The organism is Advenella kashmirensis WT001 (assembly GCF_000219915.2).
Taxonomy (GTDB): domain Bacteria; phylum Pseudomonadota; class Gammaproteobacteria; order Burkholderiales; family Burkholderiaceae_B; genus Advenella; species Advenella kashmirensis.
In genome coordinates this window covers 2,302,731-2,418,073 of sequence record NC_017964.1, presented here as the reverse complement: position 1 = coordinate 2,418,073, position 115,343 = coordinate 2,302,731, and the positions used below count along the sequence as shown (strand labels likewise).

Below are 115,343 nucleotides of genomic sequence, written 5' to 3'. Positions count from 1 at the left end.
GGGAAACGCCGGCCAAAAACAGCGTATAGCCGTTGGCTGGCTGGGACAACACTGCCTTGGCTGCAATCACGCCGCCCGCACCGGGCTTGTTCTCTACGACAACCGGTACGTTGAGCGTTTTCCCAACGCTTTCTGCCCACATGCGTGCAAGATTGTCTGTGCCGCCGCCAGCTTGCTGGGAAACAATAATTTTTATCGCGCGTTGCGGAAATTCATCTGCGGCATGCGCCTGACCCAGGCAGGCCAGCAGCAGTGCAGTAGGGATCAGTTTGTGTAGACTGGAGTAAACTCTCATGTTTATGCCTTATCGAATATTTTGTGATTCCGCCTATTGTATATAGTTGAACGCGTGAAAATACCGGATATTTCTATGAAATTTTATGGATGGAACATGAGTGAATACTCATATATCAAGTGCAAATAGTATGGCCTGGGCACGCCGCCTCAAGGTACGACATCTGGAGTATTTTCTTATTCTCAGAAATGCCGGGACATTATCCGAGGCTGCTCGTGCATTACATATGACGCAATCGGCAATGTCTCACTGGCTGAACGAACTTGAGACATTGCTTGGCGTCAGGCTAGTTGTGCGTGGCCGACGGATCAGGTTTACGTCGGAGGGGGAGGTTTTGCTGCGTCTGGCAACCCGGCTGATAGGAGATATTGCCAGAACCCAGGATGAACTGGAATTGCTGGCTCAGGGTGCGCCAGCCAGTCTTCATGTGGGCAGCGTAACGGCGGGGCTGGCTCATCTGATTCCCAATTCAATCTGCAGCTTTCAGATGCAGGTCCCACAAATTGCGATTCATATGACCGAGGGCGCTTTTTCGTTGTTGCTCGAGCGGCTGGAGGGCAGGGAACTCGATATTGTTGTCGGTTCCATAGATGCAAGGGCCTATGCGGCCGGTCTGGCCCATGAAGTACTGTTCGAAGACCGTATTGTGGCGATTGTCGGCTTGCAGCACCCTATACGTCAAAAAGCGAAGCCGCTGTGGTCGGACCTGGTGCCGTATCCATGGATCATGCCTGAAAAAAACACGCTCATGCGAAACCGGCTGGACACCGTATTGCTGGAAAATGGTGGGGCGGGTGTGCGCCCGCGCCTGGAAACCGCGTCCATTATCATTATTGAGACAGTTTTGAGGCAGACTGATTACGTTGCAGTGTGTTCGGCTTCGTTGGGAGCACATTTGCATCGCTTGGGATTGGTGCATGCTTTGCCGTTGACTGCTGGCTTCGGCCCCGTAGGAGCTGTGTATCGTGAAGGTGATTCGCACCCGGTACTCGGCGATTTTCTTGCCGAACTTCGGAGGCAGGCTGATCGACTAAGGACGGATGAAGCTGGCCCTGGCGTGGTGTTGTGAAGCTATTCAAGCCGCGATAAACCCGGTATTAACCTGTATGGTCGGCAACATTGCGTCGTCCTGGTCACGCGTAGGTTGCAGTCTGGTGGCTGCGGTCGCAGTTATTTCGCAGGCGCACATTGTCTGGCGCATCTGATGAAATTTCTGGCGCTTAGCAAAACAATGTCATCTGAAATGTCAGCATATAGGGCCGACCACTGAGCTGTCATAAGGCAGCAATAGATGGTTCTTATGATGAGCACTTTATTTTTTATAACTGAGTGAAGTAAACATCATGTTAAATATTTCCCGGCGCCAGATAGTCTTTGGTTCTCTGGCCAGTACCGCGCTTTCGTTGATTCCCAGTGTTCTGCAGGCACATAACAATACGAGCTCCATCTCTGCTCCACTTTCCAGTTCAGATGCAGCATGGAAGCATATACAGGAGCTTTATGCAGTCAACCGGGAAATAACCAATCTGGAAAACGGGTACTGGGGAGCAATGCCTAAACCGGTGCTGGCGGCTTACAAAGAGAACACCGATTTCATCAATACCAATAACACCATTTATGCACGCGCCCAATTCAGTGGCGCGCTGGAAAAAGTGCGCGAACAGGTCGCGCATGCCGTTGGTGCAGACGTCTCGGAAATTGCGCTAACACGTGGCGCAACAGAAGCTCTGCAAAAACTGATCACTGGCTATAATGGGTTGCAGCCGGGCGATGTTGTTGCCTATAGCGATCTGGATTACGACTCCATGCAGTATGCAATGAATTGGCTACAGCAACGTCGTGGCGTGAGGGTGAAAACATTCAATATTCCGGAACCGGCTACCCGACAAAATATTCTGGAAACCTACGAGAAAATTTTAAGTACGCCTAAGTTAAAGCTGCTTTTATTGACGCATCTTTCTCACCGGACGGGGCTAGTCATTCCTGTAGCGGAGATCGCCCAGATGGCCCGGACCCAGGGTGTGGACGTGATTGTGGATGCTGCGCATTCATGGGGGCAAATCGACTTCAATGTGAAAGACTTAAGTGCCGACTTCGTGGGCTTTAATCTTCATAAATGGATATCGGCGCCGGTCGGTGTGGGCTTTATGTATATTTCAAAAAATCGACTGATGGATATCGATCCGGACTACGCAGACGAAGATTATGAATCCAATGATATCCGTTCGAGGGTGCACACGGGAACCACCAACTTTGCCGCCTTGCTCACGGTTCCCGTTGCACTGGATTTGCACCAGAAAATATCGGCAAAAGCCAAGCAGCAAAGGCTGACTTATTTGCGAGATTACTGGGTAGACGCACTCAGGAGTAATAAATCTGTCAATGTATTGACGCCTGATGATGCCAGCCTGCATGCAGGTATTACCTCCTTTCGGTTGGGCAACGCGCGTGACAAGAAGCAGAATGATGGCTTGGTAAAAACATTAAGAGACCAGTACGGTATCCTGACGGTGCGCCGTGGCGGTATTCATAACGGTGACGCTATCCGCGTGTCGCCGGCGCTTTTCACTCGTGATAGTGACATGGACAAGTTTATTGTTGCCATGAATAAACTCGGTAAATAAAAATAAAAAGCAGGTTAAACAGAACCGCAGTAAATTAAGCACATTTGTGTTGGACCATCAAGTTCATTTGTGCTCGATCGCTTGCTTCGTGCCCTGCGCGAATGCAGCGGTGTTGTGAATTGCGAGAGGCTAGCGTACATGTAAAATGCGCCGGCCTCTCGGCTGTCGTCCATTTTCTACGATTTGCATCTTGCCGTGCTATCGGCTATGGTTTGTTCTTTATCTTCAGGCCTTGCCAGTTCACTATCCCGGGACAATCATGTTGAATATAACCATTCGTAACGAACAGCCGGCTGACGTCGATACTATTGCGTATGTAACCAAATCAGCATTTGAATCAGAGCAGTTTGCCAGCCATACTGAACAGTTTATTGTCAATAGCCTAAGGCATGCCAAGCAGTTGGTGGTCTCTTTGGTGGCGCTTTATGAAGGCACAATAGTGGGCCATATCGCGTTGTCACCCGTTGGTATCTCTTCGGGTGAGCCGGGCTGGTATGGTCTGGGGCCTGTCAGCGTGCTTCCTCAGTGGCAGGGGCAGGGTGTTGGTACGCAATTAATCCGCTCAGCTCTTGCCCAATTGCAGCGCATGGGTGCGCGCGGCTGTGTAGTGTTAGGCAGCCCGGATTTCTATGGCCGTTTTGGCTTCAAGGCCAATTCGTCTTTAGTGTATGCCGATGCACCAGCCCAGTATTTTCAGGCGATCTCTTTTATCGGAGACATGCCCCTTGGACAGGTGTCTTTTCACAAGGCCTTTGAAGCCACCGAGTAGTTCCACTTTGCGGCCTTTATTGATACGACCGCAGATGTACAGCTTCCATTGTGGCGCTACGACTATTGCGTGCGATCTCATGCAGGAGGACTACGGCAGGATGCTCGGGAATAAAAATTATGAAATATGAATTGGAAGAAATATATACTTTTCAAATGCAATAGGATCAATCAGATCGTTGAATATCTGGAGAACACTAACGTGAAGAGAACCATTTTAATCAGGGTATCTTTCCTTGTCTGCCTGGGCACATTCGGCCTAACAGTGAATGCGGCTACTGCTGTTGCGCCATCGGCTGCTGCCGGCAATGCGCCGAGCACCAGCGCTAAATCGGAAGAAACGTTCCTTACAGGCACATTCTCAGGTGACGATATTGAACTGAAGCTGGATCCCAAGGGGCGATTTGTGCTTAGCGGCGGTGCAGTGGGAAAATCGTTGCACGGGAACTGGACTATGGAAAAATCAGGCTTGCATACGTTGTTGCGCCTTAGCGCCGACGAGAAAAATGAAGAAGATTGGTTATTTGGTGTCCGGTCCAGGAACACGCTGCAGGCGGTGGATGAAGGAAAATTGAAAGTGCTGGACAGGCCATTGGATATCAATGAGGATGCCGGCGTACTGACGCGCGTCAAATAGGGCGAGGTATGCTCGCGGGACGGCTGGACAGTAGAGGCTACTGTCATTGAAAGTGAAAGCGCGCGAGTGTGTATCAACTGCTGCTGCGATGCGGCATACTCCGGCCTGCCACCGTATAATGATCGTGTAATGAATAAAGTCGGGGATTGTCATGGATTTGTGGGCCCAGTTAATCGGGATATTGATGGTGGCAGCTACGGTCGTGGCCTTCTTTTTTGCGCCATCAGGAAAAGAAAGGGAGCCGCTTTACGTGCGCCAGATCGTCGCCTCGGTATTTGCATTCAGCGCGGCCGCCGTATGTGCTTCTCTTTTTTACTTTTCCCCATCTGATACCGAAGGCACCGAAATTGCTTTTGCAATCCTCAGCGCATTGGTCATGATTGCAATTCCCTGTTGGTACGCGTTCAGAAGTAAAAAAAATAATAAGAAATAGAACATTGATCCGTTTTTTTGTATGAACAGGCCGGCCTCGGGATGGCTCCTGATGGCGAGTGTGACGGAGCAGAGTAAATGGCATACGTACACAAATTCGATTTAAACAGAGCTGGCCGGGATTTCGTTGTTGGCGACATCCATGGTCACTATACAGAGCTGATGCAGGCGTTAAAGGCCGTAGCTTTTGATACAGGCAAAGATCGGCTTTTCTCGGTGGGCGATCTGGTCGATCGCGGCACAGAGAATGAAAAAGTTATTAATCTGATCGACATCGGCTGGTTTTTTCCGGCTTGCGGCAATCACGACGACTATGCCATTCGCTATCATCGCATTGGCCGGATGGATGAAGACAATTATCGGCTTAACGGTGGAGGCTGGTTCATTGACAAGGACGCTGACGATCGGGAAAGCCTGGTTACCAGGCTGGAACGCCTGCCAATGGCCATAGAGGTTGCGACGGCAAACGGACGAATTGGTATTGTTCATGCAGATGTACCGTGTCGAAACTGGAATGATCTGGAAAACTATTTCGTTTCCAAATCACACCGCCAGCGCGCGATGTGGTCGCGCGATCGATTTGAACGCCAGGACGTGACGCGGGTAGCCGGGGTCGATCATGTTATCGTGGGCCATAATTGCCACCCAACGGTTATGACACTTGGCAATGTTCATCATATTGATACAGGCGGATGGCTACCGGGTGAGTACAACGGGTATTTCACTTTGCTGGAAATCAGCAAGCCCGGGCTGCTGTGACCGCAATAGTTGACCAGCGAGCAAACTTGGCAGTCGTTATGCAAGTATCAGGACAGGGTGAATCAAATGGCGCTCTTGGCTGGTATTGGGCTCGCGGTTGCGCCAAACAGATCAGGCAAAATCAGATTACGAATCAGGAGTCCTGCAACGCTTCCTCAAATACAGATTACACGATATCTGGCAGGGTTCTGATACTTTCTTTAAAGAACCGGCGCTTGGGCGCAGACAAGTCTTGCAGCTGCTTCCTTGAAGCGTTGCTATTTCCAGTTAATATGACTCGTCTACCGTAATGCTGACAATGTACAAATTGACTGACAGATGACGGATAATTTACATCGGTGTGAACTGGATTTGTTTTCAAGGGAGGAAGGCCACGTGTTAAAAGCTTTACTTATTATTGATATGCAAAATTTCGTTGTGGACAGGATTGAGCAGGGTGTTCAGTACTATCCAGAAAACTGCATCGAAAACATGAAACGGGTGCTCGAGCAATTCAGGCAGGCCGGAAAGCCAGTTGTGCATGTTCGCCATCAATCGGTCGAAAAAGAGTCGATTTTTCACGAGAATTCCGTATTGTCTTTGCCGCTGGCTTCGTTCGAAGAATTAGCAGACGAACCGGTATTCATCAAAAGCACGTCGTCCGCTTTCAGTTCAACTGAACTATTCTCCTATCTGCAAACAGCCAGGATTTCGGAGCTCGTCGTGATTGGCGCAGTGGCAGGTTTCTGCGTTAATTCGACCGTTAGAATGGGGGCAGATCTGGGACTTAAGATCACAGTTGTGAAAGATGCTGTTATTAGCTTCGAACTTGGCCAATATGAGCTTGGAGCAGTGCAGATTCACAACGTGACGCTTGCTTTATTGGATGCGGACTTTGCTTCAGTCATTGCCTGTTCGCAGTTACAGGTCAGTTGACAATCTGCACATTTACAAGATGCAGTCCAAGGGAAGGACATCACGTGGCCTAGGCAGAACGCCGAGGACGCTCCCTATCAGCTTAAAAAAATATGCAGTAATTTAATCTGGCGTAAATTGGCCGGAGCCAAAACGTGTTGACGGCTCATAGGCATCTACCGCAGCAATGGGATTAGAACCGTTGATATACTACGAGACTTTCCGTCTACCCAACTTGGGGCAGCCGTATTCAAGTTGCGCCGATGCGGGGATTTTCAACAAAACGAGGTGAAGAATGATTGATGGGTTAATAGCAGGCAGACTGTACGGCAGCGCCAAACAAGGTACCGGCAAAACGGGCGATACCTATACCACCGCCAAAGTGAAGGCGACGGCAGGCAATGGCGAAACCTGTTGTGCAGTGTCATTGCCTTTGAGGATAAAGCCCAGACCGCGCTACTGGCGTTAGATGATGGTGACAGCGTAGCCTATCGGGGACGCTGACACCGAAGGTATGGACGGACAAGGCAGGTGACACCCGCCCGACGCTGGATGTCGTTTGCCATATTGTGCTTACTCCATACCAGGTGAAGCGCAAGCGCCAAGCGGTGGATGAGGGCGAAGATCACACCGAACGCTGAACGCTTAAAGTAATACAAGAGCAACATAGCACAGGATGACTTTAACGTCTGTCCGTATATATTTGCCCTAAATCAATACGCGGCGCAACGCCCCGTAGAAGCAGGAAGGACAGGTAAACGAATGTCCGGTTTGATTGGGGCGTCGACCCACGGAAGTGGAGGTCTCGGCATCCCGCTTGAATTTAAGCCAACGCATGTCCAGCTCGGCTAGTCTATGACTTCATCACCTCGGCAATCAGTTCGACAGAACGCAGTCGAGCCTGATGGTCGTAGAGGTCGGAGACGATCATCAACTCGTCGGCACCTGTTTCGGCAATGAACGCTTGCAAACCTGTGCGCACGGTATCTGCGGAGCCGACAACCGAACACGCCAGCATGCGCATGGCCTGCGCCTTTTCCCCAGGCGACCAGTAGGTTTCGATATCGTCGATGGGCGGCTTGCTGACCCCTTGCCGTGCCCGGAACATGTCAACAAACGACATCTGCTGGGTGGTCGCGAGTCGCTTTGCTTCATGGTCCGTATCGGCGGCGATGACGTTGATGCCGGCCATTGTATAGGGCCGGTCAAGTTGTTCGCTAGGCTTGAAGCGGCTTCGATAGATGTTCAGGCTGGCAGCAGCATGTCTGGTGCAAAATGTGAAGCGAAGGCGTAAGGCAGGCCGAGTTCGGCCGCCAGCGTCGCTCCGAAATTGCTCGAACCCAGTATCCACAGTGCACGTTGGTTCCGGCCGCCGGCACGGCAATAATGCGCTGATCTGGCGCGGCAGGCGCAAGAAACGCCTGGAGTTCCTGCACATCCTGAGGAAATTGTTCGGAGGCGCTGGCAGGGCGCCGCATCGCTCGCACTGCGATCTGATCGGTGCCCGGCGCGCGGCCCAGTCCCAGATCGATGCGTCCAGGGTAGAGTCGCTCCAGCGTGCCGAACTGTTCGGCGATGATATAGGGCGCGTGGTTCGGCAGCATGATCCCGCCGGCGCCGACCCGAATCGTCCTGGAGCCGCTGGCGATGTGGGCGATGGCTATGGAGGTTGCGGCGCTGGCAATGCCCACCATGTTATGGTGCTCGGCGACCCAGATGCGCTTGTAGCCCCATTCCTCTGCATGAGATGCAAGGTCTCGGGCGTTGTCGAGCGCCATCCGGGCGTCGGTGTCTTGCGTGATTCGGACAAGTTCCAGCAGCGAGAGGGCCGTCATTTCGACTCCTTCCCGGCAGCGGAATGCTCGATCGCATCGATTGTCTCATGCAGCGCGACGGCGTCGCTAAAACTGGGTGCCGAGCGTGTGTCCGATCGGATATCCTGCGCGATCAAGGCATAGACGCGGGCGACATTGCGGACGACCGAATTATCCGGCCAGCCGCTATAGGCTGACGCGGGCGGCGTCAATGGAGCAAGCTCGCTCGTATCACCGTTTGCGCCGCGAATGACCAACTGAACCATCTGTCCGTGGCCACTGGCACCTGTTACCTGGATGTCGCCTTCCGTGCCGTTGATCTCCCATAGCAGGTTGGTGCCGCGGGACATGCCTCCACGATAATGGATCGAGAACGTGGCCCCGCTCTCAAGCGCGCCATGTACGAGGATCTGGTCATGCGAGGTTGAGGGAATCGTCTGCTCCGTATCGGTAACGTACACCGTATTGCGGCGGTTGATCATGCGTGCGGACAGATGGTTAAAGCCACCCAGTACTTCGCGCATACCGGCAAGCATGTGTCCCAGTGGGATGCTGAGCAGGGTAGCGCCATTACTCTTGTCATAAAGATAGGCATGGGCTGCGTCGGTTTCGCCGCCCCATGAGCCACCACTGCCCACAAGCGTCGTCGAGAGCACCTCGCCAACATAACCGTCGGCGATGAGTTGGCGAAGGTGTTCAACCTCCGGGGCAACGCGCATTTGTGTACCGACTGCTGCGACAACGCCCTTAGTTTCGGCCAGATCAGCCAATTCCCGCGCCTCGGCCAGGCCGTTGCCTAGCGGCCATTCACAATAAACGTGCTTGCCCGCGTTCAACGCCGCTGTGACCAGTTCGCGGTGATGCGGTACCTTGACAGTGACGACGACCAAGTCGATCTCGGGCGAATTGACCAGTGCTTGCGCATTCTCAAACGCATGAGGCAGGCCGAATGCTTCGGCGGCTTTTTTTGCGCTGGCAAGGCTGGTGTTCGCGACGCCGACCACCACAAACTCGTCGGGTAGTGATTTGAGTGCCGGAATATGGGCCTTGGCGGCCCATTGAATGTCCGGATTAAGGCCGATGAATCCAATGCGGATTGGCTTGTCAGTCATGTGGTGCTCCAGTTTTGCTAATGGGGTAGGGCAGATCGGCCGCATCCTGGGCCGTTTCGCTATTGAGATATCCGAAGGCGAGGATCTCCTCTATTTGCTCCGGGGTTGCGCCATATTTGCCGGCCTTGTCATGGACGAAGGCCGAGCCCACTGCGCTCAGAAACAGCGCGGGCGCGGAAACCGACTGCCTGGCTGCGCCTTCGGCCTGGGCGCGTGAGAGAAACTCGGCCGTTATCGTGACGAGTGTGCTACAGGTGACGGCCAATGGCGATGCCTGGGCTTCGAAAGCATCTATGAACGGTTGAGGCAGACCGTTGAACGCATTGAGATAGTCCTTGAGCGCTATCATCCAGGCGCGAAGCGCAGTCTGCGCGCACGGCTTCGCTGAGGCTTCATCACGACGGGACAGGAGCTCCTCCTGCCGTTCATGCAGCACCTCGCACAGCAAGTGTTCGCGCGTCGGAAAATGGCGATACAGCGTGCCGGGTCCGACCTTCGCTTCACGCGCAATTTCGTCGAGCGACGTATTCACGCCATACGCAGCAAAGTGCCGCGCCGCGATTTTGAGAATGCTGTCGCGGTTTCGCCGCGCATCTGCACGCAGTGGGCCCTTCTCTTCGGGCTGATTCGTGGTCATAGGTAGGTCCCTTTCGACACTCCAGCAGGTTAATAGAGACATGCTTCAGGCTGCACGTTTATTATATGGAGATAGTCTCCGTATAATAAACGGAGACTATCTCCGTGTCAATCCGATGCGACCAGAGGGAGTGAACGCGGACGGCACGATATTGAAGGTGCACGGGACGCTGGAAGGACCTGGTTTGGGATACATTCTAAAGGTGTGTACGGACACATATCGCTCAGGGGCATCTTCTTTGGGTGCTTGTTTTTCCCAAATCTATGCCAATACGTTGAACGAACGTTAGAGGCCTTGGTATTTGGACATAAGAACATAAAACGGGCAAGGAATACGGCAATTGCCTGACCGTCAATATGCCGCAGGCCAGTTCTGATAGATGGGCGTTTACCAAAGTCGCGTTGCGCAGGCTACAGCAGATGATCACGCTGGATGCCATTCACGCAAGGCTTGGAACGGGGTCGCTAAAAACGGGAAGCATCGGGTTTCATGACCTAGGGAATTGGTATAGGCGCCAGTAGCGTAAAACACCAGGTTATACAACCAATTGGGAAGATGTTTTGACTGTACGGGCCTGATTAACGCCAATAGCTAAGTCTGTGTTACACCGAGTTTTGTAAGGCGCTCCTGTAGCCCTTTCCATCGGCGTGAAACCGTAGGGTTTTTTAATGGATCCTTCATAAACAGGCGTTGCGCCCGGCCATCCAATGTATTTCTCTGAGCCCTAAACTGCTTCATTATTGTTTCGACTTGCTCCCTGGTCCAAAAATCGGTCTCCGGTAGTGGATTCAAAATGCTGAAGTTTTTGATGAATAAAGGACCGATTTCGTTCACTATGATGTTATTCAGGCTTTCGAGTGAGTAACCCATGGGCGCAACGTTTCTTGCGATAATATCTAAGTGCTGGTCGAACTCTTCTTGTGTCTGTTCTACATTGACAAAAATTTCACTGAGCGCGGTCCATATATCGAGCCGCTCTTTAATTTTTTGATCGGTAAAGTCGACGGGATTCTTAGCCATGTTAGAAAATTCCGTTGAACGTGTATTCCATTCCCAGTCCGCCAGCTATGGCGCCAAGTTTAGCTGACCAGGTGCTCATAGCGTCACTTTTTCTATTATTCATCTAATTTACTGCTGGCGCGCTTTATTTCTAAGTACAAGGATTAACGCCAGTAGCGACATTGTCGCGCCGACAATAAAAGTATATTCGGGACCAAAACTGTCCCAGGTTAACCCGGCCACCACGCTGGCAAACAACATTGCAACTCCGCTGACCAGGTTAAAAAAACCAAAAGCAGTGCCGCGCAGATCTGCGGGTGCGGTGTTTGCAATCATGGTTGCCAGCAACCCCTGGGTCATTCCCATATGCAGCCCCCAGATGGCAACCCCGATAAGCACAATTGCCCAATGGTTACTGGTTGCCAGCACCAGATCGGCAATGATCAGGACCACCAGCCCCCACGTCAACAGCGTACGATGGCTCATGCGGTCGGACAATTTTCCTATTGGATAGGCAGACATTGAATACACCAGGTTCATGATCACCAGCACTAAAGGCACCAGTGCGAGCGCCAGACCGCCTTGCTGGGCCCTGAGCACCAGAAAAGCCTCGCTGAACCGGGCCAGCGTAAACACGGCGCCAATGAACACCACCCACCAATAGGGTCGATTCAGGCGTTTGATGTTTTCCAGTTTAATAGGATTGGTTCGCTGAGTGCTCGCTTTATGTGCCGGCTCTTTCAGACCGAAATAAAGTAACGCCACAGAAATAAATGCAGGGATCGCAGCCAGCCAGAATATAGTGCGAAAATCATTGGCCAGCAGGAGCATCAAGCCGATAGCCAGTAGCGGACCAAGAAACGCGCCGATTGTATCCAGAGATTGTCGCAAACCGAATGCCGCGCCGCGTATGTCGGGTGAGACTAAATCAGCAACCAAGGCGTCGCGCGGTGCGCCGCGGATTCCTTTGCCGATTCTATCGGCAAAACGCGCTGTAAATACCATACCCGGTGTTCCTGCTATCGCAAAAAAGGGCTTGGATAGGGCGCCTAATCCATAACCGAGCACCGCGAGCCCTTTGCGTTTACCCAAATAATCACTTAAGGCGCCAGAGAAAATCTTCACGATTAATGCCGTTGCCTCGGCGACGCCTTCAATGACCCCCACCACAAACATGCTTGCGCCAAGCGTAGAAACCATGAAAACCGGGAGTAGACTGTGGATGATTTCAGACGAAATATCCATAAACATGCTGACAAAGCCGAGTATCCAGATCCCTTTTGGAATCTTTGCAGAAGTGGCCGAGTGTGAGATATTCATGGTTCAATGGCTCACTTCAAAAAAGCCGCAATACTGATACTACATGGATTGTGCTAGTCCGGGCATTGTTGACGAGGACGATCTGGGCAGGGGGCATTTTTGAACGGTTGGTTTGGTCAGCGAGCGCGACGGTTAAATAGACAAAATCGTCTGAATTGGTGCGAGTATAAAATGAAGATTTGATAAAAGGCGAGGTGGTTGACCAATTGGCATAGAAATATTCCGTGGTGAAAAGAGGAGTCATAAGCATCTAAGCCAAATGGATAGAGAACGCTCAGCATTTCGCTTCATAATGATACGACATCACTGTTTTCAAATTCCGCAGAATGCCCGAATCTCCGATTGAGTGAATGTGACGTCTATGGCTTCATCAGGAGTCATATCCTGTAGCGCTTCAATCATGGCTCGAAAAAGAGCGACGGCAGCAGGAGATAGGCTGCGACCCTTTTTTTTAACGACATAGAGCTTGCGACGTATGCCTGGGCGCGCCAGGATACTGAACCTGAGTCCTTCCACCACCAGGGATCTGGCCGCGAGCGCGGGTAGTGCGCTGAAGCCGAAGCCGCGGCTGAGCAGTGCCTGAAGTGCTGCCACTCCGCTGACTTCATATACTGTGTTCTTGAACAACCCTGCAATTTTCGGTTCGCTGTCCAGCAGTATGCGTATGCCATTGGCCTTGCTCAGTCGGACCATGGTGTGTTTCGATAACTTATTCCATGTCAATGAGGCGTGCTCGTCATTCAATGGATGTTCAGCACCATACACGGCGCCATAGGCATCGGTAAGAAGAAGCGTGGCATCAAGTTCGGGAATCGGTTCAAACAGGGTGGTGACCCCGAAGTCCGCTTCGCCTGATAAAACTTGCTGGGCAACGCTCTGGGTCGTGCCCTCAGTAAAGCGAGTGTGAATGCCTGGGTGCTGTCGTGCCAAATCCATCAGTGCGGGAGTGAGCACGTAAGTAATGAAAGAACCTGCCGCGCATACCGAAACGGATCCGCGTTCTCGTTCGGCAACCATCCGTAAATCGTCCAGCGCGTCTTCCAGGTCCCGCAGTATACGCTGAGCAGTCGGCAAAAATAGTTCCCCTTGCCTGGTGGGTATTACCGATCTGGTGGAGCGGTCAAACAGCTGCAGACCAACCTCATCCTCAAGTACTTTAATTGACGACGTCAAGGTAGATTGCGTGACGTGCAGGCTATCGGCGGCCTTGGTAAAGCTGCCTTCTGCTGCAACGGCGATAAAGGCACGCATCTGTTTTATAGTGATATTTACCATTGACAAAATCCATTAATGAATAGAAATTATTCGTTTGTTCAAGCATTCTCTCAAGTTTAAACTATTTCCAGATTATTCATTTTTACACAGGAAAAGTAATGAACAGCGCGCAGAAAAGTTATGTTGAAAACGTTCCTGAAACGGTTACAGGAAAGGCCGCCTGGTACGGACAGGACATGTCCAACCGTTCCGAGTGGATCCACCAACTTGGCTCTGAAGATATTAAGGAAATTGACCTGGCCATTGCCGCTTTTCACGCCGGCGGTTTGTCCATGGCAGACATTAGTCCTGAAACGTTTCCCTTGCCTGGCTTAACGAGAAAACTGGCTCGGATTCTGGCTGAAATTATCGACGGGCGCGGTTTCGTGTTATTGCGCGGCTTACCAGTAGAGCGATATGGTAAAGGCGATTCAGCAATCGCCTATCTTGGTATAGGCTCGCATCTTGGGAGTTTCCGCTCGCAAAATGCCAAAGGACACCTGCTCGGTCATGTGCGCGATATGGGCGCAGATATCAATCAGGCCAAAACGCGTTATTATCAGACGAATCGCGGTCTGGAGTACCACACGGATTCTTGCGACATTGTGGGCCTGCTTTGTCTGCAAACGTCAAAAAGCGGCGGAGAAAGCCGTATTGCAAGCTCAGTGACCATTTATAACGAGATGATGCAGCGTCGACCTGATTTGGCCGCCGTGTTGTTCCATGCGTTCCCCACGGATCGGCGCGGAGAAGTACCCGAGGGTATGAAGCCGTGGTTCGAAGTGCCTGTCTTTAACTGGCACGCAGGACATTTGACGACAATTTATTCCGGACAATACATCCGGAGCGCACAAAACAATTGCCCCCAGGCAAGGCGCCTGACACAGACCGAGATTGAGGCGCTGGAGATGCTGGACAATCTTACCAACGATCCTGCGATTAATCTGCAAATGGAGTTCAAAGTGGGCGACATGCAGTTCCTGCATAACCATCAGATCCTGCACTCTCGTACAGACTTTGAAGACTGGCCCGAACCGGAACGTCGTCGGCATCTGCTAAGGTTGTGGTTGTCGCCAAAAACGGCACGACCGTTGCCAGAGTGCTTTGCTGCCCGGTATGGTTCATTGGAACCAGGCAATCGGGGAGGCATTGTGGTCAAAGATACCCGCCTTAACTTTACGCTTGAAGATATCTGAATCGGCTTTGCTGCTCTGTTTGCTCAGAAAGCGCCAATAGAACAATCATGATGGATATCACTATTGTGATAACAAGAAGAACGATTTAATTGGAGGAAGGCATGACGAATAAAAGAATGACGTTTGTTGGAGCGATCACTTCGGCGGTGTTCTGCAGCTTAATCCCTTTGACCGCTACAGCGCAAGACTGGCCTGCCCAGCCCATCCAAATCGTCGTTCCGTATAGCGCAGGTGGAGCTGTTGACGTGCTGACCCGAATTATTGGAAAAGAGATGAGCAAGGATCTCGGGCAGCCGATTATTGTGCAACCCCGGCCCGGCGGGGAGGGCAATATTGCTGCAATGGCCGTTGCCAAGGCCAAGCCAGACGGGTATACATTGCTGTCCAGTTCTGCCGTGTTAACAAGTATTCCGATTTTATTTGATGATATTGAATGGAGCGCGGACGATTTTGCGCCCATTGGCCGGTTTGCGACATCATCCGGGTTTATCGTCTCCTCTGCAAAGCTGCCAGTCAAGTCAATCCCGGAACTGATTGCTTATGTAAAAGAGAATCCAGGACTGCCTAGCGCAGTACTCATTGGTGGCGCATTCACTACGATTGTCACACGCATGTTGGCCAAAGAGGCAGGTATTAACTTGCTATTTGTGCCGTATCAGGGTGCTGCGCAACATATGACTGATCTTTACGAAGGGCGTGTGTCACTGGCCACGGTGTCCGGTAACCTTGCCTGCGGAGCCATCAATGACAATAAGCTGAATGTCCTGGCCGTCACCGGCGATGAGCGATCCAGTCAGGCACCCGATATCCCAACAACCAAAGAAGCAGGCATTCCTGAAATCAATACCCAAGGCTGGTATGGCCTGCATGCGCCTGCCGGCACACCGCCAGACCGTGTTGCCAAACTGGCACAATCGTTGGAGAACGCATTAAAAAAGGATAGTGTCCGACAGGCGCTTTCAAAAGCTTGTGTAAATGTGGCGTATCAAAATCCGGAAGAACTTGCCAATTTCGTGAAGGAGGATATTAAACACTGGGAAAAAGCGGTTGCTTTAATGAAGAGCCAGGAGAAAAAGGCGCCAACGGTCCCTAAAAAGTAATATGTGTCTATTCTGTAGTGGCATTTCGTATGCCGGATAGTGGTATGTGTGTCGTTACGAATTTATGCAACCGGTGCTGGTTGTTGGGATAGGAAAGTGGGTGGAGAAAAGTCCGAATTGCTCAAAGCAATTGACCAAATTGAGGCCTGGTCCGATGTGGTTCGTATGAAGCGATCCATTCGCGTTGCGTATCGATGAATACTCATCACGTTCTCGCAGGACGGAGTTTTATAAAGTGGTTTTAGAGATGAAAACTCTAAGTTTTTGATTTTTATAGTTATTTTATATAAAAAATGAGAGGGCTCAAATGCAGTGGTGCCGATAAGAGGAGTCGAACCTCCGACCTTCGCATTACGAATGCGCTGCTCTACCAACTGAGCTATATCGGCAGTCTCACGGAGTCGAAAATTCTAACATATTTTTTTATGCCAGGCTTGAGGCAGAATATTTTATGAATATCTGCCTGCAAGGCTGCACAGAAAGAAGGAGGCCGCAGGCCGGCAGGCCTTAACGGCGACGTGGGCGTGCGGGGCCAGAAGGTGCACGACCGGCAATGTGACGGAACGTGATACGACCTTTGCTCAGGTCATAGGGAGACATTTCCAGGGTGACTTTATCGCCAGCCAGAATACGAATATGATGCTTGCGCATTTTGCCGCCGGTGTACGCAATAATGGGATGCCCATTGTCCAGCGTGACCCGAAAGCGGGAATCAGGCAATACTTCTGTAACAGATCCACTCATTTCAAGTAGTTCTTCTTTTGCCATATGTTGTTCTCCTGTAAAGATTAATAATCAACGGCAGGATACGGTGGAAAGCGGTGCAACCCAGGGGGCGCGAACACACAGACCACGGCAGGATGCCGGAAAATGCAAATGCGGATGCCAGGCGTTTCGCAGAAAGCTGATTCTGCATTACCACTCGCGAAAGCGGGCTGTACTGCAGTCTGAAAAAAATGATGTCTATGTACAGAAAACGGTGCTTCTGTTGCCATCAAGTGAGGGAAGTTATCCGTTTGATACTGGTATGGTTCACAAGGTCATACCGACGGTAAGCGTTGTGTCTGTTCGTGAAGGCACCCGGTAGGGCATAGCCGTCACGGCTTGTTGGATTATGTTTTTATATAGGACCGTACGTTGTTTATTATACACTCAATTGTGATATTCCCTAAAACATGTTGCGTTTTTGGAACATAACAGCCATGTTTTTTATCCGTATGGGGCAAATACGTCGCTTTTTAGTCATTCAGTCAGTTCTTTTCCTTTTGTTTCAGGCAGCATAAACGTGGTGAGCAATACCAGTACATAAGCGCCCGTGGCAAATGCGGCAATGGCGCCGGCCAGGCCCATGGATTGGCTCAGATAGCCGACCAGCCCTGGGAAAAGGGCGCCAACGCCACGCCCGAAGTTATAGGAAAAGCCTTGGCCGTTGGCGCGAATAGCCGACGGGTACAGTTCGGTCAGGTAGGCGCCAATGCCGCTGAAGATGCCTGAGGCCGCAAAACCCAGCGGAAAGCCTAGTATCAGCATTTGTGTATTGCTAAGGGGGAGCGCGGTATAAAGATAGATGCAAACCCCCGAGAGTAGGGAAAACAGAATCAGATTGGCCTTGCGCCCGAACCGGTCGGCAAAGTACGCGCCGGCAATATAGCCGCAAAACGACCCTGCAATAATAACCAGCAGATAGCCGCCCGTGCCAACGATAGACAGATGTCTTTCAGTTTTCAGAAAGGTCGGCAGCCAGGTGGTAATGGCATAGTAACCGCCTTGCACCCCAGTGCAGAGCAGGGCGGTAAGCAGGGTGGTCTTGATGACACCGGGAGCGAAGATTCCCCAGATATTGGATACATTTTTCTGTTCAAGTACCTTTTTCTTGAAAATTTCCGGCTCGGGAACGTGGCGACGAATAAACAGCACCAGCAGTGCCGGCAAGACGCCGATCCAGAACAGGCTGCGCCAGGCCCATTCCACTGGCAGGATAGAAAACATGAGTGTATAAACCAGCGCGGCGGCGCCCCAGCCGATGGCCCAGCCGCTTTGCACCGTCCCGACCGCCTTGCCACGGTGCTCCGCCCGGATTATTTCTCCCATTAGCACGGAGCCTACCGCCCATTCGCCACCAAACCCCAACCCTTGTAAGGCTCGCAATACAAAAAACTGTTCAAAGTTTTGTGCAAAGCCGATCAGCACTGTGCATACCGAGAACCAGAGAATCGTGATCTGCAAGATACGCACCCGGCCATAGCGGTCAGCCAGGATGCCGCGCGCCCAACCGCCGATTGCCGAGAACAGCAATGTGATGGTGCCCAGGATGCCAGCCTCGGCGTTACTGATGCCCCAAAGTTGAATGATGGCGCTAATGACAAATGTGAACACCATGAAATCGAAGGCATCGGTTGCCCAACCACCGAAAGCCGCGATAAAGGTATTTTTTTCTGTCCGGGTCAACTGCTTATACCAATTCATCTCGCTTCTCCGTTGAGACTATATCTTGATGATGGGGTGCAGCATGGGCACAGCCTTTCGGGCTGTGCGCACATATTCAGAGTCTAAAGCCGTAAAGGGCCGCCGGATTGTCTACCAGAATTTTATTGCGCTGCTGGCTTTGGGCGCCCATTTTTCAAGCTGCGCCAGGAGCAGGCCGGTATTGGGCATTCTGGGGATGGAAACGTGAGGCCAGTCGCTGCCCCAAAGCATACGGTTTTCATTGGTGCCAATCAGCGCCTGGGCCCAGGGAATAACGTCGCGAAAATCCGGGAAATCGTCACTGATACGGTAGGCACCCGACAGTTTTACCCACCAGCCGTGGTGTTCGATTAATTCCTGCATGGCCCGAAAACCGGGATGATCGATACCTTCAGAGACGGGCATATGGCCATGTGGTCAATAACGCCGGGCACCGGCAGCTGTTTTAGCCTTGGCAGCAGTTCCGGTAATTGGCGGGCGTCCATCAGAAATTGCATATGCCAGCCGAATTCGGCGATCTTGCGGGCAAGGTTTTCCATGGCCTCAAAGCCAGTTCCGCCGCCAAACAGCACATTGATGCGCAGTCCCCTGACACCCGCTTCGTGCATCTGTTGCAATTGCGCATGTGTGATGTCTTCGCGCACAACGGCAATGCCCCGCAACGTGTCCGGATGCCGTTTTAATACTTCCAGCATGTAGCGATTGTCATCACCATAGACGCTGATTTGAATGAGCACGCCGCGTTGCATGCCGGTGTGCTCAAGCATGGATAAATAGCGGGATTCAGGCGCCCCGGGCGGGGTATAGCTGCGATTGGCAACAAATGGGTACGCATTCGTATCGTCGGACACGACATGGGCATGGGTATCGCAGGCGTTGGCAGGTAGTTCAAAGCCGGCTGGGGCTATCTCCTGCAGGGGGGCAAGACATAACTGCATCGTCACTCCATTGAAAAACAGGGCGTTTGCATGCCATTTATAGTAGCAACGATAGGGGACGGATGTCCAATTTTATGTGATTTCACTATTTTCGAATTCGCTCAAGATCATTGAGAAATACGCCGGGGACTCCGTGCTGCGTCACTATTTTGCGCATTTTTCAATCGCCGGGCAGAGCCTGCCGGCGTTAGATTGTCTGACCGCCAGATACTTCGATACGCTGTGCGGTAATCCAGCGATTAGCATCACTCAGCAAGCCAGCAACCATCGGTCCGATGTCATCGGGAACACCGACGCGACCAAGCGCAGTCATGGCTGCAAATTGTGCGTTGACATCGGCATTGTCGCGCACAAGCCCGCCTCCGAAATCGGTTTCGATCGCACCCGGAGCGACTGTATTTACGGTGATTCCACGTGGACCCAGTTCCCGGGCCATGTACACGCTGAGTATTTCCACGGCTGCTTTTGCAGCGGAGTAGGCTGAAAACCCGGGATATGATATGCGGGTCAGACCAGATGAGAAATTGATGATGCTGCCGCCGTCAGCCAGTAATGGTAGAAGCGCCTGAACCAGGAAAAACACGCCTTTGACGTGGACATCGAACAGCCCGTCAAACTGGGATTCGGTTGTGTCGGCAAGCATTGCAAATTCGCCGTGCCCGGCGTTATTGACCAGATGATCGAAGGTGTCACGGTCCCACACCCGCGAATATGCGCGTATGTTTGAAACTCCTCCCGGGCGTGATATTCAGATGGAAAGAGCGAAAGCCTGATCAGGAACGCGATAGACTTTCATGAAACGGGGCTTTGCATAGCGACGCTATGCTCTACAATACCGCTATCTAACGCGATCGAGCTAATTAAATGGATCTGAATCTAATCGAATGCTTTTACGCTGTGGCCAAAGCAGGCAGTCTGTCCAAAGTGGCCACGGACATGGAAATTGAGCAGTCGACGTTAACCAGATATATCAATCGCCTGGAAGCGTCTATTGGCGTAAAGCTCTTTCATCGTTCCGGACGCGGAATGGTTTTGAATGAAAAAGGTAAGCTGTTTTTTAACTATGCAGAAGCGGTTATTCAGGCTGCAGAAAATGCCAGGCAGGCAGCGGCCAATCTTGCTGCGGTGGGGCCAAGCCAAATAATTATTGCCGCACAGCCCACCATTGCCCAGGTGACGTTTGCGGAGATCGGCCATGAGTTAAGGCGTGAATTTCCCAGCGCAAAAATAAGATTTGCCGAAGGGCTGGGACATCAGATTATTAGTTGGTTGCAGGAAGGCAAGGTGGATGCTGCCATTTTGTATTTGCCGGAAAACGCCAGTATGCTCACTTACGAGCATCTCGTTCAAGAGCCCCTGTACCTTGTCGGTCCGGCCGATGCACAAGAGATGGGCGTAGCGGTTTGCGCCTTGAATCTGCTTGATTTTCCACTCGTGCTGCCCAGTACGACGCACGGCCTGCGAACGCTATCCAGCGCCCTGGCGATGCGGTATGGCAAAGAATTAAAAATTGCAGTCGAATGCAATGGCTCCACATTTCTTACGCGTCGTTTAGTGCAATTGGGTCATGGCTACACCATACTTCCCCTGGCATCCGTGATGGACGAAGTCACTAGCGGTACTTTACGGGCGGCAAAGATTGATGATCCTGAAACCGTCAGGTCTGTGGTGTTGGCTACAGCGACGGGTAGGCCCCAGGCGCAGCATTTCTGGCGGATCAATCAGATTATCAAACTGACCATTGCCGAGCTGGGTGCGGGACAAAAATGGCCTGGGGTCAATGCATTAGGCTGATTGAACCCAGGTTGTCGGTCGGGCGCAGGGTGGTTAATAAACGGTCAGTCGTTTGTCCGGTGTAAGTTGCATCGGGTCGGTGACTAGTTCGATCAACGTTACTCCTCCTGCTTTTATCGACTTGTCAAATACGGCGGTAAACTCGGTGCTGGAGTGCACTCGTTCGGCACGAGCCCCAAAAGACCTGGCTAATGCCGTGTAATCAGGCCGGCCATTTTTGTGCCGCTCACGCGCCCCGGATAGTCTCTTTCCTGGTGCATCCGGATGGTCCCATACATGCCATTGTTAACTACCAGTATGATCAGGGACAGCTCATGCTCAATGGCGGTGGCGATTTCCTGTGGGTACATCATGAAACAGCCGTCTCCAGCGACACACACCACGGCTCTGTCTCTATGGCGAAGTGCGGCTGCAACGGCTGCAGGAAGTCCATAGCCCATTGATCCGCAAGTGCTTGCCAGTTCGGTTCTGGGAGAGCGATAGCGATAGTAGCGATGCAGCCATACGGAATAATTGCCAGCCCCATTGGTAAGAATGGCGTTGTCGGTAAGCGTATCGGACATATGCAAGACCACGTCGATCAGATCAACCCCGTCTGGCGCGGTGGCGCTCTCTTTCTTGCTGGTAAATTGCTCAAATGCATGTCGCCCGTTTGCAGTCCATTCATTCCACGTGCAAACAGGAGGCGTCTGAGAATTGGCCAATGCCTCAACACAGCTGCTGTCTCTATTGGCACAGCAATCGTGCTTTGGTAAATTCGGCCAAGCTCTGCCGGGTCGGGATGGCAATGAATCAGGCGCTGATGAGGGCGCGGCAGATCCAGCAGTGTATAGCCATTTGTGGGAACATCGCCTAACCGTGTGCCGATCACCAAAAGCACATCGGCATGCTCCACCATGTTTTGCAGTGCCGGACTCATGCCAAGCTTAGATGGCCGACATAATTCGGGAGTTCATTGTCAATAATATCTTGTCTGCGAAAGGCACACGCTGCAGGCAGATTCCAGCGCTGGAGAAACATTTTAAGATCTGAGCAGGCGGTTTCTGACCAGTTACTGCCGCCAACGATGACCAGGGGATTTTTGGCGTTTTTTAGCTGTTCTTCAATGGCATGCATTGTTTTCTTGCCAGGCGTGGCTGTCTCCATAGGCGTGGCACGGCACGGTTGGCTGACAATGGATTCAATCAGCATATCTTCCGGCAGCGAAATAACGACTGGGCCGGGCCGGCCTGACACAGCGACTTGAAATGCGCGTGCGATAAGCTCGGGAACTCGACTTGGATCGTCAATCTCCATGACCAGTTTTGCTATTGACCCGAACATTTGCTGATAGTCAATTTCCTGGAAGGCATCACGTCCCCTATGGTTGCGTGCTACCTGGCCAATAAAAAGAATCATGGGTGTTGAGTCCTGCTGTGCAATATGCACGCCTACGCTGGCATGCGTTGCGCCAGGTCCGCGGGTAACCATGCAGATGCCAGGCCTTCCAGTCAGCTTGCCGTCCGCTTCGGCCATGTTGGCAGCGGCGCCTTCATGTTTGGCCACGATCAGCTCAATATTCTTTTCATCGTGCAGTGCGTCCAGCACTTCCAGATAGCTTTCACCAGGGACGCAGAAGATCCGATCCACGCCATTGAGTTTTAATGCAGCAACCAGTGCTCGCCCAGCGGTCATGGATGAGTGATGTATCTCTTTTTCTAAGATCGGCAATGTCGTAGTCATGTGAATTACTTTTGTCTTGATTGCAAGTGAAATAGCGCAAATTACAGCTGTGTTTTGAACCAGATGTAGCCAACGCATCAGATAGAAAGGCATGTTATGCGTGCGCGAGTCGCCCCGCAATGGCATTGGTTCATAGCTGATATGCAAGATTTGGGTTGGTGTAATAACCAAAATACTTAAGCAAACCTTATGAATAGTTCAGGAATAATTGCTAGTCGTTAGATAGGTCGCAACTTATAATGAATTTCACTTGACAGTGGCATACGTCGTAAATGCATCTGCCATTACTGCTAATTTGAATCGCTTGATAAGATTAAGACTCTATGCACAAAAAATAAATCGCTCTGCGACCCGTCCAGTCCGTCATTTTGCCGGAATCGTGAATATGTCATGCAGCTTATAGAACAGCTTCGTTCGCTTGAGCAGCGTCCAATAGAAAAATCAGCCAAAGTAGCCTCACGATTTCATGAGAAGGGGAAGTTGCTTCCCCGTGAACGATTGGCAGTATTACTTGATCCAGGCAAGCCCTTTTTGGAGTTGATGACACTTGCGGGCTATTGCGGATATGAAGACCCAAATCCCGAAACAAGTATTCCCGGGAGCGCCATTATTGCTGGTATCGGGAGTATTTCAGGAACATTGTGCATGGTCGTCATCAATGATGCAGGCATCAGCGCTGGCGCGATGCAATCGATGACGGCGACAAAAGTGATGCGGTGCCAGGAGATTGCGTTAGCGCATCGATTACCGTTTGTTCAGTTGGTAGAAAGTGCGGGGGGCAATCTAAAGAAATATCGCGTTGAGCGTTTTGTAAACGGCGGAGGAATGTTTTACAACCTGGCCAGATTGTCGGCTGGCGGTGTTCCAGTTATTTCGCTCATTCACGGTTCATCTGCTGCAGGAGGTGCCTATTTGCCGGGTTTGTCTGATTATGTTGTGATGGTGCGCAATCAGGCTCGTGCGTATCTGGCGGGTCCCTCGCTACTCAAGGCCGCGACAGGAGAGGTTGCTACAGAGGAGGAGCTGGGCGGCGCCGATATGCATGCAGCGGTTTCCGGGCTGGCTGATTATACCGCTGAAGACGACTCCGACGCGATCGCGCAGGCTCGTACGATTGTGTCCAATTTGCAGTGGCAGCAATCGGAAAAACAAGAAACATGGTTGCCGCCAGCTTGCGATATTGAGGATATGTTGGGGCTGATTCCGATTGACACGCGCACCCCTGTGGATATGCGTGAAATTATCGCCCGTATTGTCGACGGATCTGTTTTTGATGAGTTTAAATCTGACTATGGCAATGCAACAGTTTGCGGCTATGCGGCAATACATGGTAGCTACGTTGGCGTGATTACGAACAACGGTCCGTTGGACCCATCAGGGTCAACCAAGGCAGCGCAGTTTATCCAGCTTTGCGCTCAATTGGGAAGGCCAATTGTGTTTCTGCAGAATATCACTGGTTTCATAGTCGGCAAGTCGTATGAAGAAGCGGGAATGATCAAACATGGCGCCAAGCTTATCCAGGCCTTATCCAATACGAGTGTGCCACGCATAACCATATTGTGTGGGGCCTCTTTCGGTGCCGGTAACTATGGTATGTGTGGTCGTGCTTTCGAACCAGACTTTCTGTTCTCCTGGCCGAATGCCAGAACAGCTGTTATGGGTGGAGAGCAGGCGGCGATGACGATGCAAATGGTTGCCGAAGCTGGTGCCAGACGTTCAGGAAAAACTATTGACCAACAAGCACTTGAATCGGAAAAAAAAGCAATCATTGAAAATTTTGAATCACAAATGTCTGCAATCTATACCAGTAGCCGGTTACTTGATGATGGAGTCATTGATCCGAGAGACACGCGTGAGGTATTGGCACATGTACTGAATGTCATTAAACAAGGTAAGGCCAGGCCGATATCCAATATACAGTTTGGTGTTGCAAGATTTTAAATAAAAATTTCAGATGGAAGGAGACCTATTATGATGACTCACGAGCACGTTGCTCTGCAGGATAGCGTAAAGCAGTTGATCAACAAAGAGATAAATCCTTATGTAGATGAGTGGGAGGAGGCGGAAATATTTCCTGCTCATGAGGTTTTCAAAAAGCTGGGATCAGCCGGTTATCTTGGTGTGAATAAACCAGTAGAGTTTGGCGGAATGGGCTCGATTACACTTATGAGATTGCATTCTGTGAAGCCATCGGTCACATAAAAGCGGGCGGAGTTGGCATGGCGATCGCAGTGCAGACAGATATGGCTACACCGGCGCTGGCTCGTTTTGGCTCGGATGAACTGCGTGAAAATTTTCTGAAGCCGACAATCGCTGGTGACTATGTCGTTTGTCTGGGCGTATCTGAGTCTGGTGCAGGTTCGGATGTTGCATCGTTAAAGACAACGGCAACCAAAGATGGGGATGATTACATCGTCAACGGCTCGAAAATGTGGATCACAAACGCCACCCAGGCAGACTGGATGTGTCTGCTTGCCAATACCAGCGAAGTGGGTGGGCCGCATAAAAACAAGTCCATGATCTGTTTGCCACTCAGAGAAAATGGTAAGCTCAGAGCGGGCATTACGATGCAAAAAATCAAAAAAATAGGCATGTGGTCATCCGATACCGCGCAGGTGTTTTTTGATAACGTCAGGGTGCCGCAACGCTATCGTATCGGCGAAGAGGGCATGGGATTTATCTATCAAATGCGCCAGTTTCAGGAGGAACGGCTGAGCGGTGCGACTCGACGGGTATCTGCGCTTTCGGATGTCATTGAAGAAACGATCAACTATACACGGCAGCGAAAAGCCTTCAATCGTTCGATTCTTGATAATCAATCTGTTCATTTCCGTCTGGCTGAACTGAAGACCGAAGTTGAACTCTTACGCTCACTGGTCTATCGCGCGGCGCAGGTCCATATGAACGGCGGTGATATGACCGAGCTTGCCTCAATGGCAAAGTTGAAAGCCGGACGACTCTGCCGGGAAGTGCCTGACGCTTGCCTGCAATACTGGGGCGGCATGGGCTTTACCTGGGAAAACATGGTGTCGCGTGCATGGCGAGATCTCAGGCTGATCTCAATAGGGGGCGGGGCAGACGAAATCATGCTCACAATCATTTGCAAGCATATGGGGATACTTCCCGGCAAATCAGCCTAGCTTGCTGACGGTACACGTTTATTCGGGATAGACAAAGAATGAGATTTGATACACTTTTAATCGCCAATCGCGGCGAGATCGCGTTGCGCATCATGACAACGGCACGCCGGCTGGGTTTGAGAACGGTTGCAGTTTATTCCGACGCAGATGCGGAGGCTAAACATGTGCGAGAAGCGGATTTGGCTGTGCATATCGGCGCATCCGACTCCACCGCCAGCTATCGGAATATTCAGGCAATTATAGATGCTTGTCAACGCAGTGGTGCTCAGGCAGTGCATCCGGGATATGGATTTCTGTCTGAAAACGCTGAGTTTGCCCGGGCCGTAGTGGATGCAAATCTCGTTTTTGTCGGACCTTCTGCAAAAGTGATCGATTTGATGGGGAATAAACTGCAGGCAAAGTTGGCCATGGAGGCGGCGGGTGTTCCAACTGTTCCCGGAGCGCGTATAAAGGGTATCGATCAGGACATCGCCGCGCTGGCCAAGCAGGTTGGGTATCCGGTAATCTTCAAGGCCACAGCAGGAGGGGGTGGGCGTGGAATGCGAATCGCTGAAGACGAGACGGTTGTAATCGAGCGATACACTGCAGCCAGGTCCGAAGCACAAAACTCATTTGGATCCGATGAGATCATCATCGAACGCGCCATTGAGCACGGAAGACATATAGAGATTCAGGTGTTGTGCGACGAGCATGGCAATTGCATTCATCTTGGCGAACGCGATTGTTCAATGCAGCGACGTTTTCAAAAAGTCATAGAAGAAGCGCCATCGCCAGCAGTCACCCCTGCGCTCAGGGAAGCGATGGGCTGTGTAGCACGCAAGGCTTGCGAATCAATTGGTTATGTCGGTGTTGGGACGTTGGAGTTTCTGCTTGATCAGGACGGTGCTTTCTATTTCATGGAAATGAATACGAGGCTGCAGGTGGAGCACGGCGTGACTGAGCTGATTACCGGATTGGATCTGGTTGAACAGCAGATCAATGTTGCTCAGGGGCAAGCGCTAGCCTTCAGACAGGAAAATGTGACATTTCAGGGCCATGCAATAGAATTGCGCGTCTGTGCAGAGGACCCGTATGCGGGTTTTATTCCGCAGGTGGGGCGCGTTGAGCGGTGGCGCGCACCCAAAGGTGTCCGTGTAGATACCTACTTGGAAGACGGTACGCAAATTACCCCGTTTTATGACTCCATGGTCGCAAAGTTACTCGTCCATGCAGCAAATCGAGAACACGCGATACAAAAGCTTTCTTTAGCCTGTTCGAAAACTGTTCTTTTGGGAGTCAAGAACAATCTGTCCTTTTTGCGTCATGCGATAAATCACCCAATCTTTCAGAAAGGAAAAGCGACAACTCGATTTCTTGGAAATGAAGATATTGACAGCGCTTTGTGGAGAAATACTCAGACTTTTCATGCGACTGTAGTCGGGGCTTTTGTATTAGGTCGTGTTTTGGATGGCTCCGCCGGAAAAGAACGCAAAGGGCTCAGCTTGCGTCCTCAATGTCTGGTCCAAATGCAGCTTTCTTCTCAGATGCCTCAGGAAGAGCAACTGCAGAGGGTGTGGATTCGGCCGGTGGAGACTGGATTTCAAGTCAGTTTGGAGGTGAAGATTGGTGATGATCTAGCCGAACGTGAGTCACACAGTGTCAATTGCAGCTTTGCCGGAGCTGGCAAAGTGATATGCACCGTTGATGGCATCCGTCGTGAACTGGAGTTTGTGCAACCCGATGCTTCGACTGTGTGGGTTCAGGACGAAGTCAACAGCTGGAAGTACACCCGACTTGCTGCGCAAGTTAAGGAGGATGGGTTTGTCAACGGCTTGATGTCAGTTCGCGCCCCAATGACAGGGACCGTTATTTCCGTTGCGGTTAATCTGGGTGAAAAAGTCGAGGCGAATCAGACGCTGCTGGTACTCGAATCCATGAAAATGGAGATGCCAATTTCTATTTCCTTGCCTGGTATTGTGGGTGAAATCAGTGCAAACCAGGGGCAACAGATTTCAGCGGGCCAACATTTGATGGAAATAACACAATTATGAAAAAGACTACTAAGGAAAAGAAAATTTATATAGGTGGTGCATCGGGATTCTGGGGAGATTCGCAAATTGCTATGCCACAGCTGCTTACTGCTCCCGAGCTGGATTACATCGTCTTTGACTATCTCGCCGAGACGACGATGTCGATATTGCAGCGGGCGCGACTTAAGGACCCGGATTTAGGTTACGCAACGGATTTTGTCACTGTTGCTGTCAACCCTAACCTGAAACCTTGATGAACAGGGGGATAACGCTGGTTTCAAATGCGGGAGGATTAAATCCGGAAAAATGCAAGGAGATGATTCTTTCACTTGCGAAAGAACAAGGTCTTTCTCCGAAAATTGCTGTAGTAACAGGAGATGATGTCAGCAATTTGAAAAGTGATTTCAAGCCATTTGATTCGCATGGTCAAGCCAGAGACAGCGTTACTGAAGACACATTGAACTCGGTGCTGTCTGCGAATGCTTACTTGGGCGCCGTTGCTATTGTCGAGGCGCTAAAGAGCAACCCTGATATCGTGGTTGTGGGACGGTGTGTCGATAGCGCCCTGCTGGTTGCAATTGCTGCACACGAGTTTGGTTGGAGTTTTTCCGATTACGACCGCTTGGCTCAGGCCAGTCTGGCGGGCCATTTGATCGAATGCGGACCGCAGACAACGGGGGGGCTGTTCACGGACTGGGAAACAGTTCCGGATTGGTCCAATATCGGATACCCGATTGTTGCGATGAACGAACGTGGGGATTTCCAGTTAAGCAAGGCGCCAGATACGGGAGGGTTAATTACGCCGGCCACGGTAGCAGAGCAATTACTTTATGAAATTGGAGATCCGAGCGCATACTTGCTGCCCGATGTTATTTGTGATTTTCGCAATGTCAAAATCGAACAAATCGAACCCGACAAAGTGACGGTGACGGGCGCAAAAGGCGAGCGCCGACCAATGACTACAAAGTCACCGTGACCTACCAGGACGGTTATCATCTTGTGATTATGATGGCGATTCGGGGGCAGCGGGCGCTGTCAAAAGCAAAGCGTACTGCAGAGACTTTGTTGTCTCGTACACGCAAGCAGATTCTGGATAATGGCTACGAAGATTACAGCAGTACTCTGGTGGAGTACCTTGGTGCTGAAGCGCTCTACGGTCCACACGCTCGCGTAACGGAGTCGCGTGAAATAGTGCTGCGGATTGCCGTGAGACATAAAGAAAAAAAAGCACTTGTCTTTTTGCAAAAAGAGTCTGCTTCTGCCGGCGTATCCATGGGTCCCGGAACCAGAAGTCATTTTGGCGGACGCAGCGGCGTACAGTCGGTAATTCGAACAGCGTCCTACCTGCTGGGTAAGGATAAGGTACCGGTGAGAATGCAGACCGATGCGGACACGAGCTTCACAGAGATACGGGTACCTCTCTCAGATAAAAATACCGATGGCATTATGGCCAGCGATCCTGCGTCGACCGAAGCCCAGGCAACTGTCAAAAATATAGCACAGGGCCAAGAGACGATATTGGTGCCACTGTCGCGAGTTGCATACGCGCGCAGCGGTGATAAGGGCGATAGTGTAAATATTGGTGTGATCGCACGTACACCGGCGCTATTCCCTCTCTTGCTTAGCCAGGTTACCTCGGCACGTGTATATGAATATTTTAGCCACCTGGTCCATGGTGATATAGACCGGTTCGAATTGCCAGGGACGCATGCGATAAACTTTCTAATGACAGAGGCCTTAGGAGGTGGCGGTTCGTGGCAGTCTCAGTTCGGATCCTTTAGGTAAATCCTATGCCCAAATGCTTTTGGATTTGGAGATAGATTGTCCGCCAGGGTTGCTTCCGGGTTGATTGACAATGCAGTAACGATCGGGTGAAGTCAAAGAACTGCTATCGCCCTCATTAATAAAAATCAGGAGACAATAGTGAAAATCGAACGTAGAAAATTCGTTGGTACGGCATTGAGTACGCTTGTTTTAACGTTGCCTGGCTGGGCGGCTACGGCCGATCGTAAAAAAATGGTACGTGTCATTGTCGCGTATGGGGCAGGTGGCGCTTCCGATACCATCGCCCGTTATGTTGCAGAGAAAATTACAAACAAGGTTGGAACGCAGGTTGTGGTCGAGAATCGTCCTGGCGCTGATGGCAACATTGCCGCAGAGGCGGTAGCGCGAACTTCATCTGCTGATGACTATACGTTGCTCGTTTCAGGACCATCCACACACGCTGCTAATATCAGTATGTATAAAAAACTGCCTTTCGATCCTGAGACTGCCAAGCGTCCGATGACAACGCTGGTGAATACGCCGTATATTTTGGTTGTTAACAAAGATCGCGTGAAAGAAAAAACAGTACAGCAGTTTGTAGCCACAGCAAAAGAAAAAGAGAAAAGCACTTTTTTTGCCAGTGCTAACGTTGGTGGGCGTATTGCAGGTGAGCTATTTCGCCTGAAGTCTGGTATCGATGCGGTAAATGTGCCGTACAAAGCCAGCTCTCAGGCAATGACTGATCTGATAGGTGGTCAATTCGATTATTATTTTTGCGATTCTGTAACCGCAATACCACAGATCAGGGCAGGAAAGATAAATGCGCTGGCGGTATCGTCTATAGACCGGCTAGATAGTCTGCCCGATGTGCCCTCGCTGCACGAGCTGGGCTATAAGAATTTTGATGTCAGCTCCTGGATCGCAATATGGAGTGCGGCAGTCGTACCAGAGGACGTATCGAATCGAATGGCTGGTTGGATAGCCGAGGTTCTGGAAACTGAAGAGGCGCGTAAATTTTTCAGTGACAAGGGAATGCAAGTTCTGCCTGGATCACCTGAGAAACTAGAAGCAATCCAGAAGCGTGACACGGTTGAGTGGGGGAAAATAATCCGAGTCGCCGGCATGCAAAAATAGCGGCATGGAATGGGTCTTCAGCGAGCCGAAAAGAGCTCTGCGAGTTTCCGGGTTCCTTTGCTGTCATCGCCATTTCGCGTATACAGGCGGTAACTGATAGATGGCAAGCCTGGCAAACCCATTTCTTTATCCACAACCTTTAGACCCGGAGTGAGCATTTCTATGGTTCTAGCTGTGATACCGAGGCCTGCCCGAAGCGCTGCACGCAAACTGGCTACTGTTGTCGTCTGGAACGAGGGACGCCAGGCGCGGCCCTCTGCGTCAAGTGCATCCAGCGCGATCCGTCGAAAAACGCAAGGCGAATCGATAAGGACAAGTGGCAACACAACGTTGTTTTCATGGTACGTGCGCGCTCCGGAAATCCACACAACAGGGAGGTGCGAAGTATGTCACAGTTAAATTCCGTATGTTCTTCGACGTCCAGCATAAGATCGATTTCGCCACGGCGTAATGCGGAAGCTAGCCAGCGACTGCGACCGACCTTGATTTCGATATTCAAATTCGGATATGTTGATTTAGATAAGGCCAGGTATTCAGGCAACAGTGTATCAATGGCGTCGGCACATGCCCCGATTTTGACCTGTGTGTCAAATACCCCCTGTTCCATTGCCATGCAGGCCTCGTCGTTCATTCTCAGTAAAGGCCTTGCATACTCCAGAAGCCGGACGCTTGGTCAGTTAACCGTTTGCTGCGGCCGCTCTTGATAAATAGATCGCAACCTAACTGCAATTCCAAGCGCTGCATCTGCTGTGATATTGCCGCCTGCGATTTGAACACAGATTGCGCAGCGCGTGCGAAGCTATCTCCTTCGGCAACAGCAACAAAGGTCCGTAGTAGTGTCAAGTCGAGGTTTGTTACTTTCATTTGTCTCGCAACTAATTTGTTCTCTGATTTTCTATATTTTAGCTTTTCTTCGACAAAAAGCCGCACAGATCACTGGTATTTAGAATGTTATGACAGGTCGGGAAAATAATGATCAATAATGCTTATTCGGGATTGCGGGTTATTGATATCTCTCAGGGGATCGCAGGCCCATGCTGCGGACAAATGCTAAAACAAATGGGCGCCGATATCATTAAAATTGAGCCAATTGACGGCGATTGGAGTCGAAGAATGGGCATTGGGGCTGATGGGCTCAGTGCGCTGGCCATTGCTTATAATCGTGGCAAGCGAAGTCTTGCGCTTAATCTGAAATCGCCTGATGGAATCAGGATCATGCACGGTTTGGTTAAAGATGCAGATGTTTTTATTCAAAATTTCAGACCAAAAGCAGCCACCACTTTTGGAACCCGATACGAGCTACTGCTAGCACATAATCCGCGGTTAATCTATGCCTCGGTCAGCGGCTATGGAACAGAAGGGCCATTGGCAGAATGTCCCGTGACCGATTCAATTGCTCAGGCTGTAAGTGGATTGGCAAACTATAATGCCGGTCCTGATGGTAGGCCTCGCCCGATCAAGCCCTATATCGCCGATATCGCTGCCGGTATCTATACGTCTAATGCCATTGCTGCTGCGCTTTATGCGCGAGAGCGATCAGGGGAAGGATGTCAGATCAATATCAGTCTATTGGCGGTGCTGGCCGCATTCCAGAATGGGATGTTGATAGAGCATGGGTGGAATAAGGCGTTGGACAGTACGGATCGATCGTACACGCCAAAATCCGCCGCGACTGTGCCTCAGGGCGTATTTGACAGCGCTGATGGATTTGTCATGCTCGCTTCGCTCAATGACAGTATGTTCACCGCGATCTGTGATGTGTTGGGACTGCATGCCTTATTGTCGGACAGCCGATTGTGCAGTGCTGCGGAGCGCTTGAAATATGCAGACCAAATTAATGAGCAGATCGCCGGTGTTTTACGTCAAAAACGCAGTGCTGAATGGAGCGCCTTGTTTGAGGGTCACAATGTACTTTTTTCCGCTATCAACGATTTAAGCGATTTTATTGTAGATCCTAAAAGCGTCATGCAAGGGTTGCTGAGCGAAATGGTACTGACCGTAGCTGAACCTGGAGGGTCGGCTATCTCCGCTATATTACCCATCGCGCAATTGCCCGGTGCTTCGGGTGCGCCGACGTCGTTGACTGCACCGTACATCGGCGAACATACTGAAGAAATAATGACTGAGTTTGGGTACTCGGGATCTGAAATTGAGCGATTTGTGCAGGCTGGCGTTATTGGACGGCGCGTCCGATAGCGCGTAATAGTGTTAATTGTTGTCTTGCGGAAAATTTTTTATTTTTATTTCAAAGAGAAGAGCTATGTCTACAACTCAACCCCTTCCTAATAATTCTAGTGAAAATGTGGTTTTAGTTGATCTTAACGATGGTGTTTTTAGAGTGGTGCTTAATCGGCCGGATTCACGCAATGCGCTGAGCCGTGAAATGGTCGAGAGTTTGATGCAGGCGCTGGATTACGCCGTTGCCGAAAAACAGGTACGTGTAATTGTATTTGCAGCAATTGGCAAGGCGTTTTGCGCAGGTGGAAATATCGGAAATGTCCATGATAGATTGGCCGAACCCGTTGGGCAAAATGGTCGCGACCCAATTGCCATCGGCAACAGGTTTTACGGCAAATTTCTGGAGTCTTTGGCGAGAAGTCCGAAGCCCACTGTTGCCGTTGTGCAGGGGGCTGCCATGGGCGGAGGTGCTGGCTTGGTCTGTGCCGTCGATATTGCAATTGCAATTTCTGGCGTAAAATTCGGATTTCCAGAGACATCAATCGGCCTGGTTCCGGCTCAAATTCTGCCCTTTGTAGCAGCCCGCATTGGTATTCAACAAGCACGTAGAATGATGCTTACCGGTGAGAGAGTCTCGTCGGAAACGGCCTTTCGAATTGGGCTGGTGGATTATCTGGAGCAGGATGAGCATGCACTGGAAACGCGTTTGAATCAGGTAACTGCAGCGCTGAAGCACGGTGGACCGAAAGCACTGGAAAATACCAAGGTGATGTTACGCACTCTTTTCGGGTTGCGCGAATGGCAGGAGCAAGGACTTTCGGAGTATCTCGATAATGCTGCCGATGTTTTTGCCGCCCAGCTGCGGAGCGAGGCATTGGAAGGCATCGAAGCCGCGCGTGCACGCCGAACCCCTGTGTGGGATTGCGTAAAGTAGTGATTGGCCATTGGTGATGATGGTGGAGATAAGTATTTCGTTTTAAGGAGTCGGGATTATGGCAGCATTAGATGGTTTAAAGGTGGTGGATTTGTCACGTGTACTAGGAGGCCCGTTTTGTGCACAGATACTTGGCGATCATGGGGCAACAGTCATTAAAGTCGAGGGCCCATCAGGGGACGAGACGAGGACTTGGGGGCCACCTTTTCGGGATGGCCAGGCTTCCTACTTTGCAGGGCTAAACCGTAATAAGGAGGCCATCTGTATAGATCTATCTGCAAAAGAAGGGAGAGAGGTGCTTATGCGCCTTCTTGAAGAAGCCGATGTGCTGATAGAGAATTTCAAAACCGGCACATTGGAAAAATGGGGTATAGGATATAACGAAGTATTATCCAAGCGTTTTCCCCGGCTGATCCATTGTCGGATTTCCGGGTTTGGCGATTCAGGCCATTAGGCGGAATGGCCGGTTATGATGCAGCAGTTCAGGCATTGGCCGGCATGCTGAGTATCAACGGATCACCGGATGGTGGTCCAACGCGCCTTGGGGTGCCGGTCGTTGACGTCTGTACGGGTTTGAATGCTGCCATTGGCGTTATGATCGCGCTGGCAGAACGAGAGCGCAGCAATTTGGGGCAACAAATTGAATCTACCTTATTTGATAATGCACTGGCGGCACTTTATCCTCACTCTATTAACGCCATATACACAGGTAAACCGCCGCAGCGTTCAGGCAATGGGCATCCAAATATTGCACCCTACGATAGTTATGAGACAAAAACAGATCCAATGTTTCTGGCAGTAGGCAATAATGGTCAGTTTGTTCGGCTTTGTAGAGTAATTGGAAATCCTGGCCTGGCCGATGATCCTCGTTTTGCCAATAACGGGCAGCGGGCGTTACATCGTCCTGAACTCAGACAAGCGCTGGAGATTGAGTTTTCCAGATTCAGCGCGCAGGAGCTGTTCGAATTGCTAAGCAAGGAAAATGTGCCTTGTGGTGTGATTCACGATGTGGTTCAGGCACTCGAACATCCTCATACGACTCATCGCGAGATGATTGCCGAGATTGATAACTATAGCGCTATTGCATCCCCGATCAAGCTTAGTCGAACGCCGGCCAGTTACCGTTTAGCTCCTCAAGATATCGGGCAGTCTACTCAAAAGGTGCTGCAAGAGTATGGATACACTTGCGACGAGATTGCTAACTTGAGGGAAAAGATGGTCATTAGTTAACGACCAAATGTTTGCCAATTGTTCCGAGAAAGCTGACTGAGATATAGGTATGGATTTGACTGGTCAGCTTAAATTGCCTGCGCCTTTTTCACACGGCAGACAGATCTTCGCCACCAGGCCCCCGCCTTCGCGGGGCTCAAACGTCAGTTTTCCACCAAATCGCTCTGCTATCGCGTGTACGATAGAGATGCCAAGACCCGCGCCATTTTCTCTATGGCGGCCTTGGTCGCCACGCCAGAAGCGTCTGCCTATTTGCGGGGTTTGTTCTTCGGTGAAACCGGGTCCACGGTCGGCAACGGCGATGCAGCAGCGTTCAGAGGATTGCTCAAAGGTCAGGGTGACTTCTACCGGCGTGCTGTTGGGGGAGTAGCGCAAAGCATTTTCGATCAGATTGCGTACGGCTGTTTCCAGCATTGATCTGGGTACGGGTGCTTCCTGGTCTGCTCCTGTCACGTGTAGCACAAGACGGGGTCGGGCCTCCTCGTCTACCAGTGTGAGCACGTGCTCAACAGCAGATTGCACGGATGTGCAACGCGCCTCATGACCTGTTGTGGAGGCTTCCGTGCGGGCCAGTGTCATCATCTGATCAAGCGTTCGGCGCAATCGTTGTACCCCTTGCTCTGCGCTACGCAGCGAGGCCTGTGCTTCTGCGCCTTCGGTTACGCGGACAACTTGCAAGTGGGTGTCGATCACGGTTAATGGCGTACGTAATTCGTGCGCGGCAGCATCAGTAAAGGCCCTTTGACTGGATAGCGCCTGCGCCAGCCTTCCCAGCAATCCGTTCATCGCATCCAGTACGGGTCTGAGTTCCGATGGTGAGCGGGTTACGGCGATGGGCGTGGTATCGTCGGTTTGCTTTGCACGCAACTGCAGACACAAGTTTTGCAATGGCGCCAATCCCCGGCCGATGCCTATCCAGAGCGCCGCCAATCCACCCAGGATAGCGATCAAAAACGGTACGCCTACTGCATGCAGTAATTCGTTAACAAGAACATCTCTTTGATCAATACTGTCTGCGGTCGTGATCTGATATCCGCCGCTATTCAAAACGTAGACCCGCCATAGCTTGCCTTGTTCTTCATGGATGCTGAAACCGGTGGGTGTCGACTCCGCACTCAGGGCAGGGCCGCCGGTGTTCTTGCCAGAACCTGGCCGTGCAGCCCACGGATGACACAGCTGATTCGGGCGCCGGCATCAACGCGGACCACCTCAGCCAGATCAGGGGCCGGTTGACCGGGCGTTAATGCGCCACGTTCCAGTAATCCCGCGACCATGCGTGCCGACATGGCCAGCCGACCATCCAGGGTTTTATCAAGGTCGGCACGGACGCCTTGCATCATCCAGGCGGCCGCCGCGCCCCAGAGAAGGACAAGAGAAATCCCTGCAATCAGTACGGCACGAAGACGTAGACTCATGATTTAAGTTTCCAGCCTAAACGATATCCTAATCCGCGAGTTGTTTCGATTGCTTCAGGTCTGAGCTTGCGACGGATATTATGAATATGCACGTTGAGCGCATTGCTGTTGACTTCTTCACCACTTCCATAAAGCCTTTCGTTAAGCACGTCAGACGGAACCCATCGTCCGTCTGCAGTGGCCAGATGGGTCAATAGATCGACTTCACGGCGCGACAGCGTAACGGCTTCATTTTCGAACCAGGCCAGGCCGGTTGCTGGCTCCAAACGCAGCGGGCCGGCGGTGATGATTTGGTTCGTTCTGCCTTGTGTGCGCCGGACAAGCGCGTGCAGTCTTGCAGCTAATTCGCGCAGATCAAAGGGTTTGGTCATGTAGTCGTCCGCGCCGCTGTTAAGACCGGTGAGCCTGTGTTCCATGGCATCTCGCGCTGTGAGAATCAATACGGGCAGAAACGGGTCAACGCGCGCGCGATCGCGAGCAATTCGAGACCGTCGCGGTCGGGCAGGCCAAGATCAAGTATCAGCGCATGAAAGGTGTCATCTATTTGGGCAATTTCGGCATCGGCCGCTGCGCACACATGGCGCACGGTGATGCCATACGTGCGCAGACCAGCAACAATGCCGTTGCCGATCAGTTCATCGTCTTCTACCAGTAGTACTCGCATCGCAGCCTCGAGTGGTTGAGCCAAGTGTTTATATATTAGGTCAAAAATACGTGCATAACCCTGGAAATTTCTTTCGGGTGAGCAAGAAGGCGCAATTAAGTTTCAGTTAATCGAGAGACTGCATGATGTCGGAAAATCCTTTTTGGAGAAAGGCACTTGTCTATTTTTTGGAAAAAACTGTATCGAAGCGTACTCGCCATAATGGTCTTGTGCTTCTTTGCCATGGGCAGCGTGTCAGCCGGTACGGGTCTGTTCTCGTCGGGTACAGATGCGGAGTTTCTTGATCCGGCTGAGGTCTTCAAGGTGGAAAAAGTAAGCCGACAGGGTGATTGGTTGGTGGCACAGGGGCATATAGCAGATGGCTATTATGTTTATCGCCACTCACTGAAACTGGTTTCTGCGCAGGGCGTAGCGGTCGGTGTTGAGCTGCCACCAGGAACGCCCAAGCAAGATGAATTTTTCGGTGATACGGTAATTTACACAGCAGATGCGCTTGCCTTGCGCGTGCCAGTGTCCGAAGCGGGTTCCATGACGCTGCATTGGCAAGGATGCGCTGAGGCCGGCATTTGTTATCCTCCGCAGACGATGGATCTGGATATGTCCCTGACGGCAGCCGGGACTTCGTTGTCTGCATCCGGACAGAACACGCCCTCCACAGAGGGCGTGGCTCAGGGTGAAGTCGCGCCTGAAGGTGCCGCCAATATTGGTGAGGATCAGGCGGCGGCACAGCGACTTGCGTCTCTCGGGCCGATCTGGGGAACGCTGCTGTTTTTGGGTTTCGGCCTGTTATTGGCTTTTACGCCTTGCACACTGCCAATGATCCCGATCGTGTCCAGCATGGTTGTGGGCAGTCAGGCCAGGCCCCGGCGTGCTTTTTTTCTAAGCCTGTCCTATGTGTTGGCGATGGCTGGCACCTACGCTGTGGTGGGCGTGGTGGCTGGACTGGCGGGCGCCAACCTGCAAGCGACGCTGCAGTCACCCTGGTTGTTGAGCGCGTTTGCTGCCTTGTTCCTGATTCTGGCCAGTTCGCTTTTCGGCCTGTTCGAGTTACGTCTGCCATCGGTTCTGGTTAACCGTGTTGAGTCCGCCGGACGCAGTCGATCCGGGGGCAGCCTTGCGGGTGCTGCGGCGCTGGGCTTTCTCTCGGCATTACTGGTTGGTCCGTGCATGACGGCACCGTTGGCCGGGGCGCTGCTGTATATCGGGCAGACCGGCAGTGCGGTGTATGGTGGCCTGGCACTGTTTGCGCTGGGTCTGGGTATGGGGCTGCCGTTGCTGATCATTGCCATGTTTGGCGCACGGGTCCTGCCCAAGCCGGGTACATGGATGGACCGGGTACGGGTTGCTTTCGGTTATGTCATGGTGGGCATGGCGGTCATGATGCTGGATCGCTTTGTGCCAGCGTCAGTAAGTTTGGTGCTCTGGGGGGCCTGGTTGCTGTCTGTCGCTATTGGGCTGCTCGCCTGGGCGCAAGCCGTGGCGGCAAAGGTTCGTTTGCAGTGGACCCTGCGTACGGTATCGGCTTTCGTCGGTCTGTGGTCGGTGTTGATGTTGGTTGGCGCCGCTTCCGGCGGCGCATCCGTACTGCAGCCGCTGGCTCATTTGCGCGGCGCGGCACAGGTTCCAGCGGCAGACACTGCGAATATTTCCTATATTCAGGCCAAATCGGTCCAGGATGTGGATGCGCGTCTGGCTGAAGCTGCCGGGCGCGGTCAATGGACATTGATCGATTTTTATGCAGACTGGTGCATCAGCTGCCATGTGATTGAGCGCACTGTGTTCGGTGATCCTGCCGTGGCGGCACGACTGGAGCGTATGCAAATCGTACGCCCGGATGTCACTCAAAATGATGCCATTGATCAGGCGCTGCTCAAGCGCTGGGCAGTGATGGGACCACCCACGCTGATTCTCGTGGGGCCGGATGGCGTCGAGCGCAGGGACTTACGGGTTGTGGGCGAAATCGATGCAGGCGACTTCCTGCAACGTCTGAACAAGGCGGGCACGCCGTGATAAGCGTCGGTCCGTTTTCGATTCAGACTGTTATTGTCATTCTCGCTGTCGCGGTGGCATGGATTGTGGCGCGCCTGTTGGCCAGACGCCTGGCGGACACTTCCCATAAAACTGCCGGTGGCGTGGTAATTGACTCGGTGTTTTGGGGCTTGCTGGCGGCCAGACTCGCGTACATCATCCAATGGTGGGATGAGTACAGGGTTAAGCCGGCTTCCATGATTGCCATTGGTGACGGTGGCTTTTCCTGGTGGGTGGGGGTACTTGTCGCCATCGGCTTTGTATGGTGGCGAACGCGTTCGATCCCGGCGTTGCACCGCTCTGTTCAGGGGGGTGTCCTGGCCGGTGTTGTTGCCTGGATTGTGGCCGGCAGTGTGGTGGCGTTGATGAATCGATCGGCGCCACCTATACCGGATTTGCAACTGGCCACGCTGGATGGGCAAGCCGTTTCTTTAAGCGCGTATGCGGGGCAGCCGGTGGTGCTTAATCTATGGGCGAGTTGGTGTCCGCCTTGCCGTCGCGAAATGCCGGTGTTCGAGCAGGCGCAGACGGAATTTTCAGATATCGCTTTTGTCATGATCAACCAGGGGGAAAGCGCGCAGCAGGCGCAGCGTTTTCTTGATAGCGAGCAGTTGAGCTTGACGGATGTACTGCTGGACCATGCTTCTCAGGCCATGCAGTCGATGAATTCGCGGGGCTTGCCAACGACCTTGTTCTTTGATGCCCAAGGGCGCCTGGTCGATTCCCATATGGGCGAGATAACGATGCCCAGTCTTAAGGACAAGATATCTCGCCATTTCAATTAATTCTTTTAGATCCCAACAGACCAGGAGTATCCATGTTTCCAGTATCTACACGCATCGCTTTTTTCGCGGCGCTACCGTTTTTGCTCATGTCGGCTTACAGTCAGGCTCAAAACAAGGAGCGACCAGCGGTGATTCAGGCATTGGAGGCGCAGGGCCTGGACGTGATCAAGGAGTTCGATGTGGGCGGTGGACTGCGCGCATTTGCCACTGCGGCTGGCGATCGGCCCATTGCCGTTTATGTTACCAGCGATGGCAAAGCCATTGTAGGCACCCGGGTGGACGCTACGGGCGAGTCGATAGATGAGAAGACGCTTCAAAATCTGGTGGCCAAGCCGATGGATGATAAAGCATGGACGCAACTGGAGTCCGCCCACTGGGTACAGGACGGAAAGGCAGATGCGCCCCGTATCATCTATGCGTTTTCCGATGCGAACTGCCCTTATTGTCACAAGTTCTGGGAAGCCGCCAGACCTTGGGTGCAGGCAGGCAAGGTTCAGCTTCGTCACCTTCTCGTGGGTGTAATCAAGGAGGACAGCCCGGCCAAGGCGGCTGCGATACTTGGCGCCAAGGATTCTTCTGCTGCTTTTGCGGAGAATGAACGCAATTTCGATCGTGGTGGCATTAAACCAGCCAAAAATGTTCCGGACGATGTGCTCAAAATCCTGGACGAGCATCAGATGCTTATGTTCTCCATGGGTTTCCGGGGCACGCCCGGAATTGTTGTTCGGGAACGAGATGGCCAGGTCAAGAAATTTAACGGCATGCCGCAAGCCGAACAGTTGGCCGAGGTGCTGGGTCCCCGTTAATCAGCTTGGAGTTTTTGTGTCACAGATCGCGGCACTGGATGCTGTGGACAAATAAGAAGGATGTTGTCATGCTGATCTTGACTGGCAGTTTGCTGGGCCTGCTGATTGGCTCGGTGTTGGGATTGACGGGGGCAGGAGGCGGTATTTTCGCGGTGCCTGCGCTGGTGTTCGGTCTGGGCATGAGTATCCGGGACGCCGCACCGGTCGCATTGCTGGCTGTTGGCTCGGCAGCACTCCTGGGCGCATTGCAAGGGCTGCGCCAGGGCATTGTCCGATATAAGGCCGCCGCGTTGTTGGCTGCTACCGGTGCGTTCACTGCGCCGCTGGGTGTTACTCTGGCGCACCAGTTTGCTGCCTGGTGCCTGAACCTTATTTTCGTGATTATCATGCTTGTGGTCGCTGGCCGCATGTTCATATCGTCAATCCAGTCTGAAACCGCTGCAGAACCGGCAACACTAAAAGCCAAACCATGCCACGTTTCCGATAAAACAGGGCGCTTCGTATGGGGAGCGCGCATTGCTATCACGCTGGGGGCTATCGGCGCTGTGACTGGGTTGTTTACTGGTCTGCTGGGCGTTGGCGGCGGCTTTATCATTGTTCCGGCCTTGGCATACGCCAGTAACCTTCGTATGCATAGTATTGTCGCGACCTCTTTGATGGTCATAGCGCTGTTGTCTGCGGTGACATTTTTTTCCGCCTGGAGCCAGGGCGTACTACTCAGTGGGCCAACTTACGCTTTTGCGCTAGCTTCGCTTGTGGGTATGGCTATGGGCCGTTTGGTAGCGCCCAACATATCTTCGCGAATGTTGCAGCGTTTCTTCTCAGTTATTTGCGTTGTGGTGGCACTCATGATGCTGATGCGCAATGTTGGCTGATCACGATGAAAAACAAGCGTTGTCATCTGCCAGCATGAGACGTTTTACCCGGAACAGGCTGTTTGTGGCGTGCTGGCCGGTCCCTTTTGTCGCTCGCGCCAGGGCGGGCAGTTGCACAACGCGTTGAATTGGGCTGCTTTTTTTTAAACGTGAATTAGTGAACAAATCATGAATAACAAGGCAATGAAGGTTATTTTGCATGCACCGACCGCATCGGCGTTGGAACGAGCGCGCAATAACGCCACTAATCTCAAGCGCGAAGATCCTGATGCGCATGTGCGGATCATAGCAAATGCCCAGGCAGTGGGAGCTGCGCTTGATATTGTGCATGAGCAGTTGGATTCCATCACCTGGCTATGTCCGATCAGCCTGGATCGGGCCGGCAGGCAAAACCGAGAGCCGCTGCAGGTGCTGACAGGGCCGGCTGTGCTGGAAATGGTTCGTTTGCAACAGGACGGATGGGTGTACCTGAGAGCCTGACTGCGCGCCAAAGCGCTAGCCCTTAAGATTTTTGCTGTGTCGAACACCAGCGAGGCATTGCTGTTTGCGTTGGCGCTGACTCATTTCATCTGTGATGTCTTAATTCTCAGTTAATCGGGACTGGCGATAATCCCGGGAATATTTGAATTCTACAAAAGAAGTCGGTTTTCGGGAGAAGTGATGTGCAGGTTGTATGTGAACGAGCGGGGCTGTCAGGCCCGCTAAAGGCTCAATCAATGAGCACTTGGCCAGAGAAATTGCAGGGTTAACAGTTCACAAGCAGGTCTACGCATGACGTCTACACTCGGTTTTCTGCTGGCAATCAGTTTTATTGTCTCGCTTGTCGCGCTCGGCCTACTGATCTGGCGGTTGCCAACAAGCAAATCAGTGCCGGAAAGAAAGAAGCCTCATCGATCTTTCTTTCCGGCGAAGCCGGTAGCCTGGATGATCCGTCGTCAATGAATGCTGAGGCGGTGCAGGCGGCACATCGCTTTGATGTCGAGCGGGCAGGGATCGATGCAGCAGGCTCAAGAGTCGTGCTGGTGCTGGCTGCAGTGTCCATTCTTTTTTTAATCGTCGGGTCAGTATTCGGTGTTATTGCGTCCTTTAAGCTGCACATGCCAGATTGGCTGGCTGACTATGCGGTAACGACCTTCGGGCGTGCCCGGACAATACACTTGAACTTTGTTGCTTATGGCTGGCTGTCGGTTGCAGGTATAAGTATTGTGTTGTGGATCTTGCCGCGTATTTTTCATACTCCCTTGCGGCATCCGATAATGGCTTATATTGGCGGCGTCTTGTGGGCGGTTGGCGTGGCATGCGGTGGTGTTGCCATTGGAGCGGGCTGGTCCGATGGACTGGAGTGGCTGGAGATTCCATGGCAAATCGACCTGGTTCTGGCGCTGGGCGGGCTTCTAATGGCATGGTCCGCAGTATCGACTGCATTGCATCGAAATGTGCATCATATTTATGTCTCAGGCTGGTATTTTCTGGCAGGGCTGGTCTGGTTTCCCATGCTGTTTTTCATCGCTAATCTGCCGGGGCTGCATCTTGGTGTTCAGCAGGCGACGATGAACTGGTGGTTTGCCCATAATGTGCTGGGGCTGTGGCTTACACCCCTGGGTGTGGGTACTGCGTATTATCTGATTCCCAAGATCATCGGCAAGCCGGTTTTTTCGTACAGCGTGTCCTTACTGGGCTTCTGGGGGCTGGCGCTATTCTATAGCCAGGTAGGTATTCATCACCTGATCGGTGGCCCTGTGCCAACGTGGGTGGTTACCCTGTCCGTCGTGCATAGCGTCATGATGTTCATTCCGGTAATTGCAGTGGCGATCAATCAGCACGTCACGGTGGCGCAAAATATCTGGGCCTTCAAGCAATCCATGGCATTGCGGTTCGTATGGATCGGTGCGTTGATGTATACCGCGGCGTCCTTTCAGGGTTCGCTGGAGGCGCTTCGCTCGGTCAACTCCGTTACCCACTTTACTCATTACACCGTTGGGCACGCGCATCTGGGCGCCTACGCATTCGTCTCGGTTGTCCTGTTCGGTGCGTTCTATTACATGATGCCACATCTGACGGGCAAGCGCTGGCCTTGGCCCCGGCTGATTTCCCTGCACTTTTGGCTTACTGTCACAGGATTTGCCATCTATTTTCTGGCTCTGACTGTCGGCGGTTTTTTCCAGGGCATTGAACTGTTGGATCCGGATGTTGCGTTCTCGGACATCACGCGCCATATCGTGCCGTATCTGGAAGGGCGATCGCTCGGGGGCACGATGATGACACTGGGTCACATTATTTTTGGCATGCACTTTTTCGCACTCTTGTTGGCTAAGCGTTCCGGATCGGCAGGCACAGTATGAACAGAATCACTCCACTTCTTCTTGTCGCGGCCGGCATACTTGTCTTTGCCACATTAATGCTGGTCATTCTTCCTGGTTGGCAGGTTCGGTCCGTGCAGGCACCTTCCGCATTGGCACCCTATACAGACCAGCAGTTACGCGGCCGCCAACAGTATATCGCCAATGGGTGTGTGTACTGTCATAGCCAGCAGCCACGCTCTACCGGACAGACGTTCGCCGATTTGTCGCGTGGCTGGGGCCGAGCCTCTTCGCCCGGCGACTACGCGTATGACGCACCCCATCTGCTTGGAACCATGCGAACCGGTCCTGATTTGCTCAATGTGGGCGTCCGATTGCCAAGCAGAGACTGGCACCTGACCCACTTGTACCAGCCGCGCGCGATTTTTGACTGGAGCATTATGCCGTCGTATCCATACCTGTTCGAGCGCAAGGACAAAGCGCAGGCCGGTGATGTTGTGGTTAAGCTACCCGAGGAGTATCAACCTGCCAATGGGAAAGTGATCGTTGCGCGCCAGGAGGCGCTTGACCTTGTGGAATACCTGCGTAGTTTGAAACGTACCTATTCGGTTAGCGACGCCGAGGCGAAGATGCGCGATCGCGGGTATGATGCGCCGGTTGGCGAAGGTAGCAAGTCCAATCACGGTAAGCAGTAATACAGGTAAGCAATAGAGGCAATAGTATGTTTAATCGTGGCAAAAAACGCCCTGTACCGCGCGTCGACGCTGTTGATCCCACTTTCGAGCCATGGGAGCCTTCAAGACCGATTCCGCTTTTCCTGATCGCTGTTTTCTTCGCGCTCGCTGTATGGGGAGGTGTTAATTATCTGGGCGATCTCATGCCCGAGCGGGTGTCGAATAATGAGGCAGGCATACCGAATATCGTAGCCGGCAGCAGTAAGTCCACGCCCGATGCAGGCGCACCGCTACTCGTTTCCCAGGGCAACGGGAGTGTGTGGAGCTGTGCCTCTTGTCACGGCGACCAGGGACAGGGCGCCGGGCAAACACCACAGCTTGCCGGGCTGTCACAGGCGTACATCATCAAGCAATTGCAGGACTTCGCTTCGGGGTCCCGAAGCAATGAGTCTATGCGCTATGTTGCTACTCAGCTTACTGCCCCGGAGATAAATGAAGTGGCCGCTTATTATGCAAGGCTGGTGGTTCCAGTGGCGACCGCGGCCGTACCTGGAACAGATATAGAACGTGGCCGTGCGCTCAATCTTCATGGGGATTGGAAGCAGGATATACCGGCATGTGTGACATGCCACGGCGAGGCTGGTGAAGGTTTGGGCCCAATGTTCCCCAGGCTGGCAGGACAACAGCCAGAGTATTTGTTCAGTCAGCTGGTCGCCTTCAAAGGAGGGATGCGCCAGAACTCCCCGTTGTCGTTGATGGACGATATTGCCAAACGCATGAGTACGGAAGACATGTGGGCTGTCTCACAATATTTTGGCGCTTTGCGACAGCAGGAAGCGAACTAGATAAGGAGTACAACCATGGCAAATATTGATTCAAACGGATCCCGAGTGTCGCTACTCAGAAGACTGGTGTACGCAAGTATGATCGGTGCAGTGTTGTTCGGTGGCGGCTATGCAGTAGATAAAAGCGGCGGGATTGCCTATATATATGAGGCAATAGGCGGGCGAGTGGATGCCGAGGCGCCACAAGCCATTTATAGTCGCGAGCAAATGCAAGCCGACAGAAAGAGCTACAAGGCTGGGCTGGTCGGGGAGCGGCCCCAAATGCCCGTGGGGGCTAACGGGTTTTACCAGCCTCCGTCAGAGGACGCGATTCCGGACAGCCCATATGGCGACGCAGTGCGACGAGGCCGGGCAATTTTCACGGATACCAAGATCAACGTGCAGGACCACGTGGGCAATGAAATGGCTTGCGTCAACTGTCACCTTGATGCGGGGCGGCGCGAAAATTCCGCGCCTATGTGGGGAGCCTACGGAGCTACCCTGCGTACCGGAGTAAAACCCAATCGATAAGCACACTTGAGGATCGGATTATGGGGTGCTTCATGTACTCGATGAATGCGCAAGCATCCCCGTCCGGTCAGCCTCCGCCGGCCGGTAGCGACGTCTACCGCGACTTGATGACATACATGGCCTGGATGTCCGATGGCATACCGACAGGTGAACGCTTGCCTGGTGCCTTGTATCCCAAGGTTCCAAAGCCGGAAGGCGGTTACGATCTGGAGCGTGGGCGCGTTGTTTATCAGCAAAACTGTGCGCTATGCCATGGCAGTGATGGCCAGGGAACCAGGAACGGGGCTGGAGACGTGCGTTTCCCGCCGTTGTGGGGACCGCAATCCTATAACTGGGGTGCAGGCATGGCGCGCATCAATACTGCTGCGAGTTTTATCAAGGCGAACATGCCCTTTGGCAAACCCTATTCATTGTCCGATCAGGATGCATGGGATGTGGCAGCTTACCTCAATAGTCATGAGCGTCCGAAAGACCCCAGACAGACAGGGACCGTGGCAGAAGCCGCTGAAGCATTTCACGCGGGAGAAGATAGTTTTTACGGCAAAACACTGAATGGGCATTTGCTGGGAACGGGTGCTGAACTGAGCCCACAATAGAGAACAACCATGAGCAAGACCGAGATTGATCTGGAGCCGATTCGTTTTGCCGGTCGGGCAGTGCTGGCAGTTCGGGGAATGTGGTGTGCAAGTTGCGCCATGGCGTTACAGCGCTCGCTCGGCAAGGTTCCCGGCATTCAGGAAACGGTGGTCAACTTCATATCAGGTTCGGTGCTGCTTCGGTGGGACCCCGATTCTGCTGCACTTTCCCAGGTCGTCACGCGCGCGCATAAGCTCGGATATGAGCTCTCCTTCATGCTTGACGGAGGTGCGCTTGCCGACGGGCTGAACGCTCAGGCCCGGCGGATACGGCTTCAACTGGCAGTGGCGGTTGTGTTCGGTATGTGGAGCATGTTAGGTTCCTGGGTGTTGTATCTGAACCAGGGAATATCGGCAGATGGGGAAGGGCGCTTGATCGCATGGTTCTCTGTCGTGACTGGGCTTGCCGTCATCGTGTATTCTGGCCAGGATTTTTTTCGCGCTGCTTTCAATACCCTGCGAGCTGGTTTTGCCGGCATGGATGCGTTGATCTGTATTGGCGCAGTCGGTGCGCTGGTCGTTTCGATTTGGAATCTGCTGGCCGGAAGCATTGATGTCTACATGGATGCTGCGACCATGCTGGTAACGTTTCTGCTTGCCGGACGTTTGATCGAAATTCGCGCGCGTCAGGAGAATGGCGTTGCCATGCGCGCGCTGGCCCAACTGACGCCTGAAGTGGCGACACGCATTTGCGATAATGACACAACGCAGTCCGTGCCGATAGACAATATCGAAGCGGGCGATCTTATCTTAATCAGGGCAGCAGAGCGTGTCCCCGCCGATGGGGTCATCGTGCACGGCCAGTCTGAACTGGATACCTCACTTTTGACCGGTGAGTCTTTTCCGGTAGCAGTGGCGGCCACCGATGAGGTTTTGGCGGGGACCGTCAATCTCGGCTCACCACTTCAGGTGCGGGTGACCGCCAGTGCAGGTCACAGACGGATTGACCTGCTGGGTTTGAGAATGATAGAGCTGTTTGGGGCACGCCCCTCTTTGTCCATGGCGGCGGAACGGTTTGTCCGTTGGCTGTTGCCTGTGGTCACTGCGGTTGCAATACTGGCATTTGCTCGGTATCTCTGGATCGGAGTGACGGCAAGCCAGGCACTGATCTCCGCGCTCAGTCTGTTTGTCGCAGCATGTCCTTGCGCAGTAGGACTCTCCATGCCTTTAGCCTATGCGCTTGGCTCCAGGCGAGCGGCCGAACGCGGTATCCTGTGGCGTGATCCGGCAAGTGTAGAGAGCCTGGCCAGGTCCAGGGTTATCGCTTTTGATAAAACAGGAACGTTGACGACAGGTTTGTTCAAGGTAGCCGGCATCCAGACCGCTCCGGGCATTGAACCGCAGTTTGTCGGCTATCTGGCGGCGAAAGCCGAATATGGTATTAACCATCCCATTGCCACTGCTCTGCGACTTTATGCGCAACATGAGGGCTGGCCGGAACGTAACTTTATGCAGTCCCCAACGCTACGGTATGCGCGCGGTGTGAGCCTGGATGATGAGCAAGGCACAGTTCTGGTCGGCGCCAGAACGTGGCTGAGGGACATGAATGTGCAAAACTTGCCGCAGGCAGAGCAAGGCCCTGGTATGGTGCATGTTTCGCGCAATGGCCTCTGGCAGGGCGCTATTCGATTGCAGGACACGCCTCGTGAGCAAGCGCATTGCGCTCTGAAACGGTTGGCAGCAGATGGCACGCAGTTATGGCTGATTACTGGCGATTCAGCACAGGCTGCCGGGCAACTTATCGATGAACTGCAGGTTGATTTCAGCAGAATTGTGAGTTCAAGCACGCCCGAGCAAAAAGCGCAGGCGCTTTGTGGCGCAGAGCAGACCACGACCTTTGTGGGCGATGGCGTAAATGACGTGCTGGCATTGGCGAGCGCCGATTGCGGTATTGCCGTTTCGTCCGCAACGGCCGTGGCAGCATCTGCTGCCGGCGTTGTCGTGACGCGTGGCGGAGCCGAGCAAATTGTATGGGCTCGCCATTGGGCCAGGCGAACGTATCGAATCGTCAAACAAAATCTGATTTTCTCTGTCGCTTATAACGCCTTGATTGTCATGGTTCTTTTTGCCAGCGGGGTAACCCCGTTTGCTGCCGCCATCGCGATGTTGCTCAGCAGCGTGTCAGTCTGCATCAATGCCACTCGGCTGGCCGTTCCCTCTTCTGGAGTGCTCGCCAATGAGAATACAGAAATAGTGGGTATTTCCGGAAAGGCGAGCGTATCCTGAAGATAGCCTGCGCGTAGCGGCATGGTTCGTCACGACAGGACGATGCTGCTGGTTAACACACTTTATTGAATTTTTACGTTAAAGGGAACTGAACATGACTACATACTTGCCGTCTTTAGCAGGCGGTATGCTGCTAGGCCTGTCTGCTGTCCTGCTTTTTATTGCAAACGGCCGAATTGCAGGTATTAGCGGTATATTCGGCCGTCTGCTTTCAGGCCATAATATGGCAACGAATATGGCTTTTGTGATTGGGCTTATATCGGGTCCGTTTCTCTATGTTGCCGCCTATGGAAAGTTGCCGTCGATGATTATGCTGGCATCCTGGCCTGTTGTGCTTCTTGCTGGCCTTCTTGTCGGCATCGGCACCCGCCTGGGATCTGGTTGCACCTCCGGTCACGGTATTATGGGGCTGGCGCGGTTTTCAAAACGGTCGTTTGCCGCGACTCTGGTCTTTCTTGTTGCCGGGATGATCACTGCGACGCTTGCAGGGGTGTTCAGATGAGTTGGCTATTGCTTGCACGTCTGAGCGTAGCGCTTGTTGCCGGGGCCATGTTCGGTTTCGGCTTATCGCTGTCTGGCATGGTGGATCCTGCACGTGTCATAGGATTCCTTGACGTAGGAAGTGGCCATTGGGATCCGAGTCTGATATTTGTACTTGGCGGTGCGGTTGTTGTCGCTATCCCCGGTGTGCTGCTGGCACATCGGCTGAACAAGCCGGTGTTCGATGACCGATTTTATTTGCCAAAGAACGCGGCGATCGACAAGCGTTTGATTGCGGGTTCCGCCACCTTCGGCATAGGATGGGGGCTGGCCGGTTTTTGTCCAGGACCGGCCTTATCGGCGGTGGCTACAGGCCAGCCCATGGTGCTGTTGTTTGTCTTTGCCATGATGGTCGGCATGGTTCTGCATGACAGGGTGTTTATTTTATTCATGCCTTTTACAGAAGAAAAACGATGACTTATCTGCATTTTCCCTGAAAGCCAATATGCGGAACCGTGTTGCGGTACCGGTCGTGTATCATAATTATAAGTCCCAATTAATCAAGACGATCGCCAAGCCATGTTAATACATTCGGATTTTTTACAACGAGCTGCCGTGTTGCCTCAGCAATACCGATGGATTGCTTCGCCACAGCCTGGTGTAGAGCGTGTGATGCTGGATCGGATTGGTGAAGAAAAAGCCCGGGCGACCAGCATCGTACGCTATGCACCGGCATCCCGTTTCCCAGGGCATCAACATCCGGGCGGTGAAGAAATCCTGGTGCTGTCGGGAACGTTTTCTGACGAGGGCGGCGATTACCCGGCGGGCTGGTACTTGCGTAATCCACCAGATTCCAGTCACAGGCCGTTCACCAATGAGGGCGCCACGATATTTGTGAAACTGCGGCAAATGCCTGAAGATGAGCGCCGCAGTGTGCGAATCAATACGCGTGAACCTTCCAGCTGGGTCAAACATGGTGAACGCGAATCCTGTCCCTTGTTTACAGATGAACGGGAGCAGGTATCGCTAGAGAAGCGAGCCGCCGGCGTACCGCTCTTGGGTCACTTTGTCGACGGGGCCGAATTGCTGGTGCTCGATGGAAGCCTGACCGAGGCAGCGCACCAGTATGGAAAGGGCAGCTGGCTGCGCCTGCCGCCTGGCAAGTATCCTGAGTTTGTCGCAGGTCCCGGGGGTGTTACTTTGTACCTGAAAACCGGGCATCTTGGTCAGTATCTGACCGGGGCGGTATCTCTATAAAAGTAGCCTGCATGGTGATTCATAGTCGTAGAGATTTCTCCCTATACCATAGGACTTCAGCACAAATGCGTCATTTATTTCCGTTTGTCGCAAGCGGCGATTAGCAAAAGTAATTTTCAAAAGCATTAATAACGTAATTTTATATCGACGCCTTAAACAGAAAAATTGCATTTGTCGTGCCACCGCTGGAAATAAGCCGAGCTTTTATCTCCCGAGCGAGTAGAACTCGGCATTGGGACTCATGCTGGTGACATTTGCAAGGCGATTTGACATGCCGAAAAATGCTGAAATTCCAGCAATATCCCATATGTCATCGTCGTTAAAACCATGCTTTTTCAGTGTTTCGAAATCTGGTTCACCAACCAGGTGGGCGTTTTTCGAGACCAGTACAGCGAAATCCAGCATGGCCTTTTGGCGATCCGTGATGTTGGCTTTACGATAGTTCGTTGCAATTTGATCGGCAATTAGCGGATCCTTGGCGCGAATGCGCAGAATAGCACCGTGAGCGATAACGCAATATTGGCATTGGTTTAGGCTGCTTGTTGCCACAACAATCATTTCACGTTCTGCTTTGCTCAGATTGCCGGGTTTTTCCATCAGCGCATCGTGATAAGCGAAGAAGGCACGGAACTCATCGGGACGGTGCGCAAGCGTCAGGAATACATTCGGAACGAATCCTGATTTCTCCTGAACCTCCAGAATCCGTGCTTGAATGTCCTGTGGCAAATTTTTGAGTTCAGGGACCGGAAAACGACTCACTTCGGGGTGGCTGGCTTGCGTCATTTTTTCTCCTATTGATACGAAATGATTTGATGACTGCATTTGCGATGGGGACTGATTTTTACGACGGCTTGCTTTTATGCGGGCTCTTTTCGACCTTGGGATCCGCTCATATCCGTCACCATCATGATGATCAGAAAAGCAAATCTCCTATTGCGTAATATACCTTGCTGACGGCAAGGCGGATAGCCCTGGCCTGGCAATCACAACAATAAACCATGATCTAAGGCTATGGCTTCAGATAGCGTGATCCACCGCAACTCTGAAGCCTTCCATTAGGGGAGTCCAGTGGGCACCCTTGCGGGAGAGCAGGCAGAGTTTTCTGCGTTGAGGCAGTACGATTGGAAGCGCAACAACACCGGGGCTCATATCTCGTTGGAGTAAAGATTCGGGAGCAAATGATATAAAGTCTGTGCTCGCAACAATCTCCAGAATACCCCTTGAAACGAGTGGGACTTCCAAAGCAACCCGAGGCTCGTTCAGTCCTTGCTCGGTAAGCCACTGCAGCAAGGCCTGCCGGGCGGAGGAACCCACTAGAGGCACGATCCAGCCGTATGCCTGAAGTTTGGCAATGTGAAGGGTCGGCGTATCAAATACAGGATGGTGCTTGCTGACAACGATTTTCATCGTATCTTGCGTCAATACTTTATGATCCAGATCCGCGATGCTGTCACCATAGATCGGTGCAATGACCAGGTCCAAATCTCCATGTTTGACCTGCTCAAACAGCGCATCCGATAGTCCGGTTGTTAATGACACCTTGAGGGCAGGGCGCTTGGGCATGAGCCACCGCAATGCTGGCGCCACAATATTATCCAGCGTAATTGCGGTGGCGCCAATTCTCAGCATTCCTGCTGCACCGGTCTGCAGGGCGCTCGTATTTTGCAAGGCATCCTGATATTGGGCATAAAGAAGCCTTGCATGGTCAACAAAAGCCCGGCCTGACGCATTAAGCCATATGCGACGTGAGGAACGTTCAAATAGCGTCAGGCCAGTTTCCTTTTCCAGCCTGCTCAGCGATTTGGATAATGCAGACTGCGTCACGCCGTGCGCTGCCGCAGCCCGACCCATATGTCCCAGTTCGGCCATGGTTAAAAAGTACTCGATGTCGCGGAAACTTAAATTCATAAATAATATTCATCGATATTTTAAAAACCGGAATCAAATTGTACGAGCGTAGACCTACACTTGGAAGATATTTTGTCAAACAACCATATTTTGAGGTAAACATGTCGGATTCCTCGCCGAATATCATATTAATCGTTGCCGATAATCTCGGTTGGGGAGAGTTGGGCTGCTATGGCGGCGGTGCGTTGCGCGGTGCTCCGACCCCGAATATTGATCGTCTCGCCACGCAAGGCATGCTGCTGCATAACTTTAATGTTGAAAGTGATTGTGTACCGACGCGCTCTGCGTTAATGAGCGGGCGCCATCCGATCCGCACCGGCTGTCTGCAATCGGTTCCTCCCGGGCTACCTCAGGGTTTGCACCGAAATGAAACCACACTGGCGCAGTTGTTGAGCGAGCAGGGTTACGCCACAGCGCATTTCGGCAAGTGGCATCTGGGTGACTGCCCGGGACGCTATCCCAGTGATCGTGGTTTCGATGAGTGGTACGGTATTCCACGCACAACCGATGAAAGTCAGTTTACGTCGACGGTAGGCTTCGATCCGACGGTTGTCGATTTGCCCTACATTATGCAAGGAAAGAAAAACGAACCTTCCGATAATGTCAAGGTATATGATTTGGAGTCGAGACGGGAGATCGATGCAGAGCTGGTAGAAAAGTCTATCCACTTCATGAAGCGCAACACAGAGGAGAACAGGGCGTTTTTTCTTTATCTTCCGATGGTTCACCTTCATTTTCCCACGCTGCCGCATCCCGATTTTGCGGGAAGAACCAATGCTGGTGATTTTGCAGATTCAATGGTTGAGATGGATCATCGTGTCGGGCAAATTGATGCCGCTGTGCAGCAACTGGGCATTGCACAGAACACGGTGTTCATCTTCTGCAGCGATAATGGCCCCGAATTTCGGCGCCCTTATCGTGGAACGGCAGGCCCCTGGAGCGGAACCTATCATACGTCAATGGAAGGCAGTTTACGTGTGCCATTTATCATCCGGTGGCCAGGACGTGTGGAAGCAGGCGTCACAAGCAATGAAATCGTTCATGTGACTGATCTATATGCTACGTTAGCTGCCATCGCAGGAGCGGGCTTGCCGTCAGATAGGCCAATAGATGGAATAGATCAAACAGCGTTTTTAACCGGGGAACAAAAAACATCGTGTCGGGAAGGCTTTTTGTTTTATATAAAGAACGAACTTCGTGCAGTCAAATGGAGACACTGGAAACTGCATTTTTACTGGGAACCCGAAGTCAATAAAGGCGAGGGCAAGCTGGAGTCGCCATATTTATTTAATCTGCTCTCTGACCCCAAAGAAGAAACGGACGTGCTGATCTTCAATACCTGGGTATTGGGCCCGATATTGAAAATGGTCAACGCATTCAATGAAAGTGCAAAAACGCATCCTCACACTTTGCCCGGTACGCCGGATTCACAATAACTATTTGTCAAGTTGGGTCACATGAATATCAAGAGAAAAAGGGCGTTTTTAGCCACCGCAATACTGGCGCTGTGTCAAACCTCGCTTGCGGCTGCGCCAGCGGACGACGCCAATTGGCCGCAGCGTCCCGTCAGATGGATCGTAGGCTTTGCGCCTGGTGGTACGGCCGATATTCTGACGCGTATTGCCGCGGAACAGTTGGCGCAAAGGCTTGGCAAAAGCGTTGTTGTGGAGAATCGGTCCGGCGCATCGGGCGCGCTGGCATTGAATTTGGTTGCCAACAGCCAGCCGGACGATACGCTGCTTATTACCGTTCCTGGTCCAATTATCTTTCCGCGTGATGAGCCAGGTATTGGCAAAGAGCTAGATCCTGTGATCATGCTTGCGGAAGGCCCAATGATTATTGTGGGTCCCGCTTCCAATCCACAACATAGTCTCGCAGACGTTATTACAGATGCAAAACAAAACCCGCGTAAATGGAACTATGCGACTTCAGGCACCGGGACTTCGCAGCATCTGGCCGGGGAAATGATCAACCAGCTCGCCGGCACTCAAATGGTGCAGGTACCCTACAAAGGCGGTGGGCAAGCGGTGTCCGATGTTGTTGGCGCACAGGTGCCACTTGCAATACTTGGCCCTACGCCGGTGCTCCCTCATATTGCATCGGGTGCCTTGCAAGCCTATGCCGTGACTACTACTTACCGTTTGTCGTCGTTAGAGAGCGTGCCAACAGTGGCAGAGGCGGGCATTGAAGGATATGACGCGAGCCAGTGGTTCGCCCTGGCAACCACAAAGGGTGTTTCTCCGCGACGGATAGAACGGCTTAACGGACTTCTTGCTGATATTGTCAAGACTCAAAAGTATAGAGAGGCTGTAACCGCTGCCGGAATGAAAATCGCGCCGGGCTCGCCGGAAGATTTGCTCAACTTCGTACAGGCAGATCGCGCTAAATGGGCGAATCTGGTAAAGCAACGAGGTTTGAAAATAGGGCAGTGATTCGTGGTGCGTATTATCCACTGGGATCCTGCCCAGGTCCAAAAAATACCTAACCCTGGGTGGCTTCTTTGTTTTCGTTTTGAACAATTAATACTAAACCAAATCCACTGCAATATTGTCAGATCGCAAGAATTGTCAAACCGCGTTACGATCAAGAAACAATTATGGTTCGTCCGCGCGTCGTATACCCATCCAAAATGGAAGGGCCCGCAGTTATTTATTTGAATCCTCGGATGATATGTGAAAATGTAGGTCGATGGGAATATCAGATTTTTACGAGGGTGGGTTGACGGGCTGCAGCATTACAACGCCTCAGCCCTGACGTCACTCCTGGCATTCTTATTGCCAATTCAAAATGCGTCTCGTTCTACTCCACCTTGATATTCGATTCGCGGATCACACCCGACCATTTTTTTGTCTGGCCTTGCATAAATTTGCCAAATTCTGCGGGTGAGGAGGCGCCGCCTGGATAGCTTGTTTATCAAAAAACGCAGCCATTTTCGGTGTATGTAGAACATTTCTGATTTCTGTGTTCAGACGCAAAATGACGTCTTCGGGTGTGCCCGACGGCGCCAGCACACCGATCCAGGACTTGACTTCGAAAGACGGATAATACTGAGTGATGGACGGCACTTTCGGCAATTGAGGTATCGGCTGTTTGGTTGTGACCGCAAGTGCTTTGAGCTTGCCTGCACGGATGTGTGAAAGAACGGAGCTCGTGCTGACAAACATGACTTGAACGCGTGCGGCCAGTAAATCGGCAATGGCTGGCGCGCCGCCTTTGTACGGGATATGCGTAAGATTGATACCTGTAGTTGACTTGAACAATTCAGCCGCCAACTGATTTGAACTGCCCGCACCCGTTGATGCATAGTTAAGCGCAGAGGGGTCACGTTTTGCCATGGCAACGAGCTCTGGGACGCTATTAGCTGGAACGGAAGCCGGTACGGCAAGAACCAGGGCCGACGTGCCGAGCAATGATATTGGCGTTAGAGCCTTATCGGAGTCGAATGGCAATTTATATAAAAGCGGATTAATGGCGTGTGTGTCGAAAGCCATTAGTAAAGTATATCCGTCGGGAGCTGACCGGGCAACCTGTGCGGCACCAATCGAACCGCCGGCCCCTGCTTTGTTGACCACCACTAGCGGTTGTTCTAATGTGCCACTTAACTGACGAGCCATGGTTCTGGTCACGACATCAACAATGCCGCCTGGGGGAAACGGTACGACAAGCTCTATCGGCTTTTCTGGGTAAGCTGCAGATGCCGGGGTGGCAATACAGGACAGCATAACAACGGCTAGTGTGGTTCCGAAAAAGCGTGCTATGAAGTGAGAGAACTTTTCTTTTGCGATTTGCTTGTATTTATAGAAAGGCATAATAAAAACCATTGTCTCTGTGGTTATGAAGGAGTGAAGTGATGCGTTCCTATTCCAGGATCGCCACTGTTCGGCACCAGCCAGCCGAGGCATCCTTGATCTTTATGGGGAAACAACTGATCGTAAATCCATGAGAGGGCAACTGATCCAGATTTGTGAGCTTTTCCATCTGGAAGTAACCGATTTCACGACCTGCTTTGTGCCCTTCCCAGAGGATGGCCGGATCTTTGCTTTTATTAAATCGCTCAATCACATACTTGAATGCGGGATCCCAGCTGTACGAGTCGGTACCGACAATCCGCACGCCTTGCTCCAGCATCCATAGTGTGGCGTCGCGTCCGAAACCACAGGCACTTTCCCAATAATCCGCTTGCCCTTGTCTGGCTCCGGCACGCGTGTTGGCGACCACGATATCCAGCGGTTTGAGTTGGTATCCGATGCGCCTGAGTTCGTCCTGTATATCTTGTGGGGTGACGACGTAGCCAGCTTCTAAGTGACGAAAATCCAGCTTGACGCCAGGCCTTAAGCACCAATCCAGCGGTACCTGATCGATGCCGGGCGCTGGCTCGCCCCCGGCGGTCAATGCGTGGTTGGTAGTGGGGTGATAATGCCACGGTGCATCCATATGGGTACCGGCGTGCGTGGACAATGAAATTTTTTCCACGGCCCAGGCTTTCCGGTCGGGCATGTCAGCGGGAGTCACCCCTGGCAGAAGTTTGCTGAACAATTCCCACGAATCGTCGTGATTGACATAGTCAATTTTCGGTTGGTGGTGGGCAGGAGAGGTGGGCTTGTCCTCAAGGGTGACCGATAGGTCGATAATTTTCCGAGTCATACGTGTCCTTTTTTTGTACGAGCAGGCATTGAAATGTTGGGTGCTGCAAATCCAGCGACTACGAACGCAACCAGTTGTTTGATGATGACTGTGGGATCGTCTGTGTCGCAAAGTCCTGCCGATAACCTATTGAGACGATGATAGTTTTTATCACCATCGCTAATGATGTACATCATCGCGCCAATAGTGAAGGAATAGCGCCAGAATGCTTCAGCACGGTTCAACCCTGGTGTGACTTTCATAAATGATTCGACGAAAAGCAGGGCCATTGCGTCGTATTGTTCAAAGATCGCGGCGTTGGTTGTTTCCTGCGGCAGTGCTCTGGCTTGCATCAGGAGTCTGACCAGAAGTCGGCTGTCGCCGGTAGTCTGCAGGCTATGCATGATGGGCGGAGCAACCAGCGCGTCCACAATTCGTTCCAATGTCAACATCCCGGCTCCTGACAGTTTTTCAAGCGCTTGCATACGTAAGGCGTTGACAGGTTGCGCGACCGATTCAAGTACGGATCGTATCAGGTCATCTTTATTGCCGAAGTGATAGTGGATCGCGGCGACATTGACGTCTGCGAGCGTTGTAATGTCTTTTAATGAAGTTGCGTCAAAACCCCGTGTGCAAAAAGGTAAGGGCGCTGGCAGTGATTTTCTCTTTGGTCGACATGCGTGCGTATTTAAATATAAATTTCAAATAATTATTTGAAATTTATATTTAAATCGTGTCAGAGTCAAGATATTTACAAAATTTCTGGCTTACACATTAAAAATGAAGGTAGTACCAACTTGACTCGGCGAGTCGTCAATTTCAATCCAACGACACGCCGCTACGTTTGACCACATCTCCCCAGCTATTATATTCCGAGCGGATGTAGGCTGCCGCTTCTTGTGGACTACTACTGGTGCGCCCGATAGCGCCGATCTGCGAAAGCTTGGCACTTACGTCCGGTGTGTGCATCGCCGTAGACAATGCATCAAATGTCGCTGTGATTCGTGGGCTGGGCGTTCCGTGCGGATAAATCAGCATTAGCCAGGTTGCAGCGAGGAAATCCGCAAACCCTTGTTCTGCAGTAGTCGGTACATCTGGCATGCCGCTCAGGCGCTTGGGCGTGGCTGTTGCCAGCGCACGCAACTGACCGCTTTTGACGAAAGGTTGCACGCCGGCAGCGGTTTCCAGTGCAAGAGAGACTTGGCCGGCGACAACATCGGTTAAGCCTGGCGCGCTTCCCTTATAGGGGACATGCAGCAGGTCGATGCCTACCTGTCGCTTGAACTCCTCCATCGCCAGGTGAGAAACGGTTCCGTTACCGGAGGAAGCATGTGTAAGTTTGCCTGGATGATTTTTCGCGAAACTGATCAGCTCCTGTATGTTAGTAAACGGCTGAGAGGGGTGGCAAACCAGTACGAACGGAAGGTCGCAGACCAGCCCAACCGCTTCAAAGTCGTTAATCGAGTCGTAGCGGACGGATTTATACAAATGCGGGTTAGTGGCAACCGCAGACATGTGAGTAAGCATCATGATTGTGCCGTCGGCAGGGGACTTTGCAGTCAGTCCCATTGCAATACTGCCCCCTTGTCCAGGTCTGTTTTCAACAATGTAGTTGTCACCTGTGATTGTTTGCAATTTTTCGGCAAGCAACCTGGCCACGATGTCCGTTGCCTGCCCGGGGGGAAAGCCAACGATGATCCGTACTACTTCCGCGGCCTTTGAGGATTCCGCGTGGACCAAAGCGCAAAGTCCGGCACTAACTGAGGCGATGAGCATTTTTCGCCGTGAATGCGTGGGTTGTGTCATTTTGTTGTCTCCTATTGTTTTGAATATTTATACTGGCAAAGGTCCGATAGCCATAGCCAGGTAAACGCTCCTTAGCGCATCAGCAGCGTTCCGACCACAGTCAGGGCGGATCCTAAGGCCGTGGCCACCAGCAGCCACCAGCCAGGTACCATCACTCTGGGACGCTCTTCATGAGTCGAGGAAGATGAACCATGGCAGCTGGTAACCGTGCTTTGAACACGCGTTTCGGATTTGGCGGGTGATGTGGTAGGTACAACCTGCGATGCCTCTGCCTCTTGACTGTCAGTTGGTGTCGTAAGCTGCTTTTTGAAGGCCTTGAAAAAGTCGTCGGCCATCTTGCGGGCCACGCTATCAATAAGCCGTGATCCAACTTGGGCGAGCTTGCCACCCACCTGCGCGCTTGCCGTATAGCTCAGTTGAGTTCCATCTGATGTTTCGGTCAATTCGACCGACGAAGTACCCTTGCCAAATCCAACGGGACCACCTTGGCCTTCGAAGACCATTGTGCAGCTCGAGGGAGGCGTGGCATCGGTCATTCGCAGCGTGCCATTGAAGCGAGCACGCAAAGGACCGATGGCGGCGGCCATGATGACCGTGTATTGCTCGGCATTTATTTTTTCGACGGATTCGCATCCCGGCAGGCATCGTTTGAGAACATCGGGATTGTTGAGCGCATCCCACACTGTTTGGCGGGACGCGGCGAGCGTCTTGCTTCCGGTGATTTCCATGGGAGTCAGTGCCCCTTTTTCATCGAAGCGGCCGTGTTTACCATGGAATGCAGTGCTCTTGCGTAATCAATGGCGGCCTGTTCATCCATACGAGGCGCCACGCGCAGGTATTCCTTTAGTCCAAGAATGGCGGGCCGTGGCCGTGCCAGCAGCAGGTCAATGAAGCGTTGCACTTCGCTGTCGAGCCGATTGTCTGAAACAACCTGACTTACCAGACCATAGACAAGCGCCCGCTGTGCATCAATGAAGTCGGCGGAGTAAGCCATCCATAGTATCGCGTTGCGGTTTAACCGGTCATAGACCGCTGACATGACCATGGTGGGCATGACGTTGTGATTGATCTCGGGGATATTGAAGGTCGCGGCATCGCTGGCAAAGCTAACATCGCACAACGAGGCAATGGCGGTGCCAAATCCCATGCATCTGCCTTTAATCACACCAATGATGGGTACCTTGGCACCTCGCATGGCTTGATAGCTGCCGAAGATGCCGTCGTATTCATCTCTGCGGGTGTAAGCCTCCGAGGCTGCGGGGGTCGGGCCAGCGTCTCTGATGCGTCCTGTGCAGAAATCGGGGCCGGCACTCGTGAGTAGTACTGCATCAGACGTCTCGTGCGCCTTGAGCAGGACGTCGGAAAGCGCTGCCGCCATACTGTCAGATACGCCGTTGTCCTCGGTACGATTCAGGGTGATGTGGAGCAAGCGGCCTTTTTGTTCAAGCTTCAGGTGTTGATGCATGTGGGATATCTCCATCTATTCAGAAAAAGTGTCATAGTGCGTAGCGTTCGAAGTGGCGCATGAGGGCTTCGTTGAAGGCTGCAGGCTGATCTACATTGGGAAGGTGGCCTGCGTTCGGAATAACTGCGAATGTTGAGTCGGAGATTCGCGTCTGAAGTTCACGCATGGTTTCAGGAAGCACGCCATCGTTGGATCCGACAACAAGTGTGGTAGGAGTCTCAATAGCGCCCACCTGATCAAGATAATTTAGAGATTGAATGGCACGCGCGCTGCCGACGAACCCAGGCACAGACGTACCATTTGCGATAGATCGGAATCGTTCGTTAACTTCAGGATGACTCAGCAGAAATGGTTTGCCGAACCAGCGTTCCAGCGTGGGCTCGACCAGAGGAGCACAACTGCCGTGCAGCTCTGCCGATGCAATGCGGTCATCCCAGGGGGCAGCCACCTCAGGCGGTGCATCAGCGCGTGCATCACAAAGCAAAAGGCTGAGCAAGCGATCGGCATGGATCACACCCAAGCCAAATCCGCTCATACCGCCCAACGATAGTCCGACGTAATGCGCTCGCGGAATATTCAATGCTTCGAGCACTGCAACCGTGTCAGCTGCCAGTTCGTCCATTGTGAAAACTTCTGCGGGCACCGACGAATTGCCGTGGCCGGCAGTGTCGATACGTATCACGCGAAAGCCCTTATCTGCGAGGAGGACAGCCTGCTTGTCCCACATTAAACTGGAAGAAAGGATGGAGTGGGTCATCACGACCGGTATGCCGTCCGGCGGGCCTTGCATATAGACTGCCAGGTCGCAAGTGACACCGCGTATGATCCGATGTTCGATATTGTCGATCATGTTGTTTCCTTGGTCGAAAAAGAGGCTTTGCGCAATACACGCCAAATCGCTTGGGGGGTCATGGGAAGTTCGTCGATGGATGCATCTATTGTTGAGAGCGCATCATTCAGAGCGCTGGCAATGGCCGCTGGACTACCCAGATAGCCCGCTTCGCCGGAGCCTTTTGACCGAAAGCGGTCAGGGGCGAGGGCGTGCAATGGTCTACTATCGTTATCGATGGAACCTCTTCAGAGCTAGGAAGTAGATAATCCATGAAGGTACCCGAGAGCAACTGGCCTTCGTCGGAGTAAGCGAATTTCTCCAGGAGTGCCGCACCCAGGCCATGCGCCACGCCTCCGTAAGTCATGCCATGCACAACATCAGGACTAATCATGACGCCGCAATCGTGGCCAACAACGTATCGATGTAGTGTGGTCTTGCCGGTATCCGGATCGATGCTGGCCAGGACGACATGACATTCAAAAGAGTGGCATGGGTACATTTGTACACGCCCATCTTCGGTCGGTAATTGTCCTCCGCTCGGTACCTCCCAGCAAAATTTCTCTTGCAGGCCCGGCTCCATCCCAGTCGGCATGCGGTGGTATTTGCGATGTGCGATTTCGACAAGTGCATCCCACTCAAGGCGACGCGCCGGTTCGTCCTGGATGAAGACATTGCCGTCCTCGTATGTAAGCGCGTCCTCATTGACGCCAAGATTATGGGCGGCGATGGCCAGCAATTTTGATTTAAGAATTTTTGCGGCGCCGGCGGCGGCGCCGCCAAGCATGATCGCCATGCGACTGCCTACCGGGCTATTTGAGGGTAGGGCATTGAGCGAGTCGGCGTGCAGCACCCGTACGGAATCGGGATCTTTTTGCAGTATTTCGCCGACGACGGTGGAAACAAGCGTCTCATGTGCCTGGCCAGAGGTCGAGGTGCCCATCAGTGCGGTTACAGCGCCGTTCAGGTCAATGCGGATCAGACAAGAATCCATCCAGGTGGTGGTTTCATTTTTGGCGTTAAATAGCGGCTCGAATGCTGAATTTCCACCCGAGGGCTCCAGACAAGTGGAGATGCCGATGCCGGCGAGCATGCCTTGTGCTCGCAGCGCATCGCGCTGCTGCTCGATGGCATTGAACGGAGCGGCAGACAGGGACGTATTCAGCACCGTTTCGTAGTCGCCTGAATCGTAGCGAGTGCCACTGGGAATCAGATAGGGAAATTCATCTTTCCCAATCAGATTTTTGCGCCTTAGCGCGATCCGATCCATGCCCAGGAATCGTGCCACCTTGTCTATACCGGTCTCGATGGCATAGTTGGTAGGAGCTTGGCCGAAGCCGCGCACAGCTTCTTGTGGCGTTTTGTTTGTCATCACCGAATAGGCATCATATTCAACACTCGCGATACGATAGGGGCCGACAATAGCCCCTACTGGCTTGCCAAGCTGCAGTGGAGAACGCCCCGAGTATGCACCGATGTCGTCTACCGCACGCATGCGCATAGAGCGAATAGTGCCATCGCCGTCGAAGGCCAAACTTACATCGAAGATACGGTCAGGACCCTGCATGTCGCCACCGCGCATGTTCTCCAATCGATCTTCGAGAAAACGTACCGGTCTGCCGAGTTTTTTCGCCAGATAGCCTACCAGAATGGAATGCTTTAATCCGCGCTTAACGCCATAGCTGCCTCCAACATCTACGTCAAAATGTACACGCACGCTGTTTCCTGGTATGCGTAGGCATTTGGCGAGTAAATCGGGGTACTTCGGCATCTGGATCGATGCCCAGACGTCCAGGATTTGTGTCGCGTCACTCCATAAACAGGTTGCGACAAAGGTTTCAATTGGCACCGTTGAGCTGCGAGCCCAACGGGCGCGGTAGTTGATTTGATGCTTAGCACCGGCAAAGTGCTCATCTACCGGACCCCATGTGAACTTGCGGTGCCAGATGACATTCGGGCCATGATCGGGATGCACGCGCGGCGCATCCTCGGCCATGGCGCCTTCTGTGTCAATCACATGAGGAGTCTGTTCGTATTCGATCATGACCATTTCTGCAGCATCTTCGGCCAATGCGCGGGTCTCAGCCGCTACAGCCACCACCCACTCGCCGGCATAGCGAACCACGCCCTTTGCCAATGGATAACGCGCGACTTTGGGTGCATCGACACCGGGCAGCATGGGTTCTATCTGGGCAGTGAGCTCTTCGCCGGTGAGCACGTCGTGCACACCGGGCATACTCAGGGCCGTCGAAGTGTCGATGGAAACAATGCGGGCGCTGGCGTAAGGACTGGCGACGATGGCTACATGCAAAAGCCCGGGCAGAGCGACATCGGCTGCATAGTGTCCCTGGCCAGTGACAAAGCGTCGATGCTCCACCGCGCGCCGATGACGGCCAATATACTTGAATGCGTTGTAGGCGGGATGTTTCGGATCAGTCATTCGATGCTTCCTTGATAGCCACTTGGCCAGGCTGTCCAGCGATCGGCTCCGATTTTTCCTTGACTTGGTAACCTGGCGTTGTGGCTAGTTTCACTGCATCGACGATCTGCTGATAGCCCGTGCACCTGCACAGATTACCGCCGATCGCCTCGCGAATCTGAGCCTCATCCGGTTGCGGCGTGTTCTGGACAAGCGCGTGGCATGCGATGAGCATGCCTGGTGTGCAATAACCGCACTGAAGTGCGTGCGTTTCACAAAAAGCATCCTGGATTTTGGATAGGCATCCTCGTTGAGGCGCCAAACCCTCAACGGTAGTGACGGACATGCCATTGGCTTGAACTGCAAACATGCAGCACGATCTGACGGGTTCGCCGTTGAGCAAGATTGAACAGGCTCCGCAGACGCCGTGCTCGCATCCGACGTGCGTCCCGGTAAGTCCCAGGTGATCACGCAGAAAATCGACCAACGTGGTACGCGGCTCGACCATTTGTGCTCGAAGCAGGCCATTGACTTTTATTTCGATCGTCACAGGCGGTGAGGGCATTGGAAACTCCTTGGATTATGCGTGAGCGGTAGAATTGGTTGTGCCATGCGGGCTTGGGGTCGAGGCTGCTTGCAATACCCGGGTCAGCATCACAACTGCAAGTTGGCGGCGAAATTCTGCATCTGCGTGCAAATCAGATCCTGGTTCGGTCTGCTGCACGGCGCAATGCGCTATCTCTCGAGCAAGTCGGACATCAATGCGCTGACCGACGAGTTGCTGAGCAAGTTCCGGAAAAGATCGCGGCACACCGTCCAATCCGCCTATACCTATAGCTGCCCGCTGGCAGACGCCATTCTCATCGATCTGTAGTTGACAAGCGGCAGATGCCATGGCGAAATCGCCGTGTCGCATGGCGGTTTCGTCGAAAGCAGTTCTGACGCCACTACCTTCCCAAATGGGCCATTCAATACTGGTCAGACATTCTATTTCGGCTGTAGCGGTGAACATAGGGCCCAGAAAAAACTCCTGAGCTGCGATCTCTCGTTCGCCATCGGCCTTGCTGCATAGGCGCAGGGTGGCATCTAGAACGACGGCGACTAACGGTAATTCTGCCGAAGGATCGGCATGAACCAGGCTGCCACCGATTGTGCCGCGGTTGCGCGTCTGGATGTGCCCTACCCAACGCAGGGCATCGCGCACTAGTGGTATTGCCCCATGTACTTCAATGTTATTCTCAATGGCGCGCTGTCCAGTTGTGGCACCCATGGACACTGCGCCTTCGCGTATGTCAACCTGTTTGAGTTCAGCCAATCGGTTGATGTCCAGTAGCATAGAGGGGCGGGCGAGCCGCATGGCCATCATAGGCACAAGGCTCTGACCGCCGGCCAAGGTCCTGGCGTCCAATCCGTACTGATCCAGGCATTCCAGCGCATGATCGAGAGATTCAGCGAGGACGTATTCAAAAGGAGCGGCTTTCATAGATTGACGGCCGCCTTGTGGTGTACAACGCTGGGGTGCTTCGTATAAGCCTGGTTGATATTTGGCATCCTGATGGTCAGCGCGTATAAGCGCAAAGTGGTTTCGGTCCCCAAATTATCTGTGGTACCGACTAACGGGGCAAACGACTTAAGTTCTTAGAGCGTGAGTTATTCTCACGCTCTACAGTTGCCATATCCGATGACCGTGCAAACTTATGGCGAGAATTCAGCGTGATTAAGTTCTGACAAAGGATTGGGGCTGCTACTTCATACGACTATGAGAAAAGCAGACTGGCTGCAGCAATCATAATGGCTTGATCATGAATTTCTGCTAATAAATTGCGGCGAATCAGTTGAAGCTTTCACGACAAAGTAATACTATCCATTGAGCGTGCGTTTCAGTCACGCTAAGCAAACCACAAACAGGAGACATCTCATCCGAAAAATGCCCCCGCTCAATGCCGTGCGGGCGTTCGAAGTGGCGGCGCGTCACGTGAGTTTTACGAAGGCTGCAGCGGAACTGAACGTCACCCATGGAGCGGTGAGCCGCCAGGTTGCGTTGCTTGAAGACTGGCTGGGCGTCGCGCTGTTTCACAGAACACCGTCGCAGTTATCACTCACCGAAGAAGGCCGGGAATATCTCAACGAGGTCTCGACTGCACTTGATCGCTTGGTGAATGCGTCTATGCATGTTATGCAGCGGGCAGCGCCCGTTGTGTTGCGTGTCAATGCGCCGCCTACGTTCACTATGCGCTGGCTGATCGCACGCATGTCGGTGTTTCAACGAAAACGACCTGACGTCGAAATCCGCCTGACTACTTCAGTGGCCCCACCGAATTTTCAGGAGAATACCTACGACATTGCCCTGCGCGGGCAACAAGGGCCCCTGAATAACTGCAGGTCGATTCCCTTCATGACCGAGATCATCATTCCCATCTGCCACGTTGACTTGCAAGAGACGCTGAGACTTGCGCACCCGCGTGATTTGGCGGCGCATACGCTTATCAGCTATGCCACTGAACCATATGCTTGGAGCGAATGGTTGACGGCCGCTGGTGTCCCCGATCTGAAGCCTGCCAATATATTGAGCTTCGAGCAGATGTACTTTGCCTTGCAGGCGGCGTCAGAGGGACTGGGGCTGGCAATGGTCCCGCTATTTCTGGCGATAGACGATATAATTGCAGGCCGCCTGTGCGTGCCATTTGGGCCTCTTGGTGCCAAGAGGCGTACATACTACGTCAACAGCATTGCGATATCTAAGGCACAGACTCTGAATGTTGATTTTTGCGAGTGGCTGCAGCAAGAAGGTCGCGATACAGAGCAGTCGATCACGGCATGGGCGGCGAGTCAAGGATGGACGCTTTGAATTTTCGTTGAGGCCAGAACATCGGCAGTCAATGCGTCTGCCGTGGCAGGCTTTCAATTGCTCGTTGCACGTTATACCTCGAAATTCCCATAGCGACCTTACCAGTTTTAATATGGCGATTGGCATGCGTGGAGCGCACATATGATTTGCTGGACCAGATCCTCCTGCGTCAGACTTTATATTTTTTCAGCGCTGCTGTCGCTTCTGGTTGTTAGGCAACTCGTAAACTCTGAAACGAACAGATAAGCCAAGCGCAAGATTCATGACTATTTACTCTTGCTCGTCTTCACGCTTGCGGGAATGATCTTTACGGTCGCTGTCATGCCCGCTGCAAGCTTGATACTTGGGGCAATCCGGTCAATATGAATGCGCACCGGGATACGCTGAGCAAGGCGCACCCAAGAGAATGTTGCTGCGACATTTGGTAGGCCCAGATGACCAGGGACGTCATTGCTATTCTCGATACCGTGACCAATGCTTTCGACGTGGCCGGATATAGGCTGATCAAAACCCATCAGCATAATTTGCACAGGGTTACCTACATTAATTTGCCGGATTTTTGTTTCCCCGAAATAACCGGTTATCCAGAAGCTGGCCGAATCAAGGATGGTGATCTTGGTCACGCCGGCTGTCGCATAGTCACCAGGCCGAAGCCTGAGATTGGTGACATAGCCGTCGACAGGTGAGCGGATAACTGATCGGGCCAGATTGAGTTTGGCAAGATTCAGTGTCGCGACTGCCGCTTGATAGGCGGCGCTGGCCACAGCCGCCGCTCCGCTGGCTTGTTGGACCGCTTCTTTGGACACGGCATCCCGAACCTGGCTGTATCGCCGCGCCGTCGCTTGACGAACGGTCATATCCTGACGTTTGGCCTGGACGTCAGCATCGGCCAACGTCACTGCGATGCGAAGCCGCTCGGGGTCGATCTTGTAAAGAATGTCACCCCGGCGCACATACTGATTGTCCACTACAGGTACAAAGCTGACCGTGCCGGAGACTTCTGGTGCGATTTGCACGACATCCACGCCAACCCGCCCATCGCGGGTCCAGGGCGTTTGCCCGTAGTGACCCCAAGCTTTCAACGCGATAAAAAAGGCGATAGTCACAAGACAAAGTGTCAGGGCATAGCGGGTAAGCAGGGATAGCATAAGCTTCAAGGCAATAGTCCAATCAATGGGAGGGACTGCAGGAGCAGACCGTAAATGATGACGAAGGTAGCGAGCTCGACGAGTGCTCGAGAAGCGAACAGGCGTTGGATGCCGGTCGCGGAGAAAAAACGGAACATTGCCACGGCGACTAGCAGCGCAACAAACGCGAGCACCACCAGACCGGGGATAAGGACGCCGCCAATATTAAGATCAACGATCATGCGCTGTGTTTCCTTGCGTCTGTCGTTTCAGTGGAGCGTAGTGCGAAGCTAAGGTCGATGAGCAGATCTAGTATCCGCAAGCGCTTATTGAACGAGCTGCTCGCCATCAGCGCTGTCAATGTCTCGATGCGTTGATCAAAGTGAATGTGTTCTGCAGGCGTCATGGGTCCTGTGGCGCTGAAACGTGCGGCGATGGAGCAAAGCAGTTCGTTCATTTTGATACCGGCTTCGCCCGTGACCAGGTGGGCTGTCTGGTGAAGCTGCCCTGTGGCATGGCCGATGCGAAGATGGTTCAAGGTGTCGTCGAGGATGTTCGTATAGCTTTTCCCGGACACCCGCAACCTTGGTAACAGCAATGCTGTTCTATCGATCATAAGACTGGTCCAGCGAGCTTCATTGGGCGCTCCGCCCAGGGCTCGTCCGCTGACGTCCCGCCGACTTAAATGCAGCAACCTGTTGATCGCGACATCGACCGGTACGGTCTGGAGCAGGGACATGCTCACTGCTCCGAACCCGACCCCGGCAAAGAGCGCAACCGAAGTGTTGAGGGATGCGGCGAAGTCACCGGTGTAATGGGCACCCAGATTCAAGAGGATCGGAATAGTGAGGGTAATGCCTAGCGCCATGTACGTTGTCGGCAGGCGCGCCTGCAGCGAGCCTGCGATCAAGAACGCCGGGGCGAGCACAGCGACTAGAACTGCGAAGTCAGTAACTTGGGGTAGGATAGCGAAGCTGTAGGCGAAGCTGATGACTACCCCGTAGATCAAGCCGACTGTGTATTTGACCACGCTAGGCGCTGGTGCATCGACGTTCCCGAAGAGGGCGCAGCATACGCCGAGTATGGAAACGGCCGTTGTTCCGTCTGACCAGGCCGACCAGATCCAGAAGGCGCAGCCAAGAAGGATTCCGATGAGTGCGCCCAGCGCAGCGCGGCTCGCCATCCAGGGATCACGGTGATAGACGTAACCCTTGGCACGGCTCGGCCCATGAAGTGATGTTACTTCACGCGATCGTACAGGCGATGCGACATCGCGCTCTAGCCTGTCGCAGTCATGAAGTAAACCGATCATCTCGGCCAGATGACCGGCGAGGTTCGCCGCAAGCCTGTGGACGGACGTTGCCGCGTCCGTGCCAAAAAGCTTCTGGATCGAACGCGACCGGACGATCAGTTGGACTGCGGTGTCCTCCTGATTGTCCGTCCCGTTGGTTGCGATCCAGGAACCGATGTCACTAACTAATGCGATCAATTCATCGGGCGCATTGTCGTCGCTTATGCCAAGGGAATGGATCCGATCTTCGATCTCTGTCGTGAGCGCAAGCAATCTAGCGAGCCGGTCATGAATCAGTTGCAGTGTCTCACGACGTGGCGTCGCGGGAGCGGCATCGTATGGCAAGTACGTCGCAAGCCCTGCAGCGCAAGCAGATCCGCGGCAAGCTGGTTGCGGCCACGACGATTTTCCCCGGGCGTTCCATTGAGTGCGCCACTCGCCAGCCGACGAGCGTCCCGCAGCGTCGCCAACAGCTTACCGGTGAATTGACCGGTCATGCGCTTTGGCAAGACGTAGCGATGGATCAGAACTGCACAAAAAATTCCGATAGATATTTCCTGGACACGCACGGACGCCGTGTCAAAAACCGCACTTGGATCAAGCACACTCGGGAAACCGATAAGACTCGCTGTGTAGCCAGCAAGGACGAAGGCATAGGCTCGTGGCGTCCGATCAAGTAGTGAGAAAAATAGGCACAGGCCAATCCAGACGGCAAGCACTGCGCTGCATACGATGGGATCGTTCACGAAATTGGGCACGATCAAGACTGTCGCCATGGCGCCAATAAGCGTTCCGGCAAAGCGATAAACGCCACGACTGAGTGATGCTCCGGCAGAAGTCTGCGAGACAACGTAAACGGTAACAATCGCCCAGTAAGGCTTGGGAAGCCCGATTCGCAGCGCAATGTAGTAGGCCAGCATCGCCGCAGTAAAACTCTTGGCCGAAAAGAGGATTGCATCCGCATCTGCCTTCATGGTGGGCGTGCGAAGGATATTTGGCACTGCGTGCAGCAATGCTGCACTGGCTTTGCTTTGAATGGTATTTGCGGACTGCGAAGTGTTCATGCCGCAATTATTCTCTTTCTTTAATATAAAATAAATTTAGTATTCTGACAAAAAATACCTAAATCATGCCAATCTTGTGACCAAATCTAGATCTGCTATTTCTGCTTTCGACCCTGACCGCACGCCGCCGCCGGCGGTCGCCCATCAATTGGACTTCTCGGATCATCAGGCGGAGGTGCCATTGCATGTTCACCGGAAGGGTCAGTTGATCCTTGCCTTGCATGGCGCCGTCACATGCACGACGGGCAACGAAATCTGGATCGTGCCTCCAAACTGCGGTGTCTGGATTCCAGGCGGCGTGCCCCATAGCGCCCATGCGACTGTGAACGCGCGGCTTAACTATCTGTTCGTGGAACCGGGGGCTGCGAACCTGCCCGAGTACAATTGCACACTCTCGGTCTCTCCCATGGTCCGGGAGTTAATTGATCGATTGGCTCGCGAGCGCGCAGATTATCTCGCTGACAGCCATGCTGCGCGGCTTGCGAGGGTAGTGCTGGACGAATTGGCGCAAATGCCTCGTGAGCAGTTCAACCTCCCGATCTCCAGGAATCCGAAGATCCGGGCGATGGCAGAGGCGTTGACAAGCGAACCATCAGATCGCAGTACATTAAGTAATTGGGCGAAGCGGCAGGCAATGAGCGAGAGGTCATTGGCGCGCCTGTTAATCCGGGAAACGGGCTTAACGTTCGGTCGCTGGCGTCAACAACTTCACCTGATCGTAGCCCTTCGTGAACTGGCAAGCGGCGAGTCGGTGCAAAATGTCGCGACCGAACTGGGCTACGAGTCGGTCAACGCATTCATTACAATGTTCAAGAAGGCGCTAGGAACTACGCCAGCCCAATACTTTAAGAACCGCAACGCAGCAATGCGTTCATCTTAGACAGGCACAGACATCGTCAGTGGCTCGGCCGACATGGAACTGCTGCAAGTAATGGTTGAAGCAAAGGTAACCCCGGAATAAATCCTTTTCGTACGCTGTGGCAGTAGCATTATTGCTGTTCGGATGAACGTCAAACTTCACTAACGATAATCTATTGCGACATCAGTGACGTTGGGGGAGGTGCGTCGGCTGGCATGGGAGGGGCGCCAGTGTAGCGGCCTTGGTAAACGCCACAGCCGGAGAGAGCGATGAGAATGGCAGATATGACTACAAATTTTTGCATGATTATTCAGGACCTGGATGGGGGAAGTGGGAGTCGAATATCTAGTGCATCGACTTTCTACAAAAATCAAATACCAATCAAACAAGATCGAGATCAACGACTCGTTTTCAAAAAACGGAGCAGTCAATCAGCCTGAAAGGCAAGCAATTCTCATTCAATGCATATGGTTTTCAATAAGCCACAGGAGTCGGATTTATGAACAATGTTCGGCCATACAACCTAGAATTTACTGCTTCGGTATAGACGATCAGATTGACCTTTCCGGCACAGCTCATAAACAAAGCTCTGCGATAACGTCTTAAATCTTTCCATGATTTTTATGCCCTTATGCGTAGGGTATAAAAAATGACGCCCTGCCGGAAGACAAACAAATCCGGAAGGGCGATGCAATCAATTGAAGGGTAAAGGGACAATTGATTGCATAGGCAAATATTAACCGGTCAATTAATGTTTGTCAAAACAAACCTGTGATTGAACGAATAGGAAAAGTGACCGAACAGCTAACGGGTCTTTGCCCAACTGTATGGGAACGTTTTTTTACGGACAATATTCTTATTTTTAAAATTAAATAAGTAACTTATTGTTAAACATAGACGGTTTATTATCGTTGTTTTAACAGAAGATAAAAGAAAATAATAATCAATAGCCTTCATTTTCTTCATGCAGACTTTATTTCCCCATCTTCATTTTTCTACCTAATCATTAGGGTAATAACCGGTTTGACAGCAATCATTCGATCGCATATGATTAGTGTTGAAATGATTATCAAGGGAAGCGATTTCTCTATAAATTATTATGAGTAAAACAATTAATATGCAAACTCAATATGACATTCGTATCCTCAGCGCGCTGCGCCGTATAACCCGGGCTATTGCCGTGCACTCGCGGCAACTTGCCGCCTACAGCAACGTAACGGCACCGCAGCTGATCTGCCTGGGCGCCATTGTAGAGAACGGGCCCATCACGGCGACAGCCATCAGTCGCAAAATCCAACGTCAGTCCCAGCACCGTCGTCGGTATTCTGGACCGTCTGGAAGACAAGGGCTGGATTCGTCGTGAACGCGGCAGGGAAGACCGTCGCATCGTGTTTATTACTGCGACCGAAGCCGGCATTGAGCTGGTCAGAGCGACGCCGTCGCCCATTCAGACCAAGCTGACAGATGCGCTGAAGGATCTACCAGAAACAGAACAGGCCGCCATTACGACGTCGCTTGAAAAAATTGTCATGCTCATGGAGGCACACAGTGTTGTGGCGCATGAGGTTTCCAATGAACCGGCATCACCCATACTGGATGTTCCAGTGGCGGATGCCTCGCACCCAGAATCCGGGATTTTAATTTGATTGATACGGCACTCACCACATCTCAAACGCATTCGCAACACGCTCATGCGGCAGGGACAGCGCAGAAACACTCGCACCTGCTCAGAGCTCCTGCCAAGGCCGATGGTTATGACATCTGGCAATTGGTTTCCCAGTGCCCACCATTGGATTTAAATTCGGTTTACAGCTATTTGCTGCTGTGTGAGCATTTTGACAATACCTGCGTTGTCGCGCAGGCCGAGGGCCAAATCGATGGATTTGTCTCAGCCTATCAGCCTCCTGATAAGGCAGACGTATTGTTTATCTGGCAGGTCGCTGTCCACGAGCGTGGGCGCGGCTATGGACTGGGTCAGCGAATGCTGCAAAGTCTGCTGGAGCGGCCGAACCTGACGCATATTCGATACCTTGAAACAACGGTGGGGCCGGACAACGCCGCTTCTCGTCGCATGTTCGCCGCCGTCGCTCGCAACATGGGCGCCGGCATCGAAGAAAGCCCGCTATTTGAACCAGAATTATTCGGGCCCCAAGCGCATGACGACGAACGTCTTTTGAAGATTGGGCCGCTTAGGCCAACGCCGGGTTGAGTTCACCAGGGCGTGCCCGGCGTCCGAATGCCTTTCAGGCATTGTCTTTTAATATTTAATCAAATAGGAAAAATCATGGATTTAGAAATTTTCGACCGCATGGAGTCTGAAGTACGTGGTTACGTACGTTCATTCCCCGTCATATTCAATCAGGCCAAAGGCTCTGTTCTGACTGACGAATCAGGAAAAGAATACATCGATTTTTTCAGTGGTGCAGGTACCTTGAATTACGGACATAATAATCCGATTCTCAAGAAGAAGCTGATTGAATATCTGAATACCGATGGGGTTGTGCATGGTCTGGATATGGCCACATCGGCAAAAAAATACTTTATGGAGACTTTCGAGCGCGTGTTGTTGAAACCGCGCAAAATGGATTACACGCTTCAGTTTACCGGTCCAACCGGCACCAATGCAGTAGAGGCGGCGCTCAAACTGGCGCGCCAGGTCAAGGGGCGTTCGAACGTGGTGTCGTTTACTCATGGTTTTCATGGTGTGAGCGGCGGCTCGCTGGCCGTTACTGCCAATGAGAAATTCCGGGATGCAGCTGGCGTCTCGTTGCATAACACGGCCTTTATGCCTTTTGATGGATATATCGGCCCCGACGTTGACACCATTGCCTATTTCGAACGCATGCTGGAAGATCCAAGCAGCGGCCTGGATTTGCCAGCTGCTGTGATTGTGGAAACGGTCCAGGGCGAGGGTGGCGTGAACGTGGCCAGCTGGCGCTGGATTCGTGAACTGGAAAAACTGTGCCGCAAGTTCGACATGCTGCTGATCGTGGATGATATCCAGGTCGGTTGTGGCCGTACCGGCAGCTTTTTCAGCTTTGAAGCTGCCGGAATCAAGCCTGACATTATCACGCTGTCCAAGTCGCTGTCCGGCTTTGGTCTGCCCATGTCACTTGTTTTAATGAAGCCAGAACTGGACGTGTGGAAGCCCGGCCAGCACAGTGGTACGTTCCGTGGCAATAACCTGGCCTTTGTTACAGCGGCTCAGGCGCTGGATAGCTACTGGAGCGATGATCGCTTCCAGAACGAGACGCGTCGCAAGGAAAGCATCGTGCGCGACTGGCTTGAGAACATCGTACACAGCTTTCCCGAGGCTGGCTTCAGCGTGCGTGGCCGGGGTCTGATCCAGGGGCTGGTCTGCGATGACAGGCCAGAGCTGGCAAATAAAATTGCCCAGCAGGCTTTTGCACACGGGCTGGTTATTGAAACCTCGGGCGCCCAGGACGAGGTCCTGAAAATCTTGCCGGCGCTAACCATCGAGGACGCGTATTTGACGCAGGGCCTGGAGCTGATTGAACGCAGCGTTGCAGAAGTGCTAAAGCAGGAAGGCAAGAAATCCAAAGTTCTCAAATTCGGAGCGTAAGAAACATGATAGTTAGAAATGTGAAAGATGTTATTGGTACTGATCTCGAAGTTAAAACCGACACCTGGCTCAGCCGTCGTGTGTTGCTGGCCAAGGATGGCATGGGGTTTTCCTTTCATGAAACTGTGATATTTCCCGGTACGGAAACCCATATTCACTATCAGAACCACCTGGAAGCAGTGTGGTGCGTGGAAGGTGACGGGGAGATCGAAACAGTTGCCGATGGCAAGAAATACACATTGGGCCCGGGCGTGGTCTATGCCCTGAATGAGAATGATGAGCATTGGCTGCGCGGTGGGAAAGAACCGCTACGTGTAATCTGCGTGTTCAATCCCCCGGTAACCGGTCTTGAAGTTCATGATGAAGACGGTGTTTATCCGGCAATGACCGAGGAAACCGCCTGAACTGTAAACAGATAAGGAGTACAAGATGGTCGTAACCGACATTTATGAATCACGTACCAGCGGCACAGCCGCAATTATCGCCAGACAGGAACCCGTTGTATATGGTGACGGCAAGTACGCCGACGCGTTGTCTGCCGAGCAGATCGCTACCTACGAACGGGACGGATTTCTGGTGTTGGAGAACCTGTTCAGTGAGCAGGAAGTCAAGGTGTTGATGGACGAAGTGCTGGCGATGACCAACGACAGCAAAATTGCCTCGAGCGACGAAGCGATTACCGAGCCTGGCAGCCATGCTGTTCGTTCTATCTTCAAGGTGCATGTGTTGAATAAGGCGATTGATCGACTATCACGCGATCCTCGTCTGATTCATGTTGCACGCCAGATTCTGGGCTCGGAAGTGTACCTGCATCAATCGCGGGCCAACCTGAAGCCCGGCTTCAAGGGCAAGGAGTTTTACTGGCATTCGGACTTTGAGACATGGCATACGGAAGATGGCATGCCCCATATGCGCGCGTTGAGTTGCTCGGTATTGCTGACCGATAACAACGAATGCAATGGTCCGCTCATGGTTGTGCCTGGTTCTCATCGGCAGTTTATTTCCTGCCGCGGTATCACACCCGACGAGAACTATAAAAAATCGTTGAAGGCGCAGGAGTATGGCGTGCCTGACCCACTAAGCCTGGAGCTGCTTGCAGAGCAGGGTGGCATCAAAGCCATTACGGGTAAAGCCGGTTCAGTGGTGTTTTTCGATTGCAATACCATGCACGGTTCTAACGGCAATATTTCGCCATGGCCACGTGCCAACGTATTCATGGTGTATAACAGCGTCGAAAATACGCTTAATGCACCAAAATACGGGCTGGCGCCGCGTCCTGAGTATATTGCGACGCGGGCATTCGAAGGCGCATTGGCGCCGCTGGATGCATTGCAGGAGGTCGCCTGATGTCCGATACGGAATGTATTTGCTGCGGTGAACGCATTCCGAATTGAACATTGCTGCGCTTGCATGTGCAAGCCGATAGCGCTGTAGAAAAAATGCGCATATGAATGGCTCCGGTGGTTTTCCGGAGCCATTTTTCATTTATCGGGTGGTCGCTGCGTCGTTGTCGTGAAAGGACGGGATAGGGCGCGCCGGCATGAAATGGTTATTATTTTCTTTATATTGCATATAATCAGTCGATAGGGTGGGAAATAAGACTCAACCGGTGGATATTGGGCGATGCTTTCGCACAGTGCGATTGAGTACGCTTGGGTTGTATAGCAAACGTGACGGCAATACACGACTGCGCGATGAGGTTATGTATGGAAATGAAGCTGGAAAATCTGGAAGCCATGACAGACGTGGAAGAAAAGGTGTTCTGGAGGATGTTTGATGTGAGGATCGTGCGTGATGATGGTGCGGCTGCGCGCGCGCACCTGCAGGCCGGCCGCCCGGTTTATTATCGTGAAGACAGTACGCCGCCCGGCCTGATTATCAAGGAATTTCCCGACGGGCGACGCCAGCTCGTGCGTTTTGTTGATGGAGTCGAACAAACGGTCGACGATGCTGCAACAGCATGAGCGCACCGAAACTCTGGGTCGTAGCCGGTCCCAACGGGGCAGGCAAAACAACGCTTACGCGTTTGCATCTTACGGGCCATCTGCCGGTGGTCAATCCGGACGATATTGCCGCGCAGCTCGATATCGACAATCGCAATAGCGCGCAGGTGCAAATGCGCGCGGGCCGGCTGGCTTTGCTGGCGCGGGATAAACTGCTTGCCAGCGGACGCAGCTTTGCAATAGAAACCACGCTTAGCGGCAACTCTGAACTTGATCTGATGCATCGCGCCCGTCTTGCAGGCTATCAGGTGATCCTGGCTTTTATTGGCGTAGATGATGTGGGGCTGCTTATTGCGCGGGTCAAATCACGGATCGCCGACGGTGGTCACGCCGTGCCGCTGGATGCAATAGCGCGGCGTTACGGGCGTAGCATGGATAATTTGGGATTTGCGTTGCAGCTTGCAGACCGGGCCTGGGTGTTCGACAATAAACGTAAAAGAGGGCGCCGAACTCTGCTTATCCGCGAGGCGGATAGGCTCAAATATGTCAGCAAATCGTTGCCGATGTGGGCCAAGCGGGCGATTCCCACCGCGCTGCGCAAGCGGGACCGCCTTCACAAGAAAAAAAATCAGGGGGTGCAGTAACCCAGTTGCTGGCTGATGCGTTGTGCTTGTTGACGAACGGATACGGCAATGGGTCCGTTCAGCGACGTGTCAAAGCCACCGCTGGCGCCCAGGGCGGTGAGCACGGCGGTCAGTTGTCCGGCGTAGTTAAATACCGGCGCGGCAACGGCGCTGATGCCTTTCAGATTGGTGTCTCTGACGCAGACACAGTGACATTGGCTTATTTCATCATGCAATTGTGTCACCAGGACATCAAAGGATGCGGGCGGCTCCTGGGTTTCCCCCAAGGCGTCAAATTCGCGCTTGGCCAGTGCACGAACTGCGGGCTCGTCGTGCAGCCCCAGAAAGACTCTGCCGGTGGCTGACCATAAAAAGGATAGCACCGAGCCGACTCTTACATTCACGGTAACCGGCAGGCTGGGCTCTTCCATGCGCACGATTGTCGGGCCTTTGTTGCCCATGACGGCAATAAAGCTGGTAATGCCCAGGTGCTCGCGCAGATGTATCAGGGCAGGCTCCGCTATTCTGATAGGATCTGCCTGCCGCATGGCGGCAAGGCCGATCAGCATTGCTTCCAGACCGAGTGTGTATTGTTGCGTATTGGCATTCTGTGTCACCAGCCCGCCGTCGATCAGGCTGACCAGATAGCGATGGACTTTGGCAGGGTTCTCGCTCAAGTGAGCTGCCAGGGTGGTCAGGCTGGCTCCTCCTCCCAGGCTGGCCAGCCTTTGAGCACGGCTACCACGGTGTCGGCTGCCTGTACACTTTGTCGTCGTTCGCGGCTGCGTGCGGGCGTTGCTGCGGTGAGGTTGTCTGGGGCGCTCTGAGCGTTCATTTGATACATAAACCGGAAGTAGACTTGGCTCGTATTATAGATGACTATAAAAGGGCTGGAATGGCCAAGCCGGCAGCGACGCCCAGGACCAAGCGGCAAGAGCGACAAAGGCGGCAATGGCCATGGTGGCAGGCATACATGATCCGTCCTGTTATATAACGATTGTCATAGATCCAGAATGATGTGTTTGTCTTTGGCGCGGGAACAGCAACTCATCATTTTGTTGCCTGCCGCACGTTCGCTGCGCGTGAGCACCACATCCCTGTGATCAGGCTGGCCGCCAAGTACGCTCACTTCACAGGACCCGCAAAGGCCTTCTTCACAATCGCTCTGGATGTCGATATTGGCAGCGCGCAAGGCCTCCAGCAGTGTCTGGTTTGCAGCAACGGTAACGGTAATGCCCGATTGCTTCAGTTCAGCCTCGAAGGCGTGTTCCCGGCTTGGGTCCAGTTTGCTCAAGGTGGAATGAAAGTGTTCTATGTGCAATGCGTCGTCGGGCCAGCATTCACAGAGTTCCTGCAGGCAGTCGGTCAGGCGTTGCGGCCCACAGGCATAGATCTGCGTTTCGGCATCTGGTGTAGCCAGCAGGCTGGCAAAGTCTGCGCGCAGGCCTTCGTCGGCGGCATAGACATGCAGCCGTTCGCCATGCTCCTGCAGGCTAGCGAGCAATGCCATGCTCTTGCGGCTGCGACCACAATAGTGAATCTGGTAATCAATCCCGCGGTTTTTGGCTACGCGCGCCATGGCGATGATGGGTGTGATCCCAATACCGCCGGCAATGAAGATGGCCTTGCTGGCTTGCTCATCGAAATGAAAGTGATTGCGCGGACCGCGAATGTGCAAGGGAAGGCCGCTGCGAACATGCTGATGCACCCATGCCGAGCCGCCTCGACCGGCGTCTTCGCGCAATACGGCAATATCCATAACCTGTGGATTTGCCGGATCACCGCAAAGAGAATACTGTCGTGAGATGCCCAGGTCGCCGCATACAAGGTCAATATGAGATCCTGGTGCCCAGCGCGGCAAAGTCTGACCATCGGCTGCAGCCAGCCGGATTCGCATGATATCGTCAGTCAGCATTTCAGTTTCCTGAACCACAACCTGGCGGGAAAGCGAATGCGTGGAAGGCTCGCCCAGTCGTATCGGGTGCTGCCTGTTCAATATGGAGGGATCCTGTCGTTCCGGATTGGCTGACGGGTCCCAGTGCACCCACAAATGTTCCGGCCCACGGAATGAAGTATTGGATACATAGGTAAATGTCTGCTCCGACAATATCAAATGAGGCAGGCGCAGGGTGAGTTCCTCAAGAAAAATCTGCATTTCCATTCGCGCCAGATTCTTGCCCATGCATTGATGGGAACCATAGCCGAAGGTGAGTTGGTCGCTGGCATTCTCACGCCGGATGTCAAGCAGATCGGCATCAGCAAAATGACGCTCGTCATGATTGGCAGATGAACTGACAATCAGCAGTTTTGAGCCTGCCGCAATCGAGACGCCGCCAATTTGCACATCGCGCGTCGCCAGTCGTCGCCACGCTGCAACCGATCCATTATGACGCAGGCATTCTTCCACTGCGTTCGGAATCAGATTTGGATCCTCGCAGATCTCCTGCCATACATGAGGGTGTGAGAGCAGCAGTTTAATGGCATTGGCAGAGGCGTTTGCGGTGGTCTCATGCGCAGCGACAATGCCCGCCATCATCATCGAATGCAGGTAAGAGTCAGGCACCACGTCTGGATGCAACTGCTGCATGCGAATGCCGTACTGCATCCAGCCGGGCTGTTCGGGATTCTTGCGCATTTTTTCCAGAATCTTGCCGGCCAGTTGCCAGAAGTTGCCTACGGCATGGGCAACGGCCACTTGCTCTTCAGCCTTCGGACGGCCCCAGGTGTTGACAGTATGCGCGATGGAATACTTGCGCAGCGTATCCATATCTTCTTCGGGGACGCCGAGAAAATGCAGAGCGACGGTCAACGGCACTTCCCACAGCATCTGTTCGACCAGGTCTGCTTTGCCGTCGTTGATAAAGCGGTCAACATACTGGCGTGTGAGCGCGCGCACCATGGGTTCGTGATGCTTTAATGCGTCGACGGTAAACGGTTCCATCAGCAGGCGCCGTCGCGGCATATGCGCGGGCTCGTCTTCATTGACCAGGGTGCGGCTCATGCCGTAATTGTAGGATTCCAGCACGGCATTGGCTTCAGGGCCGGTGGGTGTGATTTTTTCAAGTGCAATAGAGGGACTGAAGGTGATGTTGTCTCGGAATATCTGTTTGATATCCTCGTAACGGGTCACCACCCAGTATCCCAGTTTGGGACTATAAAAAACCGGCTCCTGTTCGCGCGACCATTTCACATACTCAGGCGGATCCTGTTGGTAGGCATCTTCAAAGGGGTCGAACTGCGCAGCGCGGGCGCTGACCGGGCAGCCGGTACCAGCATTGGTATGTGCACCAGAATAAGGGCATTGTGCCTGGGTTGGCTGCGAAGTGGATTGGGTATTCATGATGTATCTCGGATCAGTCCAGGGTTATGTTCAAGTCTTTGATCAACTTGTGCCAGCGGGTGCGTTCGTCCTCAAGCAGCTTGCTGTATTGTTCGGGCGTATCACCCACCGGTTCGATACCAAACTCAATCAGCTTTTTATGTGTCGCCGGTTTGTTCAGGGCGGCAACAACGCTTTTATTCAGGCTGGCAATAATTTCTGCAGGCGTTTTCGCGGGCGCCACCATCCCGACCAGTGCCGCTGCTTCCACATTCGGATAACCGGACTCGGCAAAGGTAGGCACCTCAGGCAGTTGTGGCAAACGCTTGGCGCTGGCCACGGCTAGCGGGCGTATTTTTTTGCCTTTCAGAAAGCCTGCGCCTGCCGCCAGATCAACCATCATGGCCTGCACCTGGCCGCCGGCAAGATCTGTCAGTGAAGGGGCTGCGCCGCGATAGGGCACGTTGGTCATTTTCAGGCCGGCTTCTGTCTGGAACAACTCCATGGCCAGATGGTGTGGGCTGCCGGCGCCCGCCGAGCCATAGTTGATGCTGCCGTTGCTGCTTTTTACGTGCTCGACAAAGTCTTTCAGGTTTTTGATATTACTGGCAGGATTAACCACCAGAATCATCGGGAACCGTCCAAGCAGGGTAACCGGCGCAAGATCCTTGACCGGATCATAGGAAAGTTTTTTGTACAGCGCTGAATTAAAGACCATGGTGCCATTGTCTGCCGACAGCACGGTGTAGCCGTCGGCAGGGGAACGCGCCGTATCGCTGGCTGCGATGGCGGTGTTGCCACCAGGCTTGTTGTCGATGACGACAGACTGTTTGATATCTTCCGACAGGCTCTGGCCGATGGTGCGGGCCAGGAAATCCGAACCGCCGCCGGCAGGATAGGGCACGATCCAGCGGATGGATTTGTCCGGGAAAGTCTGTGCCAGGGCGGGGGCCATGGCCAGGCTGCTGGCGACAATGGCCAGTGAACAGGATGTCAGGTAGGTGCGAATGCGCATGATGTCTCCGTTATTAATGTAGGTGCTGCGTGGGTGCTACTTTATTGCGTAAATAATATACGCAATGCGTAATGAATGCAATGCAAATGAAATAAGGGTTTCCCCATGGCAACTGTGATTACTGCTTGTTGATGTCAATGGTGGTACCTGGGTCGCAGCCGGTCCGTCGGGCACGGCTTGCGGGCGCAAGAACATGTTTGTTGGTGGGGACGGGGGGCTGCGGCGATTTATAAGGAGGGTAACTGGCAGTATGGGTGTTATTGGAGTTCCAATGCCTCAACCTGCCTGTGTTGTTTACAGGCGGTCGGCCCCCGGTCCTGACGTGCTTCGCGCCCGGTTATCATGCTTGTGATGACGCGCCAGTTGTGGTTAGTGCCGGCCTTGCTGGGTGTGAACCTGCGCAGGCAATAATACAATGGCCGCCCTGATCAACCGGGTGAAAAGGGCGGCCACGGGCAAAGGTGTTTGCCAGCGCCGCTTGCATTTCCGAAAGCGGCCTTTTTTGTTTATGCCTGTTATTGCGTAGCGCTGTGCGTCCTTATACGCATGCTTATGCGTGTCGTTATATACGTTACATCAATCCGGAATGGGCATGCTCATGAGCTTGGCGATCCATTCCGGATCCTTGGGGTCACCCGCGCTGCGCTGGTTGGTGTCCAGGGCGTTAATGGCTGCCATTTGCTCGTCGCTCAATTCGAAATCATATATCTGGAAATTGCTCTCTACACGGCTTGGCTTGCTTGAGCGAGGAATGGCCAGTGAGCCACGCTGCAAGTGCCAGCGCAGAATTACCTGGCCAACGTCCTTGCTGTGGGATCTGGCGATGTCCTGAAGTACGGGATTGGTCAGCAGCGTCGCATCGCCTCGTCCGAGCGGGGACCAGGCTTCAAGCAGAATATCCTGTTCGTTCATATATTTGAGCAGGGCGCGCTGCTGAAACAGGGGATGCGTCTCCACCTGATTCAGTACCGGTTTGTTGTTGGAGCTGGCTGCCAGTGCCTGCAAATGGTCAATTTCAAAGTTGCAAACGCCGATGGCTTTGGTAAGCCCTTCGTCCTGCAGTTTCTCCAGTGCCTTCCAGCTTTCCCGGAAACCTTCGACCGGCCAGTGCAACAGATACAAGTCCACGTACTCCAGTCCCAGCTTTTTGAGCGATTTGTCAAAGGCGCGCAGGGTTTGTTCGTAGCCAAAATCGGTGACCCAGACTTTCGTGGTCAAATGGTAGTGTTCGCGCTTCAATCCTGACTCGGCCAGTGCCTTGCCGACAAAGGCTTCGTTCATGTAACGGGCTGCCGTATCAATAACGCGATAGCCGGTTTTCAGGGCCTGAGTGACCGCCGGTACACAGATTTCTTCCTTGTCCAGTTCCCATGTTCCAAATCCCAGCGAGGGGATGGTCTGTCCGTTATTCAGCGTAAACGTTTTCAATGACATGTGTAATTCCTTGTCTGGCAAATTATTTGAAAGGATAGGGTGCTTGTGTTAAAGCTTATTACAAATACCATACCAAAAACAAAGGTCAGTTGTCTGACAATTGGCTGGTGCAGAAAATAATTTGTGAGCTTTGTTATTGGAAATGGGCCGAGCCTTGCTCGGTGTCGGTGATATGTCGATGGTAAAACAGCACAGCGTAGCCCATTGACCTGATGCTGTGCGTCTGCAGGAGAGTAGGTCGGCGTGACAGGAATAATGCGGCTGGTGCCGGACGTATGGGGCGACAAAAGGCTGACCCGAACCCAAATATGGGACGGATCAGCCAGTTGTTTACTGCAGTCTGGCCTGCTGGCCGCGAATGCCTTCAAGGCGTTCGGTAAATTGAGCTAGGCGCTCTTTTTCCTGTTCAATGACATGACCCGGGGCACGTGCGACAAAGCCCTCATTGGACAGCTTGCCTTGTGCTTTGGCAATTTCGCCTTCCAGGCGCTGGGCTTCTTTGGCCAGACGAGCCAGTTCGGCTTCCTTGTCAATTTGCACATTGAGCATCAGTCGGATATTGTCCAGAATCTGAACCGGCGCACCCAGATCAGGTAGCAGGTCTACAACCTGTACCTCGCTCAGTTTGGCCAGTGCCATCAGGTATGGCGCATTGCGATTGAGCATCTGGGCATCGCCTTCGGCAAACAGGGGCACTTTCTGGGCAGGCGACAGGCTCATTTCTCCGCGCAGCGCGCGAATGGCCTCTACCTGCGCCTTAAGCGCGGCCACTTGTGCTTGTGCAGCGTCATCAATCAGCTCACTGTTTGGCAGCGGATAGGGCTGAACACTGATGCTCGCGGTGGTGCCGGCTGGTTTTTTGCCAGCCACCAGCGCCACTTTTTGCCACAGTGCTTCTGTGATAAACGGAATGATGGGGTGGGCCATGCGCAAAATGGCTTCCAGTACCCGGATCAGGGTGCGGCGTGTACCGTTTTGCTGCGCCTGGTTGCCACGCTGGATCTGGACCTTGGCCAATTCAACGTACCAGTCACAGTATTCGTCCCACACGAACCGGTATATTGCATTTGCAATCATATCGAAGCGATATTCATGAAACCCTTTCTGTATGTCTTCAAGGGTTTGCTGCAAGCGACTGGTAATCCAGTGGTCGGCAAAGGACAGCTCGTTGTCATCCTGGTTGACGGCTTCAGCGTCCGGTACGTTCATAAGCACGAAGCGGCTGGCGTTCCACAGCTTATTGCAAAAGTTGCGGTAGCCCTCGCAGCGCTTCAGGTCAAAATTCATGTTCCTGCCCAGCGTGGCATAGGCAGCCATGGTAAAGCGCAATGCGTCAGCGCCGTAGGGTGCAATGCCGTCAGGAAATGCCTTGCGGGTATCTTTTTCGATCTTGCCTGCTGTTTCGGGTTCATCAGGCCCGAGGTGCGCTTGGCAACCAGCGTATCCAGGTCAACTCCATCGATCAGGTCCACCGGATCGAGCGTGTTGCCCTTGGATTTGCTCATCTTCTGGCCGTAGGCATCCAGAATCAGCCCGTGCACATAGACATGACGGAACGGCACCTGGCCGGTCAGGTGCATGCTCATCATGATCATGCGTGCCACCCAGAAAAAGATGATGTCAAAGCCGGTAACCAGCACATTGGATGGCATATAGCGTTTGAAATCATCGGTCTCGGCAGGCCAACCCATAGTCGTAAACGGTACCAGGGCGGATGAAAACCAGGTGTCCAGCACGTCATCGTCGCGGCGCAGCGGTCCGGTCACGCCGGCTTTTTTAGCCTTGATCTGCGCTTCTTCCTCTGTGCGGGCAACAAAGATCTGGCCGTCTTCTGCGTACCAGGCCGGAATCTGGTGACCCCACCACAACTGCCGGGAAATACACCAGTCCTGAATATTTTCCAGCCATTGGTTATAGGTATTGCTCCAGTTTTCCGGAAAAAAGCGCACCTCACCGTCACGCACCACGTCCAGCGCGACCTGGGTAATGCTTTTTCCCGGATTGTAGGTGCCTTCAGGAGCGGGTTTGCTCATGGCGACAAACCACTGGTCGGTCAGCATGGGTTCAATGACCGATTTGGTCCGGTCGCGCGCGGCACCATGAGTTTGTGCGGTTTGATGCTCTCCAGAAGCGACTGTGCCTCGAGCTCGGCCACAATTTGCTTGCGTGCCTCGAATCGGTCCAGACCCTGGAAGCGGGCAGGGGCGTCTTCGCTGATTTTTGCATCCAGCGTAAGAATGCTGATCATATCCAGCTGATGGCGCTGCCCTACGGCATAGTCGTTGAAATCGTGAGCGGGAGTAACCTTGACCACGCCTGTACCGAATTCGGGATCGACATAATCGTCGGCAATGACCGGGATGTCGCGCTCACACAGCGGCAGGCGCACTGATTTGCCCACCAGGTGGCTGTAGCGTTCGTCTTCGGGGTGAACCATGACGGCCACATCGCCGAGCATGGTTTCCGGGCGAGTGGTTGCCACCACCAGATATTCCAGCCCGTCTACCGGTTCGGTAAGCGGGTAGCGGATATGCCAGAGAAAGCCATCTTCTTCCTGGCTTTCGACTTCCAGGTCAGACACGGCCGTGCCCAGCACCGGATCCCAGTTCACCAGTCGTTTGCCGCGGTAGATGAGGCCCTGCTCGTACAGGCGGACAAAGGTTTCGACCACGCCCAGCGACATTTGGCTGTCCATGGTGAAATATTCACGCGGCCAGTCTGCCGAGCGCCCAGGCGGCGCACCTGGGCGGTGATCGTATTGCCCGATTGTTCCTTCCATTCCCAGACGCGCTTAACGAAGGCGTCTCGACCCAGATCGTGCCGGGTGGTTTTCTGGGCATCCAGCTGGCGTTCAACAACAATTTGCGTGGCAATACCCGCATGATCGGTGCCCGGCACCAGGACGGTGTCGCTGCCCAGCATCCGGTGGTAGCGGATCAGGCCGTCCATGATCGTGTGATTGAAGGCGTGCCCCATATGCAGCGTGCCTGTTACATTGGGGGGTGGAAACTGGATGGTGTAGGGTTCGCCACTTTCCGGTGCGTCTGTGGACGTGTGGCGGCCGGCCCGAAAGACGCCCATGCGTTCCCATTCCTGGTACCAGGCGCGTTCAAGCGCCTTGGGTTCAAAACTTTTGGGCAATTCGTCGGGGGCAGGTGTTTGAGTCATAGTATCAACAGTGGATGGGCTGGCGGTTTATGACCGTCAGGCCCAAAGGGTCAGCAAAATGGTGAGTCTTTATCGAAAACCCTTATTTTAAGGTGTAGCGCCCTAATTTTGCATGTTAAAATGCCGAGTTAGTTAAAACTTCGCAGAAGTAACTGTTTTCATTGAATATTTGGAGTAATTAAATGGCTGTTGAACGTACGCTCTCTATCATCAAACCTGATGCTGTTGCCAAAAATGTTATTGGCGAAATTATTTCCCGCTTCGAAAAAGCCGGTCTCAAAGTGGTTGAAGCTCGCATGCAGCAACTGAGCCAGGCCGAAGCCGAAGGCTTTTACGCCGTTCACAAAGAGCGTCCTTTTTTCAACGATCTGGTCAAGTTCATGATTTCCGGTCCTGTTTTTATCCAGGTTCTGGAAGGTGAAAACGCGATTGCCAAAAATCGCGAACTGATGGGCGCCACAGATCCCAAGAAAGCCGACGCCGGTACCATCCGCGCCGACTTCGCCGACAGCATCGACGCCAATGCAGTGCATGGCTCCGACGCCGCTGATACAGCAGCCAACGAAATTGCTTACTTCTTCAAGAAGTAAGAGGCTCGCTGAAAACGTGCTTCATTTTCCGCAAAAGGCTGTTATGACTACTACCGATCAACGCATCAATCTTCTGGGTGTCGAATCCGATTCGCTCGTCAGGCAGGTGGGTGCCTGGGGTAACAAGCCTTTCGCGCGAAACAGCTGCTGCGCTGGGTACACCAGCGCGGCATCTCTGATTTTGACCAGATGACAGATCTGGCCAAGGATTTTCGTAGCACGCTGACAGAACGCTGCACGCTGCAAACGCCATCGGTTATTACCCAGAAAGTGTCGACCGACGGGACACGCAAGTGGCTGTTTGATGTAGGCAACAATAATGCTGTCGAAACCGTATTTATTCCGGAAGATGACAGGGGAACCCTGTGCATTTCCAGTCAGGCCGGTTGTACCGTGGCCTGCCGTTTCTGCTCTACCGGTCACCAGGGTTCAACCGAAATCTGACGACAGCTGAAATTGTCGGCCAGTTGTGGAAAGCCCGTCACGATATCATGCAGGACATGCCCGCCGCACGCCTGGCCGCCGCTGGGCAGGCAGGGGCGCATGTGGCAGTAAACGATCAGGATCTTCGCGTGATCAGCAATGTCGTCATGATGGGAATGGGCGAACCGCTCCTGAATTATGATCAGGTTCTGCCGGCATTGTTGCTAATGCTTGACGACAATGCTTATGGGCTGTCACGGCGTCGCGTAACTGTGTCTACCTCTGGTGTCGTGCCGTTCATGGATCGCCTGGCGCATGATTGCCCGGTTGCGTTGGCGGTATCGCTGCATGCGCCGAACGATGCATTGCGCGATCAACTGGTCCCGCTCAATCGCAAATACCCGCTGGCCGAGCTTATTGCTGCCTGTAACCGCTATCTTGAGCATGCGCCGCGTGATTTCATCACCTTCGAATACGTTATGCTCGATGGCGTGAATGATTCGGATGAACATGCCCGGCAACTGGTGGATATCACGCGCCAGGTCAAGTGCAAGCTGAATCTGATTCCGTTCAATCCGTTTCCGGAGTCCGGTCTGAAGCGATCCAGCAATGCACGTATTCGCCAGTTCTCCAGCTTGCTGGTGGATCAGGGCGTGATTACCACGGTGCGTAAGACCCGAGGTGAAGATATTGATGCCGCCTGTGGACAGCTCGCGGGCGACGTTAAAGACCGTACCCGCATCAGCGAACGCATGCAGGCCTTCAAATCCATTCCCATTACCGAGATTTCTTCATGACCAACGAAACAGACATTGCCGCTGATACCCCCCGTGAAGAGTCGGCCCCCGTACAATCGCTGGGCCAAACGCTCGCGACGCTAAGGGCTGCCCGGGGTCTGACGCTGGCTGAAATCTCCAATCGCATCAAGTTTTCCGAGACGCAGTTGCGTGCCCTGGAAAGCCAGAACTGGGCGTCATTGCCCAATGGTTTCATGTTGCGTGGCATGGTCAAGAAGTATGCGCAGGTATTGGAAGCGGATGAACAACCTTTGTTGCAATTGCTGGGCCAGCAGCCTGGCATCGAGGGTGGCCAGCAGGCTGCTGCTACTGCGGCTCCGACCAATATCAATCTGAAACGCAGCACCGATTATGAAATCCGGGACAGTTATTCCCGGTCCGGGCGCTCCAGTGGTACAGGCTTGTGGCTGTTTGTCATCCTGCTCGTGCTGGTCGTAATTGCCGTCTACGGCTTTACCCGCGGCTGGTACACCTTGCAGGATCTCGGTCTCGAAAGCCTGCAGCACTGGTTTGAATAACTGATTCAATGGTATCGCTGTTGTCGCTGCAGTGCGCTGACCCGACTTCGGCAATACCACTCTGTTTAAGACTAACACTATCATGACCATCGTTGAACAATCGCCGTTTCCCATTGGCCAGCTGACCCGCCGTCCGACGCGTGGTGCGCGTGTCGTCTGGGACACCAAACAGGTCCAGATTGGTGGTGGTGCACCCGTTGTGGTGCAATCGATGACCAACACCGATACGGCTGATCCGATTGCAACTGCAATACAGGTCAAGGAGCTGGCGCAGGCCGGTTCCGAGATGGTGCGCATTACCGTCAATACACCCGAGGCGGCAAAGGAAGTGCCGGCCATTCGCGAGCAGCTGGACCGCATGGGGGTCTCGGTCCCGCTAGTGGGCGACTTCCACTACAACGGGCACAAACTGCTTACCCAGTTTCCCGAGTGCGCGCAGGCGTTGTCCAAGTACCGGATCAACCCGGGTAATATGGGCGGCGGCAAAAAACGTGACGATAATTTCGCACAAATGATTGAAGTGGCCTGCCGCTATGAGAAACCGGTACGCATCGGCGTAAACTGGGGCAGCCTGGATCATGAACTCATGGCGCGAATGATGGACGACAACAGTCGGCGCAGCGTTCCCTGGGACGCATCGGCTGTGATGCGCGAGGCACTGGTGGTGTCCGCCATTACCAACGCTGCCCGTGCCGAAGAGCTGGGTCTGGCTGGCGATGCCATTATCCTGTCCTGTAAGGTTAGTCATGTCCAGGATTTGATTTCGGTGTATCGGAACCTCTCGGCCCGTTGTGATTATCCATTGCATCTGGGCCTGACTGAGGCCGGCATGGGTAGCAAAGGCATTGTGGCTTCCACAGCTGCATTGTCCGTACTGCTTCAGGAAGGAATCGGTGATACGATTCGCATTTCCCTTACGCCGGAACCGGGGGGCGATCGCACCCGCGAAGTAATCGTGGCGCAGGAAATTTTGCAGACAATGGGGCTGCGGGCGTTTACGCCCATGGTCGTTGCATGTCCAGGCTGCGGGCGCACCAGCAGCACCTACTTCCAGGAGCTGGCCGATAGTATCCAGTCTTACCTGCGCCGGCAAATGCCGGTGTGGAAGGCACAGTACCCAGGCGTGGAATCCATGAACGTTGCAGTCATGGGCTGTGTGGTGAACGGGCCCGGCGAAAGCGTCATGCCGACATTGGTATCAGCCTGCCGGGCACCGGAGAGGTCCCGTCAGCCCCCGTTTTTATCGATGGGCAGCGCAGCGTTACCCTGAAGGGCGACGCGATTGCCGAAGAATTCCAGGAAATCGTGCGTGATTACGTGCACAAGCGTTATGGCGTACAGGGTTCGGATGTGTCCGGACAGAACAGCAATAATTTGAACTGACAAGAGTAACTATTTTGAGTAACACAACCGCATTCCAGAAGGTCACAGCTTTACGCGGAATGAACGATATCCTGCCAGGCCAGTCGGCCCACTGGGAGGAACTGGAAGCCATGCTCCGGCAGTGGCTGAGTCTATATGGCTATCAGAACGTACGCACGCCTATACTGGAGCAGACGCGTCTGTTTGCGCGCGGTATTGGCGAGGTCACTGATATTGTAGAGAAGGAAATGTATACCTTCAGCATGTCGGCTGACCGGCAGGAGCTGATGACGATGCGCCCGGAATTTACTGCGGGCATTGTGCGGGCAGCGATTGAGCACAATATGTTGTACGACCGCGCGCAACGCCTGTATACCATGGGACCGGTGTTCCGCCATGAGCGCCCGCAGAAGGGACGCTACCGACAGTTTCATCAGATCTCGGTCGAGGCCCTGGGATTTGCGGGGCCCGATATTGATGCCGAGCAGATCATCATGCTGGCACGCTTGTGGAAACAGCTGGGCATCAACGATATCCGGCTGGAGCTCAATTCGCTTGGGCAACTGGAGGAGCGACGGGCGCACCGTGAAGCGTTGATCGCCCATCTGGAAAAGCACAAAGCAGTGCTGGATGCTGACGGACAGCGGCGCATGTACAGCAACCCCCTGCGAGTGCTGGATACAAAAAATCCGGTGATGCAGCAGATGGCCAATGAGGCGCCCAAGCTGTTTGATTTTCTGGGCAGCGAATCCAGGGCGCACTTTGATGCCATATGTCAGCGACTGGACGATGCAGATATCGCCTATACTCTGAATCCGCGGCTGGTGCGCGGGCTTGATTACTATAATCTGACCGTCTTTGAATGGGTGACCGACAGGCTTGGCGCTCAGGGCACCGTCTGCGGGGGCGGGCGCTATGATGGTCTGTTTGATCTGCTGGGCGGAAAAACGGCGCCGGCTATTGGCTTTGCCATCGGACTGGAACGATTGCTTGCGTTGTGGCTGGAAGATGCGAAAGTGCAGACAACGCCCGAATGTGATGTATATTTCGTCCATAGCGATGCACAATCGGCTCGCGCCGCTGCTGCCATGCTGAATCGGCCAGAGATCTTGGTGTGCGCTGTATTGTGCATCCTGGTGCAGGCTCGTTCAAATCGCAATTTAAACGGGCCGATGCCAGCGGCGCGCGCCTTGCAGTAATCTTAGGAGAAACCGAGATGGCTCAGCATACGGCATCCGTGAAATTTTTGCGTGCAGATGCCCAGGGCGCGACCGCAGCGCAATTTAGCGTGGCGCAAAGCGAGCTGGCAAGCGCATTGCTGGATAAACTCCAGGCCCGGTAAATATATTAACAATCAACAGCAGGCAGTCTCGTTACGTGATCGGCTTGAAAATCAGTAAAGGATAGTTGAAGAATATGGCTTTTGACCTCGAAGAACAGGAAAGGATCGACTCGCTAAAGGGGTGGTGGGATCGTTTCGGCAACACAATTCTGACCGCTATTATTGTTGTCATGCTGGGCATACTGGCGTGGTACGGCTGGAATTGGTATCAGTCCTCGCAGGTCAAGCAGGCGCTTGGCTATTATGAAATCGTCCAAACTTCGGCCGTGTCTTCTGACGCAGACAGCCAGGCCAGGCTGGACCAGGCTGCGGCTGAACTCAAGAAGAGTTATGGCGATACCGCCTACGCTGCCGTGGTGCTTTGCTGGCGGCCGATTTTTATATTCGTGGCGGCCACTATGAGCAGGCGCAGCAGGAGTTGACCTGGCTGGCTGGGCGCGGCAATGATTTCCCTGAGTTGTTGCCTGTGGCAAAGTTGCGTCTGGCCAGTGTCTACGCTGATCAGAAAAAATTCGACGAGGCGCTGGCGCAATTGAATAATCCGCCCGAGGCATTCAAGGCGCTTTACGATGATCGTAAAGGCGATGTGCTGATCGCTCAGGCAAGAAGCAGGAGGCTGTTGCAGCGTGGAAAGCGGCGCTTTCCGGCAAGCAGTTACCGGCAGCATTTGTGAACACTATTCAATTGAAAATCAGTGCTTTAGGTGGAGAATAATCATGATGTTTCAACATACGCCTCGTCGTTTTCTGAAACTTACAGTGCTGGTAGGCGCCTGGCGCTTGGCGGTTGCAGCCTGTTTGAGACTCCGTCGCAATTTGAGCCGGTTGATCTGACCGAGTATACCCAGACCACAGTGCCTGCTGCGGCTTGGACCGCCTCTATTGGTTCCGGTAGCGGCGTCGGGTTCGCCCCTGCGGTTGCCGGTGACAGTGTATTGGCGGCAACGCCGGATGGATCTGTGGCCCGGGTTGCGTTATCCAATGGCGCCATACAGTGGAAAACATCGGTGGGTGAAACCTTGTCTGCAGGTGTGGGAACGGATGGCAATATTGCCGTTGTTGCTGCTCCCGACGGCAAGATTACGGCGCTGGATATGGCCGGCAAAACGTTGTGGACCGCCAAAGCCAGTACTCGGGTGTCGACGCCGCCAGCCGTAGGGCAGGGCGTTGTGGTGGTGCGGGCCGACGATTATCGTGTCCAGGGTTTTGACGCCAGCAGTGGCGAGCTACTATGGAATTACCAGCGCACCAATGCAGCGCTGGCGCTGCGCGCCGTGTCCCGCATGATTATCGACAAGGGTAATGTGCTGGTGGCCGTTCCCAGTGGCCGGCTGGTTGCTCTGGATCTGAAGACCGGCAGACTGCAGTGGGATATCCTGGCCGGCCCCATTCGCGGCGTGACCGATCTCGATAGCGTGACCGATGTTGTCGGCGCACCTGTGCTGGTTGGAAATGGCGTGTGCGTGGCCACTTATCAGGCAACGCCGGCTGCTATACCCCCGGCCGCGGCGACGGACAGGCATTGTGGTCGCAGCCATTTTCCAGCGCGACAGGCGTCACGCTGCAAAATAACTCACTGTATGCCACCGGCATTCACGGTGAAGTCGTACGCATGGCATTGGGTAACGGCCAACAGCAATGGATCAATCAGGTTCTGAAGAACCGGGGCCTGACCAACGCGGTGTCCAACGGCAATGTTGTTGCTGTTGGTGATTATGAAGGCTATATACATTATCTGTCCGATGCCGATGGGCATCTGCTTGGCAGATCCGAATTTGGGGGCGATCCGATGCTATCGCCGCTGACCGCCACCGCCCAGGGAATCCTGGTGCAAACCGGTGCGGGTAATCTTGTTATGCTTGGTGCACGTTGAGTACTGTTTCCTTTAAACCCGTGGTATCGCTGGTTGGCCGACCCAATGTTGGCAAGTCAACCCTGTTTAACCGCCTGACGCGTTCCCGGGCGGCGCTGGTGGCCGACTATGCCGGTCTCACACGCGATCGGCACTACGGTGAAGGCCGGGTTGGCGACATACCGTTTCTGGTCGTGGATACGGGTGGTTTTGAGCCCGTTGCCAAAAGCGGCATCCTTATGGAAATGGCAAGGCAAACCAGCCTGGCTATCTCTGAATCCGATGTCGTGATATTTCTGGTTGATGCGCGCGCCGGAGTCAATGCGCACGATCATGAAATTGCCCGACTGTTGCGCAAGACACGGGCGCATGTTTTTCTGGCTGTGAACAAAGCCGAAGGCATGAACATGGCGTAGCCACGGCAGACTTTCATGAGCTCGGCCTGGGCGAACCCTATGCGATTTCATCGGCACATGGCGATGGTGTAGTCGATCTTATCGAGACTGCGCTGGCCGAAGTGCTGACACAGAATCAGCCAGCGAATCAAACCGAAGCCGGGGAAGATGAGCAGGCCGATGAAGCGGAGCTGTCAGACGAGCAGATCGCGCAGGTGCTGGCGACCGCCGACACCGCAGAGGAAGGGATCGAAGCCACGTCTGATGAATTTACCGACCACCGCCTGAAACTGGCGATTGTGGGGCGTCCCAACGTTGGCAAATCCACGCTCATCAATACGTTGCTGGGTGAAGAGCGGGTGATCGCTTTTGATATGCCCGGCACCACGCGCGATGCGATTGAAATTGAATTTGAACGTAACGGCCGCCTGTATACCCTGATCGATACGGCTGGTCTGCGCAAACGCGGTAAAGTGTTCGAATCGATCGAGAAGTTCTCGGTGATCAAGACACTGCAGGCGATCGAAGCCAGTAACGTGGTCGTGCTCATGCTTGATGCACAAAGCGAGATTTCCGAACAGGATGCGCACATTGCGGGGTTTGTGCTTGAGACCGGCAGGGCGCTGGTGGTGGCCATCAACAAATGGGACGGCCTGGATCGCGATAAGCGCGACTGGATCGAACGTGAATTTGAGCGCAAGCTGCGCTTCTTGTCATTTGCAAAAATGCATACTATTTCTGCGCTCAAGGGTGCAGGTATCACGCAGTTGATGCGTTCGGTGCACGAGGCGCATGCTGCCGCGTTTGCCAAATTGTCAACGCCCAAGCTTACCCGCGAATTGCATGCGGCAGTTGAGCAGCAGCAGCCGCCGCGCAAGGGAATTTTCCGACCCAAGATGCGCTATGCGCACCAGGGTGGACAGAATCCGCCACTCATTGTCATTCATGGCAATGCGCTGGATGCGATTCCGGAATCCTACCGCCGCTATCTGGAGTCCAGAATGCGCACTGCGTTCAAGCTGGAGGGGACGCCGTTGCGGATCGAATTCAAGTCTTCGAAAAATCCATATAAGAAAGCAGAGTAAAAAAATGAGTGCGTACTGGAGTGATTTTGTTAAAACGCTGGATCCTATGTGCTGGCGAACAGCCGAAGCAGACGGATCTGATCAAGCTCAATACCAACGAGTCACCCTTTGCGCCGTCTCCTGCGGTTCTTGAGGCGATTCGCCAGGCCACGGCGGATCAGCTGCGCCTGTATCCAAGTCCTGAGAGTGACCGCCTGCGTACGGCCCTGGGCAAGTATTACGATCTGCCCGTAGACCATGTGTTCCCCGGCAACGGTTCCGATGAAGTGCTGGCGCATCTTTTTCTGAGTCTGTTTCGCCATCACGGCAAACAGATTCTGTTTCCCGATATTACTTACAGTTTCTATCCGGTCTATTGCCGGCTTTACGACATTGATTTTCAGAATGTCCCGCTGGCCGACGACTTCACGATTCGTGTTGAGGATTATCTGGCATTGCCGACCGAGTCTGTCAGTGCCGTCATTTTCCCCAATCCGAATGCCCCAACTGGTATTGCGCTTAAACGCGCGCAGATCGAGCGATTGCTGATTGAACGCCCGCAATGGGTCGTTGCCGTTGACGAGGCGTATGTTGATTTCGGTGCAGAGTCATGTGTGCCGCTGATCAAAAAATACAAGAATCTGGTAGTGCTGCAGACGCTTTCCAAATCCCGCTCGCTGGCTGGCTTGCGGGTCGGCTTTGCGCTGGGCCAGCCCGAACTGCTGGAAGGATTGGTTCGCGTCAAGAATAGTTTTAATTCGTATCCTGTCGATCGCCTTGCTGAAGCGGGCGCCATTGCTGCGTTTGAAGATCAGGCATACTTCGAACACACAACACGGGAGGTTATCGCCACGCGTGATGAACTGACCGAGGCATTGACCAGGCTCGGTTTCGTCGTGTTGCCGTCCAAGGCGAATTTTGTTTTCATATCGCATCCGCGCCATGATGCGGCACAGTTGGTGGTCGCATTGCGGTCACACGCCATTTTGGTGCGTCACTTCCGTCTTCCACGTATCGCTTCATTTCTACGTGTTACGATTGGCACAAAAAAACAATGCGAAACACTCATTAAGTCATTGTCTGAAATAGTTTCTTAATCTAATATAGCAAATTACTGCTTTTTTTCTGATGGATCCTGTATTGTCGTTTGTGGCTGATCAGTAATCAGGTAAATCAGTAAAGTCGTTTTCAGTTGTAAACCCAAATAACATATGGAGCCTAGCCAATGAGCACTAAAGGGCAATCACTACAAGATCCTTTCCTGAACGCGTTACGTAAAGAACATGTTCCCGTTTCCATTTACCTTGTAAATGGAATCAAATTGCAAGGGCAGATCGAATCCTTTGACCAGTACGTCGTATTGTTGCGCAATACGGTAACGCAAATGGTCTACAAGCATGCTATTTCTACAGTTGTCCCCGCAAGGGCCGTCAGTTTCCAAATTGACGCACCAGCTGAACAGGAATAACAACCTCAGGTTTTCGCAAAAGCCCGCCAAGCCCTCTTGTGCGGGCCTTTTGTTTTTCAGGACGCTATGCGCGTATTAATTATCAGTGTAGATTCAGGCGATCTGGATCATCCGGCACACGCCGAAGAATTTCAAATGCTGGCCGAAGGGGCGGGCGCAGATATTGCGGGCACCCTTACAGTAAAGCGAGACAAACCCGATGCTGCCTACTACATAGGTAAAGGCAAGCTCGAAGAAGCGGTCGCCATGGCCGAGGCCGAAGATGTTGAGCTGATTCTGTTTGATCAGCCGCTGAGCCCGGCCCAGCAGCGCAACCTGGAGCGCGCTTTTGAGCGACGCGTGGTAGATCGGGTCGCGCTAATTCTGGATATTTTTGCCTTGCGCGCCAAGAGCCACGAGGGCAAGCTGCAGGTTGAGCTTGCCCAGTTGCAGCATTTGGTTACGCGTCTTACACGAATGTGGACTCACCTTGAACGACAACGGGGTGGTATTGGCATGCGCGGGCCGGGCGAATCTCAGCTGGAAATGGATCGCCGCATGATTGGCTCCAAGGTCAAGGTACTGCGCGAGCGCCTGGCTCGGGTAGAGCGCCAGCGCAAGACACAGCGCCGCTCGCGGGTACGCAGCAATACACTGTCGGTATCGCTGGTCGGCTATACCAATGCGGGCAAAAGCACATTGTTTAATGCCCTCACCAGAGCAGATGCCTACGCAGCAGACCAGTTGTTTGCCACGCTGGATACCACGACCAGAAAAATATGGATCGAAGGTGCCGGCAATGTGGTCATCTCCGATACGGTCGGCTTTATCCGCGATCTGCCCACGACGCTGATTGCCGCCTTTAAGGCGACACTTGAAGAGACGGTGCACGCGGACCTTTTATTGCATGTAGTGGATGCGGCCAGCCCGCAAAGAGACGAGCAGATTGCCGAAGTTGATAAAGTTTTAGAAGAAATTGGGGCCAATGAGATCCCTTGTATACTTATTTACAATAAAATAGATCAAGCGGGCTATGAACCGCAAGTAGAAAGAAACGAGAAGGGCGAACCAGCCCGTATATTTGTGAGTGCACTACAACGAACTGGTCTGGATGGGTTGCGCGGGGCAATCGCTGAATTCAGGCCTTCAATAGGAAACGAAGTTGCGATTCTTTAATCTTTTTAATCTTAATGATCCGGGTTGGGGTCGAGGAAGCCAGAACAACAATAATTCCGACGATCCATCGAAACGTCCCGGCAGGCCCAATGACGGCCCGCCAGATCTCGATCAGGTCTGGAATGATTTCAACAAACGGCTCAAATCCCTTTTCGGCAAAAAGCAGGGCGGTGGCAATAACGGGTTCGACCGCCCTCCGCAGAATAATGGGTTTTCCCCTTCGCCAAAGGTGACACGGCTGGGTATCGTGTTCATCATCATTGCCGCGCTGGCGCTATGGCTGGTAAGCGGCTTTTATATCGTCCGCGAAGGCTATGTGGGCGTGGTCACACAATTTGGTCGCTACCAAACTACCGTGTTGCCAGGCATGCATTGGCATATGCCAACGCCTATCCAGAGTGTTGAAAAGGTCGATGTTTCCAGTGTGCGCAACTTTACATTTGGTTATAAGAACGATCTGAACAACAAAGTACCGGCAGAGTCGCTGATGCTCACCGAAGACGAAAACATCGTCGAGGTGCAGTTCGCAGTACATTACCGCCTCAAGACCGAACTGACGCCCGACGCAGCCACACAGCGCTCGCCTGCAGCCGACTTCCTGTTCTCTATGGTCAATCCAACTGAGGCAGTACGCCAGTCTGGTGAAACCGCCATGCGCGAAATCGTGGGCAAAGAGTCCATGAACAATATTCTGTATGAATCTCGTACTGCAGCAGCCAACAACGTTATGAAGCTGATGCAACAGATTCTGAATCGCTATCGTTCCGGCATTGAAGTGACTTCTGTCGCGATCCAGAACGTACAACCCCCGGAACAAGTGCAGGCAGCATTTGAAGACGCCATCAAGGCTGGTCAGGATAACGAGCGGCAGAAAAACGAAGGTAATGCTTACGCCAGCAAGGTCATTCCTGAGGCTCGAGGTCGTGCTTCGCGTTTGGTTGAAAGTGCAGAAGGCTATCGTGAAGCAATCGTAACGCAGGCCAAAGGTCTGGCCTCACGCTTTGAAAGCGTGCAGGCCGAGTATGCGAAGGCGCCGGAAGTGACCCGCGAGCGGATCTATATTTCTACGCTGCGAGAGGTGTTTGAAAATACGTCAAAAGTGCTGCTTGATACCAAAGACGGCAACAACATGATGTATCTGCCAATCGACAAGATTCTCGAAGGCCAGACCGGGCAACGGCCGCCGCCGCGCAAGCCCGCCAGTGATTCATCCTCGTCAAGTTCGTCGACCGATACTTCGTCGACCGGCAATACCACGGCAACACGCAACGATAATCGTTTGAGCCGTGATAATTTTGACCGCAGCAGGTAAGAGGACCCATCATGAATAAAACAATCTTCGGGGCGGTCATCTTTGTCATCGCCGCATTTCTTTTTTCCTCATCGGTGTATACGGTGAGTGAACGCAATACAGCCCTGGTGTTCAAACTGGGGCAATGGAAGCGCACAGTGTCCGAGCCCGGGCTGCACTTCAAGTGGCCTGCGCCACTGGAAACGGTAGTCAAGCTCGATAAGCGGATCCAGACCATTGAGTCAGGCGATGCAGAGCGCATCCAGACTTCTGAGAAGAAGAACCTGATTATCGACTCCTACGTCAAATGGCGCATTATTGATCCGCTGCGTTATTACATTTCTTTCGGTAATCGTCTTGATGCCGCCCAGAACCGTCTGGGCGCGCAAATTCGCGACGCGCTGAATGCGTCTGTTAACACTCGTACTGTTCGTGACGTAATCTCGCAAGAGCGCCACGTGGTAATGGACGAGATCGTGAAAAACGTTGAGCAGCGCGCCAAGCCGCTGGGTATCGAAGTTGTAGATGTCCGGCTCAAGCGTATCGAGTTCTCGCCCGAGGTGTCCGAGTCTGTCTATGCCCGGATGCAGGCCGAGCGTAAGGAAGAAGCCAACAGCCTGCGCGCCAATGGCGCGGCAGACAAGGAACGTATCCAGGCCGAAGCGGACCGCAAGGTACGTGTAGAGTTGGCCCAAGCCGAAGCCAAGGCCGAAGTGCTGCGCGGGCAGGGCGACGCCGAAGCGGCCGAGATTTATGCGGCAGCCTATGGCAAGGATCCGGCATTCTTCAGCTTCTATAACAGCATGGATGCATATCGCAGCGCCTTCAGCAGCCGCAACGATTTACTGGTTGTTGATCCGGCTTCCGATTTCTTCCGTTATTTCAACCAATCTGGCGCCGGCGGACAGGCTGCACCTGCGGGTGGAGCGCGTGCGCCGCTACCGGTACAATAATTCGCAAAAGAACCATTTGCGCGACTTACAGCCAATTAAAGAGTACAATATACTGTAAGTTTTAAGTCACTTTTATCAATGCGATTCGGCTGCTTACGCAACCGAGTCGCATTTTTGTTTGGTTTCTCCATTTTCGGACATGACAACAAGCAACTGGCTACTCCCTGAACATCTATCCGATATTTTGCCCGCAGAAGCGCGCCGAATCGAAGAGCTGCGTCGTGCGATGCTGGACCTGTATCGAAACTGCGGTTTCGAACTGGTCGCGCCGCCGCTGGTTGAATATACCGACTCGCTCTTTGTCGGCAACAGCCAAGACCTTAAGCTGCAAACCAATAAGTTGGTGGATCAGCTCTCCGGTCGCACCATGGGCGTGCGCGCCGACATGACCTCGCAGGTGGCACGCATTGACGCGCACTTGCTCAATCGTGAAGGCGTGGCCCGGCTTTGTTATTGTGGCAGCGTGTTGCATGCACGTCCTTCGGGCTTGCTGGCAGATCGTGAGTTGCTGCAGATCGGGGCCGAAATTTATGGCTACGCCGGCTACGAAGCAGATTTGCAGATTATCCAGCTGGCGCTGGACAGCCTTGCCTGGCGGGTATAGAAAATGCCAGCCTGGACCTGAATCATCCGGGGGTATCGCGCGCGCTGATCGAAGCTGCAGGCCTGCAGGATCAGGCTGGCGAAGTGTTGTCGCTGCTCAAGGAAAAAGATGTTCCCGGCTTGCGACAGCTATTTGAAGCCACTCCCGGGGTGCCGGACGACATTGCTGCTGCGCTGATCCGCCTGCCATCGCTGTATGGCGATGTCGCGGTGCTGGATGAGGCGGCTGCAGCCTTGCCCGATTTGCCGGGCATCCGTGCCGCGCTGCAGGCATTGCGTACGCTGGTGGATGCGCTTGATGTGACTGCTGTCGGAATAGATTTGGCTGACGTCAAGGGCTATGATTATCACTCTGGCGTCAGTTTTGCCATTTTTGGCCGCGGCTGGCCCGATGCCATTGTTCGCGGCGGTCGCTACGACAATGCCGGCACCTCCTTCGGGCGGGCTCGCGCGGCGACCGGGTTCAGCCTGGATTTGCGTAAGGTTTCCGCCGGTCTGGCTCCGGCCGAACCCTCCCGCGCTGTGCGCGCGCCGTGGAGTTCCGATCCTGCGCTGGGTGAAAAGATTCGCCAGCTTCGGCAGGATGGCAATGTGGTAGTTCAGTTTTTTCCGGGTACCACGCAAAGTATTGATGAATTTGTTTTCGACCGTGAACTGGTTTGCGACAACGGTCAATGGATGCTGAAAAGCACCAACTAATCGGGTCCTGCTGATTTGTTCGGCAGGAATAAGATGAACTTTTGTACAAAGTCACTTTTATGAGCAAGAACGTAGTGGTAATTGGCACCCAATGGGGTGACGAAGGCAAGGGAAAGATCGTTGACTGGCTGGCCGAGTCAGCGCAAGGTGTTGTGCGCTTTCAGGGCGGTCACAATGCCGGTCATACTCTCTGGATCAATGGCAAGCGTACCGTCCTGCGGCTCATACCGTCAGGCATTATGCACCCTCATGCCATTTGCTATATTGGCAACGGCGTGGTGCTGTCGCCCGAAGCGCTGCTCAAGGAAATTGAAGAGCTTGAAGCGGCCGGCCTGGATGTGCGCAGTCGCCTGCGCATTTCCGAAGCCTGCCCGCTAATCCTGCCATATCATGTGGCGGTGGATCAGGCCCGTGAAGCCCGCAAGGGTGAAAACAAGATCGGCACGACCGGGCGCGGCATCGGCCCTGCCTATGAAGACAAGGTGGCGCGCCGCGCCCTGCGCGTACAGGATCTGTACGATCTTGATCTCTTTGATGAAAAACTCAAGGAAGTGCTGGAATACCACAACTTTATTCTGACCCAGTACCTGGCGCCGAGCCGGTTTCCTTTGACGAAGTAAAAAACCAGGCACTGGCGCTGGCACCTGTGATCAAGCCCATGGTGGCCGACGTTTCCGCACTGCTGTACCAGGCGGAAAAAGAAGGGCAGCAGCTGTTGTTCGAAGGTGCGCAAGGCGCGTTGCTGGATATAGATCACGGCACCTATCCCTTTGTGACCAGCAGCAATTGTATTGCCGGCGCGGCCTCGGCAGGTGCCGGAGTAGGTCCGCAACGCCTCAATTATGTATTGGGTATTACCAAGGCCTACACCACGCGTGTCGGCTCCGGTCCGTTCCCAACTGAACTGATGGATGAAGTCGGGGCGCACATTGCCAAAGTCGGCAACGAATTTGGTGCGGTAACCGGACGTCCGCGTCGTTGTGGCTGGTTCGATGGCGCCGCGCTCAAGCGTTCTGTCATCATCAACGGCATTAGCGGTCTGTGTGTCACCAAGCTGGATGTGCTGGATGGTCTGGAAAGCATTGGCCTGTGTACCGGCTATATGCTGGACGGCAAAAAAATCGATTTGTTGCCATATGGCTACAAAGCGGTGGAAAGGGCTGAGCCTATCCTTGAAACCATGCCTGGCTGGACCGATTCCACAGTGGGCGTCAAGGAATACGATAAACTGCCGGAAAACGCCCGTCGTTTTCTGACTCGTATCGAAGAAATCTGCGAAGTGCCGGTCGATATTATTTCCACCGGGCCGGACCGTATGGAAACCATTTTGCGTCGCCATCCGTTCCTGGACCAGCCAGCCTGAAGGACAACAGAACATGAGTGCGCCAGAAAATTCTGACAAACATTTGTGGATCAGCTGGGATGAATATAACCGGTTGATCGAACGGCTTGCGCTGGTGGTTCATCAATCCGGCTGGAAATTTGACAAAATCCTGTGCCTGGCACGGGGCGGAGTGCGGGTCGGCGATGTGCTATCCCGTATTTTCGATGTGCCGCTGGGCATACTTGCCACCAGCAGCTATCGTGAAGCCGCCGGCACCGTGCAGGGGCAGCTGGATATCGCCAAATTCATCACCATTACGCGAGGCACGCTCGATGGCCGGGTTTTACTGGTAGATGATATGGTTGACACCGGGCTGACCTTTGCCCGGGTCCAGGAGCACCTGGTTACGCAATATCCTGCCATTACAGAGCTGCGATCTGCTGTTTTGTGGTGGAAAGGCCACGCCAAGGCAGAGCCCGATTATTACATCGATAAGCTGCCCACCAACCCGTGGATCCACCAACCGTTTGAAGATTACGACAGTTTACGACCCCATCAGCTGGAAGCCTGGGTAAGAAAAGGTACACAATCCTGAGCTTTTGTGCTAGAATCCTTGATTATCCAAGATTTTTTCTTCCAATTTTAAAGAACACGCCTACAATTCATGCCTAACGTACGCTTAAAAGAGAACGAGCCATTTGAAGCCGCGCTTCGCCGCTTCAAACGCACTATCGAAAAAACCGGTCTGCTGACAGAACTGCGCTCACGCGAGTTCTACGAAAAACCAACAGCAGAGCGCAAACGCAAGCACGCTGCTGCGGTTAAACGTCACTACAAACGTATCCGTAGCCAGCAATTGCCTCCACGCATGTATTAATGTGTACAGTTGATTCCTGACAGCTTTGTTCAGGACTTGCTGGCACGGGTCGACGTTGTCGATGTTGTTGGCAAGTACGTTCAACTTAGAAAGGGCGGAGCGAATTTACTCGGCCTTTGCCCCTTTCACAACGAAAAATCGCCTTCCTTTACCGTTAGTCCCACCAAACAGTTTTATCACTGCTTTGGCTGCGGCGCGCATGGTACTGCCATCACATTCCTTATGGAGCACACCGGGGCCTCGTTTCCCGAAGCGGTGCGGTCTCTTGCTGCGAATGTGGGTATGGTCGTGCCTGAAGAGCAGCGCAGCCCGCAGCAACAGGTGCGTGCGCGCGAACAAAAAGCGGAAGTCAATCGGCATCAGCAGGTCCTGGAGAAAGCCAGGTGCGTTATCTGGCGCTGCTCAGGGAAAGTCAGGATGCCATTGCCTACCTCAAGCAGCGGGGCATTACCGGCAAGACTGCCAAGCTATTTGGGCTGGGCTGGTCTGGCCATGATCGCAGCGGGCTAAAGCAGGTTTTTGACAACTACGATGACCCATTGCTGACCGAAGCTGGCCTGGTCATTGAGTCCGATGACGGCCGCCGCTACGACCGTTTCCGTGAACGGATCATGTTTCCCATCATTAATGCGAAGGGTAATCTGATCGGCTTTGGCGGTCGAATCATTGGCAAGGGCGAGCCCAAATACCTGAATTCTCCGGAAACCCCGGTATTTAACAAGGGTCAGGAGCTGTACGGCCTGTGGGAAAATCGCCAGGGTATCCGGCAAGAAGGCTGTGTGCTTGTTGTTGAGGGTTACATGGACGTAGTGGGTCTGGCGCAGCAGGGTATCGGGTTTGCGGTGGCCACGCTGGGCACAGCTACTACGCCGACCCATATCCAGAAATTGCTGCGCACCAGCGATCGCATCATTTTCAGTTTTGATGGCGACGGGGCGGGGCGTCGTGCGGCCTGGAAAGCGCTGAATGTGTGCTTGCCGTTCTTGCGTGACGATATCTCCTTACGATTCCTGTTTCTGCCCAATGAACACGATCCTGATTCCTTTGTGCGCGATCTGGGCCCGGAAGCGTTTCGCAAGGAGCTTGCACAGTCCCGCGTGCTGTCCACCTTCCTGCTTGAAGAACTGGCTTCGCGCCATAATCTGAACGAAGCCGAGGGCAGGGCAGCCTGCCTGCATGAGGCCCGGCCCCTGATCTCGGCTATCCCGGCTTCGGGTATTCGGACGCAGATCGAGAATGACTTTGCCAAGCTGGTCTCATTGACCTCGGCTGAGTTGCTAACCGATCTTGCTCGTTTTGAAGAAGCGGCACAAAAGCGTCAGGAATGGCAAAAAACACTGCCCGATGCGCCTGCCAAAAACCAGGGCGCAGCTCAGGATGGCTCTCCATTTGGCTCGCCATTTGATACAGCGCCAGCGTCGTTTGAGCCCAAGCCATCTGCCCGTTTTGGGCGTGCCGGCGCCGTCGAGGTGGTCGCCAGGTAACGCCGCTGGCCCGCAGGCTCATCAAGTTGCTGGCCTCCAATCTGGAGCTGGTTCATAAAATAACCGACCAGCAACTTGAAGTTTTGGGGTTCAGCCCCAATTTGCTTATGTAAGGGAATTTATTGCATTTGCCCAGACCACTCAGGCAACACATCTTGCGGCGCTCATACAACGCGCCGAGCCCGGCTCCGAAATAGCCAATATGCTGACTGGTCTGACAATTGACTCTTTCGACGAGGATGCCTTACCCGACCCCGCCGCAGAGTGGAATGATGCGCTGCGCAAAATCGAATTCGAACGCCTGAACCAGGATAAGGAAAACCTGGTTGTCGGTGGCTTGAAATCCGCAGCGGATCGCGAACGATACAAGGCCATCAATGCCCGTATCAGATTGTTAAAATAAGGGTTTTATAAATTACTCGTGTATAATGTAAAGTTTGCTCGTCTCTATATATGCGCCTCCTTTTGCTGCTTAAATAAAAAATAACAAGCGGCAAAGCAGTGCGTGGTTTTGTTGTTTTTGTTTTGTTTGTGTTGATCTGAGATTGCCGGAACTGACTATGACCAAATCCAGTAGTAAACCAACTCCTTCCAAGACAGCAGTTAAGAAAGTGACCGCAAAGTCTTCTTCGAAAACCACCGCACCAGCCAGTTCTGCCCTGAAAAAAGGCAAAACGGTGCCAGCAGAGACCAAGGCAAGTCCTTCAGTGAAAAAAACGGCGGCTTCAGGCAAAGTCAGTAAGGCCGCCAAACCGGAAATGAATGTGAAAGATACTGCTGCAAAAGTAACCAAGTCAGCGCCTTCGGCTAAACCCGGGACAAAGGCACCGGCCAGCAAAACGGCGACAGCTGCGCAGGCAGAAGCCAAAACTGTAAAAACGGTCGCTGCCCAGACGCCAGCCAAAGGGGCATCGGCCCGCCCGGCTGCCAAAAAGGCCCCGGCCAAAACGGCTGCGTCCAAAACAGTGCAGGCAAAAGCTGACCTGGATGACACGGACTTCGATCTGGACGACACCGATCTGGATCAGGAAAAAGCCGGTAAACGCAAGCCCAAGGTTGGAACAGGCCGTAAGCCTGGCCGTCCGTCAAAAAACAAAAGCAATGACGAAGATGACGAGTTTCTCGAATCTGAAGACGGCGAAGTAGAAGAGGTGCCCGATTTCAAACCGGCCAAGCGCGGCAAACGTGGTGCGAAAGATGCCAAAGAGGTATCAAGTCGCGGCCCGGTCTCGCCTGAAGAACAGGAAGCGCGCCGCAATCGTCTTAAACTGCTCATCAAACTGGGCAAGGAACGGGGCTACCTCACCTACGGCGAAATCAATGACCATCTTCCCGATGATCTGGTAGATGCAGAGGCCATTGACGGCATCATCAGCACTTTCAGCGACATGGGCATCTCGGTCTATGATCAGGCGCCTGATGCAGAAGCGCTGCTGCTGAGCGACAACGCACCCGTTGCATCATCCGACGACGACGTGGAAGACGAAGCCGAAGCTGCGCTTACCACGGTGGATTCCGACTTTGGTCGCACCACCGACCCTGTCCGCATGTATATGCGCGAAATGGGTACGGTCGAGTTGCTGACGCGTGAAGGCGAGATCGAGATTGCCAAGCGTATTGAGGAAGGCCTCAAGCACATGGTCATGGCTATTGCTGCCTGCCCGACTACGATTCAGGAAATTCTGAATCACATCCAGCGCGTTCGCGATGGCCAGGCGCAGATTGATGAAATCGTTGATGGCCTGGTCACCGAAGACGGCGAAGAATATGCCGGCTCAGGCGTGCAGGAAGAAGACGAGAGTGACGACGGCCCGGCCGGCGGCATGAGCAGCAAGCAGCTGGAAATGCTGCGTCAACAGGCGCTGGAAAAATTCGATTCCGTCGAAAAATGGTTCGGCAAAATGCGTACTGTTTACGAGCAAGGCGGCTACCGTACGCCCGACTACATTCGTGCCCAGGAAGCCATTCTTGAAGAACTGATGGGTGTGCGTTTTACCGCCAAAATGGTTGAGCGCCTTGCAGACACGCTGCGTAACCAGGTTGAGGAAGTGCGCCAGCTGGAACGCGCCATCCTGCATACCTGCGTGGATCGTGTCGGCATGCCACGTTCTTACTTCATCAAAGTATTCCCCGGTCAGGAAACCAATTTGAACTGGGTGCAGGATGAAGTGAACAAGAACGCTGCCTACGCAGAAACGCTAGAGCGCTCCATTCCTGATATCCATGAAATTCAGCAAAAACTGATAGACCTGGAAAATACCGTTGTTCTGCCTCTCAAAGATCTGAAAGACGTGAACAAGCGCATGGTCACCGGCGAAGCCAAGGCCAAGAAAGCCAAGCGCGAAATGATCGAGGCCAACTTGCGGCTGGTTATTTCTATTGCCAAGAAATACACCAACCGCGGCCTGCAGTTCCTTGATCTGATTCAGGAAGGCAATATAGGCCTGATGAAAGCCGTGGACAAGTTCGAGTACCGTCGTGGCTACAAGTTTTCTACGTACGCCACATGGTGGATTCGTCAAGCCATTACGCGCTCGATTGCCGACCAGGCACGCACGATCCGTATTCCGGTTCATATGATTGAAACCATCAACAAGATGAATCGTATCAATCGTCAGATTCTGCAGGAAACAGGCACCGAGCCCGATCCGGCAACACTGGCGCAGAAAATGGATATGCCGGAAGAGAAGATCCGCAAGATTCTCAAAATTGCCAAAGAGCCCATTTCCATGGAAACGCCGATTGGTGATGATGATGATTCGCATCTGGGCGACTTCATCGAAGACAACGCCACACTGGCGCCATCAGACAACGCGCTGTATGGCTCCATGCGCGATGCCTTCAAGGAAGTGCTCGACTCTTTGACGCCACGCGAAGCCAAAGTGCTGCGCATGCGTTTCGGTATCGGCATTAGTTCGGATCAGACGCTGGAAGAGGTGGGTAAGCAGTTTGACGTGACCCGCGAGCGGATCCGTCAGATAGAAGCCAAAGCGCTGCGCAAGTTGCGTCATCCAAGCAGAGCTGATAAACTTAAAAGCTTTCTTGAAAACCAGTAATTAAATTTGCGGGTTGTACGCAGAGATTTGTATGAATATCTGCTGCTAGTACCGGCAATATTTAAATGTGGTGGGCAGGAAAAAAGCCGGAAATTGGCCGCATTTGTCAGGTGTTTTATACACAAGGTAGTCTGACAGGCGGCCAAAATAATGGATACCCCCTGTAGCTCAGTTGGTTAGAGCAGAGGACTCATAATCCTTTGGTCGCTGGTTCGAGTCCAGCCGGGGGGACCAAAGTAGTAATAAAATCAATGCCTTACAAATTAATGTTTGTAGGGCATTTTTTACGTCTGTCGCTGGTTACCCTTTGGTTACCCTTTTGAAATGGATGGCTATGGAAAAGTAGGGCGTTGTTTTTAGGATAAATCAGGCGCCCATTTTGGTCTGTGTCCTCGATTCGGAGTAACCAGTTACTTAGGTAGGGCTTCTCAAACCGACCCTATCCACCGATTGGGTTACTAACAAAGTCATTAAAGGCCTCATCGGATATGCCGTCGGGCAAAGCTGGTATCTGTATCCATTTTCCCTCTGAGCTGTCACTGAGATGCTCTAGGCGCTTCCACACGGTTCCATCTTCGGCCAATGCAAAAAAAAGATGTATACGGCTGCCTTCATAGGGGGAAGAAACTGCTATCTGTACTATTTTGCTAGGCATATAACCTCCTTGTTGAATGAGCGCCTATCATATCCGGTAAATATGACATTTTGTTACTGGGGTATTCCACCATTGGTGGAAACCTCTCGATTTCAAATCCGAAAGTCGCATTTCAGATGCGGGTTGCTTTACCCGCCAATGGCGGACACTCACTCAATTTGAGTAAGTCACACATCCATCGCTCGGTACGGGTCCAGCAGCCGTTTGTAGGTCAGGTTATCCACCGACCGGTTCTCGATCTTGCTTTCCCGATTCTCGTACAGATCGCCTACGGCTAGCAGGATCGCTGCGGTAACGGGCGCCGGCGTCGGAATTGGCATGGCAGCCAGATTCAGATAGTCCAGCACACCAGCGGTCGCCGCATCAATGTAGGTCTGGATCAGCGTGTCTTCAAAGTCGTGATCGACGCGCATGTGCTCTTTAGCTTGGGTTACATCAACCATTGTTTACTCCGGTTTCAGCCATGACTGTAATCATGGTCTTGTCGTTGTTTGGCAAAATGCCATTAATATTGAATATCTGGTCATCCAGCAGGACGCGATAGGATGATTTCAGGCCCGGTATGTACCGCATGATGATTTTCCATGTCGTGCCTGCCTGTTCAGTGCTGGAGGCGAAAAACTCCCGGCCACTGATTCCCTGAACCTGCGCCCAGGTGATAGCCACCGTCTCCCAGCTTAGAATCGGCTGGCCGGTGGGTCCCGATCCTTCTACCTGTTTCTGAATCGTTATTCGGTGCTTCAGTTTGCCTATATCCATGTCAGTTCCTTAAATAATAGTTGGCGGCCACCGATGGCGGAGAATCGCACCCAGGATTAAAGGGCCAATAAATTCCATCGCGCCGCCTGACGGGGTTTTCGCTAAATGAGGCACTCACCGTCTGATCCTCATCTACCCTCTCCGCTTGCAAGCCTACAAGCGGTCCCCGGTAGCTGGGGAGAACATCATGCAAAATCGAATTCATACGCTTCATATGTCTGTTCCACTTCGGCGCCACCAGCAGCACCGAAAGCCATTGCCATCGCTTGCATACCGTCAATGCGGCCCGTTGCTCGGCCCTTGTCCAGTTTGCGATTGCCGGCTGGGTCTTTCGTTACTACAGCATTGGCAGCGCACATAGTCAGGACCGGATGCATCGCATGAGCCACGCGGCCATTGAGCAATTCAGCTTCCACGGCATCCAGGCCGGGGACATATCCTTAAACCCTTGTCCGAATGGCATCAACGGCAACGTCACGCCCAGCCGTTCAAACTCACGCATCATCAGGTCCATGCGCCAGCGGTCATACGCAATGGCTTGGACGTTCAAGTCAGCCAGAATCTCGACAATCTGCATCGCCACATATTCGTAATCCACGGTTGCGCCTGGTGTCGTGTGCAATAGCCCTTGTCTGGCCCATACGTCATACGGGCTTCTGTCTTTGTGCGCTCGATCCGCTATTCCTTGCTCGGGTGTCCAGAAATGCGGGACTGTCTGCCAGACACCATCCACTTTGCCGATAATGACCAAGGCGGTCAGGTCGGTACGGGCAGACAGGTCCAGGCCGGCATAGACAGGGGTATCCTCAAAATCAAGGACACTACCACCACACGACTTCCACACATCGGGGGAAACAAACGGGCTTTCGGTCGATACCCTTTGATTGAGCAGCAGATTACGGGCGCTGTTCTCCATTGATGGCATCCGCTGCGCCTGCTTCATCTGTTCGGCCAGATCATCTTCAGAGCGGAATAATCCGAGTGCTGGGTTTGCCGCTTCCCATGCCGATTTATCCATCAGATCGCAGCCTTCTGGTGCCGCATACACATGAGACACAATCCGGGGATCGTCGGACGTTTTCGCGTCATCCAGCCAGATAGACAACAGATCGGCATCGGTGGCGGCCTGGGTACTGATAATCAACAGCAACGGGTTTGCGTGTGCGCCCTGACTGGTCGTGATCGCATCAATAAAGTCAGACTGCGGGCCGCGTACCTGGCCCATTTCATCAAGGATAGCCAGGACCGGGGAAAGGCCGTGGGCGGTCTTGCCATCAGCAGCAAGAGCCCTGTATTCCGTGTTCATATTCAGACCCAGCAGGCGTTTGCCGCTCGGGACAATGCGCACGATCTTGGCCAGTTTCGGGGATAACTGAACCATCTTGGCCGCCAGGTTGAAAACCAAAGCAGCCTGATCGCGGGACATGGCACCAGACACGATCTGACTGTTCAGTACCGCTTCGGGTCCGACCAAGTGAGCCAGCAGCAGGCCAGCAATCAGGCCGGATTTACCGTTTTTCCTGGCAATGCTCAAATAGGCCCGGCGGGTGCCTGCGGGGTTGTCGTAAACAGCCCGGATAAATTCTTTCTGAAAGTCAGCCAGTACCAAGGGCTTACCGACGTGCGCACCGTCCGGCGTCACGCAGTATTTTTCGATAAACTGAATCACTTTCCCGGCGCGTGTCATTTAACGGCCCTCAGACGTGGGATAAGGTCGTCGTCATCGTCCTGACGGGCATCACGCTCCAGTTTGGCAGCATCCACAGTATCAGCAGACCGTCCCACCGTAGCCAGGGCATGAACCTGCAATACACGGGTCAATGCGATGGCGCGTTTACTCAGTGTCTCCAGCATCTGCGCAGCAGGATTGATCTTGCCCTCGATCACATAACCATCTACATCAATCTGGCGTTGCAGTTCCTCAATATCGGATTGCGCGCGTGCCAATTGCGCAGCACTCACCAGATCAACATCAGTCCAGTTATCCCTGGCTTTGGATAGGACGATACGGTCCCAAAATGGGCGGTCTGCGGGTCGCAACGTGATACAGTCTGGCGGGTCCAGGGGCGGCATTGCAGCGTTCTGGGCGGCCTCTACGGCAGCTTGGCGGTATCTGTACGGGCGCGTTTGTCAGTCGTTTTCATAGTCGACCTTTGCAGTCAGCGTTAAATGAACACTGGAGGGGCGGTCTAGCGCCATCGGTTGCTGGTGATTTTTTCCACGCAGCCGGCAGCCCATCCACATCGCATCCCTGATTCACGCGCTTGCCGTGGTCAGCAGCAGTCTTGAGCGAATGGCACGCATGGCACAGCCCCGCTAGGTTCTCGGGTCTGTTATCACTTGGATCACCACTCACATGATCCACATCAGTTGCAGGTGTCACGATGCCACGCTCATTGCAATGGCGACACAATGGCTCTTGGGACAGCACCACAGCACGCAGCGCTGCCATCTGCTACTGTTCAGGGGTATGGTGCGGCGTGGGTCAGCATCGCGCCCTGTGCTCTTGGAGCGGCGTTTCAACTGTTCTTCCACAATTGAACCCATCACCGGTAATCTAGGCTTGAGTGTCGGTAGCTTTGGCATCGTCAATTCCCTTAATGGCTGGCAGGTTCTCCAGGCGGCGCGCTTCACTTTTCAGCATCCAGCCAGCATCAATACCTGATTTATAGAACTCTGCGCGAGCGGTGCTATCACCACGCAATAGACCTTCCACGCTGTGCTCTGGCTTGTATCGTTTGCGGCCTGCCTGTGTGAGCAGTTGCTTTGATATGGCCTGTTCCCATGCCACCAGGTGCCGGCGTAAGCATAGGGTCACAAACTGTCTGGCAAGCTCTACTGAGTTGGAATAGTTCGCACTCTCCATGCTCTGAGCAATCACAGGCGCACTCGGAATAGTCGGCATACTTCAATCACTGAGAACTTCCGGGCCTCGATCCATTCGGCATCCTCAAGGGACATGGATATGGTCTGGTACTCGACACCCTGATCCAAGATGGCAGTCTTGCCGGCATTGGCGCCACCACTGTATTGACTATCCCAGGACGTTTTCAGACCTGTACGCTGTTCTGGCTTCAGGTGCTGTGGGAATTTGAGAATGCCAGACAGCCGGGTGCCGTTACTGAATGTCGCGTTACCGTGATCTCGTTCAGCAATGGACAGCTCGATCGTTTCCCGGCTGGCCTGTATTGGAGACACGCCCATCAGCACATCATCACCGGCGCGGTGTTTCAGGTGGAATACTTCATCTTGCAGCAGCTTGTGTACTGTGCCTTTGTGGTCTGAGTACTCGTAGATCAGGCCGGTGGCAGTGCGCAGGATAGACACGCGGTCCGGGTGGATCGGGTGCAAGGCAGTGACCTGGCCATCCCATCCACGTTCTATGCGAGCGTAGGCATTGCCTTTGAGCAGTACGCAGGCCATCATCCACTCTCGGAACTCCAGGGCGGTCTGGTGCGGGTTTGCAATGTCGTGGAGAACACCGTACAAGGAATGATCTTTTGCCTTGGTGCGGGCATCGTCACGTTCGTACAGGTGCAATGGCAGGCTGGCTATCGTCTCGCTGATTGCGCTGGTGCAAGCGTAAACGGCGCTTACTGATTGCGCCGTCTTGTCGTTTACTGGTCCGGATCGTAGGGCCTGCCAGTTCTCCCAATAATTATCACCATCGGCGCGTTTCTCGAAACCGAATCGGGAAAGTAGTTTTTTTATCATAGTGTTTCCATCCACAGCTTACGCAGGTGCGCATCGCATGATTGCTTGACCATCGCGTCCAGGCTGCGCAAGGCAACCGTGGTCTGCGGATAGGCTGGGTTCGCTGTCAGGGTAATTTCGGCCAGATCCACGTCCAGCAGTTCGCGGGTGAATTTGTCGCCTGCTACCCATTTATCGGATCGGGTCGTGAAACCGAATGAGCACCCGGCAATATCGCCGCGGCGAATCAGTTCGGCCACATCGCGGCCATGCGTGGTATCTGGTAAATCCAATTCAAAGGCTAGGCCTTTGTCATCCTCACGCAATGACAGCGTACCGGCTCGGGTCGTACCCAACAGTTTTCCGGCGTCATGATCGAATAAGGCGCGAATGCTGGACTCAACCAATGAGCGGCGAAAGGCACCTTTCCTGACCACTTCCCGAAATTCGCCTAAATCAGTTGGTGAATCAAACAAGGCGGCATAACCCCAAACGCGGGACCGTGTAGCCTTAATCTCATTGCTTGTTCGTAGTTCCAGCATTCGCATTACTCCTTATGCGCCAGATGCCACTGTGACTTTGACGAAAGCCTCAGGGTGTCGTACAGCAGCACCAGCAGTCATCATTGCCCGAACCAGCACGTTACCTTTTGAGTAGCAGTCTCTGCGTATGGATTGACCAGAATATCCACTTCGGACCAGACACCCAGCAGCATTTGTGAGAAGTCACCCAACAGCAGAGTGTCAGCCGGCATCTGGTTTGTGATACTGGCTGGCACATCCCCGATACTGCCAGTCGTGGCAAGGTAGTTTCCTGTACCGGTTTCTTTCTGAGTACCGCGCAGCAGCTTCATTACTGTGGGGTTGGTCAGGTAGCGATAGCCCGTCACATTCAGCACATCAAGCATGTCAGACAGTTCTAGGATTTCAGCCCAGGTCGGTACAGCGGACAATGTGCCAGTCTGGATTCCTACTGTGTTCAGGATGCCCAGCGGGTCTTTGACGCCTGAACCGTTAATCAGGGCCGTGTCCAGTGCTTGAGCCATCACGGCGTTCAGATCATCACGCACCAGGCCGTTAATGTCAGGCTGGATTGTTGGATCAACTGCCGGGACAGTTCAGTCAGCGCGCCCACATGTTTCGGCTCCAGGCGAACGTCATCGAAAGACATGTCGCTGGCGGTCAAGGCTTCGTTTTCAGAAACCCAGCCGGCAATCAGTGAAGCGCCATGCTTTGGCACCACCACATCGCCACGAAGGCCAGTCAGAGTGCGAACACCCATTGAACGCATCAGCAGGGAATTACGCAGGGGGCCAATGTATTGATCGGCGCGGAAGTCATCAGGGGTAATCTCGGCTGCGGTCGTGGTCGTTGATACGCGAGTCTCGAAAGCAGACATCGGGACATACACGCCCTCGGCTTTGCGGCCATTGCGAACCTCAGCCTCTTTGTTGAACTCGGCCAGTGCACCAGATACACCGCCACCCATCTGACTGCGGATCGCGTCCAGTACGGTAATGCGTTGCTCGACTTTGGCGAATGCGGGGTCAGGTTTTGCGCCACGCTCAATGTCAGCCAGGAAGGCGGCACGTTGCTCTTGGGCTTCCAGGGATTGATGGTGGATTTCATTGCATCGAATGATGCTGATTCATCGCAAGACAAATCGCGTTTTTCAGCAGCAGCTTTGTCCAGCAGTGTGCGCATCTGCGCGGCGGTTTGGGCTTTGGATTCCCGGATTTCAACAATGTTCATTGGTCAGTACCTTTCTTTACGTAAATAGGTAGCTGATAAATATCATGTATTCCTTAATGGAAAGAGGCTCTTTTTATGGGATGGATGGTACTGGATTGGAATGGAAATATCGCCGTTGTTTTTTGTGCGTAGTCCCATATTCGGGACACCCTGTCCGCGATTCGGGACTGTGGGCGCAACATGACATTGCGTGACATCACCGTGATAGGACGGATTACGGCCTAGTACGTAATCCGTCCACCATTGGTGGTTGGACTACTTCGTGGGCCGCACTACCAGATAATCCGCATCGCCAAATAGGATTTGTCCGCTATATTCGTAGCCTTCCTGATCGCAAAATGCCTTTACTGCTTCCCCTTTCGTGTCCCCGTAGGGTGCCAAGTCCGTATGTGCGACCCAAAATAGGTTTACGTCCATACCGTCGACCCGCAATGCTGTAATTCGTGGTTTATTCATCGTTATTTCCTTGTACAGATGGCTGTATATATAAAGTCACCGAAAATCGGTAATATCAAAATGGCGTTTTGTGCTTGTATTGAACCGAAAATCGGTCAATAGGAGGGGTTCATATTACCGAAAATCGGTTCAATGGAGCCTTCCTATTGACCGAAAATCGGTCAGTCATTTTGTTTTTCATCCCATAGTAAAAATGAGTCTTTTACAAAATCTACCGGCTTGAGATCCATCTCTGGAGTGTAATCCAATGGGCGCCATGTCAGGCCGTACCATGCGCCACGCCTCGGAAGGCAGGGTAGCCGTGTCATTTGGATGAAACGCCTGTCTTGGAGTTCCTGCCGCGCTCGACTTAAAGTATCGTTGCTGTTCCAGCCGCGCTTTTTCAGTGCTGTGAGAGTAACGTGTATCTGGCCATTGTTGTTGCCATTGTAGAGGCGCATTACTTCCAGCAGCAGGCGTGTCCCGGCACCCGACAGGCTGGCAAATGCCGGGCAGTCCAACACCTTGTGAGGCACCGCGCAGAAGCGGCCACCTATCGGGTGTTCTGATCGTTTGTGACGTGCCATTCATCGCGTCCCCCGCAGTAAAAAGTACCGTTTTACGCGGGTCGGTTTGAATCGGGTCTCGACAACTTCCCATTGGCTGTATATGTTGTGACCGTCCTTGCGCAGGTCGGCAATGGTGGAATGAAGGCAATGATCGCCAATGCGCTCGGCCTCAAAACGGTTCAGGCTGCGGTCGTGGAGTGTGCCAAGGATAGATGCTTTCTTGGTGATGGTAGCCATGTCACACCTCGCCACGGC

Annotated in this window: 101 protein-coding genes, 2 tRNA genes and 22 pseudogenes (2 of these 125 cut by a window edge); 68 read left to right on the top strand and 57 right to left on the bottom strand. The window is 53.2% G+C overall.

Features of this window, described 5'->3' with window-relative positions; all coding sequences use genetic code 11:
* Window positions 1–295, bottom strand: partial view of a Bug family tripartite tricarboxylate transporter substrate binding protein gene (locus TKWG_RS11340; protein ID WP_014750966.1) — the 5' portion only. 686 nt of this gene lie to the left of the window's left edge; only the first 295 of its 981 coding nucleotides appear in the window; it begins with the start codon at window positions 293–295; its stop codon lies beyond the left edge, outside the window.
* A 130-nt stretch (window positions 296–425) separates the two neighbouring features.
* Here TKWG_RS11340 and TKWG_RS11335 point away from each other — a divergent pair, with 130 nt between their 5' ends.
* From TKWG_RS11335 to TKWG_RS11305, 7 genes are all read left to right on the top strand, one after another.
* Window positions 426–1,364, top strand: a complete 939-nt coding sequence (locus tag TKWG_RS11335; protein WP_014750965.1) for a LysR substrate-binding domain-containing protein — start codon at window positions 426–428, stop codon at window positions 1,362–1,364.
* Window positions 1,365–1,857: 493 nt separating this feature from the next.
* On the top strand, window positions 1,858–2,919 hold the full coding sequence (locus TKWG_RS11330; RefSeq protein ID WP_238534156.1) for an aminotransferase class V-fold PLP-dependent enzyme: 1,062 nt from the start codon (window positions 1,858–1,860) through the stop codon (window positions 2,917–2,919).
* Window positions 2,920–3,178: 259 nt separating this feature from the next.
* Entirely contained in the window at window positions 3,179–3,688 is a 510-nt protein-coding gene (locus TKWG_RS11325) for a GNAT family N-acetyltransferase (protein ID WP_014750963.1), read from the top strand.
* Window positions 3,689–3,889: 201 nt separating this feature from the next.
* A complete protein-coding gene (locus TKWG_RS11320; protein ID WP_171815159.1) occupies window positions 3,890–4,324 on the top strand; it encodes a hypothetical protein in 435 nt (144 codons plus the stop codon).
* A 151-nt stretch (window positions 4,325–4,475) separates the two neighbouring features.
* Complete coding sequence (locus tag TKWG_RS11315; RefSeq protein ID WP_014750961.1) at window positions 4,476–4,757, top strand: hypothetical protein; 282 nt, start codon at window positions 4,476–4,478, stop codon at window positions 4,755–4,757.
* A gap of 77 nt (window positions 4,758–4,834) precedes the next feature.
* The gene (locus TKWG_RS11310; RefSeq protein ID WP_014750960.1) at window positions 4,835–5,515 is read left to right on the top strand and encodes a metallophosphoesterase; all 681 of its coding nucleotides are present in this window, start codon (window positions 4,835–4,837) and stop codon (window positions 5,513–5,515) included.
* Window positions 5,516–5,890: 375 nt separating this feature from the next.
* Window positions 5,891–6,430 (top strand): isochorismatase family protein, encoded by a 540-nt coding sequence (locus TKWG_RS11305; RefSeq protein ID WP_014750959.1) that lies wholly within the window; start codon window positions 5,891–5,893, stop codon window positions 6,428–6,430.
* Between the two features lie 832 nt (window positions 6,431–7,262).
* Here TKWG_RS11305 and TKWG_RS11295 read toward each other — a convergent pair.
* From TKWG_RS11295 to TKWG_RS11270, 6 genes and pseudogenes are all read right to left on the bottom strand, one after another.
* Window positions 7,263–8,244 (bottom strand): annotated as a pseudogene (locus tag TKWG_RS11295) (LLM class flavin-dependent oxidoreductase).
* Window positions 8,241–9,335 (bottom strand): Gfo/Idh/MocA family protein, encoded by a 1,095-nt coding sequence (locus tag TKWG_RS11290; protein WP_014750957.1) that lies wholly within the window; start codon window positions 9,333–9,335, stop codon window positions 8,241–8,243. Before TKWG_RS11290 ends, TKWG_RS11295 begins: the two are co-directional and overlap by 4 nt.
* Window positions 9,328–9,972 carry a TetR/AcrR family transcriptional regulator gene (locus TKWG_RS11285; RefSeq protein ID WP_014750956.1) on the bottom strand — a complete coding sequence of 215 codons (645 nt, stop codon included), beginning with the start codon at window positions 9,970–9,972 and terminating at the stop codon, window positions 9,328–9,330. The genes TKWG_RS11290 and TKWG_RS11285 overlap by 8 nt, the downstream gene beginning before the upstream one ends.
* A gap of 591 nt (window positions 9,973–10,563) precedes the next feature.
* Window positions 10,564–10,992: a DUF7079 family protein gene (locus tag TKWG_RS11280; RefSeq protein ID WP_014750955.1), complete on the bottom strand. Its 429-nt coding sequence runs from the start codon at window positions 10,990–10,992 to the stop codon at window positions 10,564–10,566.
* Between the two features lie 108 nt (window positions 10,993–11,100).
* Window positions 11,101–12,291 (bottom strand): MFS transporter, encoded by a 1,191-nt coding sequence (locus tag TKWG_RS11275; protein WP_014750954.1) that lies wholly within the window; start codon window positions 12,289–12,291, stop codon window positions 11,101–11,103.
* Window positions 12,292–12,603: 312 nt separating this feature from the next.
* Entirely contained in the window at window positions 12,604–13,566 is a 963-nt protein-coding gene (locus TKWG_RS11270; RefSeq protein ID WP_014750953.1) for a LysR family transcriptional regulator, read from the bottom strand.
* A 98-nt stretch (window positions 13,567–13,664) separates the two neighbouring features.
* Between TKWG_RS11270 and TKWG_RS11265 the strand changes: the two genes are divergently transcribed.
* Window positions 13,665–14,741, top strand: a complete 1,077-nt coding sequence (locus TKWG_RS11265) for a TauD/TfdA family dioxygenase (RefSeq protein WP_014750952.1) — start codon at window positions 13,665–13,667, stop codon at window positions 14,739–14,741.
* Between the two features lie 89 nt (window positions 14,742–14,830).
* Complete coding sequence (locus TKWG_RS11260) at window positions 14,831–15,841, top strand: Bug family tripartite tricarboxylate transporter substrate binding protein (protein ID WP_148274530.1); 1,011 nt, start codon at window positions 14,831–14,833, stop codon at window positions 15,839–15,841.
* A 313-nt stretch (window positions 15,842–16,154) separates the two neighbouring features.
* On the opposite strand, the gene TKWG_RS11255 is transcribed toward TKWG_RS11260, so the two are convergent.
* From TKWG_RS11255 to TKWG_RS11230, 5 genes and pseudogenes are all read right to left on the bottom strand, one after another.
* Window positions 16,155–16,230, bottom strand: a tRNA-Thr gene (locus TKWG_RS11255).
* Window positions 16,231–16,348: 118 nt separating this feature from the next.
* Window positions 16,349–16,609 carry a translation initiation factor IF-1 gene (gene infA / locus TKWG_RS11250; RefSeq protein ID WP_014750950.1) on the bottom strand — a complete coding sequence of 87 codons (261 nt, stop codon included), beginning with the start codon at window positions 16,607–16,609 and terminating at the stop codon, window positions 16,349–16,351.
* A gap of 474 nt (window positions 16,610–17,083) precedes the next feature.
* Window positions 17,084–18,307: an MFS transporter gene (locus TKWG_RS11240; protein WP_014750948.1), complete on the bottom strand. Its 1,224-nt coding sequence runs from the start codon at window positions 18,305–18,307 to the stop codon at window positions 17,084–17,086.
* A 76-nt stretch (window positions 18,308–18,383) separates the two neighbouring features.
* Window positions 18,384–19,245 (bottom strand): annotated as a pseudogene (locus TKWG_RS11235) (amidohydrolase family protein).
* Between the two features lie 187 nt (window positions 19,246–19,432).
* Window positions 19,433–19,945 (bottom strand): annotated as a pseudogene (locus TKWG_RS11230) (SDR family NAD(P)-dependent oxidoreductase); the annotation flags it as partial.
* Between the two features lie 164 nt (window positions 19,946–20,109).
* On the opposite strand from TKWG_RS11230, the gene TKWG_RS11225 reads away from it, so the two are divergent.
* Window positions 20,110–21,039, top strand: coding sequence for a LysR family transcriptional regulator (locus TKWG_RS11225; RefSeq protein ID WP_014750944.1), 930 nt, complete (start codon window positions 20,110–20,112; stop codon window positions 21,037–21,039).
* A 33-nt stretch (window positions 21,040–21,072) separates the two neighbouring features.
* Here the strand turns inward: TKWG_RS11225 and TKWG_RS26555 are convergent.
* The 3 genes and pseudogenes from TKWG_RS26555 to TKWG_RS26545 form a co-directional block, all read right to left on the bottom strand.
* Window positions 21,073–21,602: pseudogene (locus TKWG_RS26555) on the bottom strand (thiamine pyrophosphate-dependent enzyme).
* Window positions 21,603–21,619: 17 nt separating this feature from the next.
* On the bottom strand, window positions 21,620–21,937 hold the full coding sequence (locus TKWG_RS27125; protein WP_407636924.1) for a hypothetical protein: 318 nt from the start codon (window positions 21,935–21,937) through the stop codon (window positions 21,620–21,622).
* Between the two features lie 17 nt (window positions 21,938–21,954).
* The gene (locus tag TKWG_RS26545; RefSeq protein WP_322786534.1) at window positions 21,955–22,761 is read right to left on the bottom strand and encodes a thiamine pyrophosphate-binding protein; all 807 of its coding nucleotides are present in this window, start codon (window positions 22,759–22,761) and stop codon (window positions 21,955–21,957) included.
* Window positions 22,762–23,151: 390 nt separating this feature from the next.
* Here TKWG_RS26545 and TKWG_RS11215 point away from each other — a divergent pair, with 390 nt between their 5' ends.
* The 7 genes and pseudogenes from TKWG_RS11215 to TKWG_RS11195 all read left to right on the top strand — a co-directional run bounded on the left by TKWG_RS11215 (window position 23,152) and on the right by TKWG_RS11195 (window position 30,808).
* The gene (locus TKWG_RS11215) at window positions 23,152–24,702 is read left to right on the top strand and encodes an acyl-CoA carboxylase subunit beta (protein ID WP_081489279.1); all 1,551 of its coding nucleotides are present in this window, start codon (window positions 23,152–23,154) and stop codon (window positions 24,700–24,702) included.
* 30 nt (window positions 24,703–24,732) lie between these two features.
* A pseudogene (locus TKWG_RS11210) lies at window positions 24,733–25,901 on the top strand (acyl-CoA dehydrogenase family protein).
* A 38-nt stretch (window positions 25,902–25,939) separates the two neighbouring features.
* On the top strand, window positions 25,940–27,931 hold the full coding sequence (locus TKWG_RS11205) for an acetyl/propionyl/methylcrotonyl-CoA carboxylase subunit alpha (RefSeq protein WP_014750942.1): 1,992 nt from the start codon (window positions 25,940–25,942) through the stop codon (window positions 27,929–27,931).
* A complete protein-coding gene (locus tag TKWG_RS26540) occupies window positions 27,928–28,164 on the top strand; it encodes an acyclic terpene utilization AtuA family protein (protein ID WP_322786533.1) in 237 nt (78 codons plus the stop codon). The genes TKWG_RS11205 and TKWG_RS26540 overlap by 4 nt, the downstream gene beginning before the upstream one ends.
* Window positions 28,164–29,230: pseudogene (locus TKWG_RS26535) on the top strand (acyclic terpene utilization AtuA family protein); the annotation flags it as partial. The gene TKWG_RS26540 and the pseudogene TKWG_RS26535, both read left to right, overlap by 1 nt.
* Window positions 29,231–29,284: 54 nt before the next feature.
* Complete coding sequence (locus TKWG_RS27520) at window positions 29,285–29,695, top strand: AtuA-related protein (RefSeq protein WP_456047815.1); 411 nt, start codon at window positions 29,285–29,287, stop codon at window positions 29,693–29,695.
* 138 nt (window positions 29,696–29,833) lie between these two features.
* Window positions 29,834–30,808 (top strand): Bug family tripartite tricarboxylate transporter substrate binding protein, encoded by a 975-nt coding sequence (locus tag TKWG_RS11195; protein WP_014750941.1) that lies wholly within the window; start codon window positions 29,834–29,836, stop codon window positions 30,806–30,808.
* A gap of 17 nt (window positions 30,809–30,825) precedes the next feature.
* On the opposite strand, the gene TKWG_RS24910 is transcribed toward TKWG_RS11195, so the two are convergent.
* The 3 genes from TKWG_RS24910 to TKWG_RS24900 are packed head-to-tail and all read right to left on the bottom strand — an operon-like array spanning window position 30,826 to window position 31,672.
* Window positions 30,826–31,134: a LysR substrate-binding domain-containing protein gene (locus TKWG_RS24910; protein WP_238534155.1), complete on the bottom strand. Its 309-nt coding sequence runs from the start codon at window positions 31,132–31,134 to the stop codon at window positions 30,826–30,828.
* Complete coding sequence (locus TKWG_RS24905) at window positions 31,023–31,439, bottom strand: LysR substrate-binding domain-containing protein (protein WP_238534456.1); 417 nt, start codon at window positions 31,437–31,439, stop codon at window positions 31,023–31,025. Before TKWG_RS24905 ends, TKWG_RS24910 begins: the two co-directional genes overlap by 112 nt.
* Before the next feature lie 2 nt (window positions 31,440–31,441).
* Window positions 31,442–31,672 carry a LysR family transcriptional regulator gene (locus TKWG_RS24900; protein ID WP_238534154.1) on the bottom strand — a complete coding sequence of 77 codons (231 nt, stop codon included), beginning with the start codon at window positions 31,670–31,672 and terminating at the stop codon, window positions 31,442–31,444.
* A 108-nt stretch (window positions 31,673–31,780) separates the two neighbouring features.
* Between TKWG_RS24900 and TKWG_RS11185 the strand changes: the two genes are divergently transcribed.
* The 3 genes and pseudogenes from TKWG_RS11185 to TKWG_RS11175 all read left to right on the top strand — a co-directional run bounded on the left by TKWG_RS11185 (window position 31,781) and on the right by TKWG_RS11175 (window position 35,150).
* Complete coding sequence (locus tag TKWG_RS11185) at window positions 31,781–33,004, top strand: CaiB/BaiF CoA transferase family protein (RefSeq protein ID WP_014750940.1); 1,224 nt, start codon at window positions 31,781–31,783, stop codon at window positions 33,002–33,004.
* A gap of 64 nt (window positions 33,005–33,068) precedes the next feature.
* Window positions 33,069–33,920 (top strand): enoyl-CoA hydratase/isomerase family protein, encoded by an 852-nt coding sequence (locus tag TKWG_RS11180; protein WP_081489278.1) that lies wholly within the window; start codon window positions 33,069–33,071, stop codon window positions 33,918–33,920.
* Window positions 33,921–33,978: 58 nt separating this feature from the next.
* A pseudogene (locus tag TKWG_RS11175) lies at window positions 33,979–35,150 on the top strand (CaiB/BaiF CoA transferase family protein).
* A gap of 63 nt (window positions 35,151–35,213) precedes the next feature.
* Here the strand turns inward: TKWG_RS11175 and TKWG_RS11170 are convergent.
* From TKWG_RS11170 to TKWG_RS27510, 4 genes are all read right to left on the bottom strand, one after another.
* Window positions 35,214–36,197: an ATP-binding protein gene (locus TKWG_RS11170; protein ID WP_322786530.1), complete on the bottom strand. Its 984-nt coding sequence runs from the start codon at window positions 36,195–36,197 to the stop codon at window positions 35,214–35,216.
* 68 nt (window positions 36,198–36,265) lie between these two features.
* Window positions 36,266–36,565 carry a sensor histidine kinase N-terminal domain-containing protein gene (locus TKWG_RS26525; protein ID WP_322786529.1) on the bottom strand — a complete coding sequence of 100 codons (300 nt, stop codon included), beginning with the start codon at window positions 36,563–36,565 and terminating at the stop codon, window positions 36,266–36,268.
* Window positions 36,562–36,981: a winged helix-turn-helix domain-containing protein gene (locus TKWG_RS27515; RefSeq protein ID WP_456047807.1), complete on the bottom strand. Its 420-nt coding sequence runs from the start codon at window positions 36,979–36,981 to the stop codon at window positions 36,562–36,564. The genes TKWG_RS26525 and TKWG_RS27515 overlap by 4 nt, the downstream gene beginning before the upstream one ends.
* A gap of 20 nt (window positions 36,982–37,001) precedes the next feature.
* Entirely contained in the window at window positions 37,002–37,229 is a 228-nt protein-coding gene (locus TKWG_RS27510) for a response regulator (protein WP_456047806.1), read from the bottom strand.
* A gap of 156 nt (window positions 37,230–37,385) precedes the next feature.
* On the opposite strand from TKWG_RS27510, the gene dsbD reads away from it, so the two are divergent.
* From dsbD to TKWG_RS11100, 14 genes are all read left to right on the top strand, one after another.
* Window positions 37,386–39,239: a protein-disulfide reductase DsbD gene (dsbD, locus tag TKWG_RS11160; protein ID WP_014750938.1), complete on the top strand. Its 1,854-nt coding sequence runs from the start codon at window positions 37,386–37,388 to the stop codon at window positions 39,237–39,239.
* Window positions 39,236–40,042 (top strand): TlpA disulfide reductase family protein, encoded by an 807-nt coding sequence (locus TKWG_RS11155; RefSeq protein ID WP_014750937.1) that lies wholly within the window; start codon window positions 39,236–39,238, stop codon window positions 40,040–40,042. Before dsbD ends, TKWG_RS11155 begins: the two co-directional genes overlap by 4 nt.
* A gap of 32 nt (window positions 40,043–40,074) precedes the next feature.
* The gene (gene dsbG, locus TKWG_RS11150) at window positions 40,075–40,848 is read left to right on the top strand and encodes a thiol:disulfide interchange protein DsbG (protein ID WP_014750936.1); all 774 of its coding nucleotides are present in this window, start codon (window positions 40,075–40,077) and stop codon (window positions 40,846–40,848) included.
* A 68-nt stretch (window positions 40,849–40,916) separates the two neighbouring features.
* Entirely contained in the window at window positions 40,917–41,723 is an 807-nt protein-coding gene (locus TKWG_RS11145; protein WP_014750935.1) for a sulfite exporter TauE/SafE family protein, read from the top strand.
* A 168-nt stretch (window positions 41,724–41,891) separates the two neighbouring features.
* The gene (locus TKWG_RS11140; protein WP_041709404.1) at window positions 41,892–42,203 is read left to right on the top strand and encodes a DsrE family protein; all 312 of its coding nucleotides are present in this window, start codon (window positions 41,892–41,894) and stop codon (window positions 42,201–42,203) included.
* 458 nt (window positions 42,204–42,661) lie between these two features.
* A complete protein-coding gene (locus tag TKWG_RS11135; RefSeq protein WP_014750933.1) occupies window positions 42,662–44,065 on the top strand; it encodes a cbb3-type cytochrome c oxidase subunit I in 1,404 nt (467 codons plus the stop codon).
* Window positions 44,062–44,718 carry a cbb3-type cytochrome c oxidase subunit II gene (locus TKWG_RS11130; RefSeq protein WP_014750932.1) on the top strand — a complete coding sequence of 219 codons (657 nt, stop codon included), beginning with the start codon at window positions 44,062–44,064 and terminating at the stop codon, window positions 44,716–44,718. Before TKWG_RS11135 ends, TKWG_RS11130 begins: the two co-directional genes overlap by 4 nt.
* Before the next feature lie 26 nt (window positions 44,719–44,744).
* Complete coding sequence (locus TKWG_RS11125) at window positions 44,745–45,542, top strand: c-type cytochrome (RefSeq protein ID WP_014750931.1); 798 nt, start codon at window positions 44,745–44,747, stop codon at window positions 45,540–45,542.
* A gap of 15 nt (window positions 45,543–45,557) precedes the next feature.
* Entirely contained in the window at window positions 45,558–46,052 is a 495-nt protein-coding gene (locus TKWG_RS24895) for a hypothetical protein (protein ID WP_238534153.1), read from the top strand.
* Window positions 46,053–46,072: 20 nt separating this feature from the next.
* Entirely contained in the window at window positions 46,073–46,648 is a 576-nt protein-coding gene (locus TKWG_RS24890; RefSeq protein ID WP_238534152.1) for a c-type cytochrome, read from the top strand.
* A gap of 9 nt (window positions 46,649–46,657) precedes the next feature.
* Window positions 46,658–48,913 carry a heavy metal translocating P-type ATPase gene (locus TKWG_RS11115; RefSeq protein WP_014750930.1) on the top strand — a complete coding sequence of 752 codons (2,256 nt, stop codon included), beginning with the start codon at window positions 46,658–46,660 and terminating at the stop codon, window positions 48,911–48,913.
* A 223-nt stretch (window positions 48,914–49,136) separates the two neighbouring features.
* Window positions 49,137–49,415 (top strand): YeeE/YedE family protein, encoded by a 279-nt coding sequence (locus TKWG_RS11110; RefSeq protein ID WP_322786528.1) that lies wholly within the window; start codon window positions 49,137–49,139, stop codon window positions 49,413–49,415.
* A complete protein-coding gene (locus TKWG_RS11105) occupies window positions 49,412–49,870 on the top strand; it encodes a YeeE/YedE family protein (protein WP_014750928.1) in 459 nt (152 codons plus the stop codon). The genes TKWG_RS11110 and TKWG_RS11105 overlap by 4 nt, the downstream gene beginning before the upstream one ends.
* Before the next feature lie 102 nt (window positions 49,871–49,972).
* Window positions 49,973–50,650 carry a cupin domain-containing protein gene (locus tag TKWG_RS11100; protein WP_041709396.1) on the top strand — a complete coding sequence of 226 codons (678 nt, stop codon included), beginning with the start codon at window positions 49,973–49,975 and terminating at the stop codon, window positions 50,648–50,650.
* Window positions 50,651–50,854: 204 nt separating this feature from the next.
* Here the strand turns inward: TKWG_RS11100 and TKWG_RS11095 are convergent, their stop codons facing one another.
* Together TKWG_RS11095 and TKWG_RS11090 are read right to left on the bottom strand one after the other, a co-directional pair.
* Entirely contained in the window at window positions 50,855–51,433 is a 579-nt protein-coding gene (locus TKWG_RS11095) for a peroxidase-related enzyme (RefSeq protein WP_014750926.1), read from the bottom strand.
* A 234-nt stretch (window positions 51,434–51,667) separates the two neighbouring features.
* A complete protein-coding gene (locus tag TKWG_RS11090) occupies window positions 51,668–52,558 on the bottom strand; it encodes a LysR family transcriptional regulator (RefSeq protein WP_014750925.1) in 891 nt (296 codons plus the stop codon).
* A 101-nt stretch (window positions 52,559–52,659) separates the two neighbouring features.
* On the opposite strand from TKWG_RS11090, the gene TKWG_RS11085 reads away from it, so the two are divergent.
* Window positions 52,660–53,994 (top strand): arylsulfatase, encoded by a 1,335-nt coding sequence (locus TKWG_RS11085; RefSeq protein WP_014750924.1) that lies wholly within the window; start codon window positions 52,660–52,662, stop codon window positions 53,992–53,994.
* A 21-nt stretch (window positions 53,995–54,015) separates the two neighbouring features.
* The gene (locus TKWG_RS11080) at window positions 54,016–54,990 is read left to right on the top strand and encodes a Bug family tripartite tricarboxylate transporter substrate binding protein (protein WP_014750923.1); all 975 of its coding nucleotides are present in this window, start codon (window positions 54,016–54,018) and stop codon (window positions 54,988–54,990) included.
* Between the two features lie 396 nt (window positions 54,991–55,386).
* Here the strand turns inward: TKWG_RS11080 and TKWG_RS11075 are convergent, their stop codons facing one another.
* From TKWG_RS11075 to TKWG_RS11030, 11 genes and pseudogenes are all read right to left on the bottom strand, one after another.
* Entirely contained in the window at window positions 55,387–56,367 is a 981-nt protein-coding gene (locus TKWG_RS11075) for a tripartite tricarboxylate transporter substrate binding protein (RefSeq protein ID WP_171815158.1), read from the bottom strand.
* Window positions 56,368–56,416: 49 nt separating this feature from the next.
* Entirely contained in the window at window positions 56,417–57,202 is a 786-nt protein-coding gene (locus TKWG_RS11070) for a cyclase family protein (protein ID WP_014750921.1), read from the bottom strand.
* Window positions 57,199–57,633 carry a hypothetical protein gene (locus TKWG_RS11065; RefSeq protein ID WP_014750920.1) on the bottom strand — a complete coding sequence of 145 codons (435 nt, stop codon included), beginning with the start codon at window positions 57,631–57,633 and terminating at the stop codon, window positions 57,199–57,201. The genes TKWG_RS11070 and TKWG_RS11065 overlap by 4 nt, the downstream gene beginning before the upstream one ends.
* An 84-nt stretch (window positions 57,634–57,717) precedes the next feature.
* A pseudogene (locus tag TKWG_RS27120) lies at window positions 57,718–57,837 on the bottom strand (TetR family transcriptional regulator); the annotation flags it as partial.
* A 163-nt stretch (window positions 57,838–58,000) separates the two neighbouring features.
* Window positions 58,001–58,987 carry a Bug family tripartite tricarboxylate transporter substrate binding protein gene (locus TKWG_RS11060; RefSeq protein ID WP_014750919.1) on the bottom strand — a complete coding sequence of 329 codons (987 nt, stop codon included), beginning with the start codon at window positions 58,985–58,987 and terminating at the stop codon, window positions 58,001–58,003.
* Window positions 58,988–59,058: 71 nt separating this feature from the next.
* Window positions 59,059–59,715, bottom strand: a complete 657-nt coding sequence (locus TKWG_RS11055) for an SRPBCC family protein (RefSeq protein ID WP_014750918.1) — start codon at window positions 59,713–59,715, stop codon at window positions 59,059–59,061.
* A 5-nt stretch (window positions 59,716–59,720) separates the two neighbouring features.
* Window positions 59,721–60,452, bottom strand: coding sequence for an enoyl-CoA hydratase/isomerase family protein (locus TKWG_RS11050; protein ID WP_014750917.1), 732 nt, complete (start codon window positions 60,450–60,452; stop codon window positions 59,721–59,723).
* Between the two features lie 31 nt (window positions 60,453–60,483).
* Window positions 60,484–61,302 carry an alpha/beta fold hydrolase gene (locus TKWG_RS11045; protein ID WP_014750916.1) on the bottom strand — a complete coding sequence of 273 codons (819 nt, stop codon included), beginning with the start codon at window positions 61,300–61,302 and terminating at the stop codon, window positions 60,484–60,486.
* Between the two features lie 106 nt (window positions 61,303–61,408).
* A complete protein-coding gene (locus TKWG_RS11040) occupies window positions 61,409–63,721 on the bottom strand; it encodes a xanthine dehydrogenase family protein molybdopterin-binding subunit (RefSeq protein ID WP_014750915.1) in 2,313 nt (770 codons plus the stop codon).
* Window positions 63,714–64,265 carry a (2Fe-2S)-binding protein gene (locus tag TKWG_RS11035; RefSeq protein ID WP_014750914.1) on the bottom strand — a complete coding sequence of 184 codons (552 nt, stop codon included), beginning with the start codon at window positions 64,263–64,265 and terminating at the stop codon, window positions 63,714–63,716. The genes TKWG_RS11040 and TKWG_RS11035 overlap by 8 nt, the downstream gene beginning before the upstream one ends.
* Window positions 64,266–64,280: 15 nt before the next feature.
* Window positions 64,281–65,183 carry an FAD binding domain-containing protein gene (locus TKWG_RS11030; RefSeq protein WP_014750913.1) on the bottom strand — a complete coding sequence of 301 codons (903 nt, stop codon included), beginning with the start codon at window positions 65,181–65,183 and terminating at the stop codon, window positions 64,281–64,283.
* A gap of 390 nt (window positions 65,184–65,573) precedes the next feature.
* On the opposite strand from TKWG_RS11030, the gene TKWG_RS11025 reads away from it, so the two are divergent.
* The gene (locus TKWG_RS11025; RefSeq protein ID WP_238534414.1) at window positions 65,574–66,548 is read left to right on the top strand and encodes a LysR substrate-binding domain-containing protein; all 975 of its coding nucleotides are present in this window, start codon (window positions 65,574–65,576) and stop codon (window positions 66,546–66,548) included.
* Between the two features lie 266 nt (window positions 66,549–66,814).
* On the opposite strand, the gene TKWG_RS11020 is transcribed toward TKWG_RS11025, so the two are convergent.
* The 3 genes and pseudogenes from TKWG_RS11020 to TKWG_RS11010 all read right to left on the bottom strand — a co-directional run bounded on the left by TKWG_RS11020 (window position 66,815) and on the right by TKWG_RS11010 (window position 69,940).
* Window positions 66,815–67,696 carry an efflux RND transporter periplasmic adaptor subunit gene (locus tag TKWG_RS11020; RefSeq protein WP_202947791.1) on the bottom strand — a complete coding sequence of 294 codons (882 nt, stop codon included), beginning with the start codon at window positions 67,694–67,696 and terminating at the stop codon, window positions 66,815–66,817.
* 5 nt (window positions 67,697–67,701) lie between these two features.
* The gene (locus TKWG_RS11015; RefSeq protein ID WP_014750910.1) at window positions 67,702–67,917 is read right to left on the bottom strand and encodes a DUF1656 domain-containing protein; all 216 of its coding nucleotides are present in this window, start codon (window positions 67,915–67,917) and stop codon (window positions 67,702–67,704) included.
* Window positions 67,914–69,940, bottom strand: a pseudogene (locus tag TKWG_RS11010) (FUSC family protein). The gene TKWG_RS11015 and the pseudogene TKWG_RS11010 overlap by 4 nt, the downstream one beginning before the upstream one ends.
* 166 nt (window positions 69,941–70,106) lie before the next feature.
* Between TKWG_RS11010 and TKWG_RS11005 the strand changes: the two are divergent.
* From TKWG_RS11005 to TKWG_RS10970, 8 genes and pseudogenes are all read left to right on the top strand, one after another.
* Window positions 70,107–70,910 (top strand): AraC family transcriptional regulator, encoded by an 804-nt coding sequence (locus TKWG_RS11005; RefSeq protein ID WP_041709384.1) that lies wholly within the window; start codon window positions 70,107–70,109, stop codon window positions 70,908–70,910.
* A 1,078-nt stretch (window positions 70,911–71,988) separates the two neighbouring features.
* A pseudogene (locus TKWG_RS11000) lies at window positions 71,989–72,535 on the top strand (MarR family winged helix-turn-helix transcriptional regulator).
* Entirely contained in the window at window positions 72,532–73,098 is a 567-nt protein-coding gene (ectA, locus tag TKWG_RS10995) for a diaminobutyrate acetyltransferase (RefSeq protein ID WP_014750908.1), read from the top strand. Before TKWG_RS11000 ends, ectA begins: the two are co-directional and overlap by 4 nt.
* A gap of 75 nt (window positions 73,099–73,173) precedes the next feature.
* On the top strand, window positions 73,174–74,472 hold the full coding sequence (ectB, locus tag TKWG_RS10990; RefSeq protein WP_014750907.1) for a diaminobutyrate--2-oxoglutarate transaminase: 1,299 nt from the start codon (window positions 73,174–73,176) through the stop codon (window positions 74,470–74,472).
* 5 nt (window positions 74,473–74,477) lie between these two features.
* Window positions 74,478–74,876: an ectoine synthase gene (locus tag TKWG_RS10985; RefSeq protein WP_014750906.1), complete on the top strand. Its 399-nt coding sequence runs from the start codon at window positions 74,478–74,480 to the stop codon at window positions 74,874–74,876.
* A gap of 25 nt (window positions 74,877–74,901) precedes the next feature.
* Window positions 74,902–75,819 (top strand): ectoine hydroxylase, encoded by a 918-nt coding sequence (gene thpD / locus TKWG_RS10980; protein WP_014750905.1) that lies wholly within the window; start codon window positions 74,902–74,904, stop codon window positions 75,817–75,819.
* Window positions 75,820–76,178: 359 nt separating this feature from the next.
* The gene (locus tag TKWG_RS10975) at window positions 76,179–76,436 is read left to right on the top strand and encodes a hypothetical protein (RefSeq protein ID WP_014750904.1); all 258 of its coding nucleotides are present in this window, start codon (window positions 76,179–76,181) and stop codon (window positions 76,434–76,436) included.
* Window positions 76,433–77,059: a zeta toxin family protein gene (locus tag TKWG_RS10970; protein ID WP_014750903.1), complete on the top strand. Its 627-nt coding sequence runs from the start codon at window positions 76,433–76,435 to the stop codon at window positions 77,057–77,059. The genes TKWG_RS10975 and TKWG_RS10970 overlap by 4 nt, the downstream gene beginning before the upstream one ends.
* Here TKWG_RS10970 and TKWG_RS10965 read toward each other — a convergent pair.
* From TKWG_RS10965 to TKWG_RS10945, 5 genes and pseudogenes are all read right to left on the bottom strand, one after another.
* Window positions 77,044–77,873 (bottom strand): annotated as a pseudogene (locus TKWG_RS10965) (IclR family transcriptional regulator). The gene TKWG_RS10970 and the pseudogene TKWG_RS10965 sit on opposite strands and share 16 nt — an antisense overlap.
* A 165-nt stretch (window positions 77,874–78,038) precedes the next feature.
* Window positions 78,039–80,378, bottom strand: coding sequence for a cytochrome P450/oxidoreductase (locus tag TKWG_RS10960; RefSeq protein WP_014750901.1), 2,340 nt, complete (start codon window positions 80,376–80,378; stop codon window positions 78,039–78,041).
* A gap of 13 nt (window positions 80,379–80,391) precedes the next feature.
* Window positions 80,392–81,372 carry a Bug family tripartite tricarboxylate transporter substrate binding protein gene (locus TKWG_RS10955; protein WP_014750900.1) on the bottom strand — a complete coding sequence of 327 codons (981 nt, stop codon included), beginning with the start codon at window positions 81,370–81,372 and terminating at the stop codon, window positions 80,392–80,394.
* A gap of 576 nt (window positions 81,373–81,948) precedes the next feature.
* Entirely contained in the window at window positions 81,949–82,806 is an 858-nt protein-coding gene (locus TKWG_RS10950; protein ID WP_014750899.1) for an aldo/keto reductase, read from the bottom strand.
* Between the two features lie 330 nt (window positions 82,807–83,136).
* A pseudogene (locus TKWG_RS10945) lies at window positions 83,137–85,974 on the bottom strand (valine--tRNA ligase).
* Between the two features lie 182 nt (window positions 85,975–86,156).
* Between TKWG_RS10945 and ndk the strand changes: the two are divergent.
* The 20 genes and pseudogenes from ndk (at window position 86,157) to TKWG_RS22535 (ending at window position 104,573) form a co-directional block, all read left to right on the top strand.
* On the top strand, window positions 86,157–86,564 hold the full coding sequence (ndk, locus tag TKWG_RS10940; protein ID WP_014750897.1) for a nucleoside-diphosphate kinase: 408 nt from the start codon (window positions 86,157–86,159) through the stop codon (window positions 86,562–86,564).
* Window positions 86,565–86,607: 43 nt separating this feature from the next.
* Window positions 86,608–87,784, top strand: a pseudogene (gene rlmN / locus TKWG_RS10935) (23S rRNA (adenine(2503)-C(2))-methyltransferase RlmN).
* On the top strand, window positions 87,781–88,302 hold the full coding sequence (locus tag TKWG_RS10930; protein ID WP_014750894.1) for a helix-turn-helix domain-containing protein: 522 nt from the start codon (window positions 87,781–87,783) through the stop codon (window positions 88,300–88,302). Before rlmN ends, TKWG_RS10930 begins: the two are co-directional and overlap by 4 nt.
* 82 nt (window positions 88,303–88,384) lie before the next feature.
* Window positions 88,385–89,685: pseudogene (ispG, locus tag TKWG_RS10925) on the top strand (flavodoxin-dependent (E)-4-hydroxy-3-methylbut-2-enyl-diphosphate synthase).
* Between the two features lie 59 nt (window positions 89,686–89,744).
* Window positions 89,745–91,006 (top strand): annotated as a pseudogene (gene hisS, locus TKWG_RS10920) (histidine--tRNA ligase).
* 74 nt (window positions 91,007–91,080) lie between these two features.
* A pseudogene (locus TKWG_RS27115) lies at window positions 91,081–91,679 on the top strand (YfgM family protein).
* A 30-nt stretch (window positions 91,680–91,709) separates the two neighbouring features.
* Window positions 91,710–92,663 (top strand): outer membrane protein assembly factor BamB family protein, encoded by a 954-nt coding sequence (locus TKWG_RS10910; protein ID WP_050981596.1) that lies wholly within the window; start codon window positions 91,710–91,712, stop codon window positions 92,661–92,663.
* A complete protein-coding gene (locus TKWG_RS23020) occupies window positions 92,618–92,878 on the top strand; it encodes a PQQ-binding-like beta-propeller repeat protein (RefSeq protein ID WP_050981595.1) in 261 nt (86 codons plus the stop codon). The genes TKWG_RS10910 and TKWG_RS23020 overlap by 46 nt, the downstream gene beginning before the upstream one ends.
* Window positions 92,875–94,337, top strand: a pseudogene (gene der, locus TKWG_RS10905) (ribosome biogenesis GTPase Der). The gene TKWG_RS23020 and the pseudogene der overlap by 4 nt, the downstream one beginning before the upstream one ends.
* A 4-nt stretch (window positions 94,338–94,341) precedes the next feature.
* Window positions 94,342–95,413, top strand: a pseudogene (gene hisC, locus TKWG_RS10900) (histidinol-phosphate transaminase).
* A gap of 128 nt (window positions 95,414–95,541) precedes the next feature.
* Window positions 95,542–95,784 carry an RNA chaperone Hfq gene (gene hfq / locus TKWG_RS10895; protein ID WP_014750888.1) on the top strand — a complete coding sequence of 81 codons (243 nt, stop codon included), beginning with the start codon at window positions 95,542–95,544 and terminating at the stop codon, window positions 95,782–95,784.
* A 66-nt stretch (window positions 95,785–95,850) separates the two neighbouring features.
* Window positions 95,851–96,939: a GTPase HflX gene (hflX, locus tag TKWG_RS10890; RefSeq protein ID WP_014750887.1), complete on the top strand. Its 1,089-nt coding sequence runs from the start codon at window positions 95,851–95,853 to the stop codon at window positions 96,937–96,939.
* Complete coding sequence (gene hflK / locus TKWG_RS10885) at window positions 96,926–98,251, top strand: FtsH protease activity modulator HflK (protein WP_014750886.1); 1,326 nt, start codon at window positions 96,926–96,928, stop codon at window positions 98,249–98,251. The genes hflX and hflK overlap by 14 nt, the downstream gene beginning before the upstream one ends.
* 11 nt (window positions 98,252–98,262) lie before the next feature.
* Entirely contained in the window at window positions 98,263–99,183 is a 921-nt protein-coding gene (hflC, locus tag TKWG_RS10880; RefSeq protein WP_014750885.1) for a protease modulator HflC, read from the top strand.
* 139 nt (window positions 99,184–99,322) lie between these two features.
* A pseudogene (locus TKWG_RS10875) lies at window positions 99,323–100,485 on the top strand (ATP phosphoribosyltransferase regulatory subunit).
* A gap of 59 nt (window positions 100,486–100,544) precedes the next feature.
* Window positions 100,545–101,848 (top strand): annotated as a pseudogene (locus TKWG_RS10870) (adenylosuccinate synthase).
* 13 nt (window positions 101,849–101,861) lie between these two features.
* On the top strand, window positions 101,862–102,404 hold the full coding sequence (locus TKWG_RS10865; RefSeq protein WP_014750884.1) for a phosphoribosyltransferase: 543 nt from the start codon (window positions 101,862–101,864) through the stop codon (window positions 102,402–102,404).
* A gap of 69 nt (window positions 102,405–102,473) precedes the next feature.
* A complete protein-coding gene (gene rpsU, locus TKWG_RS10860) occupies window positions 102,474–102,686 on the top strand; it encodes a 30S ribosomal protein S21 (protein WP_014750883.1) in 213 nt (70 codons plus the stop codon).
* A gap of 9 nt (window positions 102,687–102,695) precedes the next feature.
* Window positions 102,696–104,366 (top strand): annotated as a pseudogene (gene dnaG / locus TKWG_RS10855) (DNA primase); the annotation flags it as partial.
* Window positions 104,367–104,372: 6 nt separating this feature from the next.
* Window positions 104,373–104,573 carry a hypothetical protein gene (locus TKWG_RS22535; protein ID WP_081489274.1) on the top strand — a complete coding sequence of 67 codons (201 nt, stop codon included), beginning with the start codon at window positions 104,373–104,375 and terminating at the stop codon, window positions 104,571–104,573.
* Between the two features lie 69 nt (window positions 104,574–104,642).
* On the opposite strand, the gene TKWG_RS23280 is transcribed toward TKWG_RS22535, so the two are convergent.
* Window positions 104,643–104,963, bottom strand: coding sequence for a hypothetical protein (locus TKWG_RS23280; RefSeq protein ID WP_148274528.1), 321 nt, complete (start codon window positions 104,961–104,963; stop codon window positions 104,643–104,645).
* Between TKWG_RS23280 and rpoD the strand changes: the two genes are divergently transcribed.
* Both rpoD and TKWG_RS10845 read left to right on the top strand, forming a co-directional pair.
* Complete coding sequence (gene rpoD, locus TKWG_RS10850; RefSeq protein ID WP_081489387.1) at window positions 104,929–107,226, top strand: RNA polymerase sigma factor RpoD; 2,298 nt, start codon at window positions 104,929–104,931, stop codon at window positions 107,224–107,226. The two genes, TKWG_RS23280 and rpoD, sit on opposite strands and share 35 nt — an antisense overlap.
* A gap of 157 nt (window positions 107,227–107,383) precedes the next feature.
* Window positions 107,384–107,460 (top strand) — tRNA-Ile (locus tag TKWG_RS10845).
* A gap of 588 nt (window positions 107,461–108,048) precedes the next feature.
* On the opposite strand, the gene TKWG_RS10835 is transcribed toward TKWG_RS10845, so the two are convergent.
* From TKWG_RS10835 to TKWG_RS24880, 10 genes and pseudogenes are all read right to left on the bottom strand, one after another.
* Entirely contained in the window at window positions 108,049–108,324 is a 276-nt protein-coding gene (locus TKWG_RS10835) for a head-tail connector protein (protein WP_014750879.1), read from the bottom strand.
* Entirely contained in the window at window positions 108,317–108,640 is a 324-nt protein-coding gene (locus TKWG_RS10830) for a phage head closure protein (RefSeq protein ID WP_014750878.1), read from the bottom strand. The genes TKWG_RS10835 and TKWG_RS10830 overlap by 8 nt, the downstream gene beginning before the upstream one ends.
* Before the next feature lie 185 nt (window positions 108,641–108,825).
* Window positions 108,826–109,017 carry a hypothetical protein gene (locus tag TKWG_RS27110; RefSeq protein WP_407636923.1) on the bottom strand — a complete coding sequence of 64 codons (192 nt, stop codon included), beginning with the start codon at window positions 109,015–109,017 and terminating at the stop codon, window positions 108,826–108,828.
* Entirely contained in the window at window positions 109,002–110,327 is a 1,326-nt protein-coding gene (locus tag TKWG_RS10825; RefSeq protein ID WP_407636842.1) for a terminase TerL endonuclease subunit, read from the bottom strand. The genes TKWG_RS27110 and TKWG_RS10825 overlap by 16 nt, the downstream gene beginning before the upstream one ends.
* The gene (locus TKWG_RS10820) at window positions 110,324–110,713 is read right to left on the bottom strand and encodes a putative TerS protein (protein WP_014750877.1); all 390 of its coding nucleotides are present in this window, start codon (window positions 110,711–110,713) and stop codon (window positions 110,324–110,326) included. Before TKWG_RS10820 ends, TKWG_RS10825 begins: the two co-directional genes overlap by 4 nt.
* Before the next feature lie 67 nt (window positions 110,714–110,780).
* Window positions 110,781–111,092, bottom strand: a complete 312-nt coding sequence (locus tag TKWG_RS27105) for an HNH endonuclease (protein WP_014750876.1) — start codon at window positions 111,090–111,092, stop codon at window positions 110,781–110,783.
* Between the two features lie 105 nt (window positions 111,093–111,197).
* Window positions 111,198–111,545, bottom strand: a complete 348-nt coding sequence (locus TKWG_RS25985; RefSeq protein WP_264300237.1) for a phage portal protein — start codon at window positions 111,543–111,545, stop codon at window positions 111,198–111,200.
* A complete protein-coding gene (locus tag TKWG_RS10810; protein ID WP_264300236.1) occupies window positions 111,518–112,354 on the bottom strand; it encodes a phage portal protein in 837 nt (278 codons plus the stop codon). The genes TKWG_RS25985 and TKWG_RS10810 overlap by 28 nt, the downstream gene beginning before the upstream one ends.
* The gene (locus tag TKWG_RS10805) at window positions 112,351–112,875 is read right to left on the bottom strand and encodes an HK97 family phage prohead protease (RefSeq protein WP_014750875.1); all 525 of its coding nucleotides are present in this window, start codon (window positions 112,873–112,875) and stop codon (window positions 112,351–112,353) included. Before TKWG_RS10805 ends, TKWG_RS10810 begins: the two co-directional genes overlap by 4 nt.
* Window positions 112,876–112,955: 80 nt before the next feature.
* Window positions 112,956–113,731 (bottom strand): annotated as a pseudogene (locus tag TKWG_RS24880) (phage major capsid protein).
* A 123-nt stretch (window positions 113,732–113,854) separates the two neighbouring features.
* Between TKWG_RS24880 and TKWG_RS24875 the strand changes: the two are divergent.
* Window positions 113,855–114,112, top strand: a complete 258-nt coding sequence (locus TKWG_RS24875; protein WP_014750874.1) for a hypothetical protein — start codon at window positions 113,855–113,857, stop codon at window positions 114,110–114,112.
* Between the two features lie 589 nt (window positions 114,113–114,701).
* Here TKWG_RS24875 and TKWG_RS10790 read toward each other — a convergent pair.
* The 3 genes in view from TKWG_RS10790 to TKWG_RS10780 are tightly spaced (at most 1 nt apart) and all read right to left on the bottom strand, a layout consistent with a single transcriptional unit that may run on beyond the window.
* Window positions 114,702–115,106 (bottom strand): hypothetical protein, encoded by a 405-nt coding sequence (locus tag TKWG_RS10790; RefSeq protein WP_014750872.1) that lies wholly within the window; start codon window positions 115,104–115,106, stop codon window positions 114,702–114,704.
* Window positions 115,107–115,325, bottom strand: a complete 219-nt coding sequence (locus tag TKWG_RS10785; protein WP_148274527.1) for a helix-turn-helix domain-containing protein — start codon at window positions 115,323–115,325, stop codon at window positions 115,107–115,109.
* Window position 115,326: 1 nt separating this feature from the next.
* Window positions 115,327–115,343, bottom strand: partial view of a helix-turn-helix transcriptional regulator gene (locus TKWG_RS10780; RefSeq protein WP_014750870.1) — the end only. 184 nt of this gene lie beyond the right edge of the window; only the last 17 of its 201 coding nucleotides appear in the window; the start codon falls outside the window, past its right edge — the gene reads right to left on this strand; its stop codon occupies window positions 115,327–115,329.

Bases quoted from the DNA above. Each gene is read 5' to 3' on its own strand.
- TKWG_RS11335 (WP_014750965.1), top strand. From the start codon at position 426: ATGGCCTGGGCACGCCGCCTCAAGGTACGACATCTGGAGTATTTTCTT.
- TKWG_RS11325 (WP_014750963.1), top strand. From the start codon at position 3,179: ATGTTGAATATAACCATTCGTAACGAACAGCCGGCTGACGTCGATACT.
- TKWG_RS11315 (WP_014750961.1), top strand. From the start codon at position 4,476: ATGGATTTGTGGGCCCAGTTAATCGGGATATTGATGGTGGCAGCTACG.
- TKWG_RS11310 (WP_014750960.1), top strand. From the start codon at position 4,835: ATGGCATACGTACACAAATTCGATTTAAACAGAGCTGGCCGGGATTTC.
- TKWG_RS11290 (WP_014750957.1), bottom strand. From the start codon at position 9,335: ATGACTGACAAGCCAATCCGCATTGGATTCATCGGCCTTAATCCGGAC.
- TKWG_RS11285 (WP_014750956.1), bottom strand. From the start codon at position 9,972: ATGACCACGAATCAGCCCGAAGAGAAGGGCCCACTGCGTGCAGATGCG.
- TKWG_RS11280 (WP_014750955.1), bottom strand. From the start codon at position 10,992: ATGGCTAAGAATCCCGTCGACTTTACCGATCAAAAAATTAAAGAGCGG.
- TKWG_RS11275 (WP_014750954.1), bottom strand. From the start codon at position 12,291: ATGAATATCTCACACTCGGCCACTTCTGCAAAGATTCCAAAAGGGATC.
- TKWG_RS11270 (WP_014750953.1), bottom strand. From the start codon at position 13,566: ATGGTAAATATCACTATAAAACAGATGCGTGCCTTTATCGCCGTTGCA.
- TKWG_RS11265 (WP_014750952.1), top strand. From the start codon at position 13,665: ATGAACAGCGCGCAGAAAAGTTATGTTGAAAACGTTCCTGAAACGGTT.
- infA (WP_014750950.1), bottom strand. From the start codon at position 16,609: ATGGCAAAAGAAGAACTACTTGAAATGAGTGGATCTGTTACAGAAGTA.
- TKWG_RS11240 (WP_014750948.1), bottom strand. From the start codon at position 18,307: ATGAATTGGTATAAGCAGTTGACCCGGACAGAAAAAAATACCTTTATC.
- TKWG_RS11225 (WP_014750944.1), top strand. From the start codon at position 20,110: ATGGATCTGAATCTAATCGAATGCTTTTACGCTGTGGCCAAAGCAGGC.
- TKWG_RS27125 (WP_407636924.1), bottom strand. From the start codon at position 21,937: ATGGTGGAGCATGCCGATGTGCTTTTGGTGATCGGCACACGGTTAGGC.
- TKWG_RS26545 (WP_322786534.1), bottom strand. From the start codon at position 22,761: ATGACTACGACATTGCCGATCTTAGAAAAAGAGATACATCACTCATCC.
- TKWG_RS11215 (WP_081489279.1), top strand. From the start codon at position 23,152: ATGCAGCTTATAGAACAGCTTCGTTCGCTTGAGCAGCGTCCAATAGAA.
- TKWG_RS11205 (WP_014750942.1), top strand. From the start codon at position 25,940: ATGAGATTTGATACACTTTTAATCGCCAATCGCGGCGAGATCGCGTTG.
- TKWG_RS26540 (WP_322786533.1), top strand. From the start codon at position 27,928: ATGAAAAAGACTACTAAGGAAAAGAAAATTTATATAGGTGGTGCATCG.
- TKWG_RS27520 (WP_456047815.1), top strand. From the start codon at position 29,285: ATGCAGACCGATGCGGACACGAGCTTCACAGAGATACGGGTACCTCTC.
- TKWG_RS24905 (WP_238534456.1), bottom strand. From the start codon at position 31,439: ATGAACGACGAGGCCTGCATGGCAATGGAACAGGGGGTATTTGACACA.
- TKWG_RS24900 (WP_238534154.1), bottom strand. From the start codon at position 31,672: ATGAAAGTAACAAACCTCGACTTGACACTACTACGGACCTTTGTTGCT.
- TKWG_RS11185 (WP_014750940.1), top strand. From the start codon at position 31,781: ATGATCAATAATGCTTATTCGGGATTGCGGGTTATTGATATCTCTCAG.
- TKWG_RS11180 (WP_081489278.1), top strand. From the start codon at position 33,069: ATGTCTACAACTCAACCCCTTCCTAATAATTCTAGTGAAAATGTGGTT.
- TKWG_RS26525 (WP_322786529.1), bottom strand. From the start codon at position 36,565: ATGAGTCTACGTCTTCGTGCCGTACTGATTGCAGGGATTTCTCTTGTC.
- TKWG_RS27515 (WP_456047807.1), bottom strand. From the start codon at position 36,981: ATGGAACACAGGCTCACCGGTCTTAACAGCGGCGCGGACGACTACATG.
- TKWG_RS27510 (WP_456047806.1), bottom strand. From the start codon at position 37,229: ATGCGAGTACTACTGGTAGAAGACGATGAACTGATCGGCAACGGCATT.
- dsbG (WP_014750936.1), top strand. From the start codon at position 40,075: ATGTTTCCAGTATCTACACGCATCGCTTTTTTCGCGGCGCTACCGTTT.
- TKWG_RS11145 (WP_014750935.1), top strand. From the start codon at position 40,917: ATGCTGATCTTGACTGGCAGTTTGCTGGGCCTGCTGATTGGCTCGGTG.
- TKWG_RS11140 (WP_041709404.1), top strand. From the start codon at position 41,892: ATGAATAACAAGGCAATGAAGGTTATTTTGCATGCACCGACCGCATCG.
- TKWG_RS11135 (WP_014750933.1), top strand. From the start codon at position 42,662: ATGAATGCTGAGGCGGTGCAGGCGGCACATCGCTTTGATGTCGAGCGG.
- TKWG_RS11130 (WP_014750932.1), top strand. From the start codon at position 44,062: ATGAACAGAATCACTCCACTTCTTCTTGTCGCGGCCGGCATACTTGTC.
- TKWG_RS11125 (WP_014750931.1), top strand. From the start codon at position 44,745: ATGTTTAATCGTGGCAAAAAACGCCCTGTACCGCGCGTCGACGCTGTT.
- TKWG_RS24895 (WP_238534153.1), top strand. From the start codon at position 45,558: ATGGCAAATATTGATTCAAACGGATCCCGAGTGTCGCTACTCAGAAGA.
- TKWG_RS24890 (WP_238534152.1), top strand. From the start codon at position 46,073: ATGGGGTGCTTCATGTACTCGATGAATGCGCAAGCATCCCCGTCCGGT.
- TKWG_RS11115 (WP_014750930.1), top strand. From the start codon at position 46,658: ATGAGCAAGACCGAGATTGATCTGGAGCCGATTCGTTTTGCCGGTCGG.
- TKWG_RS11110 (WP_322786528.1), top strand. From the start codon at position 49,137: ATGGCAACGAATATGGCTTTTGTGATTGGGCTTATATCGGGTCCGTTT.
- TKWG_RS11105 (WP_014750928.1), top strand. From the start codon at position 49,412: ATGAGTTGGCTATTGCTTGCACGTCTGAGCGTAGCGCTTGTTGCCGGG.
- TKWG_RS11100 (WP_041709396.1), top strand. From the start codon at position 49,973: ATGTTAATACATTCGGATTTTTTACAACGAGCTGCCGTGTTGCCTCAG.
- TKWG_RS11095 (WP_014750926.1), bottom strand. From the start codon at position 51,433: ATGACGCAAGCCAGCCACCCCGAAGTGAGTCGTTTTCCGGTCCCTGAA.
- TKWG_RS11090 (WP_014750925.1), bottom strand. From the start codon at position 52,558: ATGAATTTAAGTTTCCGCGACATCGAGTACTTTTTAACCATGGCCGAA.
- TKWG_RS11085 (WP_014750924.1), top strand. From the start codon at position 52,660: ATGTCGGATTCCTCGCCGAATATCATATTAATCGTTGCCGATAATCTC.
- TKWG_RS11080 (WP_014750923.1), top strand. From the start codon at position 54,016: ATGAATATCAAGAGAAAAAGGGCGTTTTTAGCCACCGCAATACTGGCG.
- TKWG_RS11075 (WP_171815158.1), bottom strand. From the start codon at position 56,367: ATGCCTTTCTATAAATACAAGCAAATCGCAAAAGAAAAGTTCTCTCAC.
- TKWG_RS11070 (WP_014750921.1), bottom strand. From the start codon at position 57,202: ATGACTCGGAAAATTATCGACCTATCGGTCACCCTTGAGGACAAGCCC.
- TKWG_RS11065 (WP_014750920.1), bottom strand. From the start codon at position 57,633: ATGTTGACATTGGAACGAATTGTGGACGCGCTGGTTGCTCCGCCCATC.
- TKWG_RS11060 (WP_014750919.1), bottom strand. From the start codon at position 58,987: ATGACACAACCCACGCATTCACGGCGAAAAATGCTCATCGCCTCAGTT.
- TKWG_RS11055 (WP_014750918.1), bottom strand. From the start codon at position 59,715: ATGGAAATCACCGGAAGCAAGACGCTCGCCGCGTCCCGCCAAACAGTG.
- TKWG_RS11050 (WP_014750917.1), bottom strand. From the start codon at position 60,452: ATGCATCAACACCTGAAGCTTGAACAAAAAGGCCGCTTGCTCCACATC.
- TKWG_RS11045 (WP_014750916.1), bottom strand. From the start codon at position 61,302: ATGATCGACAATATCGAACATCGGATCATACGCGGTGTCACTTGCGAC.
- TKWG_RS11040 (WP_014750915.1), bottom strand. From the start codon at position 63,721: ATGACTGATCCGAAACATCCCGCCTACAACGCATTCAAGTATATTGGC.
- TKWG_RS11035 (WP_014750914.1), bottom strand. From the start codon at position 64,265: ATGCCCTCACCGCCTGTGACGATCGAAATAAAAGTCAATGGCCTGCTT.
- TKWG_RS11030 (WP_014750913.1), bottom strand. From the start codon at position 65,183: ATGAAAGCCGCTCCTTTTGAATACGTCCTCGCTGAATCTCTCGATCAT.
- TKWG_RS11020 (WP_202947791.1), bottom strand. From the start codon at position 67,696: ATGCTATCCCTGCTTACCCGCTATGCCCTGACACTTTGTCTTGTGACT.
- TKWG_RS11015 (WP_014750910.1), bottom strand. From the start codon at position 67,917: ATGATCGTTGATCTTAATATTGGCGGCGTCCTTATCCCCGGTCTGGTG.
- ectB (WP_014750907.1), top strand. From the start codon at position 73,174: ATGGATTTAGAAATTTTCGACCGCATGGAGTCTGAAGTACGTGGTTAC.
- TKWG_RS10985 (WP_014750906.1), top strand. From the start codon at position 74,478: ATGATAGTTAGAAATGTGAAAGATGTTATTGGTACTGATCTCGAAGTT.
- thpD (WP_014750905.1), top strand. From the start codon at position 74,902: ATGGTCGTAACCGACATTTATGAATCACGTACCAGCGGCACAGCCGCA.
- TKWG_RS10975 (WP_014750904.1), top strand. From the start codon at position 76,179: ATGGAAATGAAGCTGGAAAATCTGGAAGCCATGACAGACGTGGAAGAA.
- TKWG_RS10970 (WP_014750903.1), top strand. From the start codon at position 76,433: ATGAGCGCACCGAAACTCTGGGTCGTAGCCGGTCCCAACGGGGCAGGC.
- TKWG_RS10960 (WP_014750901.1), bottom strand. From the start codon at position 80,378: ATGAATACCCAATCCACTTCGCAGCCAACCCAGGCACAATGCCCTTAT.
- TKWG_RS10955 (WP_014750900.1), bottom strand. From the start codon at position 81,372: ATGCGCATTCGCACCTACCTGACATCCTGTTCACTGGCCATTGTCGCC.
- TKWG_RS10950 (WP_014750899.1), bottom strand. From the start codon at position 82,806: ATGTCATTGAAAACGTTTACGCTGAATAACGGACAGACCATCCCCTCG.
- ndk (WP_014750897.1), top strand. From the start codon at position 86,157: ATGGCTGTTGAACGTACGCTCTCTATCATCAAACCTGATGCTGTTGCC.
- TKWG_RS10930 (WP_014750894.1), top strand. From the start codon at position 87,781: ATGACCAACGAAACAGACATTGCCGCTGATACCCCCCGTGAAGAGTCG.
- TKWG_RS23020 (WP_050981595.1), top strand. From the start codon at position 92,618: ATGGCATTGGGTAACGGCCAACAGCAATGGATCAATCAGGTTCTGAAG.
- hfq (WP_014750888.1), top strand. From the start codon at position 95,542: ATGAGCACTAAAGGGCAATCACTACAAGATCCTTTCCTGAACGCGTTA.
- hflX (WP_014750887.1), top strand. From the start codon at position 95,851: ATGCGCGTATTAATTATCAGTGTAGATTCAGGCGATCTGGATCATCCG.
- hflC (WP_014750885.1), top strand. From the start codon at position 98,263: ATGAATAAAACAATCTTCGGGGCGGTCATCTTTGTCATCGCCGCATTT.
- TKWG_RS10865 (WP_014750884.1), top strand. From the start codon at position 101,862: ATGAGTGCGCCAGAAAATTCTGACAAACATTTGTGGATCAGCTGGGAT.
- rpsU (WP_014750883.1), top strand. From the start codon at position 102,474: ATGCCTAACGTACGCTTAAAAGAGAACGAGCCATTTGAAGCCGCGCTT.
- TKWG_RS22535 (WP_081489274.1), top strand. From the start codon at position 104,373: ATGCTGACTGGTCTGACAATTGACTCTTTCGACGAGGATGCCTTACCC.
- rpoD (WP_081489387.1), top strand. From the start codon at position 104,929: ATGAATGTGAAAGATACTGCTGCAAAAGTAACCAAGTCAGCGCCTTCG.
- TKWG_RS10835 (WP_014750879.1), bottom strand. From the start codon at position 108,324: ATGGTTGATGTAACCCAAGCTAAAGAGCACATGCGCGTCGATCACGAC.
- TKWG_RS10830 (WP_014750878.1), bottom strand. From the start codon at position 108,640: ATGGATATAGGCAAACTGAAGCACCGAATAACGATTCAGAAACAGGTA.
- TKWG_RS27110 (WP_407636923.1), bottom strand. From the start codon at position 109,017: ATGCATCCGGTCCTGACTATGTGCGCTGCCAATGCTGTAGTAACGAAA.
- TKWG_RS10825 (WP_407636842.1), bottom strand. From the start codon at position 110,327: ATGACACGCGCCGGGAAAGTGATTCAGTTTATCGAAAAATACTGCGTG.
- TKWG_RS10820 (WP_014750877.1), bottom strand. From the start codon at position 110,713: ATGCCGCCCCTGGACCCGCCAGACTGTATCACGTTGCGACCCGCAGAC.
- TKWG_RS27105 (WP_014750876.1), bottom strand. From the start codon at position 111,092: ATGGCAGCGCTGCGTGCTGTGGTGCTGTCCCAAGAGCCATTGTGTCGC.
- TKWG_RS25985 (WP_264300237.1), bottom strand. From the start codon at position 111,545: ATGCCGACTATTCCGAGTGCGCCTGTGATTGCTCAGAGCATGGAGAGT.
- TKWG_RS10810 (WP_264300236.1), bottom strand. From the start codon at position 112,354: ATGATAAAAAAACTACTTTCCCGATTCGGTTTCGAGAAACGCGCCGAT.
- TKWG_RS10805 (WP_014750875.1), bottom strand. From the start codon at position 112,875: ATGCTGGAACTACGAACAAGCAATGAGATTAAGGCTACACGGTCCCGC.
- TKWG_RS10790 (WP_014750872.1), bottom strand. From the start codon at position 115,106: ATGGCACGTCACAAACGATCAGAACACCCGATAGGTGGCCGCTTCTGC.
- TKWG_RS10785 (WP_148274527.1), bottom strand. From the start codon at position 115,325: ATGGCTACCATCACCAAGAAAGCATCTATCCTTGGCACACTCCACGAC.